General features: G+C 67.9%; 102 protein-coding genes and 2 pseudogenes (1 of these 104 running past the window's edge). 46 read left to right on the forward strand and 58 right to left on the reverse strand.

Translation table 11 applies throughout. The annotated features are described in order from the left end of the window. Positions 1–225, forward strand: the 3' portion of a protein-coding gene (locus tag ACWDMM_RS00840) for a DUF3140 domain-containing protein (RefSeq protein ID WP_195044781.1). It extends 108 nt beyond the left edge of the window; only the last 225 of its 333 coding nucleotides appear in the window; the start codon falls outside the window, past its left edge; it ends in the stop codon at positions 223–225. Positions 226–314: 89 nt separating this feature from the next. Here the strand turns inward: ACWDMM_RS00840 and abc-f are convergent, their stop codons facing one another. Further along, positions 315–1,949 (reverse strand): ribosomal protection-like ABC-F family protein, encoded by a 1,635-nt coding sequence (abc-f, locus tag ACWDMM_RS00845; RefSeq protein ID WP_449935308.1) that lies wholly within the window; start codon positions 1,947–1,949, stop codon positions 315–317. Positions 1,950–2,166: 217 nt separating this feature from the next. After that, the gene (locus ACWDMM_RS00850; protein ID WP_195081244.1) at positions 2,167–2,784 is read right to left on the reverse strand and encodes a TetR/AcrR family transcriptional regulator; all 618 of its coding nucleotides are present in this window, start codon (positions 2,782–2,784) and stop codon (positions 2,167–2,169) included. 138 nt (positions 2,785–2,922) lie between these two features. Here ACWDMM_RS00850 and ACWDMM_RS00855 point away from each other — a divergent pair, with 138 nt between their 5' ends. Both ACWDMM_RS00855 and ACWDMM_RS00860 read left to right on the forward strand, forming a co-directional pair. After that, the gene (locus ACWDMM_RS00855; RefSeq protein ID WP_449935310.1) at positions 2,923–3,915 is read left to right on the forward strand and encodes a Rieske 2Fe-2S domain-containing protein; all 993 of its coding nucleotides are present in this window, start codon (positions 2,923–2,925) and stop codon (positions 3,913–3,915) included. Beyond that, on the forward strand, positions 3,912–4,997 hold the full coding sequence (locus tag ACWDMM_RS00860) for an NAD(P)H-dependent amine dehydrogenase family protein (protein ID WP_449935311.1): 1,086 nt from the start codon (positions 3,912–3,914) through the stop codon (positions 4,995–4,997). Before ACWDMM_RS00855 ends, ACWDMM_RS00860 begins: the two co-directional genes overlap by 4 nt. A gap of 33 nt (positions 4,998–5,030) precedes the next feature. On the opposite strand, the gene ACWDMM_RS00865 is transcribed toward ACWDMM_RS00860, so the two are convergent. Continuing rightward, positions 5,031–5,810, reverse strand: a complete 780-nt coding sequence (locus tag ACWDMM_RS00865) for an enoyl-CoA hydratase-related protein (RefSeq protein ID WP_195081247.1) — start codon at positions 5,808–5,810, stop codon at positions 5,031–5,033. A gap of 213 nt (positions 5,811–6,023) precedes the next feature. Between ACWDMM_RS00865 and ACWDMM_RS00870 the strand changes: the two genes are divergently transcribed. Continuing rightward, positions 6,024–7,589: an esterase-like activity of phytase family protein gene (locus ACWDMM_RS00870; protein WP_357105086.1), complete on the forward strand. Its 1,566-nt coding sequence runs from the start codon at positions 6,024–6,026 to the stop codon at positions 7,587–7,589. 16 nt (positions 7,590–7,605) lie between these two features. Here ACWDMM_RS00870 and ACWDMM_RS00875 read toward each other — a convergent pair whose 3' ends face one another. The 3 genes from ACWDMM_RS00875 to ACWDMM_RS00885 all read right to left on the reverse strand — a co-directional run bounded on the left by ACWDMM_RS00875 (position 7,606) and on the right by ACWDMM_RS00885 (position 10,326). Further along, positions 7,606–8,751, reverse strand: a complete 1,146-nt coding sequence (locus ACWDMM_RS00875; protein ID WP_449935312.1) for an RNA polymerase sigma factor — start codon at positions 8,749–8,751, stop codon at positions 7,606–7,608. Continuing rightward, the gene (locus ACWDMM_RS00880) at positions 8,748–9,152 is read right to left on the reverse strand and encodes a YciI family protein (RefSeq protein WP_195081249.1); all 405 of its coding nucleotides are present in this window, start codon (positions 9,150–9,152) and stop codon (positions 8,748–8,750) included. Before ACWDMM_RS00880 ends, ACWDMM_RS00875 begins: the two co-directional genes overlap by 4 nt. 175 nt (positions 9,153–9,327) lie before the next feature. After that, positions 9,328–10,326 carry an NAD(P)H-dependent flavin oxidoreductase gene (locus ACWDMM_RS00885; RefSeq protein ID WP_357206077.1) on the reverse strand — a complete coding sequence of 333 codons (999 nt, stop codon included), beginning with the start codon at positions 10,324–10,326 and terminating at the stop codon, positions 9,328–9,330. 242 nt (positions 10,327–10,568) lie between these two features. Here ACWDMM_RS00885 and ACWDMM_RS00890 point away from each other — a divergent pair, with 242 nt between their 5' ends. Beyond that, a complete protein-coding gene (locus ACWDMM_RS00890) occupies positions 10,569–11,129 on the forward strand; it encodes a PadR family transcriptional regulator (RefSeq protein ID WP_195081251.1) in 561 nt (186 codons plus the stop codon). A 72-nt stretch (positions 11,130–11,201) separates the two neighbouring features. Here ACWDMM_RS00890 and ACWDMM_RS00895 read toward each other — a convergent pair whose 3' ends face one another. Continuing rightward, positions 11,202–11,543 (reverse strand): DUF3140 domain-containing protein, encoded by a 342-nt coding sequence (locus tag ACWDMM_RS00895; RefSeq protein WP_195081252.1) that lies wholly within the window; start codon positions 11,541–11,543, stop codon positions 11,202–11,204. Positions 11,544–11,678: 135 nt separating this feature from the next. Between ACWDMM_RS00895 and ACWDMM_RS00900 the strand changes: the two genes are divergently transcribed. Continuing rightward, on the forward strand, positions 11,679–12,767 hold the full coding sequence (locus tag ACWDMM_RS00900) for an Rv2629 family ribosome hibernation factor (protein ID WP_195081253.1): 1,089 nt from the start codon (positions 11,679–11,681) through the stop codon (positions 12,765–12,767). A 477-nt stretch (positions 12,768–13,244) separates the two neighbouring features. Then, a complete protein-coding gene (locus tag ACWDMM_RS00905; protein ID WP_195081426.1) occupies positions 13,245–14,495 on the forward strand; it encodes a lipase family protein in 1,251 nt (416 codons plus the stop codon). On the opposite strand, the gene ACWDMM_RS00910 is transcribed toward ACWDMM_RS00905, so the two are convergent. Then, positions 14,482–16,701 carry a serine/threonine-protein kinase gene (locus tag ACWDMM_RS00910; RefSeq protein ID WP_449935314.1) on the reverse strand — a complete coding sequence of 740 codons (2,220 nt, stop codon included), beginning with the start codon at positions 16,699–16,701 and terminating at the stop codon, positions 14,482–14,484. The genes ACWDMM_RS00905 and ACWDMM_RS00910 overlap by 14 nt on opposite strands. Positions 16,702–16,848: 147 nt before the next feature. Next, the gene (locus ACWDMM_RS00915; protein WP_195081255.1) at positions 16,849–17,295 is read right to left on the reverse strand and encodes a CBS domain-containing protein; all 447 of its coding nucleotides are present in this window, start codon (positions 17,293–17,295) and stop codon (positions 16,849–16,851) included. A 306-nt stretch (positions 17,296–17,601) separates the two neighbouring features. Here ACWDMM_RS00915 and ACWDMM_RS00920 point away from each other — a divergent pair, with 306 nt between their 5' ends. From ACWDMM_RS00920 to ACWDMM_RS00940, 5 genes are all read left to right on the forward strand, one after another. After that, the gene (locus tag ACWDMM_RS00920) at positions 17,602–17,907 is read left to right on the forward strand and encodes a hypothetical protein (RefSeq protein WP_195081256.1); all 306 of its coding nucleotides are present in this window, start codon (positions 17,602–17,604) and stop codon (positions 17,905–17,907) included. A 336-nt stretch (positions 17,908–18,243) separates the two neighbouring features. Then, positions 18,244–19,641, forward strand: coding sequence for a hypothetical protein (locus tag ACWDMM_RS00925; protein ID WP_449935316.1), 1,398 nt, complete (start codon positions 18,244–18,246; stop codon positions 19,639–19,641). A gap of 56 nt (positions 19,642–19,697) precedes the next feature. Further along, positions 19,698–20,939: an AAA family ATPase gene (locus tag ACWDMM_RS00930; protein ID WP_449935317.1), complete on the forward strand. Its 1,242-nt coding sequence runs from the start codon at positions 19,698–19,700 to the stop codon at positions 20,937–20,939. Then, complete coding sequence (locus ACWDMM_RS00935) at positions 20,936–22,174, forward strand: vWA domain-containing protein (protein WP_449935319.1); 1,239 nt, start codon at positions 20,936–20,938, stop codon at positions 22,172–22,174. Before ACWDMM_RS00930 ends, ACWDMM_RS00935 begins: the two co-directional genes overlap by 4 nt. A gap of 132 nt (positions 22,175–22,306) precedes the next feature. Continuing rightward, positions 22,307–23,791 carry a glyceraldehyde-3-phosphate dehydrogenase gene (locus tag ACWDMM_RS00940; protein WP_195081260.1) on the forward strand — a complete coding sequence of 495 codons (1,485 nt, stop codon included), beginning with the start codon at positions 22,307–22,309 and terminating at the stop codon, positions 23,789–23,791. 36 nt (positions 23,792–23,827) lie between these two features. On the opposite strand, the gene ACWDMM_RS00945 is transcribed toward ACWDMM_RS00940, so the two are convergent. Then, entirely contained in the window at positions 23,828–24,172 is a 345-nt protein-coding gene (locus tag ACWDMM_RS00945; RefSeq protein WP_195081261.1) for a hypothetical protein, read from the reverse strand. A gap of 65 nt (positions 24,173–24,237) precedes the next feature. Continuing rightward, entirely contained in the window at positions 24,238–24,504 is a 267-nt protein-coding gene (locus ACWDMM_RS00950) for a hypothetical protein (RefSeq protein ID WP_195081262.1), read from the reverse strand. A 66-nt stretch (positions 24,505–24,570) separates the two neighbouring features. Between ACWDMM_RS00950 and ACWDMM_RS00955 the strand changes: the two genes are divergently transcribed. The 4 genes from ACWDMM_RS00955 to ACWDMM_RS00970 all read left to right on the forward strand — a co-directional run bounded on the left by ACWDMM_RS00955 (position 24,571) and on the right by ACWDMM_RS00970 (position 27,750). After that, positions 24,571–24,696 (forward strand): Rv1535 domain-containing protein, encoded by a 126-nt coding sequence (locus ACWDMM_RS00955; protein WP_323124262.1) that lies wholly within the window; start codon positions 24,571–24,573, stop codon positions 24,694–24,696. A 424-nt stretch (positions 24,697–25,120) separates the two neighbouring features. Continuing rightward, the gene (locus ACWDMM_RS00960; RefSeq protein ID WP_449935323.1) at positions 25,121–25,714 is read left to right on the forward strand and encodes a hypothetical protein; all 594 of its coding nucleotides are present in this window, start codon (positions 25,121–25,123) and stop codon (positions 25,712–25,714) included. A gap of 204 nt (positions 25,715–25,918) precedes the next feature. Beyond that, entirely contained in the window at positions 25,919–26,335 is a 417-nt protein-coding gene (locus ACWDMM_RS00965; protein WP_195081264.1) for a VOC family protein, read from the forward strand. A gap of 314 nt (positions 26,336–26,649) precedes the next feature. After that, positions 26,650–27,750 (forward strand): glutamate--cysteine ligase 2, encoded by a 1,101-nt coding sequence (locus ACWDMM_RS00970; protein ID WP_195081265.1) that lies wholly within the window; start codon positions 26,650–26,652, stop codon positions 27,748–27,750. Between the two features lie 51 nt (positions 27,751–27,801). Here the strand turns inward: ACWDMM_RS00970 and ACWDMM_RS00975 are convergent, their stop codons facing one another. After that, positions 27,802–28,632 carry an LLM class F420-dependent oxidoreductase gene (locus ACWDMM_RS00975; protein ID WP_195081266.1) on the reverse strand — a complete coding sequence of 277 codons (831 nt, stop codon included), beginning with the start codon at positions 28,630–28,632 and terminating at the stop codon, positions 27,802–27,804. 156 nt (positions 28,633–28,788) lie between these two features. On the opposite strand from ACWDMM_RS00975, the gene ACWDMM_RS00980 reads away from it, so the two are divergent. After that, positions 28,789–29,634, forward strand: a complete 846-nt coding sequence (locus tag ACWDMM_RS00980; protein WP_195081267.1) for a helix-turn-helix transcriptional regulator — start codon at positions 28,789–28,791, stop codon at positions 29,632–29,634. A gap of 77 nt (positions 29,635–29,711) precedes the next feature. Next, on the forward strand, positions 29,712–30,476 hold the full coding sequence (locus tag ACWDMM_RS00985) for a glucose 1-dehydrogenase (protein WP_195081268.1): 765 nt from the start codon (positions 29,712–29,714) through the stop codon (positions 30,474–30,476). A gap of 28 nt (positions 30,477–30,504) precedes the next feature. On the opposite strand, the gene sigJ is transcribed toward ACWDMM_RS00985, so the two are convergent. Next, the gene (gene sigJ, locus ACWDMM_RS00990; protein ID WP_357105113.1) at positions 30,505–31,389 is read right to left on the reverse strand and encodes an RNA polymerase sigma factor SigJ; all 885 of its coding nucleotides are present in this window, start codon (positions 31,387–31,389) and stop codon (positions 30,505–30,507) included. Between the two features lie 134 nt (positions 31,390–31,523). Between sigJ and ACWDMM_RS00995 the strand changes: the two genes are divergently transcribed. Then, a complete protein-coding gene (locus tag ACWDMM_RS00995; protein ID WP_357105116.1) occupies positions 31,524–32,108 on the forward strand; it encodes an NADPH-dependent FMN reductase in 585 nt (194 codons plus the stop codon). Positions 32,109–32,118: 10 nt separating this feature from the next. Continuing rightward, positions 32,119–32,577, forward strand: a complete 459-nt coding sequence (locus tag ACWDMM_RS01000) for a YybH family protein (RefSeq protein WP_195081271.1) — start codon at positions 32,119–32,121, stop codon at positions 32,575–32,577. 79 nt (positions 32,578–32,656) lie between these two features. Here ACWDMM_RS01000 and ACWDMM_RS01005 read toward each other — a convergent pair whose 3' ends face one another. Then, positions 32,657–33,019 (reverse strand): OmpA family protein, encoded by a 363-nt coding sequence (locus ACWDMM_RS01005; RefSeq protein WP_195081272.1) that lies wholly within the window; start codon positions 33,017–33,019, stop codon positions 32,657–32,659. A 100-nt stretch (positions 33,020–33,119) separates the two neighbouring features. Between ACWDMM_RS01005 and ACWDMM_RS01010 the strand changes: the two genes are divergently transcribed. Further along, positions 33,120–33,284, forward strand: coding sequence for a hypothetical protein (locus ACWDMM_RS01010; RefSeq protein ID WP_195081273.1), 165 nt, complete (start codon positions 33,120–33,122; stop codon positions 33,282–33,284). A gap of 202 nt (positions 33,285–33,486) precedes the next feature. Next, on the forward strand, positions 33,487–34,365 hold the full coding sequence (locus ACWDMM_RS01015) for a hypothetical protein (protein ID WP_357105121.1): 879 nt from the start codon (positions 33,487–33,489) through the stop codon (positions 34,363–34,365). Between the two features lie 45 nt (positions 34,366–34,410). Here the strand turns inward: ACWDMM_RS01015 and ACWDMM_RS01020 are convergent, their stop codons facing one another. From ACWDMM_RS01020 to ACWDMM_RS01030, 3 genes are read right to left on the reverse strand one after another with little or no spacing between them, the layout of a single operon-like run. Next, a complete protein-coding gene (locus tag ACWDMM_RS01020; protein WP_195081275.1) occupies positions 34,411–36,060 on the reverse strand; it encodes an MFS transporter in 1,650 nt (549 codons plus the stop codon). A gap of 2 nt (positions 36,061–36,062) precedes the next feature. Continuing rightward, positions 36,063–37,502: a DUF2252 domain-containing protein gene (locus ACWDMM_RS01025; protein ID WP_195081276.1), complete on the reverse strand. Its 1,440-nt coding sequence runs from the start codon at positions 37,500–37,502 to the stop codon at positions 36,063–36,065. 49 nt (positions 37,503–37,551) lie between these two features. Further along, positions 37,552–38,088, reverse strand: a complete 537-nt coding sequence (locus tag ACWDMM_RS01030; protein WP_195081277.1) for a hypothetical protein — start codon at positions 38,086–38,088, stop codon at positions 37,552–37,554. A 332-nt stretch (positions 38,089–38,420) separates the two neighbouring features. Here ACWDMM_RS01030 and ACWDMM_RS01035 point away from each other — a divergent pair, with 332 nt between their 5' ends. Together ACWDMM_RS01035 and ACWDMM_RS01040 are read left to right on the forward strand one after the other, a co-directional pair. Beyond that, complete coding sequence (locus ACWDMM_RS01035; protein ID WP_195081278.1) at positions 38,421–40,265, forward strand: glycoside hydrolase family 15 protein; 1,845 nt, start codon at positions 38,421–38,423, stop codon at positions 40,263–40,265. A gap of 13 nt (positions 40,266–40,278) precedes the next feature. Further along, entirely contained in the window at positions 40,279–41,655 is a 1,377-nt protein-coding gene (locus ACWDMM_RS01040; RefSeq protein ID WP_195081279.1) for an MFS transporter, read from the forward strand. A 9-nt stretch (positions 41,656–41,664) separates the two neighbouring features. On the opposite strand, the gene ACWDMM_RS01045 is transcribed toward ACWDMM_RS01040, so the two are convergent. Together ACWDMM_RS01045 and ACWDMM_RS01050 are read right to left on the reverse strand one after the other, a co-directional pair. Further along, entirely contained in the window at positions 41,665–41,955 is a 291-nt protein-coding gene (locus ACWDMM_RS01045; RefSeq protein ID WP_195081280.1) for an SHOCT domain-containing protein, read from the reverse strand. 42 nt (positions 41,956–41,997) lie between these two features. After that, positions 41,998–42,450: a DUF6325 family protein gene (locus tag ACWDMM_RS01050; RefSeq protein WP_195081427.1), complete on the reverse strand. Its 453-nt coding sequence runs from the start codon at positions 42,448–42,450 to the stop codon at positions 41,998–42,000. A 551-nt stretch (positions 42,451–43,001) separates the two neighbouring features. Between ACWDMM_RS01050 and ACWDMM_RS01055 the strand changes: the two genes are divergently transcribed. Continuing rightward, positions 43,002–44,396, forward strand: a complete 1,395-nt coding sequence (locus tag ACWDMM_RS01055; RefSeq protein ID WP_195081281.1) for a hypothetical protein — start codon at positions 43,002–43,004, stop codon at positions 44,394–44,396. Positions 44,397–44,501: 105 nt separating this feature from the next. Here the strand turns inward: ACWDMM_RS01055 and ACWDMM_RS01060 are convergent, their stop codons facing one another. The 5 genes from ACWDMM_RS01060 to ACWDMM_RS01080 all read right to left on the reverse strand — a co-directional run bounded on the left by ACWDMM_RS01060 (position 44,502) and on the right by ACWDMM_RS01080 (position 48,894). Further along, positions 44,502–44,906, reverse strand: a complete 405-nt coding sequence (locus ACWDMM_RS01060) for a DUF7144 family membrane protein (protein ID WP_195081282.1) — start codon at positions 44,904–44,906, stop codon at positions 44,502–44,504. A 54-nt stretch (positions 44,907–44,960) separates the two neighbouring features. Then, entirely contained in the window at positions 44,961–45,977 is a 1,017-nt protein-coding gene (locus ACWDMM_RS01065; protein WP_195081283.1) for a hypothetical protein, read from the reverse strand. Further along, on the reverse strand, positions 45,974–47,302 hold the full coding sequence (locus ACWDMM_RS01070) for a Dyp-type peroxidase (RefSeq protein WP_195081284.1): 1,329 nt from the start codon (positions 47,300–47,302) through the stop codon (positions 45,974–45,976). The genes ACWDMM_RS01065 and ACWDMM_RS01070 overlap by 4 nt, the downstream gene beginning before the upstream one ends. A 16-nt stretch (positions 47,303–47,318) precedes the next feature. After that, the gene (locus ACWDMM_RS01075) at positions 47,319–47,879 is read right to left on the reverse strand and encodes a hypothetical protein (protein WP_195081285.1); all 561 of its coding nucleotides are present in this window, start codon (positions 47,877–47,879) and stop codon (positions 47,319–47,321) included. 388 nt (positions 47,880–48,267) lie between these two features. Beyond that, positions 48,268–48,894, reverse strand: a complete 627-nt coding sequence (locus ACWDMM_RS01080; protein ID WP_195081286.1) for an HD domain-containing protein — start codon at positions 48,892–48,894, stop codon at positions 48,268–48,270. A gap of 157 nt (positions 48,895–49,051) precedes the next feature. Between ACWDMM_RS01080 and ACWDMM_RS01085 the strand changes: the two genes are divergently transcribed. After that, a complete protein-coding gene (locus ACWDMM_RS01085) occupies positions 49,052–49,972 on the forward strand; it encodes an NADP-dependent oxidoreductase (protein WP_357206052.1) in 921 nt (306 codons plus the stop codon). Between the two features lie 76 nt (positions 49,973–50,048). On the opposite strand, the gene ACWDMM_RS01090 is transcribed toward ACWDMM_RS01085, so the two are convergent. The 4 genes from ACWDMM_RS01090 to ACWDMM_RS01105 form a co-directional block, all read right to left on the reverse strand. Next, positions 50,049–51,104, reverse strand: a complete 1,056-nt coding sequence (locus ACWDMM_RS01090) for an alpha/beta hydrolase family protein (protein ID WP_195081288.1) — start codon at positions 51,102–51,104, stop codon at positions 50,049–50,051. 263 nt (positions 51,105–51,367) lie between these two features. After that, the gene (locus ACWDMM_RS01095; protein ID WP_195081289.1) at positions 51,368–52,171 is read right to left on the reverse strand and encodes an LLM class flavin-dependent oxidoreductase; all 804 of its coding nucleotides are present in this window, start codon (positions 52,169–52,171) and stop codon (positions 51,368–51,370) included. Positions 52,172–52,583: 412 nt separating this feature from the next. Further along, positions 52,584–53,315: a dienelactone hydrolase family protein gene (locus tag ACWDMM_RS01100; protein WP_195081290.1), complete on the reverse strand. Its 732-nt coding sequence runs from the start codon at positions 53,313–53,315 to the stop codon at positions 52,584–52,586. Positions 53,316–53,554: 239 nt separating this feature from the next. Continuing rightward, positions 53,555–54,106: a dihydrofolate reductase family protein gene (locus ACWDMM_RS01105; RefSeq protein WP_195081291.1), complete on the reverse strand. Its 552-nt coding sequence runs from the start codon at positions 54,104–54,106 to the stop codon at positions 53,555–53,557. Between the two features lie 34 nt (positions 54,107–54,140). On the opposite strand from ACWDMM_RS01105, the pseudogene ACWDMM_RS01110 reads away from it, so the two are divergent. Continuing rightward, a pseudogene (locus ACWDMM_RS01110) lies at positions 54,141–54,308 on the forward strand (carboxyl transferase domain-containing protein); the annotation flags it as partial. Further along, a pseudogene (locus tag ACWDMM_RS01115) lies at positions 54,308–54,545 on the forward strand (carboxyl transferase domain-containing protein); the annotation flags it as partial. The pseudogenes ACWDMM_RS01110 and ACWDMM_RS01115, both read left to right, overlap by 1 nt. Positions 54,546–54,632: 87 nt before the next feature. Here ACWDMM_RS01115 and ACWDMM_RS01120 read toward each other — a convergent pair. After that, complete coding sequence (locus ACWDMM_RS01120) at positions 54,633–55,697, reverse strand: universal stress protein (protein ID WP_449935342.1); 1,065 nt, start codon at positions 55,695–55,697, stop codon at positions 54,633–54,635. Positions 55,698–55,999: 302 nt separating this feature from the next. Between ACWDMM_RS01120 and ACWDMM_RS01125 the strand changes: the two genes are divergently transcribed. Next, on the forward strand, positions 56,000–56,947 hold the full coding sequence (locus tag ACWDMM_RS01125) for an Acg family FMN-binding oxidoreductase (RefSeq protein ID WP_323124261.1): 948 nt from the start codon (positions 56,000–56,002) through the stop codon (positions 56,945–56,947). Positions 56,948–57,005: 58 nt separating this feature from the next. After that, a complete protein-coding gene (locus ACWDMM_RS01130) occupies positions 57,006–57,905 on the forward strand; it encodes a universal stress protein (RefSeq protein ID WP_195081294.1) in 900 nt (299 codons plus the stop codon). Here the strand turns inward: ACWDMM_RS01130 and ppsA are convergent. The 5 genes from ppsA to ACWDMM_RS01155 all read right to left on the reverse strand — a co-directional run bounded on the left by ppsA (position 57,896) and on the right by ACWDMM_RS01155 (position 66,915). Further along, positions 57,896–60,220 (reverse strand): phosphoenolpyruvate synthase, encoded by a 2,325-nt coding sequence (gene ppsA / locus ACWDMM_RS01135; protein ID WP_449935346.1) that lies wholly within the window; start codon positions 60,218–60,220, stop codon positions 57,896–57,898. The two genes, ACWDMM_RS01130 and ppsA, sit on opposite strands and share 10 nt — an antisense overlap. Before the next feature lie 134 nt (positions 60,221–60,354). Next, on the reverse strand, positions 60,355–60,909 hold the full coding sequence (locus ACWDMM_RS01140) for a flavodoxin domain-containing protein (RefSeq protein WP_195081296.1): 555 nt from the start codon (positions 60,907–60,909) through the stop codon (positions 60,355–60,357). Positions 60,910–60,977: 68 nt separating this feature from the next. After that, positions 60,978–63,698, reverse strand: a complete 2,721-nt coding sequence (locus ACWDMM_RS01145) for a cation-translocating P-type ATPase (RefSeq protein WP_449935350.1) — start codon at positions 63,696–63,698, stop codon at positions 60,978–60,980. A 69-nt stretch (positions 63,699–63,767) separates the two neighbouring features. Further along, complete coding sequence (locus ACWDMM_RS01150) at positions 63,768–65,252, reverse strand: wax ester/triacylglycerol synthase domain-containing protein (RefSeq protein ID WP_449935352.1); 1,485 nt, start codon at positions 65,250–65,252, stop codon at positions 63,768–63,770. Between the two features lie 142 nt (positions 65,253–65,394). Then, complete coding sequence (locus ACWDMM_RS01155; RefSeq protein ID WP_195081298.1) at positions 65,395–66,915, reverse strand: bifunctional aminoglycoside phosphotransferase/ATP-binding protein; 1,521 nt, start codon at positions 66,913–66,915, stop codon at positions 65,395–65,397. Positions 66,916–67,218: 303 nt separating this feature from the next. Between ACWDMM_RS01155 and ACWDMM_RS01160 the strand changes: the two genes are divergently transcribed. From ACWDMM_RS01160 to ACWDMM_RS01175, 4 genes are all read left to right on the forward strand, one after another. After that, complete coding sequence (locus tag ACWDMM_RS01160) at positions 67,219–69,582, forward strand: heavy metal translocating P-type ATPase (protein WP_323124260.1); 2,364 nt, start codon at positions 67,219–67,221, stop codon at positions 69,580–69,582. 162 nt (positions 69,583–69,744) lie between these two features. Then, on the forward strand, positions 69,745–70,746 hold the full coding sequence (locus ACWDMM_RS01165; protein WP_195081299.1) for a 1-phosphofructokinase family hexose kinase: 1,002 nt from the start codon (positions 69,745–69,747) through the stop codon (positions 70,744–70,746). Continuing rightward, the gene (locus tag ACWDMM_RS01170) at positions 70,743–71,657 is read left to right on the forward strand and encodes an ABC transporter ATP-binding protein (RefSeq protein ID WP_357105152.1); all 915 of its coding nucleotides are present in this window, start codon (positions 70,743–70,745) and stop codon (positions 71,655–71,657) included. The genes ACWDMM_RS01165 and ACWDMM_RS01170 overlap by 4 nt, the downstream gene beginning before the upstream one ends. Beyond that, positions 71,654–73,273, forward strand: a complete 1,620-nt coding sequence (locus tag ACWDMM_RS01175; protein WP_323124259.1) for an ABC transporter permease — start codon at positions 71,654–71,656, stop codon at positions 73,271–73,273. The genes ACWDMM_RS01170 and ACWDMM_RS01175 overlap by 4 nt, the downstream gene beginning before the upstream one ends. A 178-nt stretch (positions 73,274–73,451) precedes the next feature. Here ACWDMM_RS01175 and ACWDMM_RS01180 read toward each other — a convergent pair whose 3' ends face one another. Beyond that, complete coding sequence (locus ACWDMM_RS01180; RefSeq protein WP_357105159.1) at positions 73,452–74,441, reverse strand: Acg family FMN-binding oxidoreductase; 990 nt, start codon at positions 74,439–74,441, stop codon at positions 73,452–73,454. Between the two features lie 88 nt (positions 74,442–74,529). Between ACWDMM_RS01180 and otsB the strand changes: the two genes are divergently transcribed. Next, the gene (otsB, locus tag ACWDMM_RS01185) at positions 74,530–78,567 is read left to right on the forward strand and encodes a trehalose-phosphatase (RefSeq protein WP_449935360.1); all 4,038 of its coding nucleotides are present in this window, start codon (positions 74,530–74,532) and stop codon (positions 78,565–78,567) included. Positions 78,568–78,613: 46 nt separating this feature from the next. Here the strand turns inward: otsB and ACWDMM_RS01190 are convergent, their stop codons facing one another. Continuing rightward, a complete protein-coding gene (locus tag ACWDMM_RS01190) occupies positions 78,614–79,138 on the reverse strand; it encodes a flavodoxin domain-containing protein (protein ID WP_195081303.1) in 525 nt (174 codons plus the stop codon). A gap of 391 nt (positions 79,139–79,529) precedes the next feature. On the opposite strand from ACWDMM_RS01190, the gene ACWDMM_RS01195 reads away from it, so the two are divergent. Next, positions 79,530–80,432, forward strand: a complete 903-nt coding sequence (locus ACWDMM_RS01195; protein WP_195081304.1) for a universal stress protein — start codon at positions 79,530–79,532, stop codon at positions 80,430–80,432. A gap of 59 nt (positions 80,433–80,491) precedes the next feature. Here ACWDMM_RS01195 and ACWDMM_RS01200 read toward each other — a convergent pair whose 3' ends face one another. Genes ACWDMM_RS01200 through ACWDMM_RS01225 form a run of 6 tightly spaced genes read right to left on the reverse strand, consistent with a single transcriptional unit; the run spans position 80,492 to position 85,491 of the window. After that, positions 80,492–80,974: a hydrogenase maturation protease gene (locus ACWDMM_RS01200; protein WP_195081305.1), complete on the reverse strand. Its 483-nt coding sequence runs from the start codon at positions 80,972–80,974 to the stop codon at positions 80,492–80,494. Next, positions 80,971–82,260 carry a Ni/Fe hydrogenase subunit alpha gene (locus ACWDMM_RS01205; protein ID WP_195081306.1) on the reverse strand — a complete coding sequence of 430 codons (1,290 nt, stop codon included), beginning with the start codon at positions 82,258–82,260 and terminating at the stop codon, positions 80,971–80,973. The genes ACWDMM_RS01200 and ACWDMM_RS01205 overlap by 4 nt, the downstream gene beginning before the upstream one ends. After that, positions 82,247–83,020, reverse strand: coding sequence for an NADH-quinone oxidoreductase subunit B family protein (locus tag ACWDMM_RS01210; protein WP_357105167.1), 774 nt, complete (start codon positions 83,018–83,020; stop codon positions 82,247–82,249). The genes ACWDMM_RS01205 and ACWDMM_RS01210 overlap by 14 nt, the downstream gene beginning before the upstream one ends. Beyond that, positions 83,017–83,871, reverse strand: a complete 855-nt coding sequence (locus ACWDMM_RS01215; protein WP_195081308.1) for an FAD/NAD(P)-binding protein — start codon at positions 83,869–83,871, stop codon at positions 83,017–83,019. The genes ACWDMM_RS01210 and ACWDMM_RS01215 overlap by 4 nt, the downstream gene beginning before the upstream one ends. Next, a complete protein-coding gene (locus tag ACWDMM_RS01220; protein ID WP_195081309.1) occupies positions 83,868–84,377 on the reverse strand; it encodes a Crp/Fnr family transcriptional regulator in 510 nt (169 codons plus the stop codon). Before ACWDMM_RS01220 ends, ACWDMM_RS01215 begins: the two co-directional genes overlap by 4 nt. After that, entirely contained in the window at positions 84,364–85,491 is a 1,128-nt protein-coding gene (locus ACWDMM_RS01225; RefSeq protein ID WP_195081310.1) for a 4Fe-4S dicluster domain-containing protein, read from the reverse strand. Before ACWDMM_RS01225 ends, ACWDMM_RS01220 begins: the two co-directional genes overlap by 14 nt. A 206-nt stretch (positions 85,492–85,697) precedes the next feature. On the opposite strand from ACWDMM_RS01225, the gene ACWDMM_RS01230 reads away from it, so the two are divergent. Then, positions 85,698–87,536 carry an AMP-dependent synthetase/ligase gene (locus ACWDMM_RS01230; RefSeq protein WP_449935367.1) on the forward strand — a complete coding sequence of 613 codons (1,839 nt, stop codon included), beginning with the start codon at positions 85,698–85,700 and terminating at the stop codon, positions 87,534–87,536. Here the strand turns inward: ACWDMM_RS01230 and ACWDMM_RS01235 are convergent. The 4 genes from ACWDMM_RS01235 to ACWDMM_RS01250 form a co-directional block, all read right to left on the reverse strand. Then, complete coding sequence (locus ACWDMM_RS01235; protein WP_449935370.1) at positions 87,527–89,170, reverse strand: SulP family inorganic anion transporter; 1,644 nt, start codon at positions 89,168–89,170, stop codon at positions 87,527–87,529. The two genes, ACWDMM_RS01230 and ACWDMM_RS01235, sit on opposite strands and share 10 nt — an antisense overlap. Beyond that, entirely contained in the window at positions 89,167–90,999 is a 1,833-nt protein-coding gene (locus tag ACWDMM_RS01240) for a phosphoenolpyruvate carboxykinase (GTP) (RefSeq protein ID WP_449935373.1), read from the reverse strand. The genes ACWDMM_RS01235 and ACWDMM_RS01240 overlap by 4 nt, the downstream gene beginning before the upstream one ends. A gap of 90 nt (positions 91,000–91,089) precedes the next feature. Further along, positions 91,090–91,419: an ArsR/SmtB family transcription factor gene (locus tag ACWDMM_RS01245; protein ID WP_195081313.1), complete on the reverse strand. Its 330-nt coding sequence runs from the start codon at positions 91,417–91,419 to the stop codon at positions 91,090–91,092. Positions 91,420–91,561: 142 nt separating this feature from the next. Beyond that, on the reverse strand, positions 91,562–91,906 hold the full coding sequence (locus tag ACWDMM_RS01250) for a DUF6223 family protein (protein ID WP_195081314.1): 345 nt from the start codon (positions 91,904–91,906) through the stop codon (positions 91,562–91,564). 194 nt (positions 91,907–92,100) lie between these two features. Here ACWDMM_RS01250 and ACWDMM_RS01255 point away from each other — a divergent pair, with 194 nt between their 5' ends. From ACWDMM_RS01255 to ACWDMM_RS01290, 8 genes are all read left to right on the forward strand, one after another. Further along, entirely contained in the window at positions 92,101–93,183 is a 1,083-nt protein-coding gene (locus ACWDMM_RS01255) for a sensor histidine kinase (RefSeq protein ID WP_357206034.1), read from the forward strand. Further along, a complete protein-coding gene (locus ACWDMM_RS01260; RefSeq protein WP_357105184.1) occupies positions 93,180–93,842 on the forward strand; it encodes a response regulator transcription factor in 663 nt (220 codons plus the stop codon). Before ACWDMM_RS01255 ends, ACWDMM_RS01260 begins: the two co-directional genes overlap by 4 nt. 538 nt (positions 93,843–94,380) lie before the next feature. Beyond that, a complete protein-coding gene (locus ACWDMM_RS01265) occupies positions 94,381–95,466 on the forward strand; it encodes a glycosyltransferase (protein WP_449935378.1) in 1,086 nt (361 codons plus the stop codon). Positions 95,467–95,503: 37 nt separating this feature from the next. After that, on the forward strand, positions 95,504–96,508 hold the full coding sequence (locus ACWDMM_RS01270) for a phytoene/squalene synthase family protein (protein ID WP_357105187.1): 1,005 nt from the start codon (positions 95,504–95,506) through the stop codon (positions 96,506–96,508). Between the two features lie 10 nt (positions 96,509–96,518). Beyond that, entirely contained in the window at positions 96,519–96,872 is a 354-nt protein-coding gene (locus ACWDMM_RS01275; RefSeq protein WP_195081319.1) for a lycopene cyclase domain-containing protein, read from the forward strand. After that, positions 96,869–97,201, forward strand: coding sequence for a lycopene cyclase domain-containing protein (locus ACWDMM_RS01280; RefSeq protein WP_195081320.1), 333 nt, complete (start codon positions 96,869–96,871; stop codon positions 97,199–97,201). The genes ACWDMM_RS01275 and ACWDMM_RS01280 overlap by 4 nt, the downstream gene beginning before the upstream one ends. Then, entirely contained in the window at positions 97,198–98,796 is a 1,599-nt protein-coding gene (locus ACWDMM_RS01285; RefSeq protein WP_449935382.1) for an FAD-dependent oxidoreductase, read from the forward strand. Before ACWDMM_RS01280 ends, ACWDMM_RS01285 begins: the two co-directional genes overlap by 4 nt. Further along, entirely contained in the window at positions 98,789–99,799 is a 1,011-nt protein-coding gene (locus ACWDMM_RS01290; RefSeq protein ID WP_195081321.1) for a DUF5914 domain-containing protein, read from the forward strand. Before ACWDMM_RS01285 ends, ACWDMM_RS01290 begins: the two co-directional genes overlap by 8 nt. Before the next feature lie 986 nt (positions 99,800–100,785). On the opposite strand, the gene ACWDMM_RS01295 is transcribed toward ACWDMM_RS01290, so the two are convergent. Genes ACWDMM_RS01295 through ACWDMM_RS01345 form a run of 11 tightly spaced genes read right to left on the reverse strand, consistent with a single transcriptional unit; the run spans position 100,786 to position 111,608 of the window. After that, a complete protein-coding gene (locus tag ACWDMM_RS01295; RefSeq protein WP_323124254.1) occupies positions 100,786–101,331 on the reverse strand; it encodes a GNAT family N-acetyltransferase in 546 nt (181 codons plus the stop codon). Beyond that, on the reverse strand, positions 101,328–102,296 hold the full coding sequence (locus ACWDMM_RS01300) for an ABC transporter substrate-binding protein (protein WP_195081322.1): 969 nt from the start codon (positions 102,294–102,296) through the stop codon (positions 101,328–101,330). The genes ACWDMM_RS01295 and ACWDMM_RS01300 overlap by 4 nt, the downstream gene beginning before the upstream one ends. Before the next feature lie 29 nt (positions 102,297–102,325). After that, positions 102,326–103,408, reverse strand: a complete 1,083-nt coding sequence (locus ACWDMM_RS01305) for a FecCD family ABC transporter permease (RefSeq protein WP_357105193.1) — start codon at positions 103,406–103,408, stop codon at positions 102,326–102,328. Beyond that, positions 103,405–104,214: an ABC transporter ATP-binding protein gene (locus ACWDMM_RS01310; protein WP_357105196.1), complete on the reverse strand. Its 810-nt coding sequence runs from the start codon at positions 104,212–104,214 to the stop codon at positions 103,405–103,407. Before ACWDMM_RS01310 ends, ACWDMM_RS01305 begins: the two co-directional genes overlap by 4 nt. Then, on the reverse strand, positions 104,211–105,140 hold the full coding sequence (locus tag ACWDMM_RS01315) for a GHMP family kinase ATP-binding protein (RefSeq protein ID WP_195081325.1): 930 nt from the start codon (positions 105,138–105,140) through the stop codon (positions 104,211–104,213). Before ACWDMM_RS01315 ends, ACWDMM_RS01310 begins: the two co-directional genes overlap by 4 nt. Beyond that, complete coding sequence (locus tag ACWDMM_RS01320) at positions 105,137–105,973, reverse strand: class I SAM-dependent methyltransferase (RefSeq protein WP_357206029.1); 837 nt, start codon at positions 105,971–105,973, stop codon at positions 105,137–105,139. The genes ACWDMM_RS01315 and ACWDMM_RS01320 overlap by 4 nt, the downstream gene beginning before the upstream one ends. Next, a complete protein-coding gene (locus ACWDMM_RS01325; RefSeq protein WP_357105201.1) occupies positions 105,970–107,280 on the reverse strand; it encodes an MFS transporter in 1,311 nt (436 codons plus the stop codon). The genes ACWDMM_RS01320 and ACWDMM_RS01325 overlap by 4 nt, the downstream gene beginning before the upstream one ends. Continuing rightward, positions 107,277–108,317, reverse strand: a complete 1,041-nt coding sequence (locus ACWDMM_RS01330) for a mandelate racemase/muconate lactonizing enzyme family protein (RefSeq protein WP_449935390.1) — start codon at positions 108,315–108,317, stop codon at positions 107,277–107,279. Before ACWDMM_RS01330 ends, ACWDMM_RS01325 begins: the two co-directional genes overlap by 4 nt. Next, a complete protein-coding gene (locus ACWDMM_RS01335) occupies positions 108,314–109,363 on the reverse strand; it encodes a PLP-dependent cysteine synthase family protein (protein ID WP_449935393.1) in 1,050 nt (349 codons plus the stop codon). The genes ACWDMM_RS01330 and ACWDMM_RS01335 overlap by 4 nt, the downstream gene beginning before the upstream one ends. After that, complete coding sequence (locus tag ACWDMM_RS01340) at positions 109,360–110,220, reverse strand: Rossmann-like domain-containing protein (RefSeq protein WP_449935396.1); 861 nt, start codon at positions 110,218–110,220, stop codon at positions 109,360–109,362. The genes ACWDMM_RS01335 and ACWDMM_RS01340 overlap by 4 nt, the downstream gene beginning before the upstream one ends. Next, positions 110,217–111,608 (reverse strand): ATP-grasp domain-containing protein, encoded by a 1,392-nt coding sequence (locus tag ACWDMM_RS01345; RefSeq protein ID WP_449935399.1) that lies wholly within the window; start codon positions 111,606–111,608, stop codon positions 110,217–110,219. The genes ACWDMM_RS01340 and ACWDMM_RS01345 overlap by 4 nt, the downstream gene beginning before the upstream one ends. 60 nt (positions 111,609–111,668) lie before the next feature. Between ACWDMM_RS01345 and ACWDMM_RS01350 the strand changes: the two genes are divergently transcribed. Next, positions 111,669–112,364, forward strand: coding sequence for a hypothetical protein (locus ACWDMM_RS01350; RefSeq protein ID WP_357105211.1), 696 nt, complete (start codon positions 111,669–111,671; stop codon positions 112,362–112,364). Positions 112,365–112,632: 268 nt separating this feature from the next. Here the strand turns inward: ACWDMM_RS01350 and ACWDMM_RS01355 are convergent, their stop codons facing one another. Further along, positions 112,633–114,144: a lectin-like domain-containing protein gene (locus ACWDMM_RS01355; protein WP_195081331.1), complete on the reverse strand. Its 1,512-nt coding sequence runs from the start codon at positions 114,142–114,144 to the stop codon at positions 112,633–112,635. Positions 114,145–114,160: the final 16 nt, after the last annotated feature.

Consider the following 114,160-nt stretch of genomic DNA (forward strand, 5'->3'; position numbering starts at 1 on the left):
GGGCAGAAACCGGAAGGCGGTGGCGAGTCGACCGGGCACGCCAGCGGTCGGCGCATCGTGGACATCCTCGAGAAAAAGGAACCGTCCGGCGACGATTACGCGCACATGCGCAAAGTGATCGGATATGCGCATCGCCATCTCGAGCAGCGACCTTCGGGGGACATCGAGAACAGTAGATGGCGTTATTCGCTGATGAACTGGGGCCATGATCCGATGAAAAGCTGACGCGGCAAAATCCTCGCCGCGTCCGCCGCTTCGCCGGGGGAGAGTTCGCAGCCGCCTGCGCCGACAGGCGGCTGCTCCCCCTACCCCGTTCAGACGACCGGCCCTGGTGCGCCGACCTCGTGCAGCCTGCCTTCGGACAGGCGCAGCCAGCGCCGCACCCCGACCTCGGCGAGGAAGCGTTCGTCGTGGCTGACCACCACGAAGGCGCCGCGGTAGGCGTTCAGCGCGCTCTCGAGCTGGCCGACGCTGATCAAGTCGAGGTTGTTGGTCGGTTCGTCGAGCAGCAACAGTTGCGGCGCCGGTTCGGCGAACAGGACGCACGCCAGGGTGGCGCGCAATCGTTCGCCACCGGAGAGCACCCCGACCGGCAGATCGACTCGTGAGCCGCGAAACAGGAACCGCGCCAGGAGATTCCTGCGCCGCGACTCGGGCATGTTCTTCGCGAACACGGCCAGGTTCTCCGCGACGGTGCGGTCGGGGTCGAGCAGGTCCAGCCGCTGCGACAGATATGCGACGCGGCCCTCGGCGCGGGTGATCTGCCCGCGCTGCGCGGCCAGATCACCGTGGATGACGCGCAGCAGAGTCGATTTCCCCACGCCGTTCGGCCCGGTCACCGCGATCCTTTCGGGGCCGCGGATGATCAGATCGACGCCGGTGAGAATGGGCTGCTTCTCGTACTCGAAGTCGATGCGCTCGCCGACGAAAACCATACGCCCAGAGGGGACTTCGGTGTCGGGCAATTCCACCACTATTCGCTGCTCCTCGCGCAGCGCGCGTTCGGCCTGGTCGAGCCGATTCTTCGCCGCTCCCACGCGCGCCAGGTGCGTCTCGTTCGCTTTCCCGGCCGACTCCTGGGCGTTGCGTTTCATGGTTCCCGCGAAGATCTTCGGCAATCCGGCGTTGCCCAGGTTGCGCGTGGCGTTGCTCGCGCGACGCGCGGCCCGCTCCCGCGCCTGCTGCAACTCCCTCTTCTCGCGCTCGAGCTCCTGCTCGGCGTTGCGGATGTTCTTCTCGGCGACCTCGCGCTCGGCGCGCACAGCGGCTTCGTACTCGGTGAAATTGCCACTGTGGAATCGGATCTCGCCGCGATCGAGTTCGGCGATGCGGTCCATGCGGTCGAGCAGCGCGCGATCATGGCTGACCAGCAGCAGGCAGCCGTTCCAGTCAGCGAGCAGATCGTAGAGCCGGTGGCGGGCCTCCGAGTCGAGGTTGTTGGTCGGTTCGTCGAGTAACAGCACCTCCGGCCGTCGCAACAGTTGCGCTGCGAGCCCCAGTGAGACGACCTGCCCACCGCTGAGCGTGTGCAGACGTCGGTCGGGGGACAGGTGGCCGAGGCCGAGGCGTGCCAACTGGGCGCGGGTGCGCTCCTCGATGTCCCAGTCGGAACCGATGGTGGCGAAATGTTCCTCGCTGGTATCGCCGGACTCCACGGCGTCGAGCGCGGCGAGGATCGGCGCGATCCCCAGGACTTCGGCAACGGTCAGATCGCCGGTCAACGGGAGATGCTGGGGGAGGTAGCCGAGGGCTCCCCGGACCGAAACGCCCCCACCCCTGGGCCGAAGATCACCGGCGATGAGACGGAGCAAGGTGCTCTTCCCGGCGCCGTTCGGGGCCACCAGCCCGGTCCGTCCGCCGGGCACGCCGAAGGACAGTCCATCGAAGACCGGAGTGTCATCCGGCCAGGAGAACGACAGGTCGGAACAAATGATGTACGCAGCGGACATGGCTACCTCGAAGTCGGGTGGATGCGCGGGATCGATACCGCGCGAGGAAGGATGGTGAAAAACGACGACATGGCCACGACGGCGGCGCTGCGAGCGCGCTACCGGTGGCCGTCAGACTCGGGACCTATCCCGAGATGTCGAGTTCACCTGCCATGTTCGACTTCCTCGTTCCGATCGCTGTCCGTCGACCATAGCAGCCGTGTGGCCGACCGGGCGGTCAGGCTTCGAGGTAGGCGACGATTCCGCCGATCAGCGCGTCGAGCGCGTCGTCGAGATTGCCGTAGGTGCCAAGGGTGCGTTCGGAGGTGATGCCGCGCATGGCCGCAGGGATGAGCGCGGCCACCTGCCGCACCTTGACCGGGTCGAGTTCGAGGTCGGCGAAAGCTTTCTCGCACGCGGTGTCCCAGTGCGGTTTCCAGGACGCCAGTTCGGCGGCGGTCAGCGGGTAGTCGCGTTCGAGTTCGGCGTGCTCGCGGGGGAGCGCAGCGCGCAGCGTTTCGATGGCAAGCGATTCGGGCTTGCGCAGCCCTACGGCCATCGCCATGATCATGGCGGTCACCCGTTCGCGCAGCGTCCCGTCCGGTTTGATCCCGGCGGGCAGGTCGCCGCGTTTGTCGGCGGTGTGGCGCAGGACCGCGGCCCACAGACCGTCGATGTCGCCGAACTGGTACTTGACCACGCTCCAGGTCGCGCCGATGTCGCGAGCGATCCGGTTACCGGACACCGCGGCGGGGTCGCCCGTGGCCAGCGATGCGATCGCCGCCTCGAGCATGCTTTCCCGGGAACGAACCCCGCGTTTGTTGGCGCGTCGCCCGCTTACCGCCGCTTCCGTCACGAGAACCGAGTCTATCGGGCCCTGATCAGGGCCTTCCAGTTTCGTAGAACCCTCTTGAATTCTTTCGCAGAGGGTTCTACGCTCAAGGCGCCGCGGGAAGGCTCAGGAGCCGAGCCCTCGGGAGCTTGGAGGATCGAGATGGCAAAACCACCGCTATCGATGCAGCCGACGGGTTGGTTCCAAGTGGCCTGGTGCGGCGAGATCGAGGTCGGCGCGGTGCACAAGATGAAGTACTTCGGGCGCGAGATGGTCGCCTGGCGTTCGTCATCCGGCCGGGTGGCGGTCTTCGACGCCTATTGCGAGCACCTCGGCGCTCACCTCGGCTACGGCGGTCATGTGGTGGGCGAGCATCTGGTGTGCCCGTTCCACGGCTGGGAGTGGAACGGGGAAGGGCGCAACGTCTGCATCCCGTACGAGAGCCATCCGAACAAGGGCCGCCGGATTCGCAGCTATCCGGTGGTGGAGCGGAACGAAGCGGTGTGGATATGGCACGACATCGATGGACGGGACCCCTATTTCGAAATCCCGGACGTGTTCGAGGCCTTCGGTGACGGCAAGACCGCCGCCGACTACTACCCGCCGGTGCCCGCGGCCACGCTCTACCGGCCCGGTCTGGAACTGCATCCCCAGTACGTCATGGAGAACGGCGTCGATTTCGCGCATTTCAAGTTCGTGCACAAGACACCGTTCATCCCGGAATTCACCCGTCACGACTTCTCCGGCCCCGTGTCGTATGTCGACTTCACCATCGCTTTCGACGAGAACGTGGCTGCAGACCAGGTCAACAGCGGGGTCGAATCGATCAACGCGGGACTGGGCTGCTCGATCACCAAGAGCTGGGGCATGGTCGACAACCGCACGATGCCCGCGGTGACGCCCGTGGACGAATACACCTCCGACGTCCGCTTCACCGTGTGGATCGGACGAAAATCCGGGGACGACGGCCCCGAGATCACCCGGTACGGAAAAACGATGGCAGGCTTCGTCATCCAGCAGTTCGAGGCCGACGTCGATATCTGGGCGCACCAGCGCTATTCGGATCCGCCCGCGTTGTCGCGCAAGGAATTCGCCGGGTTCAAGGCGTTGCGTGAGTGGGCGGCGCAGTTCTATCCCGAAAGGCCCATGTCATGAGCACCTCCGACAAGATCCGGGTATTCCAGGTCGCGACCGGCAACCTCGGTACCGAGATGATCGGCCGGATCCGCAACCACCCCGATCTCGAACTCGTGGGACTGCACTGCTATTCGCCGGACAAGATCGGCCGCGACGCGGGCGAGATCGTCGGCATCGGACCGATCGGGGTGATCGCCACGGGCTCGGTCGAGCAGATCATCGCCGCGAAACCGGACGTGCTCACCTTTCACGGGGTATTCCCGGACGAGGACCTCTACGAGAAGGTTCTCGAGGCGGGAATCGACGTCGTGACCACCGCGGACTGGATCACCGGATTCCACCGCGACACCAACCATCCCCATCCTTCCGGCCGTGAGGTCAGCGCGGTCATCCAAGCCGCCTGCGAGCGCGGTGGCTCGACCTTCTACGGCACCGGCATGAATCCCGGCCTGTGCCAGATACTCGGCATCGTGCACAGCGCCGACGTCGCCGACATCGAGAACATCACCGTCACGGAATCGGTCGATGTCTCCTGCCATCATTCCGTCGACACGTGGAAAGCCGTCGGCTACGGCCGCCAGGTCGATGACCCGACCGTCCCGGACTCGCTCTACAAGTACACCGCGGTGTTCGCCGACTCGGTCTATCTCATGGCCGACGCCTTCGACCTCGAACTCGACGAGGTGCGCTTCGGTTACGAACTCGGCGCGTGCACGAAAGATGTCGACCTGGGTTGGTACTTCCTGCCCGAGGGTTCGCTCGGCGCCAGCTACATCAAGTACCAAGGATTGGTCGACGGCGTACCGCGCGTGGAAAGCCACCTCGAATGGCAGATGACGCCGCACACCGATCCGGCTTGGAAAATCAAGGGCTGCTACATCACTCAGATCACCGGTGATCCGAACATCTACAGCAAACACATGATCATTCCGCGCGCGGGCACCGATCTGTCCGACCCCGAGAGCTTCGCCTCGATCGGCATGACCGTCACCGGCCTGCCCGCCCTCAATGCGATCAAATCCGTCGTCGCCGCCCGACCCGGCATCATCACCAGCGCGGATCTGCCCCTGCGCGGGTTCGCCGGACGTTTCAAGCGCTGAACGGCCCGCCTCTGACGGGGCCGGGGAACGGCGCTAATCCCGCCATACAGGTGGACGCTTCGCCAGGAAGGCCGCCATCCCTTCGCGGGCGGCGGGAAGTTGAGCGGCGGCGGCCATGACTTCGAGAGCGAGGGGGTAGGCATCCGCTTCGGGACGGTCGAGTTGGCGGTAGAGAGTGCGTTTGCCCAGCGCTTTGCTGGCCCGGCTGCCCCTGGTCGCGCGGGCCAGCAACTCGTCGACGGCGGTGTCCAGTTCGGCGTCCGGCACCGCTCGGTTGATCAGGCCCCACTGTTCGGCGGTGCGGGCATCGATCGGGTCGCCGGTGAGGGCGAGTTCCATCAGCCGTTTGCGGCCGACGGCGCGGGCCACCGGCACCGCGGGCGTGTGGCAGAACCAGCCGCCTTTGCCGCCGGGGAGCGCGAAACCGGCCGATTCGGCGGCGACGGCCAGATCGCACGAGGCCACCAATTGGCAGCCCGCGGCCGTGGCCAGGCCTTGCACCCGGGCGATCACCACCTGCGGCACCGACTGGATGGCCGACATGAGTTCGGTGCACAGCACGAGCAGTTCCCGGACGCCGAGCAGGTCGCGAGCGGCGACGTCGGCGAAGTCGTGCCCCGCGGAGAACACCGGGCCGTTCGCTCCGAGCACTATCCCCGTGGCGTCGGTCTCGCCTGCGGCCCGGAACGCGGCGAGCAACTCGCCCAGATGTTCGCCCGACAGCGCGTTGCGCTGCCGCGGCCGGTTCATGGTGATGCGCACCGTGTCGCCGTCGCGCGCGACCAGCACATGCCGATACTCCAAGGCGGTCATATCTCCACCGTAGGTCTCCACGGGCGACGACACGACACTTCGAAGCGCCGAGCGCCCTACTCCGGTGACGGCTCAGCGCATGCTCCGGTGTCGCGATATCCACGCTCGTCAGCGTTGGTAACACCGCAGAATGATCGGATGATTGTGGGGAACGACGGCTCACGTTCAGCTCGACGCCACCTGGTGGCCGGGCTCGGACGGTACGCATCGCTGGTGAGAACACACCGCAGTACCCGAAGCGCACTCGTCATGGCCGCCGTGTGCGCGACCGCCGCGCTGCCGGCTTGCTCGCCGTCGAGCCCGGCGGATTTCACCGCCGCCAAGGATCAACCCTTGGTGATCTCGCTGGATGATCTACTGGCCGCGACCGGGGGCAGCGCCGCGGTGGCGGTCGCCGATCCACGGCACGGCACGATCAGCCGCCGCGCCGATGGCGCGGTGGTGTACACACCGGCGGCCGGATACACCGGGTCCGACAGCATCACGGTGACCACCACCGACGCCGTGAAGCTGTTCACCACCGACATCCCGCCGCTCGGTGACTTCGGCGGAGTGAGCGTGCAAGGCAGCGGCTACGGATCGGCGTTCACGCCGGTGCCGGGATCGGCCGACGAGTTCTACGGTCTCACCGACCGTGGTCCGAACGTAGACGGCAAGGGCAAGAACGAGAAAATCACGCCCATACCGGCTTTCACGCCCGCCATCGCCAAATTCAAGATGGTCGGCAGCACGGCGGTGCTGGACAGAACCATTCCCCTGAAGAGTTCGACAGGCCAGCCGTTCAACGGCTTGATCGACACCTCCGCGAGCACGGGGGAGACCATGCGTGGCCTCGACGGCGCCGTCCTTCCTCCCACCGATCACGGCATCGACAGCGAGGGCCTGGCCGCGCTGGCCGACGGCACCTTCTGGGTGTCCGACGAGTACGGGCCGTTCCTCGTGCACTTCGACGCCGACGGCACCGAGCTCGAGCGGCTGGCGCCGGGGCGCGGTCTGCCCGAGGAACTTTCGCTGCGCACCCCGAACCAGGGCATGGAGGGTCTCACCATCACACCGGACGGCAGGACACTGGTCGGCATCGTGCAGAGCGCGCTGAGCGAGCCGGGTGTCGCCTCGGCGCGTGAGGTGCCCATGACCCGGATCGTCACCGTGGATCTGAAGACCAGGGACGTCAAGGAATTCGTGTATCCGCTGGAGGAGCCGAAACAGAAGCTGGCGGTCTCCGAGATCACGGCGCTGACCGACACCACCTTCCTGGTCGACGAGCGCGACGGCGACAAACCGCCCAAGGCGAACAAGAAGCTGTGGACGATCGACATCGCCGGTGCCACCGATGTCGGACCGCAGGCGAAGGTACAAGGCGCGCAATATGATCCGCAGCTGGGCCTGCTGGTCGATGGCAAGCCGCTGGAACTCCTCGTCGGCGCGGTGCCGACCGCCGACGGCGTGGCCACACTGCGGAAGGCGGGCATCACCCCCGTCGCCAAGACGTCCGCCCTGGATCTCGGCGGCCTGCTGGACGGCCTGAACGCCGCGGGCGAGTTCTTCGGCCACGACAAGATCGAGGGCGTCGCCACCCGTGACGGCGGCAAGACCCTCTACATCGCCGCCGACAGCGACTTCGGCATCGAGGCCGCCACCGGCGACCGGCCGCCGTTCGGGCTCCAAGCCAAGCTCCTGGCCGACGGCGCGCAGGACTCGGGCGAGGTGCTGATGGTCGACACCACCGAGCTGCCCGCCGAGACGCGGACGAGGACCGTCACGATCAGCGTGCAGTAGGGTCCCCGCGGTGCACTCACGGCCGCAGCAGCTGGCGCACTCGCGCGGCTTCCCTGGTGAGGTGGTCGCGCTCGGGCACACTGGTGGCGACGCGAGACGCCTCGGCATACAGCTCGGCGGCGCGCTCCAGATCGCCCGCGCGTTCGTGCAGGTACGCCGTCACCGCGGCGTACCTGGGCAAGTCGGGGCGCACTCCGGCCAACGCCGCCAGGCCTGCCCGCGGGCCGTCGGCCTCGCCGACCGCTACCGCGCGGTTGAGCCGCACGACCGGGCTGCCGGTGCGGCGCAGCAGCTCGTCGTACCACTCGACGATCTGTACCCAGTCCGTCTCGGCGGCGCAGCGCGCGTCCGCGTGCAGGGCGGCGATCGCGGCCTGCGCCTGGTATTCACCCAGCCGGTCGCGGGCCAGTGCGGCCTGCAGGATCTCCACGCCCTCGGCGATCAGGCGCGTGTCCCACAGACCGCGGTCCTGCTCGGCGAGCGGCACCAGGCGACCGCCGGGGCCGGTGCGTGACGCGCGCCGCGCATGGTGCAGCAGCATCAGCGCCAGCAGGCCGGCGACCTCGGGTTCGTCGGTAAGAGCGACGAGCTGGCGGGCCAGGCGGATCGCCTCGGCCGCCAGGTCCACATCCCCGCCGTACCCCTCGTTGATGACGAGGTAGAGCACGCGCAGCACCGTGCCGAGATCACCCGGCTGGTCCAGCGGCAGCCCTGCGATCCGCCGCTTGGCCCGGCTGATCCGCTGCGCCATCGTGGCCTCGGGGACCAGGTAGGCCTCGGCGATCTGGCGGGTGGTCAGCCCACCGACCGCACGCAGCGTCAACGCGACGGCCGCCGCCCGCGGCAGCGCCGGGTGCGCGCACAGGAAGAACAGCCGCAGCGTGTCGTCCGTGGCCTGCGCCGGACCGGCGGGCGGCTCGGCGTCCGCGGCGAGTTCCCGCCCCCGCCGCGCCGCCTCTGCGCGGGCGGCGTCGAGGAACTTCCGCCACGACACCGCGACCAGCCACGCCCGCGGATCGCGCGGCGGATCGTCCTGCCAGGTCTCCAACGCCCGGACCAGAGCCTCCTGCACGGCGTCCTCGGCCGACGCGAAGTCCGCGCCACGCCGGACGAGGACACCGATCACCGCGGGCACGAGCTCTCGCAGCAGCGCCTCGTTCACTCGGTCGCCAAGGGCGTCGCCGTGAGAAACGGCCGCACCTCCAGCCACTCGTGGATCGGCTTGCCGCCCGCGCCGGGGGCAGCGGACAGCTCTCCGGCCAGCTCGACCGCACGCTCCCAGGACTCGACGTCGATGATCATCCACCCGGCGATGAGGTCCTTGGTCTCGGCGAACGGGCCGTCGGTCACCGGCGGCCGCCCCTCGCCGTCGTGACGCACCCACGCACCCTCCGGCGTCAGTGCCTGCTCGCCGACGAACTCTCCCGTCTCCACCAAGCGGGCGACGAAGTCGCGCATGTACTGCACGTGCGCGTCGAACTCCTCCGGCGTCCACTTGTCCATCGGCACGTCGTTGACCGAAGCCGGGGCGCCGCGGTAGTGCTTCAGCAGCAGGTACTTCATGGTCGTCCTCCTTGTTCGTCGCGCGGCCCTCATGGCTGCTCGCATCCCTGGGACGGAGCCGGCGCCGCGTTCTCGACAACCGTTTGTCGTGACGACCATCACATCATCATGGCTCGCGCTGCCCGACGGCCGTGCGCCGTCGGGCACAACGTGCCGGTTGCGTCTCTCGCCCGGATCAAGCCGGCTGCACGGCAGCGGCGGGCATGCGAGTCTTGCGGGCCAGATCCTGGCGCGCTTCGTCGTACTGCGCTTTCAAACGGGCCACCAGATCCGCGACGGTGAGTTCTTCTGTGATCGCGCCGATGCCCTGCCCGGCACCCCAGATGTCCCGCCATACTTTGGCGCTCACATTGCCGCCGGAGCCGAAGTTCATGACCGACGGATCGGAGTGGGGGAGGTTGTCCGGGTCCAGACCGGCGGCGACGATGCTGCCGCGCAGATAGTTGCCATGGACCCCGGTGAACAAGTTGCTGTACACGATGTCCTTGGCGCTGGAGTCGACGATCATCTGCTTGTACTCCGCCGCCGCGACCGCCTCGGCGGTCGACAGGAATGCCGAACCGACGTAGGCGAAGTCGGCGCCCGCGGCTTGGGCGGCGAGGATGGAACGGCCGTGGGCGATCGCGCCGGACAACAGCACCGGCCCGTCGAACCACGCACGGATTTCCTGAACGAGCGCGAACGGCGACTGGGTCCCGGCGTGGCCGCCGGCGCCCGCGGCCACGGCGATGATGCCGTCGGCGCCCTTCTCGACTGCCTTGCGAGCGAATTCGTTGCTGATCACGTCGTGCAGGACGATCCCGCCGTAGGAGTGGACGGCGTCGTTGATCTCCGGGCGTGCGCCCAGCGAGGTGATCACGATGGGCACGCGGTGCCGCACGATCACGTCCATGTCGTGTTCGAGGCGGTCATTGGTCCGGTGGACGATCTGATTGACGGCGAACGGCGCGACGGTCGCGTCGGGGTTGGCTGCCGCATACGAGGCGTTCTCCTCGGTGATGCGGGCCAGCCAGTCCTCCAGCAGTGCCGCCGGACGGGCGTTGAGCGCCGGGAAGGATCCGATGACCCCCGCCCGGCACTGAGCGATCACCAGCTCCGGTGCGGAGGAGATGAACATCGGTGAGGCCACGACGGGCAGCGTCAGGCGACCGGAGAGAGCGGCGGGTAGGGCCATGATGGGGTCCTTCGAGAGTTCGGAAGGGTTGTCTCGCGGCGATTCGGGCCGAATGGCGCTGCGCTACGACGAAGCTATCGACGCCACCGCCTTACTGCAATAAGTTGCATAAACATGTGTCGCCCATCACTGTGAAGGTCATCGGGTCCAGGGGCCGTGCTACGCGGCGCTGTCTTCCAGACCGCGCTGTGCCCTTCGCTCGCAGGTACGTGGAATCAGGCGGCGCTCTCTACCATGGGGCGGTGGCACTACAGTTCGCAATCCTGACCGCGTTGACCGAACGGGCCTCGACCGGCATCGAGCTCGCTCGGCGCTTCGACCGCGCGTTCGGTTACTTCTGGTCGGCCACCCACCAGCAGATCTATCGCGAATTGGATCGCCTCAGCGGCGGCGGCTTGGTCGCCGAGGTTTCGCCGCAGTCGCCAGGGCGTGGTCAGCCGAGGCGCTTCTCGATCACACCGGCGGGCACTGCCGCGCTGCACCGTTGGGTGAGTGAGGTCGACGAGCCGCCACAGCAGCGCGAGACATTGCTGATCAGGTTGCGCGCCGCGGCCGCCACCGGGGACTTCGAAGGTGTCCGCGCGGTGGTCACACACCATCTCGACGTGCACGAAAGGACGTTGGCGACCTACCGGGAGATCGAAGAACGTGATTTCTCGGCCGTCGGCGACGACGCCGATGCGATGCGGCATCTGGTTCTGAAGGCCGGCCTGGGCACCGAACGCGCCTGGGCGGACTGGTGTCGCGAGGTCATCGAGGCCCTCGACGCCATGCATACGCCCAGCGAATCGCGGTCGACCTGAGCCCGGCGACCCTCACGGTGCCGAGTCGACCGGCGGCCGAGTTCCCTGCCGGCCAGGCCCCGGCGCCGCAACTCACGACGGCTGGAGTGGATCGTGTCCCAGTGACATCAGGTGTCGGCGCCAGTCGTCTTCGCCCGCGCGCGGCTCGCGCTCCGCGTCCTCGCCCCGCACCGCGGTGATCTCGTCGACGGCTCGGCGCATCACCGCGATGTCGTCGGCATTCAGGTCGGTACGGCGTTTACCGAGAACCGCCAAGATGTCCCGGCCGATCGCCGGTCCCGCGCGATCGGGTTCCGTTTCGCTGCCGATGCCTGCTCCTTCGGTGCGCAGCCAATCGCGCAACTGCCGGGACGACATATTGACCAGGCGGTGGAATTCCTCCCACAGCTCGTCGTCGACGTCGGTTTCGGCCACGGCTCTCACCTCCTTGTCGATGGTGCGACTACCCGGGCCGGACCCGGCGAAACCGCCGTGCGCAAGCAGTACCGAGCGCGTTCGCGAGCGCGGATTCGTCGACGCAGAGCCGGGTAGTCGCAGGACGTGTACGGCATGAAACTCAGAGAAATAGCGCAACGGCGAGGACCGTTCGTCTCGCTCTGCATCGACGCCTCGCACAACACCGAAGACGCCGAGAATCAGAGAGCGCTACGGTGGCGCTCGATCCGCGAGCGACTGGCCGCCCAATACGTTCCGGAGAAGACGCTGGAGCTGCTCGACGACGCGATAAGCGAGGTGCCGGGGCACGGGCGTGCCGGGCGCGTGCTGATCGCCGATTCGGACAGCCTGCTGGTCGATCATGTGCTCCCGGAGCCGCCCGCACGCGAAATCGTGCGGGTGTCGGCGCTTCCCTATCTGCTGCCGCTGATCGAGCAGCAGTCCCGTGCGGTGCCGCATGTGATCGCGGTGGTCGATCGTGTCGGCTGCGACCTGTACGGCGTCGACGAGGACGAGAATCTGATCGAGATGACCGCCGAAGGCACCGCCCATCCGGTGCACAAGATCCGTCACGGCGGAGGGTGGGCGCATCTGTCGATGCGTCGCCGCGTCGAGGAGATGATCCGGCGGAACGTCGAGGAGGTCGCCACGGCGGTCCGTGATCTCGCGGATCGGGTCGGCGCGCGGATCATCGTGCTGGTCGGTGAGGTCGGCGCTCGCTCCGCGCTGGCCAGAGCGCTCGAGTCGCCGCCAACCGCTCGGGTCGTCGAGGTCGACGCAGGGGCTCGCGCCGCGGGTGTGGATACCGCCGCGCTCGAAGCGCAGGTCGAGCAGGCGGTGCTGACGCAGGCACGGCAGCAGCAGGGGCAGGTCGTCGAGCAATTGAACACCGCGCGCGGCAGGGCCGACGGCCTGGCCGTCGAGGGGCTGCCCGAGACGGTCTCGGCGCTGCTGGCGGCGAATGCCGATACCTTGCTGATCGATGCCAAGACAGTGGGGGACCGATCCGTCGAACTGGATCCGCAATTGCTTCGCGGCATCACCGCGGCGGGATGGATCGAGGACGATGCGACGTCGTCGCGCGCTTACCGCGCGGACGAAGCGCTGCCGGTGGTCACCTTGCTGCAGGGCGGCTCGATCGTGCCCGTCGAAGGTGCTGTCGTACCCCGGGAAGGGGTCGCCACCCTTTTGCGCCACCGCTAGCGCATGTCCAGCAATCGAACACAGGAGAAAGAATCATGGAACGAGGAAGCAGCAAGCACGGTCCCGTGCACGATGACGCGCTGGCCCACGACTTGGAGGGCACATTACGCGGCAATCGTTCCAGCCGGGCAGAAGAATGGCATGACCCAGAGCCCCCGGCCGACGATGACACCCTCATCAACGAACAGGTGCAGCGAACCGAACATCCATAGAGCTCAGCGGACCCGAACCATCGACGCTGCGATACTCGAGCGGTACGGTCTCGACCGGCCACCGGCAGGGCCGAGGCACCGAACTCGGAGCAGCCGTCCACTGGTGTAGCCAGAGCCTTCGACCACGGACACGGCCCGATCGGCGACGTGGTCGAAGGCGTTTCAGCTCCCCGTCCGGCGTGTCGCCGAAGGTTTGCCAGCCGTGGCAGATTTGAATGTAAAGCTGGCTGGTCGACAAACGCCGCGAACTGTGGAGGTCGAGATCGTGATCCGGCGGTTTCCCCTGCCCGGCGGCAGGCGCAGCGGTCCGGCGCTGGTCCGCAGCGCGATCGGCGGTGTGGCACTCGGGCTGCTGCTGGCGACGACGGCAACCGCGCAACCGCTGTATCCGCGGCCCGACCCGGACCCGTTTTATGCGGCTCCGGCGGATCTCGCGGCATATGAACCAGGGGAGGTGCTCGGTGTGCGGGCACTGCCGCCGCTGGCGACCTTCCCCGGATCCACTGTCACGTTGGTCAAATTCCGGTCCACCAACTCCCATGGGGCGCCGATCGCGGCGACGACGACCCTCCTCACCCCTTTCGGCAGTCGGCCCGGCGGGCCGCTGCTGTCGTATCAGCACTTCATCAATGCGCTCGGCACCGACTGCGCGATATCGCACCAGCTCTACGGCGGCGATCCGAGCCTGGCGGTGACCACGCCGATCCTGAACCTGGCACTGGCGCGGGGCTGGAGTGTCGCACTGCCGGATCACCTCGGGCCGCAGTTCGCGCTCGGGGCCGCGCGGTTGGGCGGCCGGATCGTCCTGGACGGCATCCGTGCGGTGAAGCGCCTGCCCGCACTCGCCGCGGACAACGGACCGGCGGTGCTGGCCGGCTACTCCGGCGGTGGCCTGGCCACCGCATGGGCGGCCGCATTGCAGCCGACCTACGCACCGGAGCTGGAACTCGCGGGCGCGGCCATCGGCGGCGCCCCGATGAATCTGGTGACGATGGCCGAGGCGCTGGGCATGGACAAGCATCCTTCGTTCGGGTTGGCCATGGCCGCGGCGATCGGTCTGGAGCGGGAGTACCCGGACCGGCTTCCGATCAGTTCGTATCTCAACCCGCGTGGTCTCGCGGTCGCTCGAGACATGGCCGACAGCTGCAGCAGCGAGATCCTCACCGAGGGGGTCGACGGCAGCGCTCGGGAATACCTCACCGACACCTCGATCGTGGACAGCCGCGGCGCCCGGTCGGTGGTGGAGGAGAACAGCCTCGAACTCTACGGTGGGGTGCCGCGGACCCCGATTCTCGAATGGCATTCGCCGGACGACCGGCAGATCCCGATCGGTGCCATCGACAACACGGTCCGCCGCTGGTGTGCGGCGGGGGTGCGGATCCAGACGCACCTGGTGAGCTCGGTGGCGCTGCCGTCCGCACTCGAGCACGTGGCCCCCGCGGTACTGGGCGCGCCAGCGGTGTCGCTGTGGCTCGACGCCCGAGTTCGTGGAGAGCCCGCTCCTACCACCTGCTGAAATTAGAGACGTTGTGTCGCAGCAATATCCGCTGGTCGTGCCGACAATCAGTCACGACGGCCGTCGGAACCGGTGGAACACAGAAAACCCCGCAGCTGCGGATCGCGATGATCTCCGGAGCCGAGGAGGGATGGGTCTGCTGGTCGGCACCGGCGCGTGCGACGGCCGGCCGCCCACCGCCGGAGCCGACGCGCCGCATTTCGACAGTTGCGTCGGCGGTCTCGGGGCAGGGGTCACCTTTCTCGCGGGTCCATGCGCCGGTGAGGAATTCGGTGGGGTCCGGTCCCACATCGGACGGGAACAACTCCCAATGAAATGTCGCGTTGGTGTGCGGCTCGTTCGATCCCGCGAAGCAGGGATAGGGAATGCTGTAGCCGGCCCGCCAAGCCCCGTTTTCGAGCACGAACATGGGAGCGAAGGCGGCGCGAGGATCTGTGGCGGTATCTGTGCCGTGATCTGTTTGCGTCGTCGCGGCACAGCGCTCGCCGTCGCGCATGCAAAGGGTGTAGTACTGCTGGCGGAACTTACTCGGTGGTGGGGGTTTGGGAACGTCGAGTGTCGCAGTGTAGGTGATGGTCACGTCGTAGGCGCCGCTGATCACTGCGACGGGTCGGCTATCGGCGCGATCAGGGAGGGTTTCCGGTGGCACGACAGGGACCTTCGGGTCGGCCTCGCCGACACGCGAAATCCTCATCTCCTGTTGCTGGGTGAATGCGCAGGGACCGCCGACGAAGCTGAGGTAGGTTCCGGTCCACGGCAGGGCGCCGGGCCGGAATTCGAGTCGCTGCCACGCCTCGACGTTCTGCGGCGCCTTGGTGATCGGATTCTCGCAATCGGGGTCGGAATAGGACGGTAGCTCCCTGGTGATCATCCACGCGCCATCGCGATAGTCCGCGGAGAATTTGGTCGGGGCCGTCTCCGGCTCGGACTTGCTCTGGCTGGTTATCGAGGCGACGCAGCGTTCGCCGTGCGATGGACAGTCGGATCGGACCGACCACGTCCGGGTTTTCGGAGGCCCGTTGTCCGGCTTCCCGTTGAGGGTCCGGGGTGTGTAGGTGACCTCGTATTTGCCGTCGAAGGCGAGCGGGGGCTTCGACGGCTGGGTCAGCCACCAGATCCCCGCACCCAGCGCCGCCGCGATCAACGCTGCGGCCACCGCCACCGTAACCCGGATGACAGGCCGTCTACGTCGCGGCGCCACGTGGCCGTCTGTGGATTGCAGGCCGGGCGACTTCGCTGCGGATCGCGCGTCGACAGTGGAGTTCTGCTCGGCGCTCGGCTCCGGGGAGGAAACCGGCGGCTGCGTAGCGGGCCGAACGCTGTGACCACCGAGGACGGTCGGGACCGATGCGGGGTCGGCTGCGGGAATGCTTCCGTCGGCTACCACGGGAGCGGTGGTCAGGGCGGCAGCGGCGGCGGACGCCAGCTCTCCGGCGGTCTGATAGCGGTCGTCCGGATCTTTCGCCATGCCCCGGGCGATGACATCGTCGAACCCGACCGGCAGGTCGAGGCGCCGCATGCTCGGCACCGGGGGAGCGGCGGTCAGGTGCGCCGCGATCTGTTGTTCCGTGCTGGTGCTCGGGTAGGGCGGGATCCCGGTCAGGAATTCGCACAACACGCAGGTAAGGGCGTACACGTCGGACCGAGCGTCGGCGACGCCGCTGGTGAATCGCTCCGGCGCCATGTAGGCCAAGGTTCCGATCATCGTGCTGGTGCTGGTCAGCGGGGTATTACCGGCCGAACGCGCGATACCGAAGTCGATCAGATAAACGAAGCCGCTGTCGGTGACCAACAGATTGGATGGTTTGACGTCGCGGTGCACCAAACTTTGGGCGTGTGCCGCATCCAGAGCCGCCGCGACCTGGGTGATCACGGCGACCGCCGCCTCCGGCTCCATGGCGCCATCGCGGTTGAGCAGGGTCCTCGCGTCGGCGCCGTCGATCAAGCGCATGTCGAGGTAGAGGTGGCCTTCGATTTCGCCGTAGCCGTGGATCGGGACCACATGCGGTTCGCGCAGTTGAGCGGTGTCGTGGGCTTCGCGTCGGAAGCGCTCCCGGAAGTTGGGATCGACGGCGCACCGTTCGGGCAGCAACTTGACTGCCACGATGCGGTCGGTAGCGGTGTCGTAGGCCCGCCATACCTGGCCCATGCCGCCTTCACCGATCAGTTCGTGCAACCGGTAGCGACCGAACGCTATGCCGTTCACCGACCACCTCCCGCACGGATGAATCGCGTTCGCTATGGAGGATCAGAATCGTGAATAGGTCGCATATCGATGATATCGGCCCGACTTTCCTACTGCATCACCACCTTGGCCGCATAATCCCCATCCATTCCGGTGATTCCGTTCAGCTCAGACTTTCTCGGTGGCGGGCAGATGGGCCGCGCAGACCGCCTCCACGAATTCGCCGACGGTGCTGTCGGACAGATTTCGCGCCAGATCGGCCTCGGTGATGATGCCGACCAGCATGCCCTTGTCGGTGACCGGGAGCCGACGGATCCGCTGTTGCTCCATGAGCAGCAGCACGTCGTGCACGTCGGTGTCGATATCGACGGTGTGCAGTCGGTCGGCGCCCTGTGCCAATTCGCCGGCGGTGGTGGATTTCGGATTCGCGCCGATGCCGACCACCTTCACGACGATGTCGCGATCGGTGACGATGCCGACGGGACGGCATTCGCCATCGCAGATCGGCAATGCGCCGATGTCGAGCTGCCGCATCCGCTGGGCGGCTGTTTCCATGGTGTCTCGGACATTGATGTGCTGTACGTCGGGCCGCATGATCGTCCGCGCGGTCGTCATGATGCGTCTCCCTTCCACTACGGCGACGTGCTCGCTACTCCGATCATCATTCGACGGCGGCGGAGGGATCGACAGGGCAGAAGGTCATCTGCGTGCCCGGCTTCCGCCAGCATCGGCGGCCGGATATCCGGATGGTCACAGCGACCGGATTTCGCCCCGGGTCGTGGCGGCTCCGGCGTAGCGTCCTTCTCGCAGTGTGCACGTTCTCTCCTGAGCAACCACGCAGTTTCTGCTCGCTACCACCCGGGCTGTCGTCCGGGACGGTTACGAATCCAGACCGCACGGAACCAGGACAAGGAGATCGTCATGAGAGCCACACGCCTCGTTCGTCTCGGGCTTCCCCCGTTCTTCGCCGCCGCGGCGGCACTGTTGTTCTGTCCGCCGACCGCATCCGCGCAGGAGATGTGGAACTACAACTGTTCGTCCCATTCGCCGGTGTGGGAGGGCAGGGTGACCGCTATGGAGTGCACGCCGTCCAACGGCGCACCGGCGAGCGGAGAGATCACGCAGCCGTTCCTCGTGAACGGCGGCGAGGTCGTGAGCTGCTCATCCGGCTGGGCTCACCTGCCCGACGTGATGGGCAAGGAATGCGGACCCGCGCCGATGCGATAGCCGATCGGCTACGCCGACCGGTGGGCCTTGCCGAATCCGGCAAGGCCCCTTCGCTTCCTGTCTTCTTCGGGAACAACGTCATCGAGCAGGCGGCATTCCACGGCGCGCCGGCCGACAGCGTGGCCGATGTCGCCACCCGTCCGGGCCGAAAGTGATTGTGCTCGAATGGCAGTCGTGGGCCGACTTGTCGCATCCGCATCCGGATCAGCTGGAAGCGACGGGGCGGCAGCCGAATTGCGTCGGCTGGCCGGGGCCGATGCGGGGCGCTATGATCGACGCGATGACGACTCCTTCTGTTCGAAGATTGGGGGTTCCATTCGCGCAAGGTGAGTGCTGATGCTCACTCACATCGCGAATGGGAACGACTCCCGCCTTTCCTTCTGGCTGCGTGTGCGTGAATTCGCCGTGCCGCCTACCATGATCGAGACTGCTACCGCCCGCCGTCGTGTGGGGGACTGGGCGGGCGCGTGCGCCGCGGCAGGCTTCGATATCGATTTCAGTTTGCGGTCGGTGACGCGTAGTCACGGACACGCACTCGCGGCTCGAATCCGAGCCGATCTCCGGCATTTGGCTCCTGACCTGTTGCGCTGGCATATGCCGAGGGTCGCTCCCGATGGGTTGTTGCGACCGGGTCTGACCATCGCCTTGGCTCGGTACGACGCGGAGCCGGACCTGTGCGGCGGCGCACCCCCGATGCACCTTGTCGCACGGACGGCCCCGGCTTGGGCGGATGCCGGTCAGCGGATCAGCCTCGCGCTGTGGGACGGATCCGCTGCCGGGGCCGGCCTGCATCCGCATCCTCGTCCCGATCGGCGTTTCCGCCTGGATCTCCATCGTCACCTGTGGGATGCGCGCAGGGTCGATGAGCTGGGATTACGGTCCGGGGCCGCGCAACCGGCGAATGACCGTCCGGTCCTCGATCCCGAACTGCTCGCCACGGTGCCGCAGGTCAGGCGCTGCGCCGTAGACCGATGGGCGGCCGAGGCGGAGATTCTGCACCAGGCCGAGGGACGGCGCGGCGGTGCTTTCGTCGTGCGGTTCGGAGCCCGGCAACGGTTGGTTCTGTACCTGGACGCGGACGACGGCGCCGTGCCGCCCACGGTGCGGATCGCGGCGGAATACCCGCTCGGCGGCGTCTCGGCACTGCCCGTCCTGCCCGACGCGGCGACCTGGGTGCTGCCCGATCTGGAGCTGATCCGTACCGGCGCGATAGCGGCCGATCGGCTGCATCCGCTGGTCGCCCCGGCGCTGGTACCCGACTACTCGCCGAGCGACGCGCCGCGCCTGCCCGACCGGGCAGATACACCGCGCCTGGTGCGGTGCAGGGGAGAACAGCACCGGATCGGGCTGGTCGACGGGGTCTTGTCCGCGCTCGACCACGACCAGGCCGAGATCCGGCGGGAGGAACTGCTGGTCGCTCTGACCGGCACTCCGTTGCCTTGCCTGCGGGCTATCGACGAGGCGCACCGTCATCCGGATTGTCTCGCCGGTGTCCGGGAGCGGTTGGACCATGGCGACACCGCCGGTGCGCTGGCCATCGTGGGAGGACTGCTCGGTCCCGACGCGATACTGCGCGACGGTGCTCTGCGCGATGAACTCGAAACGTCCGCGCGACGGCGCATCACCTACGGCCTGTTCAAGTCCGGCCTGTCCGAACTCGGAATCGGCCGCATCCCACCGATGCGCCGCCCACGCGATCGTCGCGCGCACCCGCGCAACGCGACTTCGCACTGACCGGGCGATCCTCGCCCCACTTCCACTCGACTCCGCCAACCTCGAGGTGATCACGCATGCTTACTGCTGTCCGCACGTCCGCCGATCCGGTCCGCCCCACCCAACTCGATGTCGCCGACGAGTTACTGACTCTGCTGCGCGAGGTGACCACCGAACCGCGCCCCGACCCCCAACTGGAGGCTTTGGCGCTGGCCGTGGCCGCCGACCTACCGGTTCTGCTGTGGGGTGAACCGGGAATCGGGAAAACCGCCGCCCTGACCCAGCTCGCCGCCGATCTGGACCTTCCGCTGACCACGGTGATCGCGAGTGTGCACGAGCCATCGGACTTCTCGGGCCTGCCCATCATCGGAGACGACCCCGCGGAACACGGCGTCCCGATGGCTCCGCCGGACTGGGCCGTACGACTCGTCCGGGCCGGTCGCGGACTGCTGTTCCTGGACGAGTTGTCCACCGCACCGCCCGCGGTGCAGGCCGCCCTGCTCCGTCTGGTCCTGGAGCGGCGGATCGGCACCCTGCGACTGCCGCCCGATGTGCGCATCGTGGCCGCGGCCAACCCGCGCTCATCGGCGGCCGACGGCTGGGAGCTGAGCCCGCCGCTGGCGAACCGGTTCGTGCATCTGCAATGGACCCACGATCACGACGTCGTGGTCCGCGGCCTCGGCGGGACCTGGCCGCACGCGACGCTGCCACGGCTGGCTGCCGAAAAGCTCGGCGAGGCCGTGGCTTTCGCACGCCGTGCGGTGTGCGGGCTGCTCGCGGCCCGTCCCGCTCTCGTGCATCAGCTGCCCAGCACCGAAACGCGCCGGGGCGGTGCGTGGCCGTCGCCTCGAAGCTGGGAGATGACACTGCGGCTGATCGCCTTCGCCACCGCGGCCGATTCCTCCCGTGACGTGCTTTCCCTGCTGGTCCGGGGCGCTGTGGGCGACGGGCCCGGTTTCGAACTGCTGGCGGCCCTCGACCGGATGGACCTCCCCGACCCGGAGGCACTGCTCGCCGATCCGGCGGGCGCTGTCTTGCCCGAGCGTGGGGATCTGCGCCAGGCCGTGCTCGACGGCGTGGTGGCGGCAGTCCGCAAACGCCCGGAGAAGTCCCGCTGGGATGCGGCATGGGCGCTTCTGGTCAAGGCGTCGGAAACCGGAGCCCCCGACCTGATCGTCGTTCCGGCAACCACTCTCGCCACGCTGCGCCGGGACGACTGGGACGTGCCCGCTGCGATCGAGCGACTCGCCGCAGTGGCATCGGTGTCCCAGGAAGCGGATCGGGCAGCGGGCCGTGTCGCCGCGAAGGCGGGCCGATGACCGCGAACGCGCCCGGTGCGCTGGACCGCGACAAACTCTTCGCCGCCCGCTTGCAGGCCGCCAGGGTCCGGCCCTATCTTGCGACCGCTTTGTTCGCCCTGCACGTCGTGGAGTCGCGCCGAGTACCGACCATGGGCGTCGACCGGCACTGGCGATGCTACGTTTCGCCCGCGTTCGTCGACCGTATTTCGGTGGAGGACCTGGCTTCGGTGTGGGTGCACGAGGTGTCGCATCTGCTGCGCGACCACCATGGCCGCAGCGACCGATTCGCCCGGCGACACGACCTGACCCGCCCGGCGGAACGACTGCGGATGAACATCGCAGCCGACTGCGAGATCAACGACGACGCGTTCGGCGACGGTCTGGCCAGGCCGGGCGACGCTGTCACACCGGCGTCGTTGGGGTTGCCCGAAGGGGAGCTCATGGAGGACTACCTGCGCATGTTCCGTCTCGGACCGCATACGGACGGCATAGCCTGGCTCGACTGCGGCAGCGGCGCGGACGGATCGGAACGCGAGTGGGAGCTGGGACCGGACGGTGCGGACGGCCTCAGCGAACAGGAACGAGACGCCGTCCGGTTCAGGGTGGCGCAAGGCATCATCGGCCGTCCGGGAAACGCGTCCGAAGGCTGGCGGCGCTGGGCGGAAGAGGCCTTCCACCCACCGCAACCATGGCGGGATCTGCTGGGAGCGGTTATCCGTTCAGCGGTCGGTGGCGCCGGAGCGGGGGAGGACTACACCTATGGCCGGCCGGCACGGCGCTCGGCTGGGGTACCGGGCGTGGTGCTGCCGAGTCTGCGGCGAACACCGCCTCGGGTCTCGGTGCTCATCGACACCTCGGGGTCGGTCAGCGACACCGAGCTGGGCAGCGCGCTGCTCGAAGTGGCCGCCATCGCCCGTGCCGTGGGCGGGCGCCGCGACCTGGTCACCGTGCTGTCGTGCGACGCGGCGGCGAGGATCGTCCATCCGCTGTGCCGTGCCGAGCGCATACCGCTGGTCGGCGGCGGTGGTACCGACCTGCGCACCGGCATTTCCACGGCAGTGCGGACCCATCCCCACCCCGACGTCCTCGTGGTCTTGACCGACGGCCAGACGCCATGGCCGTCCAGACGGCCACCGTGCCGGACGGTGGTGGGCCTGTTCCGTCGGCAGCACGCCGGTTCCTGGCGTGAACACGATCCCGACTACATTCCGGAGGTGCCGCCCGGCTGGGCCCGATTGGTCGATATCGGGTAGGCGCCCGCCGCTGGGAGCGCGCGATCGGCGACTCCACCTGGCGACCTCACCGCCAGGGATCCGGCCTCGGTGATATCGCGGCCCTCATTAGCATCAATGCACGACTAAATCGAGGAATCCGAGGAACCCACGTTGAGCACCGAACAACTTGACCGCTGGAACGCCCAGGAAGCCGCCGCCGAGGCGATGATTCCCATCATCGGCACGTTGTATCGGCGAAAGGGCGTGACGATCCTGCTGCACAGCCGGTCGCTGGTGAACAAGTCGGTGATCAGCATCCTGCGCACGCACCGGTTCGCGAGGCAGATCGCAGGCGAAGAGTTGTCGGTGGACGAGACCCTTCCGTTCCTGCAAGTGCTCGGTGAACTCGACCTGGGGCCGTGCAAGATCGACCTCGGCCAGTTGGTCATGACCTATCGTGCCGACGATCACGGACTTTCGATCCGCGAGTTCACCGAAGCGGTGCTGGCCGAGGTGACCAACGGCAACAAGGCTCAGTCACCCGGACCGAGGGATGTCGTGCTCTATGGCTTCGGGCGCATCGGTCGCCTCGTCGCTCGCCTGCTCATCGAGAAGGCCGGATCCGGCAACGGGCTCAACCTGCGTGCCGTGGTGGTGCGCAAAGGAGGCGACGACGATCTGAGCAAGCGTGCGTCGTTGCTGCGCAGGGATTCGGTCCACGGCCACTTCAACGGCACGATCAAGGTCGACACCGGCAATGACACGATCACCGCGAACGGGAACACGATCAAATTCATCTACAGCGATGATCCGACGACCATCGATTACACCGCCTACGGCATAACGAACGCGATCCTGATCGACAACACCGGCAGGTGGCGCGATCGCGACGGGCTGTCGCAGCATCTGCGCCCTGGCATCGCGAAGGTCGTGCTCACCGCGCCAGGCAAGGGCGATATCCCGAACATCGTGCACGGCGTCAACCATCGCAGCCTGGATCTTTCCCAGCGGATCTTCTCGTGTGCCTCCTGCACGACCAACGCGATCGTCCCGCCGCTCAAGGCGATGGACGACGAGTACGGCATCATCCGCGGGCATGTGGAGACGGTGCACTCGTTCACCAACGACCAGAACCTCCTGGACAACTTCCACAAGGCGGATCGTCGCGGTCGTTCCGCGCCGTTCAATCTCGTGCTCACCGAAACGGGCGCCGCGTCCGCGGTCGCGAAGGCCATGCCGGATTTCAAGGCCAAGATCACCGGCAACTCGATTCGCGTTCCCACCCCGGACGTGTCCGTCGCGATCCTGAACCTGCAGCTGCGGCGGGAGACGACCAAGAGCGAGGTGCTCGCCTACCTGCGCGGGGTTTCGCTGGCCGGGCCGTTGAGCCGCAACCTCGACTACACCGCCGCCACCGACGTGGTCTCCAGCGACTTCATCGGATCGCGCGCCGCGTCGATCATCGATGCCAATGCCACGATCGTCGAGGGTGACACCGCGATTCTCTATGTCTGGTACGACAACGAGTTCGGCTACTCGTGCCAGGTGGTGCGGACCGTGCAGTACATCTCGGGCATCGAGTATCCGACCTACCCTCAGGTCGGCGCACGGCTGGACGGCGCCGCCGACGACCACGTGCTGACCGCGACCACCTGACGCGCGGACCTTCCACCTGCTCGCGTTCCGGCGCCGTTACGCGGGCAGGTGGCCGTAGCCGACGATGTTGATGAAGTAGTGGCCGGGAATCAACTGGTTCATCGCGTGCCACTGTCCCGCCGGATCGCGCTGGTAGTAGCTCACCGGCAGCGAACCGACGTCATAACAGACGATGTCGGCGGTGCCGAACGGGCTCCAATAGGTGCTCGCACCTGCGCGAGCGGGTTCGAGCGGCGTCGTGAACAGGTGACCGCACGGGGTGATGCTCGGTTCGTAGATCGAAGGTGCGGCGGCGGCGGTCGGCGCGAGGCCGGCCACACAGACACCGCTCAATCCCGCGCACACCGCCGCGGCCAATGCACCAGGGACAAGCCGCCCCATATCGGTTCTCCTCACATGTCCGATCGACAGCAGTGAGCACACGATAGCGGCCGAAGCGGTGGGTTCTAGACCTCTTCGAGAGCCTCACCGATCTGGTGCGCGACGCGATTGTGCTGATCCTGCGCCAGCCAGTGACCGGCCGCGAGGACCACCGCGACGGGCCATTCGATGATCTCCGCGGCAGCCAGCGCGCCGAGTGCGCCGTAGTACGCCAACTGCTCGGGCCGCGGGATACGGATCCGGCCGACGACCGGCAGGTCCATCGCGAAACCCTGCGCAGCCAGCACCTGATCGACGGCATTCCGGTGGCCGGTGGATGATTTTTCGGCCATTTGTTGCCTCCCGGTAATGGTCTGTTCGAGAAGTCGACGCCTGGCATCCGCACGGTGTCCTATGTGATGACGACTGATCGACGTGGCGGCTCCGATCCGCTGACCGGCGCACTGACACAGGTGCTGGCCGTGCCATTGCGGGAGCTGTACGCGATGCTGTGGCGCTTAGGGGTCATCGAAATCGTCGACTGATCATTCGTTGTCGGCCGGCCGCGGCAGCGCCCATCGACAGCCCCGGCTACCGTCGCGTCGGCCGTGCGGGCGCTGATGTCCTGCCTGGTGAAATCGTCATAGTCGCTCCGTCGCGTTCATCCTTCGGATACCCGGGAGCCAGCCAAAGTTTACCTCTGGGCAGGAGCCGAGGCGCGAGGACAGCTCCACATTCCCGACTTGCCCCGACGATGGTGTGCGACTGCCTTCGCGCACTCGCCCCCGCGCGGCAGGCGCCCGAGAGTCCGATGTCGCCGCCGGGCGCATTTCCGCCCGCCCACGACCTTGGCGTGACATTTTCGCGACCATTTCGTAATGTGTCGGTGACCTATCCCCGACAGCAATCGGTATCGACATCATGTCTGGCCAACACCGCAAACGAGCCGCAGGCCGAAAGTTCACCGTTTTGGCTGCGTGTGGCGTCGTGGCGGCCTTGGCCGTCGTGCTGTGCGCGGCGATGGGAACTGCCCCGGAGGCTCGGCATGCCGCCGTCGATTCGCCTTCGTCCGCGGTCGAAACCGATCCGGCGCCGACCACCGTGCCGTCGACGGCACAGCAAGCGCCGGCAGTGGCCGCGGCCGGGCAATCATTCCCGTCGGCCAAGGCTGCCCAGCAGCATCCGCCCCCGCCGCCGCCCCCCGTCCCGTGTTCGACGGAACTCGCCGGCGCACGGCCGCACGTGGCGCAGGTGGGCAACCTGCTCAAGAAGACATTCGCCGTCGCCGATGTCGGCGGCGCCGTCGGCCGTGGCGACGGCGATCACGGCGCGGGCTTGGCGCTCGATTTCATGACGCCCGATCCGGCGCGCGGCGACGCGATCGCCGAATTCGTACTCGCCAATCAGCAGCGTTTCGGGGTGACCTACGTGATCTGGCGGCAGCGCTACAACGACGGCAGCGGTTGGTCCTACCTGGAAGACCGCGGAAGCCCGACCGCCAATCACTACGACCATGTGCATGTGTCGTTCGATCAAGCCGCCCACGGTGAGGTCACCTGCTGATCCGAGATCGTCGCGGACCGAACGGAGATCCGGGTCCATCGGTTCGAATCGGCCCGCCTCCTGCGCGGCGATGATGTCGCGGCGGGCGCGCCGGTGCCGAGCACGTGGACCGGCCCGAGCGCTGAAACGCTCCCAGCCGTCGCCTCGCCACCGGGCGGTCGGGTCGTCCGAGCGGCGTCCTGTGATCGTGACAGGATCTCGACCATGCCGATTTCGACCAGTTCGTTCGACCATGTCCGCCTGACAGTGACCGACATCGACAGATCCCGCGCGTTCTACGACGCCGTGTTCGGATGGCCGATCGCTTGGGAGTGTCCCGCGGACGCGGACGAAGCCACCCGCGCGCGATTCGGGTTCCTCTTCGGCGGAGTGATCTACCAGATGGGTGACGCGCTGCTCGGACTCCGCCCGGTCGCCAGCGATCAGTTCGACGAAGATCGAGTGGGGCTCGACCACCTCGCCTTCGCCCTCGCCACTCGGGAGGATCTCGATGCGGCGGCTGCCGTGCTCGATGAACTCGGCATCGCGCACGCGGGGGTGAAAGACCTCGGTCCGATGTACATTCTGGAATTCCGCGATCCGGACAACATCGCGCTGGAATTGGTCGTACGCAAGCAGTAATCGCCCCCTTTCGTCGCGCAGGCGCGGCACCGTGGCCTGCCTCGCCGAAGACACCGGAACTGTTTGGGCTCGTATGCCGGGGGTACAGCCCGAACACCTTCTGTTCGCGCCGTCGATGCGCAGGTCGGACACTGCTCGCCGGAGCCGGAAGTTCGCCCCGTGGACCGTGTCGGCGCGCGAGCTGGTGAATGCGGGCTCGACATCGAGTCCGAAGGGGTTGTGGTGAAGGAGGACCGGTGTGGACGTGAGAATGCTTGGGGCAACGGATGAATGCCCGATCGATGACCGAGAGTCGAAGGGCGTGACGCACAGCCATGGATAGCGTACCGACTGTCGGTGTCGAAGAGGAATTCCTGCTGACCGATCCCGAAACCGGCGCTCCCGCACCGAACAACATCCGGGTCGCCGAAGCGGCGAAGAAGGCGGATGTCGACCTGCAACTGGAGCTGACCAGCTGTCAGGTGGAAACCAGCAGCGCGGTGCACACCGATATCGGAGACCTGCTCACGGAATTACGCACAGTGCGCAGGACCGTCGCCGAATGCGCGGCCGACAACGACACTCGACTGCTCGCTGTCGCCGTGCCACCGACCGTTCCCGAGGGCTTCCCGGTCACCGATACGCCTCGATATCGGCGGATAGGGGAAACCTTCGGCATGATCGCTCATGAGCAAGGATTGTGCGGATGCCACGTGCACGTCGGAGTGCCCGACCGCGACACCGCGATTTTGGTCGGCAATTACGTGCGTCCGTGGTTGCCGGTGTTCCTGGCATTGACCGCCAATTCCGCGATCTACCGTGGCAGCGAGACCGGCTACGCGAGTTGGCGCAGCATTCTTTGGCGGCGCTGGCCGAGCGCGGGACCACCGCCGTACTTTCCTTCCGTCGACGACTACGACGCGATCGTCGCCATGATGCTCGCCAGCGGCAGCATATTGGACAACAAGATGGTGTACTGGGACATCCGGCCCTCGGAATCGTTTCCCACCGTGGAGATCCGGGTCAGCGACGTGCCTGCCACCGCGGAGGAAGCCGCGCTGCTCGCCGCTTTGATCCGGGCCACCGTTGCCACGGGTCTGCGCTCGATCGAGCGGGGTGAGCCAGCGCCACCCGTCCCTGCCGAAGTGCTCCGCGCCGCCTATTGGAACGCCGCGCAGTCGGGCTTGGACGGCGACGGGCTCGATCCGGTCGAAGGGCGCGTGGTCCCGCACCGGGCCCTGTTGGACAAACTCGTCGATCACAACGAGCAGGCCCTGCGCGACTTCGGCGACCATACCTTCGTCACCGAGACGATCGCGGCGCTGGACGAGCGTGGAAACGGCGCCCGACGCCAGCTCCGTGCGATGCGCGCCCGCCGCGAAATCGGTGATGTCATCGCCGAACTGGCGCGCGCCACCCTCGAGGGATGCGCCTGAACCTCGTCGACTCCTGACGGTGCGGCCGACCGGCCGCACCGTCATGGCGATTCACTCGGCTGCGGTGAGCAGCGGCGCGAGCTGGCGCAGCGAGCCGAGATAGTCCGCACCCAATGCCTGCAGCGCGACGTGGTCGGCGCCCGCGTTCAGATGCTCGACCAGTTGCCCGGTGACCTCCACGGGCGTGCCGTGCACCGCGAGCACGTCGATGAGCCGGTCACTGCCCGGTTTGGCCACATCGTCCTCGGAGAAGCCGAGACGCCGCAGATTCGACACGTAATTGCGCAGGCCGAGGTACATGTCCACCATCTGCCTGCCGACTTCGCGCGCCCGCTGCGGATCGTCGTCGAGCACGAGCTTCTGCTCCGCGACCAGCAGCGCGGAGCCGAGGATCCGGCGCGCCCGGGCGGTGTGCTCCGGTGGGGCCAGATACGGCAGCGCGCCCGCGGTGCGCTCCCGGGAGAGTTCGAGCACCTTGGGCCCGAGGGCGGCCAGCGCCATCCGCTGTTTCGGCACCCCGGCCGCGTCGAGCTCGTCGAGGTATTCCACCAGCGCGTCGTACGGTTTCCGGTACGGCTTGTTGGCCTCCGGATGCCCGACGCCGACACCGAGCAGGAAGCGGCCGGGGAAGCGCTGTTCGATCCGGTGGAACGATTCGGCGACCGTCTTCGCCGGCGCCGTCCAGATGTTCACGATGCTGGTGGCGACGATCAGCGTCTCCGTCGCCTCGAGCAGCGACTCGACCACCGGCAGATCAGCGGGCGGCGAACCGCCGAGCCACAGCGCGCTGTAGCCGAGTCCCTCGAGTTCGGCGGCCTCCGCGGGGGTGAATCCCCGGTAGCCGCGCCATACTCCGTACCGTCCGAGACCGTCGATCGCCATAAACGTCTGAACCTCCCGTTCGTTTGGTCATGACGGTATCCCGCTGCGCGCCCCGCCTCGCACAGGCGCGGATGCGGGCGAGGATTTCGTCAGGGAAACGATAACGGTGCGGTGCACCGGCGCCTACGACCCGCGGTGCCCTTGTTACCGTGGCTCATGACCAGCGAAGCCGTGCCGCGCCGCCGCGAGTTGCTACGTGACTTCTTGCGCGCCAGGCGAGCGAGGGTGCGGCCGGAGGATGCCGGTATTCCGGCGACGGGCCGTCGGCGCACGCCTGGATTGCGACGGGAAGAGGTCGCCGTGCTGGCCGGGGTCGGAGTGTCCTGGTACACCTGGCTCGAGCAGGGGCGCGACATCACCGTCTCCGACGAGGTGCTCGACGCGATCGCCCGGGTCCTGATGCTGAGCGAACCGGAACGCATTCATCTGTACCTGTTGGCGGGACTCAATCCGCCTCCTCTGGACTGCGCCCCGGTCACAGCCGTCACGCCGGAAGTGCGGCAATTGGTCGACGCTTGGGACGGGCGGCCCGCGGTGCTGCGCGACCGCTACTGGAATGTGCTGACGTACAACGACGCCGCGCGGGTGGTGTTCGGCTACGGCGAGGGGGAACACAATTGCCTGCTGACCTATTTCACCAATCCGCGCTATCGAGCCATGGACGAACTGTGGGCGGCGAACGCACCCGCCGTCGTTGCCGCCTACCGGGCGAGCGCGGCCATTTGTCCCGGTGACGCCGATTTCCGCAGGGTGGTCGACAAGCTCCGTACGGTGAGCCCGGAATTCGCCGAACTCTGGCAGCGGCAGGAAGTCGGAGTTCCCGCGCAGGCGGTGAACGCGCTGCGTCATCCCGACCTGGGTGACTTGTTCTTCGACGCGACGACGCTGACGGTCGCGGACCATCCCGCGTGGCAACTGGTGCTGTACAACCCGCGGCCGGGCACCGACACCGGCGAGCGCCTGGAACGGCTGCACCGTCACCGCGTCACCTCGCCCGCCTGACGGTCGCAAGGTGGTGGTCCCACACCCACCATAAACGCGCACTGTTCGCCCCGGGGCCGTGTCGGCACGCTGAACCCATGACGCACGACAGCTCCCGATACAACGGCAAGATCGCACTCATCACCGGCGGCACCAGCGGCATGGGCTCGGCCACCGCGCACCGGCTCATCGCCGAAGGAGCGCAGGTGATCGTCACCGGGCGCGACAAGGCCCGGCTCGACGCCGCGGTCGGTGAACTCGGGGATCGGGCGCTCGGAATCGCCGGTGACGCAACCGATCTCACCGACCTCGACGCCTTGGTGACGACCATCCGCGACCGGTTCGGCCGATTGGACGTGGTGTTCGCGAACGCGGGCATCGGCGCGTTCCAGACCATCGAGGAGGTCACCGAAGCCGAGTTCTATCGTGTTCTCGACGCCAACCTCAAGGCCGCGTTCTTCACCGTCCAGAAGACGCTGCCCCTCCTGCCGGACGGTGCGGCGATCGTCATCAACGCGTCCTTCGCCTCGTATCGCGGCGCACCGGCCGCCGCGCTCTATACCGCGAGCAAAGCCGCGGTGCAGAGCCTGGCCCGAACCTTCGCCGCCGAACTCACCACCCGGCGCATCCGCGTCAACTCCGTGAGCCCCGGGTACATCGACACCCCGGCCTTCCGAGCCGAAGCGTCGGCCGGGATCGAGTCCGCGATCGCGACCACGGTTGCCGCAGGCCGGGTCGGAACCCCGCAGGAGGTAGCGGCGGCGGTCGCCTTCCTCGCGTCGGACGAAGCGTCCTACATCAACGGGCAGGACATCCTCGTCGACGGCGGACTGATCTCGGTCGTTCCGGCAGCGATGCTGTAGCCGAGCTCGTACCTCGCCGTCCGCCGTTTCAGCCCACGGTCCATGCCTGCAGTTTCTCCGGATTCCGGATCGCCCAGATGTGCGTGATCCTGCCGTCGGCGATGTCGAAGGCGTAGACCGAGACGATGGCGTCGTCGAGCAGTGCGACCAGGCCGGGCTGGCCGTTCACCGTGCGCTCCAGCAGGGTCACCGCGGGGCCCCTGGCAGCGATTTCCATCCAGACGTGGGCGATCTGCTCGGCGCCGTCGATCGGGTCGAGGAAGGCCGGTGCCAGGCCGCCGCTGTCGGCTCTCGCGGTCGCTTGCGGATCGAGCAGGCCGATCAGAGCCCCGATATCCCGGGCCTCCCAAGCGCGTTTGAAATCCCGGACCACCTCGCTTCGTTCGGTGTTCGACGGGTTCCGCGAGGTATCGATGCGGCGGCGGGCGCTGGAGGCGAGCTGGCGGCAAGCCGCGGGCGTGCGCCCGACGATCTCGGCGATCTCGGCGAAGGAGTAACGGAAGACGTCGTGCAGAACGAACGCCACCCGCTCGGCCGGGGTCATGGACTCCAGCACGACGAGAAACGCCATGCTGATCGACTCGTCGAGGGTGACCCGGTCGGCGGGATCGGCGGGACCGTCGAGCCACTCGGACCGGCCCGGCACCGGCTCCGGAATCCATTCGCCCACATAACTTTCCCGCCTGGCCCGGGCCGAGCCGAGCAGATCGAGGCAGATCCGGCTGGCCACTGTCGTCAACCAGGCGCCGGGCGCCGCCACCTCCCGCCGCTGCCGCTCGGACTGCGCGTACCAGCGCGCATAGGTCTCCTGCACCACGTCCTCGGCCTCGGCCAGGGAGCCGAGCAGCCGGTAGGCGAGATTGATCAGCTGGCGTCGTTCACTGATCACCGCAGGCAGGTGCGGGTCGGTCATGCTCGGCTCCTTCGGTCTGTGGGTCACTTACGGAATCGACGAATCCGCTACCTGATTTGTGAGGCGGCCTGACATTCCGGACGGCTGTGTCGTCGGTAGGTCGTGACACTGTCAGCAGACCAGGAGTTCGGACAATGACCAGAATCGGCATCATCCTCGGCAGTACCCGGCCCAACCGCAACGGCTCGCAGGTCGCCCGGTGGGTCCTGGAGGCGGCGTCGCAGCGCGACGACGCCGAGTTCGAATTGATCGATCTGCGCGACCACCCGCTACCGCATCTGGACGAGCCGGTGGCGCCGATGTTCGGTCCGTCGGTCAACGCGCATACCCGCGCCTGGGCCGAACGGATCGCCCCGTTCGACGGCTTCGTGGTGGTGACCCCGGAGTACAACGGCGGAGTCCCCGGCGTGTTGAAGAACGCCCTCGACCACCTGTTCGCGGAGTGGGGTGACAAGGCGGTCGGATTCGTCTCCTACGGCGTCAACGGCGGCGCCCGCGCGGTGGTGCAGTTGCGGACGGTCTGCAGCACGCTGGGCATGGCCGTCGTCGGCTATCAGGTCGCGATCTCGGTGCTCACCGATTTCGAGAACCACACCACCTTCACACCGCGTGAACACCATGCCGCCGCCCTGGACAAAACGCTGGATCAGATCATCTCCTGGAGCGCTGCGCTCGCACCGCTTCGCGCGGACGCCGAAACCACTCTCGCCCATTCCTGAGGAGGCGATCATGACCGGGAACAATGACATCCAGTCACGCGCTGAGCTGGATGAAGTCGAGTTGCGCCGAACAATCGACAAGGCGGTCGAAGGCCTGCGGGTCAAGGACCTCGATGCCCTGAAGCGGCTGTACACGCCCGATGTCGTGTCCTTCGATGTCGAGCCGCCGCTCCAGCATGTCGGGATAGCGGCGAAACTGGAGAATTGGGCGAAAGTGTTCCAGTTCTTCGAGAAGGTGACCTATGAGGTTCGCGACCTGACGTTCACCGTGGGCGGGGATGTGGCCTTCGGGCACGCCTTCGCTCGTCTCAGCGGCACGCTGAAGAACGGAGCGGAAACGAGCGGTATGTGGGTCCGGGTGACCTACGGAATGCGGAAGATCGACGACGCCTGGCTGATCGCTCACGACCAAGTCTCGGTGCCGCTGGACATCTCCAGCGGCAAAGGCGTGGTCGACCTCGAGCCCTGACGGGTTCGGCTGCGCACACGGGTGGTTGTGGAACGGTTTCGGCCACGACCACCCGTTTCCGGGGTCGTAGCTCCACGTCCTATTCGGCGACCACCGTGATCTGCGCCTGGTCGACCTGAACATCCGGCGCCGTCGGGTTGGCCTCGGCTCGAACAGCGACGCGCGCCCGATCGATCCCTTCGGCCTCGAGTTCGGCCGCGATATTGTCGCCCCGGGCCTTCGCCAGAGATCTGGCGGCCACGATGTCGGCGTCGCGGGCGTATGTCGTGATTTGTATTTTCGTCTCGTTCCCTTTCAGCGGGATCGCGACCGCTTTGATGGTGGCGACATCACCGGGGCCGAGATCGGAGCTGCCGCTGTCGAAGGTGATCGGCACGGCGGCGATTGCCGCGTTGATCACGTCCTGGATCTTCTGCTGTGCGGTATTCAGGGCCGAGCCCACGACAGAGGACGCCGTCGCCCCCAAGGTCCGCGAACCGTGCGTCCGCTGATCCGTCGGTGTCGCCGGATTCGATCCGTCGTCCGACCCGCACCCTGCGGTGATGATCGAAACCACCGCGGCCATCGCGATTCCACTGACGCTTTTTTTGGATCTCATCGGCCTACTCCTGTATGCGCTGGAGAATTCCGTTCGCGTCCTTCGACGCCTGGACATCGGCGCTTCCGCAGGGCCGGACTCCGGTCCGGCCGGGCACGTCGATCGGTGACGCCTCGCACAGTGATCCTGGCACAGGTGGGGCATTCGCAACGTGGTTTCGGTGTCCCGGCCGAAATGAACTCGGTTCGGCCACTGGAATCGATCAAGTAGACGTGGTCGCGGGGAACTGGGCGTAGCGTTCGATTCGTCTCCACCGAGACGAGTTCGCACGACAATTCCTGACGGAACGAGCAAAAAGGACAGTGAGCGCGGTGCGGTCCGTGAAGTTGTCGGTGGCATTGGCTCGCGAAGTATCTCTCGCGCGCACCCAGGTCGCGACCGGCTGGCTGCGCGGAACGCCATTTGGACGGACGCTGCGCCGTGTGATGGACGGTCTCGCCGAAATCCAGCTCGTGGACCGGTCGCTGGCCCTGGCCGCGCAGATCTTCACCTCGGTCTTGCCGGTGATGATCGCCGCATCCGTCTTCAGTGGCTGGCATGCGCCTGCGGAGACGATCAACGACCAGTTCGGCTTCGACTCCGCAGCGGTGTCCGCCGACGGCGGATCGCTTACCGCCAACCCGGCGATAGCGGCGTTCGGTGCGGTGGGCCTGCTGATGGTCCTGCTCGGCGGCACGTCGTTCGCACGGGCTCTCGCGCGCATGTACGAGGCGGTCTGGAAAGTGCCCGCCATCGGTCCGCGAGAGGCTTGGCGATGGCTGGCCGCGCTGCTCGCTGTCGCTCTCGCCGCCGGGCTGGTGGGGCAGATCCGCGACCTCACGCAGATCCGCTACGCAGGCAGGCTGCTCGCACTACTCGGTGAGGTGGTCATCTGGATGTTCGTGTGGATGCTCGCTCCCTTCCTTCTGACGAAGGGAGCGCTGACGGGCCGTCTGTTGTGGGTCTCCGGGGCGCTCACCGCGATCGGATTGACAGCGGTGCACGCGGCAGGCCGGGTCCTCTTGCCTCGGATCACGACGAACGCCCGAGAGCATTTCGGTCCACTGGGACTGGCCTTCACGTCGGTGAGTTGGCTTTTCGTCCTGTCGGTGGTGATCGTGGGCGCGGCCGCGATCGTCAAGGCGCTGGCTCTGGACGAAACCGCGATCGGTCACTATCTGCGCGGGCAAGCCGACGGCGACCGGGAATGACGCACCGGCCGCGGCATGCGACGCCAGGCCGCCGATGTGGGTCTGTCAGCGCTCCGCGCCGGACTCGGCTTTTCCTGACGGGCGTCCATCCTCTCCGCCGCGCGGAGCGGCCGGTCGGCGAGGCAACAGACCGGTACCGAACAATGCCGCGACCGCCAGCACAGCGGTCACGGCGAATGCCACTTGCAGCGCCTCGAGACGGGCGTCTGAGTTGACCGCCAAAATGGCGTCCGCGGTGGCGTCGTCGACACCGGAGCTGTCGAGCGCGCCCGCCAGCTGGCTGTCGGACAGGAACGGCACCCCGGCGGCGAGTTCCGTGGTTGCTTGCTCTCGCACGGACGCCGGAACCGCCGGGTTGTTCTCGATGCCGGCGACGACGGTCGAGGTGAGCGCGGCGATCAGGATCGAACCGATCAGCGCGGTGCCCAGCGACGCACCGAGGGTGCTGGCGGTGTTCTGTAGTCCGCCGACCTCGGAGCTGCGCGAATCAGGCACCGCCGATACGGTGACGGCGCCCAACTGGGAGGCCAACGCGCCCAGCCCCAGACCCATCAACAGCATCGGGATCGACACCACGCCCGCATTCGCGCCCGGGTCCATCCCGGCGGCGAGGATCAGAACGCCGACGATCATCGCGCCCAGACCCAGCCGAACGACCCGGCGGGGGTCGGCCCGCGGTCGGAACCGGGGGATGCCCGCCGCGGCCAGGACAAGCGCGATCGACAACGGAAGGATGCGTACCCCGGTCTCGAGCGCGTTGAGTTCGAGCACCACCGACAGGAACAGCGGCACCGAGAAGAACACCCCGGCTTGAACCGCGAACTGCGCGAAGAACATGCCCGACCCGCCGACGAGTTGCCGATTCCGCAACAGTCCCGGATCCACCAGCGGGTCGCGGCCCCGATCCACCAGATACGTCTGTCTCCGCAGGAACAGGTACAGCGTGAGCAGGCCACCGATCAGCAGCCAGATGACCGGCGACAGACCGAGCACGGCGGGTCCGCCGGCCTTGGCCCGCACCCAGCCCCATTCGCTCGACCGCAACACCCCGTAGACGACTGTGCCGAGGCCGATCACCGACAGCAGCGACCCGATGACATCCAGCCGGACACGCTCGGCGGGAGCGTCCTCGATCCGGCGCAGCACCAGCAGGATCAACACGACGATGACCACTTCGCCGAAGAAGACATACCGCCACGACGCGAACGTGGTCACGGCGCCACCGAGCAGTGGGCCGACGGCGACTGCCATCGCTCCCGCCGCCGCCACCAGGCCGTAGGCCGCGGACCGGCGTTCGGGTGCGAAATTCCCAGCGACGAGAGCGACGATCGCGGGCATGATCAGGGCGGCTCCGATTCCCTCCAGCAGAGACCACCCCAGCAGCAGAATCGGCAGGTTCGGGGCGAGCCCGGTGATGAACGAGCCTGCACCGTAGACGACGAGGCCGAATCCGAACGTCCGGCGGCGGCCGAGGATGGCGCCCACCTTGCCGCCTGTGATCATCAGCGCGGCCATCACCAGCGTGTACAGGGTGATGGCGGTCTGGATGCCGGTGATCGTGGTACCGAGATCCTGGGCGACCGTGGCCATGGAAACATTCATCACGGAGCTGTCGAGCGTCATCAAGAACTGCCCCGACGCCAACACGACCAGCACGAGCGAACTCGATCGGGCGGCCGATGCTCTGCCGTTCATCCTCACACCTCCCGCCACGCGGTGATCGTGCCGTTCCCGATCGCCTCGCGCAGCGCGGCGTGATCGCGTGCGTTCCGGTCGGCGTAACTTTCGGCGAACACGGCCATCGCGTCCGCGAAGTCGTCGTCCGCGTCGAGGTAACCGGCGATCGAGAACCGGTCGCCGGAGCGGGCGTGGGCGTAGGCCAGCACGCACGCGCACAGTCGGCCGTAGCGAGTCATCAGTTCGGGGGACATGGTCTGGATGTCGGCGGATCCTTTGCCGTCCCGCAGTTGACGAACGTAGAAGTCCCGCACCACTCCGTCTTCGCCCGCGCCTTGCTGCCAGCCGAGGAAGATGTCGCTGGCGGCTTGCAGCAGCCGCTGCCCTGCCACGACACGTTCGCCCTGGTTGGTGAACGACGGTCCGTCGAGATGCTGCGCGAGGACCGACGGCTGGGCCTCCTTGGCCTGCAGGAACAGCGGGTCGTTGCCCGGCCCGCGAAGGAGGATGATCCATGCCCGGGTGCCCACGCTGCCCACCCCGACCACCTTGCGCGCCGCCTGCACGTACTCGAATCGGTCGAACAGGGCGCGCCGGTCGGACTGTAGCGTGTCGCGGTACTGATCGAGCCGTTGGATCAGCGCACGGTTCAACTGCTCGGCGTCGGCGCCGGTGAAGATCTCCTCGACCGGAACGATCAGCGGCGGCGTACTCGTGATCCGGGGCTGCCCTTCCACGATGGTGGTCAGCTTGGACAGGGCCTGGACGCTGTCTCGGCCCCAGGACTTGTCGATCGTCTTCTTTATGCGTTTCCTCGTCGGTGGATCGAGGACTTCGCGTAATTCGTCGAATCGGGTCACGGCGTCGATATGGGAGTACCAGACCGCGAGTTCTCCGCGGGCTGACTGGCGAATCATGACTTCGCGGTACTCGGCGGCGCAGGCACGGAGATACTTTCTGCGTTGTCTGCCGCTGTGGTTGTTGTCGCGCCCGGCGACCGCGAGGCTGGTGACCAGTCGTTTGACGTCCCATTCGAACGGGCCGGGATAGGTCTCGTCGAAGTCGTCGAGGTCGAAGGCGAGATTGCGTTCCGGCGTCGCGAACAGTCCGAAGTTGCTCAGATGGGCGTCGCCGCAGAGTTGAGTGATCAAACCCGTAGTGGGGGCATGTGCGAGATCCGCGGCCATGACCACGGCCGCACCGCGATAGAACGCGAAAGGAGCTGTGCCCATTCGCCCGTACCGCACCGGGACGAGTTCGGGGATTCGTGTCGCGGCCTGTGTTTCGAGCAGCCCGAGCGGATCCCGATCGATGCTGGGCTCGAATTCGGCCAGCAGGCCGGACGGCGCCCGGCGCTGTACGGATCTGCCGTATTCGGCACGCTCGGCGCTGGTCGATCGGTCGGCCGCGTCGGTGTGCTCGTCGGACTCCGCGACAGCGGGATCGTTTCGCTCTGTCATGACTTCGGCCCATTCTTGCGAGTCTCGCGCGAATAAGAGGGTGTGCGGATCAGTGGGTCAGGATGACCTTCACCGCCACGACGGCGGTGGCGGCGCAGACCAAGAGCACCGAGCCGATCAGCGTCGAACGGTGCGGCCGCTCGCCGTGCAGTCGGCCTATGACGAAGACGATCCCGCCGATTCGCACCAGTATGGCCGACTCCGCGAGCAGCTGCGCGGTGCGTGGTTCGATCCATCCGATCGCCGCGGCCGCGAGGATCACACACGGCAGCACTGCCGAGCTGAGAATGGGCAAGGAGTCGCGCAGGTCCGCCCATCGTTCCTGGGGAGACAGCGCATGGCTCTGGCGCACCGATCGACCGACGCCTTCGGCGAAGGAATGCGCGATGAAGGTGGAGAGGGCGATCCCGAGGACGACCAGGATGCCGACATCCTCGGCGGACGGTGTGACCGGGATCAAGGCCGCGAGGATCAGGACGTTCCCGTAGATGTACGCGCTGATCCTGCTGGCCGCGTTCCCGCGGTCGAGTGGAACGCTGCGGGAGAACAAGGGTCCGTGCAAGAGTTCGTGTCTGTTGCCTTCCATCAGCCCTCACAGGGTTCAGCGGCCACACCGGTGTCTTATCGAAGGGACCGAGTTCGTTGGATGGTTGCTGATCCAGTTGATTGTCGCGCGACGCTCACCACGCTCGGATTCGAATCCTGGTCGAGACGGCTTTTCTGTGTCGATGGAGACCATCATTCGATTCGCCGCAGATTCGCTTGCGAACCGATCTACTTTCGTCGGTCCGCACGCATTCGGCGGTGGCGCGGCGCACACTGTGAGAGACAGTGGCTCCCGGAGAGGGAGGTGCGCACGCTGGGCGAGCCACTCTGGGCCGTTCGGTCATGCCCGATTCCCGGTACGAAGGAGTGGATGTGAACGCCTACCCACCGATCGCCGAGCACGGCATCGTCGGCGATCTGCAGACTGCGGCCCTGGTCTCCTCCGCGGGCACGATCGACTGGTGGTGCACGCCGCGGTTCGATTCGCCGAGCGTCTTCGCGTCGCTGCTCGACAGTGAGCGGGGCGGACATTGCGGGCTGGCCGCCGATGTCGGGACCGAGGAAATGGCGATCCGCCAGTTGTACCTGCCGGACACGGCGATCCTGGTCACTCGGTTCATGGCTCCCGAAGGGGTCGGTGAGGTCGCCGATTTCATGGTGCCGATCCTCGATTCCGCACCCACCGACCGGCATCGGTTGGTGCGGGTGGCACGGGTGGTGCGTGGTAGCTTGCCGCTCACGCTGACCTGCCGCCCGCGATTCGACTACGGGCGCGCCGCGCACACCCTCGAACGACTCGGCGATCGGGCTGCGGTCTTCCACGGCCCGGGCACGGACTTGCATCTGCAGGCCACCGACCCGGTACTGCTGCAAGCCGAGGACGGCGACATCACGGCTCGTTTCACGCTTTCCGAGGGGGAGACCGCCGTGCTGGTGTTGACGAGCATGGCGAGCGACGGTACGGCTCCGCCGCATCCATCGCGGGAGGACATCTCCACCGCCTTCGGGCAGTGCCGGGATTTCTGGCAGTCGTGGCTGCGTTCGTCCACCTACCGGGGCCGGTGGCGGGATATGGTGAATCGATCGGCGATCACCTTGAAGCTGCTCACCTATCACCCCACCGGCGCGCCGATCGCCGCGGCCACGATGGGTCTGCCCGAGCAGATCGGCGGCGAGCGCAACTGGGACTACCGCTACACCTGGGTCCGCGATGCCTCCTTGTCGGTCCGGGCGTTGATCGATCTCGGCTTCACCGAAGAGGCGTTGGCGTTCCGGCGCTGGCTGCGCGATCGCCTCGAGGCCGACGACACGGCATCCGGCGAGCCGCTGCAGATCATGTACCGGATCGACGGCGACCCCCGCCTCGAAGAGGAGGTGCTCGACCATCTGGAGGGCTATCGCCGGTCCGCGCCGGTGCGGGTCGGGAACGGGGCGGCCGACCAGATCCAGCTCGATATCTACGGTGAGGCCGCCGATGCCCTGGCCCAGTCCTCGGACATCGGTGGGATCTGGGGTTGGCGGTCGTTCGCGAACCTCATGGACTGGCTGACCGAGCACTGGGACCGGCCCGACGAGGGAATCTGGGAAACGCGCGGCGGGCAGCAGGAATTCACCTACAGCCGCCTGATGACGTGGGTGGCGTTCGATCGAGGTATCCGTATGGCCACCGACTACTCGCGGCCGGCCGATGTGGCCCGGTGGTCGCAGGCGCGGGACGCGGTGTTCGCCCAGATCGTCGAACGCGGCTGGAGCGCGAAGCGGCAGGCGTTCGTACAGCATTACGCCACCGATGTGCTGGATGCGTCACTGCTGCTGATGCCGCGAATGGGATTTCTTTCGCCGCGGGATCCGGTATGGCTGAGCACTCTCGACGCGATGGACGACGAACTGGTCAGAGACAGCCTGGTCTACCGCTACGACCCGGAAGCATCTCCGGACGGTCTGCGTGGTGTCGAAGGCACCTTCAATCTCTGCAGCTTCCTGTACGTAGAAGCACTCGCCCGTGCCGGACGGGTGGGTCAAGCCCGGTATGCCTTCGACAAGATGCTCACCTACGCCAACCACGTGGGTCTTTTCGCCGAGGAGATCGGTCCTTCCGGCGAGCAGCTGGGCAATTTTCCGCAAGCGTTCACCCACCTGGCACTTGTCGCGGCCGCCATGGCCCTGGATGAACAACTCGACCGCGCCGAAGCCCGGCCCGCGACGACATCCGGATAGGCCGAACACGCGGATGCCCGGTCCCGGTGCGGCCAGCCCTCCCCGCGGTGCGCTCGTTCCGCTGGCGCTCGCGCAATTCATCTGCAGCTTCGCCGGTTCGAACATGAACGTGATGATCAACGACATCAGCGCCGACTTGAACACCACCGCGCAGGGCGTGCAGATCGTCATCACGATCTTCCTGCTCGTCATGGCGGCGCTGATGATTCCGGGCGGCAAGCTCACCGACCGCTACGGCCGCAAACGCTGTTTCGAACTGGGCCTGACGATCTACGGTGTCGGCGCCGTGATGAGTGCGCTCGCTCCCGGGCTGGGTGTGCTGATTCTCGGCAACTCGATTCTGGAGGGCCTCGGCACCGCGATGCTGATCCCGCCCGTCTATATCCTCACCACCCTGTTGTTCACCGAAACCACCTCGCGGGCGCGGGCCTTCGGCGCGATCATGGCGCTGGGTGGGATCGGTGCGGCGGCCGGCCCCTTGCTCGGCGGAGTCATCACCTCAGCGTTCGGCTGGCGGGCGGCGTTCGCGTTCCAAGCGTTGGTGGTCGCGTTGATCGTGCTGCTCGGCCGGCGCATCGCCGACCCGTTGCCGCCGGATCCGACCCGGGTCTTCGATATCGGTGGCGCGGTTCTGTCGGCGGCCGGTCTGGTCCTGCTCGTGACCGGCATCCTGGCGGCCGACGACAACGGCTGGGTCATGCTGCTCCTGCTCTTGCTCGGCGTGGTGGCGCTGGGGTGCTTCTTTCTCCACATCCGTGCCCGGGAGCGATCCGGACGCGAACCCCTCATCTCGACCGGCCTGTTCCACAACCGCACCTCCAACCTGGGTTTGATCACCGAACACATCCAGTGGCTGCTGCTGATGGGAACATCATTCGTCGTGGCGGCCTACCTGCAGGTCGTCCGGGGATACAACGCGATTCAGACCGGTGTGATCTTCACGGCGGCCACCCTGGGGTTGCTGGTGTCGTCCTTGGCCGCCGCACGGCTGGCGCGGCGGCGCGCGCAGCGCACCCTCATCATGGCGGGATTTCTCGTGACCATCGCCGGCATCGGCGTCCTGCTCGCGCTGGCCGGGACGCTGGTGCATCCGTGGGCGTTCGCGCCCGGCCTGCTGCTGATCGGCCTCGGACTCGGTGTCATGCTGACCCCGGCGGTCAATGTCGTCCAGTCCAGTTTCGGCGAGGACCAGCAGGGCGAGATCTCCGGGCTGTCGCGCAGCGTGTCCAATCTCGGCTCCTCGCTCGGCACCGCCATCGCGGGAACCATCCTCGTAGCCGGGCTCACGAGCCACGCCTACGCCGCTGCGATGATCGTCTTGGCCGCGATCGGAGCGGCAGGATTCGTCGCCGGGGCGTTGCTGCCCCGGCACGCTTCCGCTGCCGTGTAAGAAGTTTCCTCAGGACTGGAGGATTCTGGCCTTCTCGGCTTCGAATTCGGCATCCGTGAGCACACCCTGCGCTTTGAGTTCGGCGAGTTCCTTCAAAGCGGTGATCCGGTCCATCGGCACACCCTCGCCGGATCGCGGCGCCTGCGCCGGTTGTGGTGGCGCCGACTGCACGTCAGCGGCGTACTGGGCATCCTGCACGGCCCAGCGTTGTCCCTGTCGGCGGGAGACGCGATTGGAGACGGCGGTGGCGGTGCCGGCGACCATGGCGGTGCGGGCTACGCCACGCAGCAGTCCGGGCATGACACTCTCCTTACTGTCGGGCCGGTGACGATGATCGTGCCATCATCGGTTCCCCGCTTCGGCGACTTCGAGGGACGACAGGATGCTCTCCACCGGGATACGTCCGGTGGCCACCAGTTCGGCGCCGTTGCGGCGCAGCGCGGACGCGAAGGGCGCCGCCCACCTGTTCTCGTAGACGAGGATCGCGGCGGAGCATCCCGGCTCGAGCGCCTTGCCCGCCTCCTTGCGGTCGGCGTCGTCGAGCAAGCCCGAACCCGCCTCCGCGAAGAGGGTGATATCGACGTCCCCTTCGAGACCGAGGTCGGCTATGTCGACTCCGAAAAGTGCGCCGTCGGCGTCCTTGCGGACGAACGCCAAGTCCAACACCCGGATGATGCCCCGATCGACGAGGTCGCGCAGCAACGGCAGGGCCGACCCGTCCGGAGGCCGGTCGGCAGGGAATTCGATCACGAGATAATCGATGGGACCTAACGCATCGATATCGGTTCCGGTCACAATAGCCCTCTTCCTGTCACGAGAAAGGGAGCCGAATCGATCCGGCTCTCTTACCGAACCGGCATGAATTGCTTCGCATATCAATTGCTTGCCGTTGGAGAAGAACCTCGGACTCATCGGCTGAGTGGTGCTAATGTCGGTCCCAGCGTACGCCCCTGATCGTCACCGGGTCGCTGTTTCTTTACTGGAGGCGGACGCCTGACGGGATCCGCCCCGGCGTGAATCAGCGCATCCTCTTATTCGAATATCTTGCCTCGAAAGTTTTAAACCGCCGCACCATCCGCTGTCGCCGACTCCGGCCGTCCTCGGCACCGTGGTCGTGGAGCCATCGGACCCTGGAACGTTCAGCTCACCATGCCCTCGGCGGATCGCTCCGCCGAGACCGGGCGGCGCCGCCCTCGCCCGAGACGGGGCGGCGCCGCCAACCCGCCCCGCGACGACGGTTGCCGCGGTGGACGCAACCGACGAAGAGCAGGTGCGCAGGCACCGAGACCGTCGGCTCGGTGACGCAGGCGAACTGCCCGTGTCCGTTCTCGGAGTAAGGGGTACCGATGGCTTCGGATGCGCGAGAGGACGCACCCGGCGGCAAGTTGACCGCCGACGAACGCGCGGAGCTCGAGCGGCTGCGTGCCGAGGTGGCGACACTGCGGGTGAAAGGGCGCGGCGGCGTGCGCCGGTCGCCGCGGCATGGGTGGCGCTGGACTGCGGTGACGATCTTGACGGTGCTGGTCGCTGTTCTGGCGATGACCACGGTGGTGTCGCGGTTCGTGCGCGGAGAGGTCCTCGACACCGATCGATATCTGAGCACAGTGGCGCCGCTGGCCTCGGATCCGGTACTGCAGACCGAGGTCTCCGATACGATCACCGAGGAGATCTTCGCCCGCGTTGACATCGAGGGTCTCACCGCACAGGCGCTCGCCGCCATCACCGACGCCGCCCCTGCGACAGCGGACCGGCCACGGGTGGACCGCGCGGTCGAGGGGCTCGCGCCGGTGATCACGCAGCAGGCCCGCGAGTTCGTCCACGACACCGCGCTGTCCTTCGTGCGCAGCGACCAATTCGAAGACCTGTGGCTACAAGCCAACCGCGCCGCGCACACCGCCTTGGTGGCGGTGGCCACCGGGCACGTCGGCCCCGAGTCGGTGACGGTGGACGAGAACGGCACGGTCGCCATCTCCCTGCGCACGGTGATCGAGAACGTCAAAGCCAGGCTGCTCGCCCGCGGCTTTACCTTCGCCGAGAAGATCCCCGCGGTCGACAAGCAATTCGTGTTGTTCCGATCCCCGGAACTGGTCCGAGCGCAGCGGGCGGTCGACAATCTCGACAAAGCCTCTGCCGTGCTGCCGTGGGTGACGATCGCGGCCGCCGTGGCCGCGATCGCCGCGGCTCCTCCCGGTCGTCGCAAGCTCGCCTCGGCGTTCGTCGGGCTCGCGCTGGCGGCAGGAATGTTGATCCTCGCCATCGCCTTGGCCGTGGCCCGCGCACTGTATCTGGACGAGATCCCGGCCGACGTCCTGTCGCCGCAGGCAGCCACCGCGATCATCGACACGGTCCTCGTGCCGCTGCGGACGGCGCTGCGCGGCATCGCCGTGCTCGGCCTGGCGATCGCATTGGGCGCATACCTGGGCGGAAACTCGGCCTCGGCCGGCGCGGTGCGCCGCGGATTCGGTCGAGGCATGGACGCGGTGCAGCGGCTGCGGCGATCTCGTCCGCCGAACCGGGTGGAGAAGTGGGCTTTCCGAGCCCGCTCGGCGCTGCGTTGGACGATCCTCGGCGTTGCCGCGCTCTTGCTGGTGTTCTGGCGCTACCCCACCGGGCTCGTAGTGGTGTGGATCATCCTCGGCGCACTGCTGGCGTTACTCGCGTTGGAACTGCTGATTCGTCCCGCCCGCGTCCGGCAACAGGGAGAGCCCGGAACGGACGACGATGCCGCAGCCCGAGTGTGAGCCGACGGACAACCGGCGCGGCCAGAGGCGTCGTGTTCCTCCGCGGAAAGGAGACGGGATGCGGGCGCCGACCGTGGCCGGCTGAAGTGCTCGATCCCATCCAGGTCAGATCCGGCCGGGCCGCCAGGTCGTCACCGCCCAGATCACTACGACGTCCAAGGCGATCACGACGGTCGACCACCACGGGTAGTACGGCAGCCAGAGGAAGTTGGCCAGGATCGACAACGCGGCGAGAAACACCGCTATCACCCTCGCCCACATGGCTCCCGCGATCAGCCCGACTGCGGCGATCACGATCAAGATCCCGAGAACGAGATGGATCCAGCCCCAGCCGGCGGCACTGAACTCATAGGTGTAATTGGGCCCGGACACGAGAATGTCGTCCTTGTCGAGTGCGGAAATGCCCTGGAAGATCGACAGGACGCCGGCCGCGAGCAGAAGAACCGCTGCGCCGATCGACGTCGTGGCGGCGACTGCCTGCTTGACGGAATGCTCATCGGTTGCTGACATTGCCGTTCACCTCTTCTGATCGGTTCTGTGGGCGGTGCGGGGTTTGATGCGGTGTCACTTCATGAGTGCGACATTGCGCCAGAAGTTGACGAGGCTCTCGGTCCCTCCGAACAACGTGGTGAAATTGGTCGAGTCGACGATCACGATGTCGCCGGCGCGTCGTTCGGTGGGCGGCAGCCAGATCAGGGCGTTGAACTCGGTATTGCCCTCGGCGGTGAACGGATGGGGTCGTTCGCGGTCGACGGGCTGGCGGGCGAGCAGCCGCACGGACTCGCTGGCAGGTGCGGTCAGGTGATAGTGCGGGAGGTGGGGATGGAAGTTCAACGTGGTGACGTCGTCGAGCAGATGCAGGGCATCGAGGTCGCGGAATGTGGTCAGCGGGGCAATGGATTTCGTGTCCTCGACGACGGCGGGACGCAGTCCGTACATGTTGTGCACCGGAACGTCGAAGGCTTTCATGAGTGAGCGGGTGTAGGCGCTGAAGCGTTGCTGCCGTGGCACCAGTGGGTCGCGGTGGTGCTCGTGCTCGACGCGGCGTTGCCGGAGGTCGTCGGTGCAGCCGACGTCGTGGTGGGGTGCCAGCAGCAGGCAGGTGTCTTCGCGTTGCAGCCACTCGTCGATGGCCGCGATCTCGGCCGGGGAGGCTGCTGCCTGGCCGGCCACGTGGTCGAGGCCGAAGATCATCAAAGTGTCGGTGTCGCTCAAAACGCGTTCGTCGATGGGCAGTTCGAACCCGGCCTGATCGATGCGCTGGTAGACCGCGACGGGATGGCCGGTGGCCTCCGCGGCGACCTGCTGAAAGGTAAGCGTGGAACGGTGGAACAGCTCCAGCGTTCCCGCGATGCCTTGCAGGAAGTGGGCGGTGTCGTATTCGGGTGTCTCGTAGGCCGGCCAGGTGGCTTGGCGCACTTCGGTCATGGTGGAGAAACGATTGTCCAGCCCGGCGGGGTCGCGCTGGGCTTCCCAGGGATAGCTCCAGGTCCAGTAGATACTCAATCGGCGTCTGCCGGACGTGTGGGGGCGCGGCAGCTGCCACTGGTTGTAGGTGCGCGCCGGAGAGATGGTGCTCATGGTGCTACCTCGCCGTCGGTACAGAGGTAACGCAGTGCGCGGAGACCGGGCAGGAAGAAGTACGCGCCGCCTCGGAGAGTGGTGAACGCCGGTAATCCCTTGATGGTTCTGCGAATCGGACGTTGCGGAATCTTGTATTCCAGAGTGCCGTCTTGATTGCCGATGATCGGGTCGCGCTCGTTGCCGAGTTCGTGGAACGTTTTGTCGTTGATCCACACGTTCTGGGCGAACTCGAATTGGCGCACCAAGCTCGCGCACAGGACGAAGGCCGCGATGCCACGTTCGGCGCCGTCCTCGGGAACGTCTTCCGGCAGGTGCGGTCCGTAGGTGGCGCCCCGGCGGATCAGACGCCGACGTTGCATGTTCACCGCGGTATCGCGGGGATTGAGCCTGCGGATATGCGAACCCAGGGGTGCCGCGTACCCGTAGGGGTCCATCTCTTTGTAGTTGAAATCGTTGTTGCGCTGCATGTCGGCCCCGAGTTCGGGGTCGTCCTTCTCGGGTGCGAGCACCAACGGGGCGCCGCTTCGCCAGCGACCCATCAGTTTCGCGGCCAGCAACTCCTGCTCATCCGGGGTGTCGCTGTGCTCGGCGAGGAAATCGCGAAAGCGCCCGACATGTTCCTGCAGGCGCCGGTAGGCCATGTAGCTGCCGTTGCGCGACAACCGCTGCGGTTGCGGCAATCCGACGGGAGGGCCTGCCTCGTCGGGATATCCCAAGAGGAACTCGCCGGCTCTGATCGGAGCGCCCGTGCCCGGCGTCGGCTGTTCACCGGAGCCTTCGATCACCGGCTGCGACAACCGGTCGCGGTAGCCGAAATGGTCGTGCGCGTACTCCAACGGCGGAACGGCCGCCACATCCAGCGACGAGAGCACCGTCACTCCCGCACAGCGGGTGAGGAGTTCGTCGTGCGCTCGAATACAGCGAGCGCGTTCGGCGTCGTCGTGGGCGAACAGGATGGCGATCGCATGTAGCTGGTCACCGGCCAATCCACCGACCCAGTGGTCGGGGTGGTCGAGCCCGACGTCACCGAGGATGTCCGCCCGGGCTGCCATGCCCTGCCGGAACTCCTCGGGAAACGTCGCCAGCGATGGTTCGGGCACACCGAGTGCGCGCAGCCCGGTCCAGGTGAACGCGAGTGTCACCCATCGGCGGTCGGTGCTCGCACCCCGCTGCGCGTCTGCCGCCGAGGCGACCTGATCGACCATGGCCGACAACCACGCCCGCGCACCGTCGCCACCGGCGAACGACAAGAACTCGTAGCGACCGGTCAGCGCGGGGACGCGGGTCAGCACGATGTGCTGGATATCGTCGACTTCGAGCATCGAGGACCTCGTGGTGCTACTGCATTTGGTCGAGCATGTCGGAGAACGCCGCCTTCATCCGCAGTGCCTTCTTGATCTCTTCCCCGGTCACATACGGGTACTCGCCGTACTCCAGGAAGCTCGGGCATTGATGCTCACGGAAGAATTCGACGACGGCGTCGATATCGGTCCTCCAGTCCTCGGGGAAGCCTTCGAGGTTGACGAATACTGTTGTGATACCTGTCGACGAGAACAGAGCGACAGCGTCCTCGACGTACTTGTCGAAGTCGGTGTCGAAGATCCCCTGATACTGGAAGTACAGCCCGTCACCGATGTCGAACAGCAACCACCGCAGGTAGTGCAGCCGCAGCGGCGCCAGCACCGTGGGGTCTTCCTCGACCGCGGCCTCGAGCTGTTTACCGTACTCCCGGATCGCCGCCTCACGGCCGGGTTTGACCTTCGCGATGATCGAGAATCCGTAATTGGCGGGTGTACGGGGAAATATCGGTCCGTACCGGCCATTTTCCAGCTCGAAGTATCCTTCTTTCGGAATGGCCACCGCCGCCGGCTCGGACCAATCCCGATCACCTGTCGTCATGTCGCCTCCGTCTCCAGCAGGATGGCTCCAGTGGCACTGTCAAGACTCCGAGATGGCGGGCTTCTTCATCAGAATCGCAGTCGACGCGAGGCGCAACGAAGTTCCGCGCGGAGCGTACCGCCGCCAGCGGCGACCGCCGCGGATCTGGCATATATACCGACCGCCTCGCGGCGGTGCCTACGCGGTCAGTTTAGCAGGCACGGCACTCCGCCATGCCGTGTTACTCCGTACGTGGAAAGTCGAACTGCCGGGGTTGCTTCACCTATTGGATGTTCGATATTCCGTCGTTGCGTACAGTGCGCGTTCCGTGCTCGGAATGGTGACAATCCACTTCTACGGCGTCGACGACGAGTCATTCTCGAAACGACTGAGATACGCGGACGTTGCCCTACCGTTCATCGTGCGTATGCCCGGAATCGGCGTCCAAAGGATTCGCGGCCATCCTCATGGCGAGGCCCGATTGAACGGCACGCGCGGCGGAGCTGCCGGTCTTCCGGTCGGCCTGGACCTGGAAGCGGGCGAGGAACTCGTCGGCGAACCCGAGCCGGGGGTACCGCCGGAGTACTTCGGCACGGAAGGCGGGGCTGAAATCGTCGATGTTCTGTCCCACGACGTCCAACGCCGCCGCCCGCGACAGCATGTGGCCTTCCGGGTCGTCGGCCACGTCCACGTCGGGCCCCATATGCCTGGCGATGACTTCGCCGAGGTGTTCGCGGCGCTCGCTCGGCCAACCGGCCCCGGCGGCGAACACCCGGGCGACATGGCCGCCTGCCTCCTCGAAGGAGACCGTGTGGCTGTCGAACTCCGGCGCCAAGCCGATGTCGTGGAGCATCGCAGCCGTGAACAGCAGCTCGGAGTCGTACCGGATGCCCTGCTGTCTGCCGTAGGCAGCCGCCCAGACATAGACGCGGTGCGAGTGGTTCAGCAAGGCGGCGCAGTGGTAAGCGGAGGCCACCTCCAAGGCGGCCGATGAGGTGGCCGTCTCGGGAATCACGAGGTCGTCCAGATCGCTCATGCTTCGACAGTACGGCGTGGAGGCCCTGGTCCGTTGCGACGGCACGGGCGTGGACATTCATTGCCGACCCAGAGAGTCCCGCCAGTGGCCCGCCGCCGGCGGACCGGAGTGCGTACCGTCGAAACCGATCAGTCCTACGACTCCCGGAAGGATCGCCATGCGAGCCATCACAGTCCGCGACCGCGAAGCCGGCGTCGCCGGATTGACCCTGACCGATCTGCCCCACCCTCACGCCGCCGAGAACGATGTCATCGTGCGAGTCCACGCGGCCGGCTTCACCCGCGGCGAGCTGGACTGGCCGGGCACGTGGACCGACCGCGCCGGCCGCGACCGCACCCCCAGCGTCCCCGGTCACGAACTCTCAGGCGTCGTCGCCGAGCTCGGCTACGGAACCACTGGTCTCACGGTAGGGCAGCGCGTCTTCGGCGTGACCGACTGGGCCCGCGACGGTGCGCTCGCGGAGTGCACCGCCGTGGAGGCCCGCAACCTGGCCCCGCTCCCGGCCGACGTCGACCACGTCGCCGCGGCCGCTCTACCGATCTCCGGCTTGACGGCTTGGCAGGCCCTGTTCGACCACGCTCACCTGAAAGCAGGCCAAACGGTCCTCATCCACGGAGTCGGCGGCGCAGTCGGCTCCGTCGCCGCACAACTGGCCCATGAGGCAGGAGCCCGCATCATCGGCACCGGCCGAGCCTCCGACGAGGGCACGGCCCGCGATCTGGGTGTCCACGAGTTCATCGACCTGGACGGCGGAGCCTTGGAGGACGCCGGCGCGGTCGACGTGGTACTCGACGTGATCGGCGGTGACATCCGCGACCGGTCCACCGCGCTCCTACGCCCTGGCGGCACCCTCGTCACCATCGCCGGTCCACCCACCATCCACCCCCAGGACGGCCGAGCCATCTTCTTCGTCGTGGAACCCAACCGCGACCAACTCGCCCAACTGGCCACCCGCCTCCACCAGGGCAGGCTCGTCCCTCTCGTCACCACAGTCCGCTCCCTGACCGAGGCCCCCAAAGCCTTCAGCCCCGATGGCCGCACTCGAGGCAGAACAATCATCAAAGTGGTCACCGACTGAGGTTCGCCGATCGCTGCGCGGCACCGATGGCATCCGCGTCCGCGTCGACAGCTCCTGGTTCGCTGGGACGCGGCCGCTACAGGTGGGGGAGGACTTCGGGTTGGGCCAGGGCGGTGATCGCGTCGACGACGCTGACGTTGTTCTGGCCGAAGACTGCGTCGAAGAAGGTCCGCAGATAGATCCGTTGCAAGTCGATCGACCGCTGGGAGTCGATCTTGCCGACTGCTTTCGTCGTTGTTTCTGCCGAGAGCAGCCCGGCAGCGGTCAGTTGCGGCAGGATCGTCTGCTGGTCGCAGAACGACATGTGCTCGGTGCCCGACACCTGAAGGGGCAGCTTCACGCCGGTGTTGTTGCGCCAGTACGGCTCCCAGCCCGGATGGCCGTACCAGGGAGAGGCGCCACCGGCGAGCATGAGCAGGGGCTTGTCGGTCCCTTCCGCGGCGACCGATCCCAGGATCGGTCCATCCAAATTGATGCCGGCGCGGATTCTGGGTTCGTCGGCTAAAGCCTGCACCGTGGTCGAGCCACCGAGCGAATGCCCGAACATCCCTACCTTTGTCATGTCCATGCGCTCGGCCAATCCGGTAGGCAGGGGCCCACCGGCCCGCGATCCCTGTCCGGTGGCGGCCGCCGAGAGTTCATCGAGCACGAAGCGGGTGTCAGCCACCCGCGTCGGAAGCAGGACATCCCGCAGAACCTCTAGCGGCGAATCCAGCGGGACAACTGTATGTTCGACCCGCCCGTCGGGGAAATGGACGGAGAACGCCTCGTGCGTATGGTTGATCGCGACCACGACATACCCGTGGCTGGCCAGGTCCTCGGCCTGGGCGGTACTCCAGCCAGTGGCATCGCCCATTCCAGGGGAGTTCAACAGGATCGGGAACCTGCCGGCTCCTTCGCGTGCCGGTCGATCCGGGTAGCTGTGACTCGCGCCCAGCGACCAGCGTTGTCGTGGGACGCCGAGTTCGGCGAGGTAGTCGGCTTGTTCCTCCCGCCCGCCAGGTGACATCCAGGCCGCCGTCGCGGAAGTACCCGAGTCCTGTGCCGGATACCAGATCTGAACCAGGACCTCCCGGCGGCCTTCGTCCCACGGGTCGGACCGGCCGGGGTCGGTGAGATGAAGCTCGGCCACGCCGACAGGGTTGCCGCCGGTAGGTGCAGGCACAGACACGACCACAGCGTCGGCTGAGACCAAACCAGGGGCGGCCCCGCCCGGCGCCGCTGGGACCATGGCGGCCGCCCACGCCACCGTCGTGATGATCGCGAATCGTCGTAAACGTCTGCGTGCCATCACATCCCCCGGCTTCGGTCACCATTGGATCGCCACCCTACAGAACACACTCGATACGGCCGCGACTGCGGTGTGGTCGATCTCGGGAGTCATTCCTCGCCCGACTAACGCCCGGCGAGTTCGGCGACGAGCGGAGCGAACTTCTCGGCGGAGTCGGCGCCGAAGACGAAATAGGAGAAGCCGATCTCCTCCCGTCGCCGCTGGATTTCCTCGGCGGCGGCCGCCGGGTCCGCCGGAAGCACGGCCAGCGAGTCCGGTGGAAGGGCGGCAGGATCGGTGTCGGGAGGCGCCATGAACGGCGCGACCGTGTCGCCGATGATCGGCACGTGCAGGGCGAGTTCGAGGTCTGCGAGCGCGCGGACGTCGTGTGCCAGCCGTGTGACTTCGGCCCGGGACTCATCCGGCATCAGTGCGAAGGTGACGGTGTCCGCGACCTCGGCTGCCAATGCACGGGCTTTCGGACCGCGTACGGCCATCACGACGGGCGTGTGACAGTCGGGGCCGTCGAGGTCTCGCAGCGCCATGATGGTCTCACGCACTTGGGCCAGCCGCTCGTTCGGCGGGACGGCTGGCAGTCCTCTCTCCCGGAGTTCGTTTTCGATCCCTGGTCTGCCGGTGCCGATGCCCAGCTCGAAGCGGCCGCCGGTGAGCTCGGACAGCGAGTGGGCCTCCCACGCCGTCATCCAGGCCGGGCGTAGCGGGGAGGCGTAAACCCAGGTGCCCACGCGCAGGTCGGTAAGGGCCGCGGCGGTGGCCAGCGCGGGGCCGGGTGCCGGTTGCCATTGCGGGACGTCGGGCATCAACAGTGTCGAGTAGCCGCTGTCGGCGATGCGACGCACGCGGGCCGGCCACGTCGGCAGGTCGGTTCTGAACGGGGCAACGACCCCGAATCGAAACGGTCTCGTCATGCTTGGATTCCTCTCCGTTTCTGCGCGATCACCTGCAGGCCCCCATGGGAGGCCATGAGATCATTCGGCCCATCCAAAGACATCGACGACGAATCCACCCGGAGTTCATCGGTGCGGTCGAGATCGAGGCGCACACTGCTGCGAACACCATGAATCGTTGTCCGCGGTACTCGTCTCCCGGTCACGTCGTCGACCGTTGAACATACGACCCCATCGGCTGGACCGTCCCGACGCCGATACCTGTGCAGCGCGCCCCGACCGGCCGGTACCGCTGATGACCGGTACTGGCGCGGTCGGGGCCGGCTGTGCATCTGTCGGCCACCGCCATCGAGAAGAGCCGGGGACCTGCCCTAGATGAGCGGCGCCAGGCCGACAGCTCCTATCGTCTGCTGGGCGGCCTGACGGTCCGGTCTCACCTCAGGTGCCGGGCGAAGAACCGGTTTGCGTTGTCCCCCTCGAACTGCGGGACGCCGGTGTGCCCGCCCATATTGGCGTGCAGCGTCTTCTCCTTCGAGCCGAAGGCGTCGAACAGGTCAAGGGCCATCTGCCGGTCGTTTCCTTCGTCGTCCCACTGCAGCAGGACGTGCAGCGGAATGGTGATCTGCCGGGCTTCCTCGAACATGCTGCGGGGCACGAAACTGCCGGCGAACAGGACGGCGGCCGAGATTCGCGGCTCGACCACCGCCAGCCGGATGCCGATGGAGATCACCCCTCCCGAATACCCGACCGGGCCGCCGATCTCGGGCAGCGAAAGGAGGGCGTCCAGGGCGGCCCGCCATTCCGGAACCGCCTTTTCGACCAGTGGGAGGACGAGCCGGTCGACGATCTCGTCGTCGACCGGTCCGCCCGCCTCCACCGCCCTACGCAGGTCGGCGCGAGCCTGCTCGGCGGCGGCCGACCGGGGCCGGTCACCGCTGCCGGGGAGCTCGATGGTGGCCGCGGCGAAGCCCTCCGCCGCGGAGTGCCTGGCACGGGCCACCAGTCGGGGATACATCTGACGCAGTCCGCCGGGGTGGCCGATCAGGATCAGCGGCGCCGGTGCGGATGCGGATCCGGGCGTCCACAGGATGCCCGGAATCTCGCCGAGGGTGAACTCGCGTTCGAGGACGCCGTCATCGAAGCGCTGTTCGGAAGTGAAGTGCATGGTCGTGCCTTTCGGGAGTGCTCTCGAGCGGCGCTCCCGGACGACCTATCGCCCGACCGTGACCCCAGAGGGGAGCACCCATGTGAATACTGTGTTCACGGGTACCACCTCCTCGTTCTCTGGCACGGCTTCCGGAAGGCTAGCAGCGTCTCGGCGGCCCGCCAACGGATTTTGCGGAGCCCGTGGGCCCACCGAGCCGACTCGCTTGCACAGCGAGAGCTGCTGCGGTCGAACGAACCTCACTCGGCGAGGTAGCGCAGCATCACCGCGGTGTCGAAGTGCCTCGTCTCGACCAATCGGAGCCGGATGCGCGTGTCCAGCGACGGGAACATCGGTGTGCCGCCGCCGAGCGCCACGGGCAAGACGAACAGCTGGTACTCGTCGATCAGCCCGTGTGGCATCAGCGAGGCCGCCAGGCTCGCGCCACCGACCTCCATGACGCCATCGCCTCCAGCCTTGAGCCTGCGGACTTCCTCGACCGCGTTCTCGCTGACCAGCGTGCTGTTCCAGTGGACATCGGTGAGCGTGCGGGAGAAGACGACCTTCGGCTTGTCCATCCAGAGCCTGCCGAACTCGCGCTCGATGCGCGGCGCGTCCTCGGGCACGTGCGGCCAGTACTCGGCCATCAGCTCGTACAGGCGACGGCCGTGCAGCGAGATCTCGATCTCGCGGTAGCGGTCGTTGTGGAACTGGTGCAGTTCCTCGTCCGGGTCGGTCCAGTCGATGCTGCCGTCCCGGTCGTTGATGTAGCCGTCCAGGGACACGCCGAAGCCGTAGATCAGTTTCCTCATGACCGGGTAGACCTCCTACGCGCTCGGAACTCATCGGTCCGGCGTGGAGCACTACGTCGCCTCCGGCGAGTAAGACGCCCTGGACTACGTCAAGGACCTGCTGTCCTACCTGCCCAGCAACAACCGGGCCGAGGCCCCGCGGTTCCCGGCCACCGACCCGATCGACGGCGCGATCGAGGACTCGCTCACCGAAGAAGACCTCGCAAGCAGCTGCAGCAGGCCGCCGAAGACGGCGCGGACGTCGATGCGCTGCGGCTCGCGCTCCAGAACGAGTACGAGGACACGCTCGTGAACCCGTACGTCGCCGCCGAGCGCGGCTACGTGGACGCGGGTCATTCCGCCCTCGCACACCCGCGACCAGATCGTCTCCGCCCTGCGACTGCTCGAGCGCAAGATGGTCGCCATGCCCCCGAAGAAGCACGGCGACATTCCGCTCTGACACCCGGATCGCCCACGAGTTGCCGACCAGGGTGTTCCTGGGACCGATGGGCTGGCCGCAGAGTGGCTCGCCCCGGCTCCGTCTTCGTCAACTCGCCGATCTGGCGATGATCACGGGAACGTCGGCCGCGTGCAGGACGGCTTGACCGACGGAGCCGAGCGTCATCCCGGGGAAACCACCGCGACCGTGGCTGCCGACGACGATCAGCTGAGCTTTCTCGCCGACCATGAGAAGCCGCTCTGCGGGTCGGTCCACGGTCACGATGCGGTGCACCGGGACCTCCGGATACTTTTCACCGAATCCGGCGATACTCCGCGAGAGCAGTTCTTCACCCTCCTCCTGCCTCTGTTCGGATGATCCGAAGTGCAGGAAATCCGACCAAGTGTGCACCGCGACGAGTTCGGCACCGCGGAAAGCGGCCTCGTCGAAAGCGATCTCGACGGCGTGCGCGCTGCTGCGTGAGCCGTCGACGCCGACCACCACCGGCCCGTCGGGCGGCGCGATTGTTTCCGGAATCACCGCGACTGGGCATGCGGCGTGCCGCGCCAGTGCGGTGCTCACCGAGCCCAGGAGCCTGCGGTTGACGGTGCCGAGCCCGTGGGTGCCGAGCACGAGCAGTCGCGCGGTCTTCGACCGATCGCGCAGCAGCGGGATCGGAGGCGCGTCCACCAGTTCGGTGGTGATCTCGAGTTCGGCGATCGACGCGGATTCGGACACGGCGGTCGCGCGGGCGGTTTCGAGCGCTTCCAGCCCGCCTCGCCGATAACCGTCGAAGTCGAACTGTTCCAGCTCGAAGCCCGATCCGAATACACCGAGAACGCCGATCGCGTAGACGAGGTGCAGCGGTACGTTGTGCCGGGCAGCGTCGACAGCTGCCCAGCGTAGCGCCGCAAGCGCGACAGGCGAGCCGTCGACGCCGACGAGGACGGGAGGATTGCTGCTGGTAGACATCTGTTCGCCCTTTCCTGCCTCGGCCGGCGCATCCCGGCATCGATGCGACACCAGGGTCGTCCCGATGTCGTCGAGCGGTCTAGGGTCCGATGGCCCCGCGGGAACGTCCGATGACCTTCGTCGAGAGTGTGCTCCGACCGGGCCGTGACCGGCCGAATCTCGGGTTCGCCGAGGGCCGGTTCCGGCCGTTCCCCAGGACACACGATGCCGATACACCGCCGGGCCGATCGTGGTCAGAGGACCTGATATTCGATGACCTTCGGCCCGTCACCTGTGCTGCTGGTTCGCGCGATGCTGAATCACAGCCGACAAAAACGGACAGCACGGCCGAACGGTGATCGACCCTCATGGTTGCCCGCAGCGCTGGACGAATCCGCTGCCGCGAACCAGCCTGCTCGGCGGTGGCGCACCGCCGAGCAGGTTCCGGGCCTGCCGGACGGCTCCCGATGAGAGGGCGAGCGATGCCGCGAACACACCCAGACCCCGAGACACTCCGATCCGCGTTGGCGCTGGCGTCTCGGGCGCCATCGGTGCACAACACCCAGCCGTGGCTGTGGAGGGTCGGACACGAGTCGGTGCATCTGTACGCCGACGACAGCCGGAGACTGCCGCACACCGATCCCGACGGACGCGATCTGCTGCTCAGTTGTGGTGCGGCCTTGCATCATTTCCGAGTCGCCGCTCGTGCGGAGGGTTGGGAGACGATGATCCATCGGCTACCGAATCCGGCCGCGCCCGAACACCTCGCGTCGATCGAGTTCCGTCGCACCACTTGCGGTCCCGAGGACGTCGAGTTGGCCCGCGCCATCAGCAGGCGCGGCACGGATCGCCGCCGCTTCAGCTCGTGGGAGGTACCGGCGGCGCATATCGCGGCCATGATCGACGCCGGACTGGCCACCGGGGTACTCGTGCACGATGTCGACGCCGAACCGGCGCGGACCCAGTTGCTGCGCGCGTTCGAACAAGCGGCCTGGCAACACGCCCGTGACGTCTCCTATGGCGCCGAGTTGGCGCAGTGGAGCGGCAGGCACGCGGCGCCGCAAGGGGTGCCCGCGCGCAACGCGGTGTTGACCGAAGCCGATCCCACGGTGCGTCCCTTCTCGAACCCGGGATTGCCACAGGCTGTGGTGCGCGACATCGATGCCGCCGATCGGATGCTGCTGCTGAGCACCACCAGTGACGACCGATTGTCCCAGCTGCGCGCCGGGGAGGCCGCGAGCGCGGTGCTTTTGACCGCCACGGCACTCGGCCTTGCGACCTGTCCGCTGAGCGAGCCGATGGAGTTGGCCGACACGAGGAGACGCATTCGCGCCGAGGTTCTGGACGACGCCGGATATCCGCAGATCATCATCCGTGCCGGTTACGCGGTCACCAGCGCCGACCCGGTTCCGCCCACGCCACGCCGCCCGCTCGCCGAGGTGGTGCAGCCGCTGGGTTCGCCGGAGACATGATCGGAGGAACCGATCGCCACGGATGCGGCACGTCCGACCTGGGACCGAGGAGAACGCGATGACGGAGCACTCGACGGAAACCGCCGGTCCGATCGACCCGCCGCTCGTGGTGGCTGTCGACGGTTCGGCCACCTCATACCACGCGGCGGCGTGGGCGGCGGCCGACGCCGCCCTGCATCGCGCCCGGCTGCACATCGTCACCTCCGTCCCTGTGCGGCCGGGATACGGTCCGGGGGCCACGCTCACCGAAGCCGATGTGGAGTGGCTGCGCAAGGACGGCGAAAGGGTGCTCACGGAAGCCGCTCGCGTAGCCAGGACGACCGCGGCGGGCGAGGCGCTGACGATCAGCACCGAGTTGACCGTCGCACCGATCATCCCCGACTTGATCGACCGGTCCCGGAGCGCGCGGATGCTGGTCGTCGGCAGCCGCGGCCTCGGTGCGTTCCGGCGTGAGTTGCTCGGGTCGGTGAGTACGGCGATGACCCGGCACGCGCACTGTCCGGTCGCGGTCGTGCGCTCGACGTCGGCGACCGATGCCTTTTCCTCGGGCAAACCCGTTCTGGTGGGGGTGGACGGGACCACCAACAGCGTGCCCGCCGTCGAACTCGCCTTCGATGAGGCATCGCGACGCAAGGTCGGTCTGATCGCGCTGCACGCGTGGAGCGATTCGAGTGGCATCGACCTCGTGCCAGGGTGGGACGCTGTGCGGGAACGCGAGGACGCGTTGCTGGCGGAGAATCTCGCCGGATGCGGCGAACGGTACCCGGATGTCGCCGTGCGACGTGTCCTGGTCCGTGACCGGCCGGTTAGGTCCCTGCTCGATCAATCGGACGAGGCTCAGCTGCTCGTGGTGGGTAGCCATGGCCGCGGTGGGTTCACCGGTATGCTGCTCGGTTCCACCAGCGCGGCGTTGCTGCATTCGGTGGAGTGCCCGATCATCGTCGTGCGTCAGCGGTGACGGGGGTTGTGAGGACGAGCCTCCCGCGTGGCGAGCGCCCGTTCGAGCAGAACTCGCCGCTCGGCGGAGGCGATCGCCCGACGAGCCGCGGGAACGGCATCCGGCGTCACCGATATCGAGGTGATGCCCATTCGTACCAGGTGTTCGGCGAATTCGGGGCGTGTCGAGGGGGCCTGCCCGCACAGCGAGGCCGTGATCTTCAGCCGCCGCGCCGTTTGGACGATCTTGCCGATAGCGTCGAGCACGGCGGGGTCGGATTCGTCGAACAACTCGGCGCATGTGCTGGAGTCACGGTCGACGCCGAGCATCAACTGCGTGAGGTCGTTGCTGCCGATGGAGACGCCGTCGATGCCCAGACCGACGTATTCGGGCAGCCAGTGCACCACCGAGGGGACTTCCGCCATCACCCAGCGGTGCAATCCGCGTTGGTGGCCCAGCGGACTGCCGTCGATGAGGTCGAGGCAGGCCTCCAGTTCCCATCGGGTGCGCACGAACGGGATCATCAGGTGCAGATTCGGCGTCTTCTCGCGGACAAGAGCGAGCGCGGTGAGTTCGAGCGCGAACACCTCCGGTTCGCGGATGTAGCGATAACAGCCGCGGTACCCGATCATCGGATTGCGCTCGTCCGGTTCGTAGACTGCTCCACCGGCGAGATCACGGAATTCGTTGCTGCGTAGATCGGTCGCCCGGTAGATCACCGGCCGGGGGGCGAACGCCATAGCGATCCGGTGCAAGGGCTCCGACAGACGTTCGACGAAAAGTTCCTTCTCACCCCTAGCTATCAGATCCCGGGGATGACGTCCGTCGAGCGCCTGCGTGATCAGCGTTTCCGCGCGCAGCAATCCGACGCCGTCGACGTCGGTGGCCGCGACGCGTTCGGCGGCATCCGGTAGCGCGAGATTGACGTAGATGCGGGTCGCGGTCGGTTCCGTCGCGGCGGTCGGCGCCGACGGGCGAGGTTCGGTCTGTGCCGGCTGCGAGCGCCCCGCCCGAATCTGGCCCGCGGAGCCGTCGACGGTCACGACGGCGCCCTCGGTCAGCGTTGTGGTCGCCGTGCGGGTGCCGACCACGCATGGCACGCCCAGTTCGCGTGCCACGATCGCGGCGTGGCATGTCATTCCGCCGCTGTCGGTGACCAGGGCGGATGCTCGCGAGATGGTGGGCAGCCAGTCGGGGTTGGTCATGGTCGCGACGAGGACCTCGCCGGCGCGCAGTGTCGAGCCCTCCGACGGCGACCGCAGGATGCGTACGGCGCCGCTGGCTCGCCCCGGTGCGGCGGCGAGGCCGCGCAGTAGAACCTCAGCCGTGGCCGCCGCACGCGCCTCGGGCTTTCCCTCGGGTCGCGCGGCCAGCGTGGTGATGGGCCGGGCCTGCACCAGCCACAGGCGCTCGTCGTCGAAGGCCCATTCGACATCCTGCGGGCGGCCCCCGTGCAACTGCTGTACCTGTAGAGCCGTTCGGGTCACCGACATGGCTTCGTCCTCGCTGAGCACTTGGCCCGCCGCTTGGTCGTCGCTCAGCCGGATCCGCTGGTCGCCGTCGGGTCCGGGCACGATGGCGTATTCCTGGTGGCCCGCGCGAGCGGCGATCAGAGTGGGCCCCTTGGCGTCGAGCATGTAGGTGTCGGGCTCGGTGGCGCCGGAGACCACCACCTCGCCTTGCCCGCGCGCCGCCTCGATCACCACGCGATCGCGGCGGCCGGTCGCCGGGTCCGCGGTGAACGCCACGCCCGACCTGCGCGCGGCGACCATGCGCTGCACCACCACCGCGATATCCGGACGCTCGTGCATCTCACGGCGGGCGCGATAGGTGAGTACGCGCGGGGTGAACAGGGATGCCCAGCAGTCGACGACCGCCTCCATGAGCCGGTCGTCACCGTGGATATTGGTGCGCGACAGGTTCATTCCCGCGAAGGAGGCGGTCGCACTGTCCTCGCCGACCGCGGACGAGCGCACCGCGACCGGAACGGATTCGCCGAGCCGGTGGTAGGCGGCCAGCACGGCGTCGCGCACGGCTGCCGCCATCGGGGTCTGGTGCACGAGCTTGCGCATCCGGGCGCACAGGTCGTCGAGTTCCGCGTCGTCGGAGCGAGCGCTCTGCGCGGCGGCTCGCAGCGCCTCGTCGTGCAAGGCGTCGAGTTCGGCGCCGTGCGGTCCGTGGATGATCACCTGCTCGTAACACGATTTGAGGATCACGTACCCCGGCGGCACCGGCAGATGTGCCGCCACCAGCTCACCGAGATTCGCGCCTTTGCCTCCTGCGCGGTCGGCGTCCGCCAGCCGCAGATCGGCGAGGTCGGCCACATAGTCGCCCATAACGGCTCCGATCAATCGGAATATCAACGTGCGTGCGTGGGTCCGGCGACGTGATGCGCGTCCACCACGGCCGCGCAAGCCGGATCACCAGGTGCCATCCGGCTCGGTGGGGGCCGAGTCGCCGGACGCGTTCGTCATGGGGTGATGGTGGTGGAACGGGCCGACGGCAGCCGCAGACTGCGGGCGATGGTGTCGGTCCACGAGCGGACCGCTGCCCAGTCACGCAGATCACCGTAGCGGCCTTTGCCGAGCAGTCGGTAGAGCATGCGGGTCCGTAGGGAGATGCCGTCGCTGTCGTACCGTCCGGCGAACGCGCGGTAGTCGTGCGCCTTGACCGAATCGCGCAGTGCGGCGATCTTCTTCGGGACCAATCGCCCGAGGCGGCTGCCGATCGGGCCGCGCAGTGCCGGGGCGAGGCCGACGCTGAACAGCCACACGTCCTTTTCCACCAACTCGTCCTGGTGGGCGTGCACGTAGTCGGCGACGGAAGGGAGGAGTTTCATGTTGTGCACCGCGCTGCCGAGCACGAGGGTGTCGAAGTTGGACAGCTCGGGCGCGTGGTCGATATCGGCGAGTTCGACGATGGCGTCGCGGCCCGACAGCTCGGTGCCGATGAATTCGGCGATATCGCGGGTCGATCCCTGTTCGGTCGCGTAGACGACAGCGACGTGATGTTTGTCCTGGTCCATGCCGAGAATCTTCCTCGCCGGCGCGGTCTCCGATGAGAGGACTCGTGCCCGCGCCCGGGGGACCATCGTCACCGCCGGTGGCGGCGCAGCAGCCAGCGGCGTAGTTCGTCGGCGCCCCACACGATGAACGGGTAGGGCAGTGTGAAAGCGAGCATGGCAGGGGTCAGGGCGGCCGTGCCGAGCAGGCTCTGCAGCACGGGGACGTAGATGATCGTCGCGGCGAGGGCGAGTTCGAAGGCGATGCCCCACAGCAGCAGGCGATTGGACAGGACGCCGATCGAGCGGAGCGAGGCGCGGTCGGTCCGCGCGGCGAACGCGGTGCCGATCTGACCCGCGACCATGCCGAAGAAGGTCATCGTGGTCGCCTGCTGGTAGGTGTGGTGCAGTGGCGTTCCCGGGCCGGTGGGATCTCCGAGGTGCCAGCCACCCCGCAGCAGCACGAAGAAGAAGCCCCCCATGGCCAGCACCGCCGCGATCACTCCGAGGAACAGCCAGGCGCGCAGCAGCATCGGTGTGCGGATCACCGATTCGCTGCGCTTGCGGGGCGGCCGGCGCATCAGGCCGGGTTCGGCCGCTTCTCGTCCGAGCGCCAGTGCCGGAAGTGTCTCGGTGCCGATGTCGAAGGCCAGCAGTTGCATCACGGTCAGCGGCAGCGGGATCGCGCCACCGGAGAGCGCGAACACCAGCAGTGGTGTCACCTCGGGTGTGGTGTGGGCGAAGATGTAGCAGATGAACTTGCGAATGTTGTCGTAGACCCGCCGACCGGCCTGGATGGCGGCGGTGATGGTGGCGAAGTTGTCGTCGGTGAGCACCATCGTGGCGGCCTCGCGGGCCACGTCGGTACCGGAGCGGCCCATCGCCACCCCGATGTCCGCGCGGCGTAGTGCCGGCGCGTCGTTGACGCCGTCGCCGGTCATGGCGACGACGTGGCCTGCGGCGCGCAGCGCGTCGGCGATGCGCAGTTTGGCCTCGGGTGAGGACCGCGCGAAGACGAGTTCCGCCGGTCCCGCCAGCAACCGGTCGAGGTCGTCCTCGCTCATCCGGTCGAGTTCGGCACCGGTGATCACTGTCGGCGGTCCGCGGGTGATACCGATCTGTCCGGCGACCGCCGCCGCGGTCAATCCGTGGTCGCCGGTGATGACGATGATCCGGATGCCCGCAGTGTGGCACTGCCCTACCGCGTCGGCGACCTCGGGCCGGGGTGGGTCCTCCATCGCAACCAGGCCGAGCAGGACCAGGTCCCGCTCGGCTTGGTCCCGGTCTTGCGGCGCAGCGGGAGCGGCGACATCGCGGTCGGCGACGGCCAGCATCCGCAGCCCCTGCTCGGCGCGGGAATCGACGCGCTCGGCGAGTTGCGCGCGGCGTTGCTCGCTCAGTGATCGGATGCGGCCGTCGGAACCGAGTTCCGCGGTGCACAGCGGCAGCAGCGACTCCGGGGCTCCTTTGACGTGCACGCGCAGCCGACCGGTCTCGTCCGCGTCGACGGTCGACATCCTTTTGCGTATCGGGTCGAAATGGAACAGCCGCTGCCGGGAGCGCTCTCGTAGTTCGATGAGGACCTGCTCGCCCAGTGCTGACGCCGCGGCCAGCAGTGCAAGTTCGGTGGGATCACCGACGAGGGATCCGGTTTCGGTGCGACGCGCATTGTTGCAGGCGAGCATCGCTTCGGTCACCCGGGCCAAGGTGGGGTCGCGCTTTCCGGAGGTGGCCTCAGGGGTGTGGGACCCGGTCGCGGTATCGATCACGACGACGCGCATGCGGTTCTCGGTGAGGGTGCCGGTCTTGTCGGTGCAGATCACGTCGGTGGAGCCGAGGGTTTCCACAGCGCTGAGGCGCTTGACCACCGCCCCGCGGCGGGCCAGGTCGCGCACGCCGATCGCCAACGCGAGGGTGATCACCGGTAGCAGACCCTCCGGGACGTTACCCACCAAGAGCCCCACGGCGAAGACCACGGAATTGACCGGGGACAGTCCGGCGCCGAGCATCGCGACCGGAATGAACGCCGCGGCGAGCAGCACGGAGATCAGCGCGATCAACCAGGCCACGCGGCGCACCTGAAGTTCCAGAGGGCTCTCGTCGCGTTCGACGCGTTCGGACAACGCCGCGATGCGTCCGAGTTCGGTGTGCATGCCCGTGGCGAAGACGATCGCGCGAGCTTCACCCTCGGTGCACGAGGTGCCGCTGAAGACCAGTTCACGGGCCTGCGCCAGCGGAACTCCGGCGTCGACGGCGTCGGCGCTGCGGTAGGCCGGCACCGATTCCCCGGTCAGCTCGGACAGATCCAGCTCGATGCCGCCGTCGAGCAGCCGTGCGTCCGCACAGATCCGGTCACCTTCCGCGATGACCAGGACATCGCCGGGTACGACACCGATCGCCCCCACCTCGGCGACCTGCCCGTCCCGCACGACCTTCGCTCGCGGCGGCAGAAAGGCGGCCAGCGCCTCCACCGCCTGCTCGGCGTGCCGCTCCTGCGCGAACGCGAAGCCCGCGTTGATCATGATGACGACCACGATCGCGATCGCGACCGGGACGATGCCGACCGCCGCCGCGAGCACGGCCGCCGCCCACAGCAACAGCGCCAGCGGGTGGGTGAACTGGCGTGCCAGCTCACGCAGCGGGCTTCGGCGGCCGCGTCGCCGCAGGATGTTGGGCCCATAATGGATCAGTCGCCGTTCGGCCTCGCGCGTGGTTAGGCCGCGGCGGCTGCCACGCAGATCGCGAAGCAGCAGATCGATCCGCTCGGTGGGATCGATCCGCAGACCGGTCTCCGCTTCGACCAGGCCGGTCACCGCGACGCCGCCACGTATTTCATCGAAGCCACCTCTCGAGCGTGCGCTTCGCGGTGGTCACCGGACCCACTAGACACCGGTCGTTCGGGGTGTGTACGACAACCGGGCTACGCCCGCGGCTTCCGATGCGTGCTCGCTGCCGAGTCGGAGCACGGTGGCGAAGCCTTCGGCGAGACACTCGGTCAGCGTTTCGGTGTCGGGGACGGCCGCGGTGTCGGCGTTGACTCCGATGTTGCAGGTTCCCGCGTGCGAGGTCAGCGTCACGTTGACGGCGGTCCCGATGGTGGGGCCGAAGGAGTACATGCGATCGATGCGCGCCCCGGCGATGTAGAGCGGCACCGGGGAGCCGGGGACGTTGGAGGCGACGAAGTCCACGTGTTTGAGCATCTCGGTGAGCACCCTCGCGGGCAGTCGGTTCAGCGTGGCCGCGACGACACCGGACAACGGAATCGCCGGTTCCCGCCGCCAACCCGAAACCGCGGAGTCGACGGCACGCATGAGGTCAGCGGTCGCGGCGATGCCGGCCGGCAAGGCGAAACGAGCGAGGGTGATGCGGTTGCCGCCGAGCGGCTCGCCGGGGGTGCGCAGACTGATCGGCATCGTGACCCGCAGCTGGTCGAGCGTAGCCCCGTGCCTGGCGTGATATGTGCGCAATCCAATTATCACGGCGGTCAGGAAGGCGTCGTTCAAGGTGCAGCCCGCGGCACGCGCCGCGCCGCGCAGTCCTTCGAGGGGCACGTCGAGCACCGAGACCCGCCGACCGAGACCCCGCCTGGTCATCACAGGTGACAGCGTCGTGGTGATCGGCCGCGCCAAGCGGACGAGCGAACCAGCCAGAGCGGCGCCGTCGCGCACCGCCCGGACCGGATCGCGCAGCACTCGCCGTACCGTCGGCGGTGTCGAACGAACGCCGCTCACAACGAGTTCCGAGCCGACGGCGAAGTTCCACGCCATGATGTCGCGCAGCGTGTTCGGGTAGTCGGCCTTCGGCTCCGGCGGATGACCATGGTCGGTGCCCATACGATCGAAGTCGAGCAGAGCCGTGGCGATCTGGATGCCGCCGATGCCATCGGTGAGACTATGGTGCACCGTCAGCACCAAGGCGCATCGCGTGCCGTCCAAACCGCAGAGCACCGTCGCGCGCCACAGCGGGCGGGCCTGGTCGAACCCGGTCATGGCCTCGGTTCGCGCGAATTCGAGCACCGCGCTCATGTCCGCCGGTTCCGGTAACACGGATCGTCGCACGTGCCAGGACAGATCGAAATCCAGGTCGAGCGCCCACCGTGGCGGGGCGAGGCCGAGCGGCGCGGCGACGAGCAGGTGTCGCAGCCTGGGGACGATCCGGGTGCCGAGGTCGATCGTCCGCAGCAGGCGGTCTTGATTCGGCTCGGTGTCGAGCACCAGCACCGAGACGATCGTCGAGCGCAGGACCGGATCGCGCTCCATGTTCCAGGAGAACAGATCCGACTGTGACATGTGGGTGTGCTGGGGCGAGAGCCGCGCGGCGAAGATGCTGCGCATTGTCGCCGGACCAGCGGACTCCGCGGTATCCATAACACTCAGTCTGCTGGATACGGTTCGGTCGGCGGACGGTGACGAAGACCCTTATGTGAAGGTCCTTTGTCCTCCGCCGGCGCGCAGCTGGGCCGCCACGGGGTTCACCATCCGGCAAGCAGGCGCCTGCTGCTGAATTCGCTCACCTACGGCTGACAGCGACCGGGGCCGGATATGGCGCGCCGCGCCAGGCGTTGAGCGCCAAGGCGACCGAGTGCTCGATCGCTCGGGTGGTGTCGAGCTCGATGGCCTCGGGCCACGGCGTTGCCTCAGCCGCTAGGGCATCCGCTATAGCGGGAGTCGCGTCCGAGTCACCTCGGGGCCTGGCGTGGAGTCGTTCGGCGGCGATGGCGCGTGGACAGGCGCACCGCAGCGATACCAGATCGCTGCGTGTCTCGTCGGCCACAGCGGCGGCGCGGGTGCGCTGGTCGGCGTCGGTCCAGCTGGCGTCGAGGACGACCGAGACGCCGTGCTCGAGCAGGTCTCTGGCCCGCGCCAGCATACGCGTGTACACCACTTCCTTCGCCGTGCGTCGATAGGCACCCGCGCCGAATGCACCCGCGGCGCCCTCGATGGCTCCCGTGGCGCGCAGACCGGCGCGGACGCTGTCGCTGGAGATCGCGACGGCGCCGGTCGCCGCTGACAAACGGGCCGCCACGGTGGACTTCCCGGTGCCGGGCAGGCCGCCGACCAGCGCGAGACGCACGGCACCCTGTTCCAGGTGCTCCACGGCGAGTGCGAGATGCCGCCCGGCGCGTGCCGCGGCTTCCGGATCGCCTTGCTCGGCGCGGATGCTGTCGGTCTTCGCTCGGACCGTCGCCCGGTAGGCGATGTAATGATGCCGAAGCGATGGCGGAGGCGAATCGCCCGCCGCGCGCAGGTATTCGTTCAAGAACAAGGTGGATTCTTCCGTATGCCCGAGGAATTCCAGGTCCATCGCGAGGAACGCGGCGTCGTCGAGGCCGTCGAGGCAGCGCAACTCGTCGTCGAAATCGAGGCAGTCGAGGATGCGGAAGCCGTCGGGCAGGACGAAGATGTCTTCCGCGAGCAGATCGCCGTGGCCGTCGACGACGCGGCCCTCGGCGATGCGCTGCGCCAGCAAGGGGGTGCGGCCGTCGATGAAGCGCATCGCCAAGTGCTCGGTGCAGGGGAGGAGTGCTGGATCGCTCGCCGCTGGAGGGCGTTCGCGCAGGGGCCGCAACAGCGTGTCCCAGCGTCGTCGCAGCCGCGCCGGTGTGCCCGCGCGGTCGATGTCCGCGCCGCGCCGCGCCGCCGCGTGGAAACGCGCGACAGTCTCCGCCAGCGCGGACAGACCGGGTGCCGGCCGGGCGGAGTCGGTGAGCATGGTGGACAAGCGCAGTGCGTCCGGCATCCGGCGCATCACGATGACGGGTTCCGGGGCGCCGCCTTCGGGGTCGGTCAGGTGGGCCAAGCCGAGATAGACGTCGGGTGCCAGGCGCTGATTCAACTCGACCTCGCGAACGCAGGCTCGCTCGCGCTTCTCGGGCGTGCCGAAATCGAGGAAGTCCGTGACGACCGGCTTCTTGGCCTTGTAGGCGCGGTCTCCGCACAGCACCACAAGCCCGGTATGCGTCTCGCGCAGCTGCGCGAAGGATTCGTGGGTGGCGTGGAGGGCGGTGCGCAGGGCCGAGGCATCGAGCATGACGACTCCCTCTGGTAGACGAGTTGATCTACAGGGTGGCCGGGGCCGGCCTGCGCTGCCTAGGGTCCAATGGCCTGCCCCGCCCTGGCATACCGTGCCGTGCGATGTCGTCTGTGAGCGCCGGGCGCGAAGGTCGTTCGTCCGATCAGGCCGGGACCATCTCCCCTACGATCGTCGACCCGTGGACCTGCCGTGATCCGCCGCAGGGGGACAGACTGGAGTCACATTGCCCGAGCCGGAGCGGCGCCTTCCGTAGCTCACGGCGGCCGGGCGTAGCACCGGCACGAGATGATCGGAGAGTTCATGCCGCGTCTGCCTGACCACGCGGATGCACCGGCCGCCGCTGCGACGCCCGACGGCGAATCGCGTGCCGCGCGTCGCCGGATGGTCGGTGCGCTCGTGTTGGTCTGCGTGATAGCTGTGCTGGTCACCGCAGGCCTCGCGATATATCTGTCGAGCGCGCAGGTCGCTGAACTGATGTGGCTGGTGGCCACGGTGGCCGCGCTCGTTCCCGCGACCGCATGGGTGCTGTCGGATCTCCTGAAACGGCGCTACGGCGCGGACCTGCTCGCCTTGGTGGCGTTGGTCGGCGCGGTGGTCGTCGGTGAGTACTTCGCCGGTGCTCTGATCGCGCTCATGGTGGCCACGGGGCAGGTGCTGGAGGCGTACGCGGGCCGCCGCGCCGGACGCGACCTGTCCGCCTTGTTGCGCCGAGCCCCGGCCCAGGCGCATCGCCGTCGCCGCGACGGCATCGAGACCATCGCCGCGACAGCGATTTCGCCCGGGGATCTCGTGGTGGTACTGCCCGGTGAGACGGTGCCGGTCGACGGCGTCCTCAGCACCGCGGGAGTCTTCGACGAATCGGCGCTGACGGGGGAGTCGGTACCCGTGGTCCGACGGGCGAATACCGAGGTGCGCAGCGGTGTGGTCAACGCGGGCACAGCCGTGGACATCCGAGCCGCTGCGACGGTCGAGGCCAGCACCTATGCCGGCATCGTGACACTGGCGCGACAGGCCGCCGCTGCGGCAGCTCCTACCGTGCGGCTCGCCGATCGCGTCGCGGTGTGGTTTCTACCGCTGGCTCTCGCGGTCGCGGGCGCCGCCTGGCTGTTCACGGGGGATCCGGTACGGGCGGTCGCGGTGGTCGTCACGGCGACCCCTTGTCCGCTGCTGCTGGCGGTGCCGGTCGCGATCACGGCCGGGATGTCGCGGACAGCGCGGGCCGGTGTGGTGGTGAAAGACGGTGCGGCGTTGGAGACTCTGGGGCAGGCGCGATGCCTGGCGATGGACAAGACCGGCACCGTGACCGTCGGACGGCCGGAGGTGCTCGACATCGTCACCGCGCCCGGCGTCCGCGCCGAGCAGGTGCTACGCCAGGCAGCGGCGGTGGAAGAGTTCTCGCCGCATGTGCTCGCGCGTGCGGTGGTCGCCGCGGCGGCGGAACGCGGTATAGAGCGGGCGGTCGCGCAAGGGGTGTCGGAAGAACCGGGGCAGGGGGCGAGCGGGACGGTCGAGGGCCGCGAGGTGCGGGTCGGCCGGCTTCCGGCGCAGGCGCAGCCGGCGCCGTGGGCACTGGCGGCGATGCGGCGGGCGCGGCTGGATCTGGCCGCCGTGGTGTGGGTGTGCGTCGATCAACAGCCGATGGCCGCGCTGATGGTGCGCGACCGCATTCGCGTCGACGCGGAGCGAACGATGCGCAGACTGCGCTCGGCGGGTCTTCGACGACTGCTCATGCTCACCGGCGACCGAGTGGACAACGCGGCCGAGGTCGCTCACCTGCTCGGTCTCACCGAAGTCGTCGCGGACGCCGACCCCGCCGACAAGATCGCGGCCATCGGGGCCGAACGCCACAACGGTGTGACGGTGATGGTCGGCGACGGAGTGAACGACGCGCCCGCGCTGGCGGCCGCCGACGTCGGCGTCGCCCTCGGCTCGCGCGGGTCGACGGCGGCGGTGCAGGCCGCCGACGCGGTGATCGTGGACGACCGCATCGACCGGCTCGCCGACGCGGTGGAGATCGCTCAGCGATCACATCGTTTGGCGGTACAGAGCGCGACGGCCGGGATGGCGATGTCACTGGCGGCGATGATCGCCGCGGCGTTCGGACTGCTGATGCCCGCGGCAGGCGCGCTCTTGCAGGAGGGCATCGATGTCGCGGTGATCCTGAACGCGTTACGCGCTCTGCGGGTACATCGCGGTCGGCCGACCGCGGCGATCGAGCCGTTGGTCACCCGTTTCGCGCGTGAGCACGGCAGACTGCGGGCCGCACGCGCGTCCGTGCGGCAGGCCGCCGACGCACTGTCGAGCGGTCCAGGGCCGACCGCCGACGCCGCGGTCCGCCGCGCGTTCGAACTCCTGGTGGACGACATACTGCCGCATGAGCACGCCGAGGAATCGGAACTGTATCCAGCGTTGACCGGCTATCTGCGCGATCCGGAGGCGATGGTGACCATGAGTAGGGAGCACACCGAGATCGAACGCCTCATCCGGCGCATCGGCCGTCATCTCGACGACGCGCCACAAGGAATCCGCGCGGACCAGATCGATGATCTGCGTGCCACGCTCTATGGATTGGACGCCGTACTCACCCTGCATTTCGCGCAGGAAGACGAAGCTCTGTTCACTCTGGCGCCCTCGGTCGACAATCCGGTGCCGAGTTCGGCCTGATGACCTAGGTCCCAGCGTCCGAAGGGCGGTCGACTCTGCTCCGGTCGTCGATGAGTGCGCAGAGTATTCGGTACCGGGCCGCGACGAGTAACCCGACGGCAGGCGTCCGGGACGGGATCGAATCGTCGGGAATGGGAATGGGGCGGCAGCGAGGAGGCTTCGGTGAGCCGGATCGTGACATTGACGATGAACCCAGCGATCGATCTCGCGACACGGGTGGACAAGGTGGTACCGACGGACAAGATGCGTTGCGCGACACCGCGTTACGACCCGGGTGGCGGCGGCATCAACGTCGCGCGTACCGTGGCGGAACTCGGTGTCGAGGTGAGAGCGGTGTTCCCCACCGGCGGCCCGCACGGCCGACTGCTGGAACAGCTGGTGCGCGACACCGGAGTGCCGCCGGTACCGGTGCAGATAGCCGAATCCACCCGGGAGAGTCTCTCGGTCACCGAGACCGCCGGCGGCGAGCAGTATCGGTTCGTCTTTCCCGGCCCTCGGCTCACCGATCCGGAACAGCACCGCTGCCTGGCCGCAGTCGAACGTGCGGCGCTCGGCGCGGACTATCTCGTGGCCAGCGGCACCCTCCCGCCGGGCGCTTCCGCGGACTTCTACCAGATCCTCACCGATCTCGTCGCCGACCTCGGTGTGCGGATGGTGCTGGATACCTCAGGCAACGCGTTGCGCAGCGTGCGCCGCGGTGTCCACCTGATCAAGCCGAGCGTGCGGGAACTCGGCGACTACGCCGGGCATCCGTTGAGCGACCGCGCCGAACAGTTGGCGCAGGCCCGCAGCCTCATCACCGCCGGAATGACGGAGATGGTGCTGCTGTCCCTCGGCGCCGCGGGCGCGCTTGTGGTGACTCGGGAATCGCACGAATGGTTCGCGCCGATCCAGGCGCGGGTGCGCAGCGGTATCGGGGCCGGCGATGCGATGGTCGGGGGCGTCGTGGTGGGCCTGGCTCGGGGGTACGAGTTGTCCGAGGCGGTGCGTCTGGGCATCGCCGCCGCCACCGCGGCGCTCGCCACCACCGGTACCGGGCCCGGCCGCCACGAGCACATCGCGCAGCTGTACCGACAACAACCGCGCGACAGCGATCACGCAGCCGACGTCGACGACGTGGCCCGGCCTGGAGCTACCCAGTTGCGGGAGGGGTCGCCGCGATGACCGGGTCTGCGATATCCATCGCCGGCCTGAGGAAATCGTTCGGTCCCGCAACGGCGCTGGACGGACTGGATCTGACCGTGGGCACCGGTGAGATCCATGGCTTCCTGGGGCCGAACGGTTCGGGCAAGACGACGACGATCCGTATTCTTCTCGGCCTGCTGCGTGCGGATTCCGGGACGGTGCGGCTGCTCGGCGGTGATGCGTGGTCGGACGCGGTCGGCCTGCACGCGCGATTGGCTTACGTGCCCGGTGAAGTCCTCCTCTGGCCCGGAATCACCGGCGGCGAGGTCATCGACTTGATGGGCCGGCTGCGCGGCGGCATCGACCAGCGCCGCCGCGCCGAATTGCTGGAGCGCTTCGATCTCGATCCGCACCAGAAGGCGCGTGCCTACTCGAAGGGCAACCGGCAGAAGGTCGCGCTCGTCGCGGCGCTGGCGTCGGACGCGGAACTGCTGTTGCTCGATGAACCGACCGTTGGGCTCGATCCACTCAAAGAAGCCGAATTCCAGTGCTGTATCGCGGAATCCAAGAACGAGGGCAGGACCGTCCTGCTGTCCAGTCACATCCTGTCCGAGGTGGAGGCACTGTGCGATCGGGTGAGCATCATCCGGCGTGGGCGCACCGTGGAGAGCGGCACCCTGTCCGAGCTGCGGCATCTGACTCGCACCACGATCACCGTCGAGACCATCCGGCCTTTGACGGCTCTGGACGCGGTGACGGGCGTGCACGACCTCGTCCGCGACGGTACTCGGGCCAGGTTCGACGTCGATACCGCGCACCTCGACGCCGTGACGCGCGTACTCGCCGATCTCGGCGTGCGCAGCCTCACCAGCACGCCGCCCACACTCGAGGACATCTTCCTGCGCCACTACGGCGCCGCTTCGGCCCCTGCAGGGCAGGAGAACCGGTGAGCTCGACTTTGATTTCGCGACCGATACCGCGAGGAGAGCTTGCCGGGACAGGTACGCTGCTGCGCTTCGCGCTATGGCGCGAGCGGTTCTCGCTACCGTGCTGGCTGCTCGGCGCCGCCGCGCTGCTCGCCTTCCAGTCGGTCGGTAGTCAGCGCTTCTATGACACACCGCGGAAACTCGCGCAGCTGCGCGAGACGGTGAGCGCCAGCGCGGCTGCCGTCGCTATGGGCGGACCCACGCGATTGCTGACGACCATCGGCGGAGAGATCGTGTTCGAGATACTCGCGTATCTGGCGGTCGTGGTCGCGTTGATGAACATGTTCCTGGTCGGCAGGCATACTCGCTCGGACGAGGAGACCGGGCGAGCGGAACTGCTCCGCTCGGCGCGGGTGGGGCGCCGGGCGCCCGCCGTCGCCGCGCTGACACTGGCGGGGCTGGCCGATATCGCCGTCGTTCTGGTCCTCTTCGCCGCCGCCGTCGCAACCGGGCTTCCGGCGGGCGGCTCGCTGCTGCTGGGCGTGGTCACCGGTGGCGTGGGTGTCACGTTCGCCGCTGTCACCGCCGTCGCCGCGCAGATCTTCGAGAATCCGCGCAGCGTCTACGGGGCGGTCGGGCTGGCTGTGGCGGCCGCCTACGTGGCGCGGGCGATCGGCGATGTGGGCAGCGGAGCAGTCGCCTGGTTATCGCCGATCGGGTGGGCCCAGCGCAGCTACCCCTACGCCGGCGACCGCTGGTGGACGGTGCTGTTGTTCGCCGCCGCGTCTGTCGCGCTGACCGCTTCGGCGTTGGCTCTGCTGGACCGACGCGACTTCGGCGCCGGGCTCCTTCCCTACGGCACAGGGCGCGCGACGGCGTCTTGGGCGTTGGGCTCGCCGCTGGGTCTGGCCTGGCGATTGCAGCGCGGTTCGCTGGCCGGATGGGCCCTGGGCGTATTCGCGCTGGGGGCCGCCTACGGCTCGTTCACCGAGAGCATCGAGGACTATCTCGCCGACAACCCCGAGATCGCCGCCTACCTTCCCGGCGGTGCGGCCGACGCGGTGAATTCGTATCTGTCCCTGACGGTGTCGATCGTCGCGCTGCTCACTGCCGCGTTCGGCGTCGCCAGTGTGCTGCGCGCGCGTGGGGAGGAGATCGCGGGACGAGCCGAGTCGCTGCTGGCCGCTCCGGTCAGCCGGTATCGCTGGCTGGCGAGCCATCTCGCCATCGCTTTGGGGGGCGGCGCACTCATACTGGCCGTCGGCGGTTTCGCCGTCGGTCTGACCTATGGGTTGACGATCTCCGATTTCGGGCAGGCGCTGCGCATGTCCGGTGTGGCGCTGGTGTACCTACCAGCGGTCTGGTCGGTGATCGCGGTTGCGGTGCTGGGCGTCGGCTGGGCTCCGAGAGCGGCTGTAGCGGTGGCCTGGGCCGCCTTCGCCTACTGCGCCGTCGCCTTGCTCTTCACGGCCGCTTTCGATCTGCCCGACTGGTTCGACGACGCCTCGCCGTTCACCCATCTTCCGAAAGCCCCGCTGCTCCCCGTCACCGCCACGCCCATAGTCGTGATCCTCCTGACCGCTTCGGCCGGGCTGCTGATCGCTGTCGCCGGTTTCCGGCGCCGCGACGTCGGGTATTGACCCGGCCTCCATTCACTGCGAACACGTGATCGCTACTCGGCAACGCCGGCTGTACCCAGGGCATCGGACGAGAAACCTCGGGGTCGAATTCAAGGCGTGCGCATGGCGCACGGTGCCCAGCGACGACATTGGTCCAACGGGATGGGATGGAGCACGGCGGTGGATGAACTCGATCCGGTTATCGGGCGGGTTCGGGCATTTCCAGGATCTCACTGAGCGGTCGGCGCGCAGTCGCCGGAGCGTTCGGCTGCGATTCGGGTGCGATACCGACGCGGACCAACACCTGGGGCAGGCCGGAGTGTCCGGTCAACTCCCGGACCACGGCACGGCTGCTCGGCACTTCGGTCAGGTGGGTCAACGGGCAGGTCGCGAAGCCGGCGAGCGTGCATTCCAGTAACACGGTCGACAGCACCTCACCGCAGCGAACCAGGTCCGCGGGTGTGTCGCCGTCGGTGGAAAGCACCAGGATCCTCGAATGGTCCTCGGTGATCTCGCCGCGCCGGTCGCCGGTGGTGGTGGTCGGGAACTCACGCCCCACGCCGACTCGCTGCCGTTCCTCCTGGGAGATCAGCGCGTCGCTGGGCACACCGGCGTCGCCGATCGTGTGCCCGGTCCACCATTGCAATTCGGCGTGGTATCCGGCGTCGTAGCGGCGGAGCGCGGCGCTCATCTCCGAGGCGCGGGCGAGATCGGGGCGGCAGTCGTCACCCAGCACGTCGAGTGTGGCGTCGGAGGGATCGAAGGTCGAGCGTAGAACGGTTTCGAAGTCGGGCCATCCGACAGGCGCCTGCAACGGCAGCCGGTCGGTGTGTCGTCGCAGGATGGCGTGGGCGCGAGCACGGTCGCCGTCAGTGATGATGGGAGCCGGTTGGAAGGTGATGTTGGCCAGGTGTTGGCGGCGGTTCGGATCGGGGAAGCGGGCAACGTGAACGCGCCAGCCCGCCGCGGCCATCGCCGCGCGCAGATGATCCAGAGCGATTCCACAGCTGATCAGCATTTGCCTGCCGGAGGTGTCCGTCGCCGGAAGCATGCGTTCGGGTACCGCGAACAGACGCAAGGTTCGGCCGTCGAATGTCCAGTGCCAGGGTTGGCTGTTGTGCAGCGACGGCGCCCGCCCGGCCAGCGATACGGCCTTCTCGATGGTTTCCCCGGACGGTGGCACGTTCATACCGCCACGGTAGGGATCGAGAGGTGGCGTCCGGAGGAGTCGTAGGTCCCGAATCTCGTCGCAGGTGGTCCCCGGTCGGTCGAGTGCCATGGGACCTCGGCCCCTAGACGGGAGGGTTCGGTGCGTCCAGGCTGGATGCGTGGGAAAAGGTGCCACGGCGGACCCGCCGATCGACGCACGCAGGCACGACGCGGTGATCTTCGATATGGACGGGGTGGTCACCGATAGCGCATCGATGCACGCCGCGGCTTGGACGGAATTGTTCGATTCCTTCCTGAACCAACGCCCCGCGGGCGCCGGACAGGACCGCTCACCGTTCACCGAGGACGACTATCTACGCTTCGTGGACGGCAAACCGCGTTATCGGGGTGTCGCCGATTTCCTCGCCGCACGTGGAATCGCACTGCCCTGGGGAAGACCCTCCGATCCGGAAACGGCTGAGACGGTATGCGGGCTGGGCAACCGGAAAGATCACCTTTTTCTGGCGCAAGTCGCGCGGGAGGGAGTACGGGTATTCGAATCGACCGTCACACTGGTGCGGCGCCTCGGCGACGCGGGCATTCGTACCGGGGTGTTCTCCGCCAGTCGTAACTGCGCCGAAGTGCTCACGGCAGCCGGCGTCGCCGACTTGTTCACCGTGCGAGTGGACGGCATCGATGCCGAGAAGCTGGGCCTGCCGGGGAAGCCCGATCCGTCGATGCTGCTCGAGGCAGCCAGGCGGCTCGGTGCCGAACCGGACCGGACGGTGGTCGTCGAGGACGCCGAGGCGGGGGTGGCAGCCGGCCGCAGTGGAGGTTTCGCACTGGTTGTCGGCCTCGACCGGCACGCGGGCGTCGATCGTCTCCTGGCGCATGGGGCGGACTTCGTCGTCGCCGACCTGGCGCAGGTGCGGTTGCGTGGCGGCTTCCGGCGGATATCGGAAATCCCCGACGCCATGGCGTACTGGTCGCGCATCGTGGATCTGCTGGGTGGCGAGAAGCCGGCCGTCCTACTGGACTTCGATGGCACGGTGGCCGAGATCGTCACCGATCCCGCCGCCGCCGAACCCGTCGACGGCGTGGCCGCGGCGCTGACGACGCTTGCCACGCAGTGCCCGGTCGCGGTCATCAGCGGCCGTGATCTGGACGACCTGCGCGACCGCGTCGGTGTCGACGGCATCTGGTATGCCGGTAGCCACGGTTTCGAACTGATGGCCCCCGACGGTACCCGGCATGTCCACGACGCCATGCCGGGAGCGGAGCGGGCCCTCGCCGAAGCCGCGGGTGAACTACGCCGGAGATCGGCCGACATCACGGGAGCGCTGGTCGAGCACAAGCGCTTCGCGGTCGCGGTTCATCACCGCAATGTGGCGACCGAGAACGTCGGGCGGGTGATCGCCGCGGTACACGAGGCCGGGCACGCGGCGGGCCTGCGTGTGACGCACGGCCGTCGGGTCACCGAATTGCGACCGGATGTGGACTGGGACAAGGGCAGCGCGTTGCGGTGGATCCTCGATCGTCTCACCGTCCCGGTGTTGCCGATCTATCTCGGCGACGACCTGACCGACGAGGACGCCTTCGATGCCGTCGAGGCCGACGGCATCGCCATCGTGGTGCGCGCCGAAGAGACCGGCGACCGGCACACCGCTGCCCGCTACTCGGTCGGCGGACCACAACAGGTGCGCGCTTTTCTCGAACGGCTGGCGGAATTGTCGCGGGCCGAACCGGATGCCGTCGTGCCGGAGTCGTGGACGCTCACCTTCGACGGGTACGACGCGACCGAGGAGAAGTTGCGCGAGGCGCTGTGCACGCTCGGAAACGGCTACTTCGCCACCCGTGGGGCTGCGCCGGAAACCGTCGCGGGGGCGGTCCACTATCCGGGTACTTATGTCGCCGGGGTGTACAACCGGCTCTCCGACGAGATCGCCGGGCACGTCATCGACAACGAGAGTCTGGTGAATCTGCCGAACTGGCTTCCGGTGACCTTTCAGATCGATGGCGGCGACTGGTTCGACCTCGATACCGCCGAATTGGTGTCATACCGCCAGGAACTGGATCTGCGCCGCGCCGAACTGGTACGCCGGTTCCGCTTTCGCGACGTCTCGGGGCGGATCACCGTGGTATCGCAACGCCGCTTCGTCGCCATGCACTGCCCGCATCTGGGGGCCTTGGAAGTGACGATCACCCCCGAGAATTGGTCGGGCACCGTTCGAATCCGCTCGGCGATCGAAGGAAGGGTACGCAATCATCTGGTGCAGCGTTACAGCGCCCTCTCCGGCACGCACCTGACCGTCGAGGACGCGGTAGCCCTGTCCGGCGATTCGGTGCTGCTCGCGGTGCGGACCAACTCATCCGCCATACCGGTGGCGATCGCGACGCGCAGCACGCTGCGACGCGGCGGGGAACCGGCCTGCGTTGCGAGGGAACTGATCGATCGAGACGGATCAATCGGTCACGAGTACACCGTCGACATCGCAGCCGGCGAGCCGGTGACGGTGGAGAAGATCGTGGCGGTGTTCACCGGCCGCGACAACGCGGCCGCGGGTCCCGAGGAAGAAGCTGCCCGGACGATCACCGGCACAGGCGGTTACGCGGATCTGTTCGAGGGCCATGTCGTGGCGTGGGAGCACTTGTGGGCGCGGCTGCGCATCGATCTGGACGGTGCGCGAGACGCGACGCGGACCGTGCGTCTGCACTTGCTGCATCTGGCGCAGACGCTGTCGCCGAACACGACGGACATGGATGTGGGTGTGCCCGCGCGCGGCTTGCACGGCGAGGCGTATCGCGGGCACGTGTTCTGGGACGAGCTGTTCGTCTTCCCGGTGTTGAATCCGCGCTTCCCCGGTTTGACCCGCTCCCTGTTGCGCTACCGCTATCGCCGCCTGCCCGAGGCCCGGCGGGCAGCCGCGGAAGCGGGGCTGGTAGGTGCGATGTTTCCGTGGCAGTCCGGCAGCGACGGCCGCGAGGAGAGCCAGCGGCTGCACTTGAATCCGCTGTCCGGCGCGTGGAATCCGGATCCGAGCCGCCGCGCCCACCACATCGGTATCGCGATCGCCTACAACGTCTGGCAGTACTACCAAGCCACCGCAGACGGTGAGTTCCTCGTCGAGTGCGGCGCGGAGCTACTGGTGGAGATCGCCCGTTTCTGGTCCAGCCTGGCCGCCTACGACGCCGGGCGCGACCGCTACACCATCCGCGGCGTGATCGGCCCCGACGAGTTTCATTCCGGCTATCCGGACGCGCCCGAGGCCGGTATCGACAACAACGCCTACACCAACGTGATGGCGGCTTGGGTGATCCTGCGCGCGATCGACGCGCTCGCCCTGCTGGCTCCGCGCGAGCGGTCGGAGTTGCTGGAGAAGTTGTCGGTGCAGCCGTCGGAAGCGGAGCACTGGCCGGTCGTGGCTCGGCGGATGTATGTGCCGTTCCATGACGGAGTGATCAGCCAGTTCGAGGGATACGAGCGACTGGCCGAGCTGGATTGGGACCACTACCGGCGGCGCTACGGGAACATCCAGCGGCTGGACCGGATACTCGACGCCGAGGGCGACGACGTCAACCGCTACCGGGCCGCCAAACAGGCGGATGTGCTGATGCTTTTCTACTTGCTGTCCGCCGACGAACTCCGAGAACTGCTGGCCCATCTCGGATACGACCTGCCCGGCGAGATGATCCCGCGGACCATCGACTACTACCTGTCGCGCACGTCGCACGGCTCGACACTCAGCGCGCTGGTGCACGCGTGGGTGCTGGCGCGGGCCAACCGGGATCGCGCCGTGGAGTTCTTCGATCAGGTGCTCGGCTCCGACGTCGCCGATATCCAGGGCGGCACCACCGCGGAGGGAATTCACCTCGCGGCGATGGCGGGCAGCGTCGACTTGCTGCAACGGTGCTTCACCGGCATGGAGCTGCGCCGCGACCGGCTGGTGTTCTGCCCTTACTGGCCGGAGTCCCTCGGCGCCCTGTGTTTCCCGGTGATCTATCGCGGTCATCGGCTGACCGTCCGGGTCAGCGGTGAAGGCGTCGAGATCAGCTCCGATCCCGGCCCGTCACCGCCTATCGAGATCACTTGCCGGGATCAGACCACACGCCTGACGCCAGGGGAGACGGTCCGGCTGATGGACTCGGTACCCGGACTCGCGGGGTGAATAGTCGGGATGGTCACCGCGAACACTGAATCGCATCGACACACCGTCAGGTGTGGTGCATCCTTCGGTCGAGTTCGGTGTGGGCGATTCGGGCCGCCCACACCCGAGCGCGGTCCAGCTCGCCCGGTATGAGCGGGCCGGTCGTATCGGCGACGAGGAAATCCACCGGCTGATCGGCGAGCGAATAGCCCAAGCGGGACAGTCGTTTCCCGATACCGCGTGCGGCCGAGCCCGCCAGCCAGGGCGGTTCGGCGATTTTCGTGCCGAAAGCCAGCGCGCGGTGGCCGGCCGATACCGGCAGTGCGGCCGCGAGCCATTCCCGGACACCGATGGCGGTCGCGACCGGAGCATTGGTGAGCTTGGCGGCGTCGCGGCGGGTCTGCGGGCGGCTGAGCCCGAACGCGTGAGTAGGGCCGCCGACCACGAGCAGGTTCACCGTCGCGCACACTTCCGCCGCCGCCACCACGTTCACGACTTCCACTTCGACATGCTCACGCAGTCCCTGGGCGATGGCTTCCGCGATCGCGGCGGTGTTCCCGAACATCGATTCGTAGACTATTCGCGCGCGCATGACGATGTTCTCCTCTGCGCTCTACCGGGTGAGGTCTCCGACGGTAGGGCGGCGGAGAGAGACGGCAACAGAGGCGAATCGACCATTCCCGTGGGACTTTCGCCATGGCGGGCCGGGCGGTGGTCTTCCTGGCTCACCTCGAGTACCGGCCAGCGCCGTGTTCGCGCACGCTGCCGATCGAGGTGGCGGCTTCGCGCGGCGGTCGAGGCGGGGTCTGATGTCCCGTCCGACGCATGACCTTTGTCTCTGTCGACGATCCGCCCGAAGCGCGATCCTCGAAGCTGATGGCGCCGGTCGTCGGAAGAGGTGGGCGGCGATATCGGAACGAATCTCCCGCCCGCCACCCGGCCACCGCGTAAGGCAGTGAACCCGGCCCTGAAAGGAACTCGGCATGTCCACTGAAGAGTCCTCGCGCCTCGCCCCACCGAACTCGTCGATCCTGGCGGCGGTGGACGGCTCGGCCAGTTCGTATCAAGCGGTGGCCTGGGCGGCCGCCGAAGCGGCTTTGCACCGTTGCCCGCTGCGCATCATCACGTCCATGGCCATACCGACCGGTTTCGGGCCGGGTATCTCGCTGGGAGAGGCGGACCTGGAGTGGATGCGCAGGGACGGCGAACGCATCCTCGCCGAGGCCGCGCGGGTCGCGCGCACAGCCGCGCCCGGGGATGAGCCCGCGATCACCACCGAGGTGAGCTTCGAACTGGTCATTCCGCTGCTCATCGAGCGCTCCGCGCAGGCACGGATGCTGGTGGTCGGTAGCCGCGGGCTCGGCGCGTTCCAGCGCGGACTGCTCGGTTCGGTGAGTACCGCGACCACTCATCACGCGCTGTGCCCGGTCGCGGTGATCCATGGAATGTCGGCGATCGACCCGGTATCGGCCCGTCAACCCGTGCTCGTCGGCGTCGACGGCACCGATAACAGCGTGCCCGCCGTCGAACTCGCCTTCGAGGAGGCATCGCGGCGGAAAGTGGAGCTGGTGGCGCTGCACGCCTGGAGCGACACCAGCGGTCCCGACGTGCCGATCCGAGCATGGGACGAAGCCCGCGAATCGGCGGAGGCGGTGCTGGCGGAGAGCCTCGCCGGCTGGAGCGAACGCTACCCCGATGTTCCCGTGCGGCGTATCGTCACCGCGGATCGCCCGGCGCGATCCCTGCTGGACACGTCGGCGACCGCGCAATTGGTGGTAGTGGGCACGCACGGGCGAGGCGGCTTCGCGAGCACGGTACTGGGGTCGACCAGCAATGCGCTGCTGCACTCGATCGACGTGCCGATGATCGTGGTCCGTTCGAGATGACGACCGGACCGAGCATCGCCGAATCGAGGTCGGTCCGGCGCCCAGCACACTGATCCGAGTTACCGGTGCGGGTGATTCGCCGGCGCGGCTCTGCGCAGTTCCGCGCGGACGGCTTCGACCGCGTGTGGAACGGCGGCGGCGACCGGCTCCGACAAGCCGATCCCAAGGTCCAGGCATGCCGCGTCCACCGCGATGACGACGATCCGGCCGGGCACGCGGCCGATCGCGCGACTCAACGGTAACGCGTCCTGGATCCCCAGCGTGTGAGAGGACGCGACGGTGCGGGTGTGCCGGAGCAGATCGATACCACCGCGACGTACCCGGCCGGGAGCCGACGGCTCACAGCGCACAGCGTCGATCACCACGGCGAGGTCCATACCGGCCCAGAGATCGGCGACGCTCATGGGTTCACCGTCCGACAGGGTTACCAGAACTCCTGGAATGTCCAATCTTTCGATCTGGAGTGCGACGGCCGAACCGACTCCGTCGTCACTGCGGTAGGCGTTGCCCACGCCGATGACCACGGCCCAATGCTCGGTCATCGGCGCACCACGTCGATGTCCAGGAAATGCGCCGAGCAGGAGATACACGGATCGTAGTTGCGGATCTCGCGCTCGCATACCGCTGCGAGCGCGGCATCGTCGAGATCGAGATTGTCCGCGACCGCGCGCCGCAGGTCGTCCTCCATGACGGCTTGGTTCTGGGACGTCGGTGGGATGATCGTGGCCGCGCGCACGATGCCGCGATCGTCGATCTCGTAGCGGTGGTAGAGCAGTCCACGGGGGGCTTCGCTCACCCCGTGGCCGGTTCCGGCGCGGGGCGCTACGGGCACCGCCGCACGGGAGGGGCGTTCGTAGGCGGCGATGAGACTCAGCGCCTCCTCGATGGCGTAGACGACCTCGACCACGCGAACCAGGATGCTGCGGAACGGATTACGGCATTCGGTGCCGAGGCCGATCTCGGCCGCGACCTGGCGGGCGCTCGGGGACAGCTGGTGGTAGTTGAGCGTGTACCGGGCCAGTGGTCCGGTGAGATAGGGTTCGCCGTCGAGCATGGCGTGCAAGGCCGTGGAGTGCGGTACCTGGTGCTCGTGCACGTGCACGGGAACTTCCGCCGCGGAGAGCCGGAGCCCGGTGCTGGTGTGCACAGTCCCGGTGTCGATGGCGTATCGGTCCGGTACCGTGGCGGCGAGAAAGGCGGAATCTAGTTCAAGCTCGGGAAACTCGAAGGCAGCCGCTCGACGTCCCGTTCGCTCCGCGCAGTCGCGCGCGTTGCGGAGTAACTCGATCACGGGACCGAAATCGGCTGGTTCCGGGACCGAGTAGAAGCCGCCGAGCCGGACGTTGACCGGATGGATGGCCCGGCCACCGAGGAGTTCCAGCAGCGCGTTGCCCGCCTTCTTCGTCGCCAGTCCTTGTTCGACGAGTTCGCGGTGGTCGGTGGCGAGCGCGATGGCGTCCGGGTAGCCGAGGAAGTCCGGAGTGTGCAGTAGGTGAATGTGCAGGGCGTGGCTGGAGATCCATTCGCCGCAATACAGAAGTCTGCGCAGGTCGGCCAGTGGGCGGTCCAGCTCGACGCCGCAAAGCTGTTCGAGCGCGTTGCATGCGCTGGTCTGGTAGGCGACCGGGCAGATCCCGCAGATGCGGGAGGTGATGTCCGGGGGCTCGGTGTAGGCGCGTCCGCGCAGAAATGCTTCGAAGAATCGCGGTGGCTCATAGATGTTCAGCTCGGCGCTTTCCACCTGCCCGTCCGCGATGACGACGCGCAGCGCGCCTTCTCCTTCGACTCGAGCCAGCGAGCCGACCTTCAGCTGCCTACGCTGAATCATCGCCGTCCCTGTTCGCGAACTCCGGAGCGGCTGCGGCGTAAGTGGCGAAAACGCGGTCGATGTCGGCGGGTTCCATGCCGTTGACGCGCAGTATGGGAAGTAGCGCGTGGATATTGGGTTTCGCCATCGGACCGAAACAACCGAAACACCCGCGGTGATAGGCCGGGCACAGGGCGCCGCATCCCGCCTGCGTGACCGGGCCGAGGCAGGGAATTCCCTCGGCGACCATCACACAGGTGGTGCCGCGGCGTTTGCACTCGGTGCACACGCTGGTGTTCGGGATGTCGGGTGCGCGGCCGGCCAGGAACGCGCACAGGGTGTCGAGAAGCTGACGCCGGTCGATCGGGCAGCCACGGAGCTCGAAGTCCACCGGTACGTGCGCGGAGATCGGGGTGGAGGCGCCCAAGGTGGCGATGTACTCCGGGCTGGCGTACACCACCGAGGTGAACTCGGTGACGTCAGCGAAATTGCGCAGCGCCTGGATCCCGCCATGAGTAGCGCATGCCCCGATCGCCACCAGAATCCTGGACTGCTCGCGGATCTCCACGATGCGGCGGCGCTGTTCCTCGGTCGTGATCGAGCCCTCGACCAGCGACACATCGTAAGGGCCTGGCTCCATGGTGCTGGAAGCTTCCACGAAATGGATGATGCGCACCCGGCCCGCCAGGGCGAGCAGTTCGTCCTCGCAGTCGAGCAGGGTGAGCTGGCACCCATCACAGGAAGTGAACTTCCACACCGCGAGGGTCGGTGTCTCGGTCATAGTTCACCCACCGCCAGGAGTGGCTCGGCGGTCGCGTAGTCGACCACGGGTCCGTCCCGGCACAACAGCAGCGGGCCGAGTTGGCAGTGACCGCATCGCGCGACACCGCACTGCATGTTGCGCTCCAAGGACACTTGGATGTCGGCGGCGGAGATCCCTCTGCGCAGGAGAGTCTGCGCACAGAAGCGCATCATCGTCTCCGGGCCGCAGAGGAGGGCCGTGGTGTTGCCGGGGTCCACGGTCAGGCGGGCCAGGGGCTCGGTGACGAAGCCGACGCGGCCTCGCCAGCCCGGCGCGGGGCGATCGACGGTCTGCTCGAGTTCGACCGAACCCGCCGTCGGCCACCGTCGCTGGTCGTCACGGAACAACATGTCCGCCGGGGTGCGGGCTCCGCTGATCAGCACGATCCGCCGGTAGTCCGACCGGGCGGCGAGCGCGGTGAGCACCGCTGATCGCAGCGGCGCGAGCCCGACGCCGCCGCCCACGATGACCAGATCTCCTCCGATCGCTGACGCCAGGTCCCACCCGGTGCCGAACGGACCGCGGACGCCGATCCGGCCGCCGATCTCGGTGTCGTGCAACGCCGCGCTGACCGCTCCGACCGCGCGGATTGTGTGTTCGAGGATGCCGTCGTCGGCGGCGGGATTCCCGCTGATCGAGATCGCGATCTCGCCCACACCGAAGCTGTAGAGCATCATGAACTGCCCCGCCCCGAAACGTCGCGCGGCATCCCGCACCGGCTCCAGGCGCAGTGTCACGGTGTCCGGGGTCTGTATGACACGGTCTATCACGCGGTAAGGCAGCATCGTGTCGCCGTACGGCACCGTGCGGGTCTGCGTGTCGACGCTCATCGGGCGCCTCGTCCGGCCGTGCCGCGCGCTGCGGCGGCGGCGCACGTTTCGGTAGGGTTGCGGTAGAGGTCGAGCAGCCGCGCCCGGGTAGCCTGTAGTCGTTCCAGCAGCGCCTCGAAGAGCATCATGGCCAGCGCGCGGCCGAATCGCGGGTCCTGATCGGCCAGTTCGGACAATATTCGCGCGTCGAATTCGACGGCCTCGACCGGTTCGGCGGTCACCGCGCCGAAATGCCACCGATACGGTGGTACGAGCCAGGACCAGCCGAGCAGATCGCCGCCGCCGAGTGTCTGGAGGACAACGGCTCCGCGCCCCGGCACCTGGGCGTCCAGCAGTATTCGGCCGTGTCCGATCAGCCAGCATCGGTCGGCCTGCCCGCCTTCGGTGATCATCCGGTGGCCGACGGGGAAGGCCACGTCACGCCCGGCGCGGGCCAGTGTGCGCAGCTCGTTCTCGCTCAGCGCCGCCAACTGCCCGAACCCGGACAATTCCTCACCGGTCGGCATGGTCGGTTTCCTCGGCCAGTTCGGCCAGCCGGGCCACCTCGGCGGTCAGATCGATCTCGGCGGGACACCAGGCGATGCACCGTCCGCAGCCGACGCACCCCGAACTGCCGAACTGGTCGTGCCAGGTGCTGAGCTTGTGGGTGATCCACTGCCGGTAGCGGCTCTCGCCGGATTGCCGCACGCTGCCGCCGTGCAGGTAGGAGAAGTCCAGTTCGAAGCACGACGACCAGTGCTCCCAGCGTTCGGCGTGGTCTCCGGTGAGATCGGTGACGTCCTCGGTGGTGGTGCAGAAACAGGTGGGACACACCATGGTGCAGTTCCCGCAAGTGAAGCAGCGACTCGCGACATCCTGCCAGTGCGGGGACTCCCGCGAGTCGCGCAGCAGAGCGCGGATGTCGACCTCGGGCATCGTCCGGCCCATCCGGTCGGCCGCCGCGGACACCTCCGCACGGGCGTCGGTGACCTCCGTGGCGTCGGCACTGCGTGCGGTGATCTCGGCGAGGATTTCGGCTCCGTCCGCACTGCCCACGTCGACGAGGAACCGGTGGCCATCGACATCGATTCGCTCGGTGAGAGCCAGATCGTATCCGGCCGAGACCCCAGGGCCCGTACCCATCGACGCGCAGAAACACACCCCACCGGGTTCTGTGCAGTTCACCGCGACGATGAAGAGATCTTTCCTGCGGTCGACGAACGAAGCATCGGAGTACGTCCCGCCGCCGAGCACGCGCCCGAGGATCGCGATCGAGGTGAGGTCGCACCCGCGGACGCCCAGGAACGCGGACCGGACCGGTGCGTCCGCCACGGGTTCCGGCTCGAGGTCCGGCCCCAACTGGGCTATCTTGCGACGCGGCGGATGCAGGAACTGTTTCCAGGAGCCGGGTCCGGCCGAATGGGCGAAGACCGCCACGTCGTCGCGGCGACGCAGCCGATACCGTCCGGGCGCGGTTTCCACACCCCACCCGGCGGGGAGTCGCCCGCCGCAGTCCAGTTCGTCCAGGACGATCGCGCCACCGCGCACCTGTGGCCCGATCACGCGGTATCCCCGCTCCCGCAGCACGTCCACCAGACGATCCAGACCGGCACGATCGATCACCATGGGGTCGTCAGGCATTGTCGAGACCTCTGTTCGGTCGGATAGAGACGTCCGTTTTCGAGTCTCGTGAGCTGGACGGTGCACCGCGAGGGACGAAGGTCCCGAATCGCGATTGCCGACGGCATCGGACCCGGCGTCGCCGCGCCCGGCCGGGTGCTGCGCGATCAGAGGTTCGGGAGGCAGTCTCGGCTCTGGGTCCCGGAAAGAGTTTGTAAAATGAGGCGATGAAGTTCCTCTGGAATGCCGAGGAACCTCCCGATCTCAGCAAGATCGAGCACCGGGCAACCTCGGTTGCGCAGCTCCTGGTCGACCGCATCGCGGAGACTCCCGCCACGGAGGCATTCCGATTCCTTTCCGATGGTCGCTGGGCGAGCGTGTCCTGGAAACAGTTCGGTGAGCGCGTCGACATCATCGCCGCCGGGCTGATCGCGCTCGGAATTCGAGCCGAGGACCGGGTCGCCCTCATATCGTCCACGCGATACGAATGGGTGCTCGCCGACTTCGCCGTGATGTGCGCTGGTGCGGCCACCACCACCGTGTACCCCACCACCAACGCCCCTGGCGTCGCGTTCATCGTGGCCAACTCGGGCAGCCGTGTCGTCCTCGCCGAGGATCGGTCGCAGGTCGGCAAACTGATCGAGCACCGTGCCGAGTTGCCCGACGTGCGACAGGTGGTGATCTTCGACGGCGAAGGCGACGGAAACTGGGTGATCACGCTCGATGAGCTCGAGCAGCGCGGACGCGGACTGCTCGCCGCGTCCCCCGGCGCGGTGGTCGATCGCATCCGCGGCATCCGGCCCGAGCACCTGGGCAGCATCATGTACACCTCCGGGACGACCGGCACTCCGAAAGGGGTTCGGCTGCCGCATTCCGCATGGACGTACAGCGCCGCGGCGATCGATGCCGTGAACGTTCTCCGCCCGGACGACCTGAACTTCTTATGGCTGCCGCTGTCCCACGCGTTCGGCAAGGTGATGCTGGCGCTCGCGCCGCTGATCGGCTTTCCCACGGCGATCGACGGCCGGGTGGACAAGATCGTGGAGAACCTGGCGGTATTGCACCCCACCATCGTGGCGGCCGCCCCGCGCATCTTCGAGAAGGCGCATGCCAGGATCGAGAGCGCAATGGCCGAAGAAGGCGGGATCAAGAAGAAGCTCTTCGATTGGGCGGTCGGCGTCGGTCTGGAGGTTTCGCGGGCGAGGCAGGCCGGCAAAGATCCGTCGTTGCCGGTCTTGTTGCGGTACAGAGTCGCCGACAAGCTGGTGCTCTCGAAAATCCGCGCACGCTTCGGTGGTCGGCTGCGGTATTTCGTTTCGGCGGCCGCCCCCTTGGACCGCGATGTCGCGCAGTGGTTCGACGCGATCGGCCTCGTCGTTCTCGAAGGGTACGGTTTGACCGAGACCGCCGCCGCCTCGTTCATCAATCGCCCGGGTGCATACCGGTTCGGAACCGTGGGCAAGCCGTTTCCCGGCACCGAGGCCGAGATCGCCGAGGACGGCGAGATCCTGCTGCGCAGTCCCGGTGTGATGAGTGGTTATCACGACCGCCCCGAAGCCACCGCCGAGGCTTTGGACGCGGACGGCTGGTTCCACACCGGCGACATCGGCGAGATCGACGCAGACGGATTCCTGCACATCACCGACCGCAAGAAAGACTTGTTCAAGACCTCACAGGGCAAGTACGTCGCGCCGTCCGCGATCGCCGCCACGTTCAAAGGCATATGTCCGTACGCGGCGGAATTCATCGTCTACGGAGAGACGCGGCCCTATTGTGTCGCATTGGTCGGCCTCGACGCCCAGAGCATCACCGAATGGGCCGGTAAGCACGGTCTAGCGGGCAAACCGCTTCCCGACATCGCGCGGGACGAAAGAACCCACGAGGTGATCGCCGGCTACGTCGATCGCCTGAACACCCAACTCGATCGCTGGGAACAGATCAAGAGATTCGACATCATCGACCACGAACTGTCCGTCGAGGCCGGTGATCTCACGCCGAGTATGAAACTGCGCCGCAAGATCGTCGTCGAGAACCTCGCCGACAGCATCGACGCCCTCTATCGATGAAGTGCGGGTCCCCGGGCGTGGTGGATGGCGTCGGGGGTGTGGGCGAAGATGTGCGCGTCCCCACCGGTGGGCAGGGCGCCGATCGCGGCTAGGCGGCGTCGGTGATCCTGGCGCAGGCCGGACATCAGGACGGTGATGTGGCGGTGCTCGAGTTTGCCGATGGCATCCTTCAGCACGAGCGCCCCGGTGGTGTCCAGGGCGGTGATTCCGGACATGCGCAGGATGACCACGCGCACATCCGATACGTCGGCCAGTTCGAGCAGGAACCGGTGGGCCGCGGCGAAGAACAGGGGCCCCTCGATGCGGTAGGCGACGATGTGATCGTGCAGCAGGCCGGTCTCCTCTGCCGAGTGCCCGGTCTCGTCGGCCGGATTCGTCAGCGCAACCTGCTGCAACCGAGCTTCTTTGGCGACCGACCGCAAGGCGAGCACGGTGGCGATACCGACGCCGACCGCGACCGCAGTCACCAGGTCCAAGGCGACGGTGACGCCGAAGGTGATCGCCATGATGATCGCATCCCCGCGTGAGGCGCGGGCGATCGCGGCCAGCGACGCGGTCTCCACCATCCGCACGGTCGTCGCCAGCAACACGCCCGCCAAAGCTGCCAATGGGATCTCCGCCACCAGGGGTGCGGCGAGGTAGATGATCGCGGCCAGCACGACGGCGTGGGTCAGCGCGGCCAGGCGGGTGCGCGCGCCGGAACGGACGTTGACCGCGGTGCGAGCGATCGCGCCGGTGGCGGGCACGCCGCCGAACAGGGGAGCGGCGATGTTCGCCATACCCTGGCCGAGCAGTTCGCGGTCGGGGTCGTGGCGAGTGCCAACGGCCATCGCGTCGGCGGCGGTCGCCGACAACAGGGACTCGAGCGCGGCCAGTGCCGCCACTGCCAGTGCCGGTGCGATCAGCGACCCGAGTTGGTCGAGGTGTACGAATCCTGTTGTCGGTGCGGGCAATCCAGAGGGAATGGTTCCGATGGGAGTCAGGTCCAGATCGAACGCCCGCGCTGCGAGGGTCGCGGCGGCCACCGCGATCAACGCGAACGGCAGTTTCGGGAAATACCGGCCACCGGCCAGGACCACCGCGGCCACCGCCAGTGTGGTCGCAGGCGTCAACGGGTGCGGGTGCGCGATGTATTGCCCTGCCGCGTCGAATGCCGACTGCCACACCTTCTCGCCCTCGGCGTGCGCGACATGCAGTGCGGACGGAACCTGTTGCAGCGCGATGACGACCGCGATGCCCGCGGTGAAACCTTCGATCACCGGGGCGGGCATGTAGCGCACAGCCCGCCCGACCCCCGCGAAGGCCAGTACCACCAGCGCCAGCCCGGCCAGCAGCCCCACGGCCAGCACCCCGCTCGCGCCGTGCCGGCCGACGATGGGCACCAAGACCACCGTCATCGCGCCGGTCGGCCCGGATACCTGGAAGCGGGAGCCGCCGAACACCGCCGCGATCGCGCCCGCGACGACAGCGGTGGCGAGTCCGGCGGCCGCGCCCAGCCCTGAGGAGATGCCGAAGCCGAGTGCCAGCGGCAGCGCCACCAAGGCCACGATCAGACCCGAGAGCAGGTCGGCTCCGGGCGCGCGGAGCGCGGGTTTCCAGTCCGACCAGCGCGGCAACAGCGCGAACGCGTTCACAGGGCTCGGGCCAGACGCAACTTCAGCGCGGCCAATTGCGCACGCAGTTGATCGGGCAGCCGGTTGCCGCCGATGGTGGCGTACCACTCGTCGATCGACGCGGTCTCGAGCACCCACTCGTCGATATCGACGGCCAGCGCCGCGGTCGCCAGTTCCCGGGCGCGCTCCGAGAGGCCGGACAAGTCGAGAGCCTCGGCGGTGGGGACGAACCCGATCGGGGTCTCCACGGCATCGGCGGCGCCGTCCAAGCGGTCGAGTGCCCACTGGAGGACACGCACGTTGTCGCCGAAACCGGGCCACAGGAAACCGCCGTCGGCGCCGCGACGGAACCAGTTGACCTGGAATATCCTCGGCAGCTTCGCGGGGTCGGCGGCGGCGCCGAGCTTCAGCCAGTGCGCGAAGTAGTCGCCGACGTGGTAGCCGAGGAACGGAAGCATCGCCATCGGATCCCGCCGCACCACACCCACCGCTCCCGCCGCGGCCGCGGTGGTCTCCGACGACAGCACCGACGCGGTGAACACACCGTGTTCCCAGTCGAAGGTCTCGGTCACCAAGGGAATCGTCGTCTTGCGGCGGCCGCCGAAGAAGATCGCGGAGATCGGCACCCCGGCCGGGTCGTCCCACTCCGCCGCTACCGTCGGGCACTGCCGGATCGGGGTGCAGTATCGGGAGTTCGGATGCGCGGCAGTGCTTTCCGCATCGGGGGTCCAGTCCTGGCCGTGCCAGTCGATCAGATGCGCGGGTGGTGTATCGGTCAAGCCTTCCCACCACACGTCACCGTCATCGGTGCGTGCGGTGTTGGTGAAGATCGAATTCCCGGCATCGATCGTGGCGATGGCGTTCGGGTTGGTCCGTGCTCCGGTCCCCGGGGCGACGCCGAAGAACCCCGCCTCCGGGTTCACCGCGTACAGTCGGCCGTCGGCTCCGAACCGCATCCAGGCGATGTCGTCGCCGATCGTCTCCGCCCGCCAGCCCGGCAGGGCGGGTTCGAGCATGGCGAGGTTGGTCTTGCCGCACGAGGACGGGAACGCGGCCGCGATGTAATGGACCTTTCCCCGCGGGGAGGTGAGTTTGAGAATCAGCATGTGCTCGGCCAGCCACCCCTCGTCACGCCCGAGCACCGAGGCGATGCGCAGCGCGAAACACTTCTTGCCCAGCAGCGCGTTACCGCCGTACCCGGAGCCGTAACTCCAGATCTCCCTGCGCTCCGGGAAATGTGAGATGTACTTGGTCGCATCGCACGGCCACGGCACATCCACCTCGCCTTCTCGCAGAGGCGCGCCGACCGAGTGCAGGCACTTCACGAAACCGGTTCCATCGGTGATCTTGTCCCACACCGGCGCACCGGAGCGGGTCATGACCTGCATCGCCACCGCCACATACTCCGAATCGGTGAGCTGCACCCCGTACTTCGGATCGTCGGCATCCAACGGTCCCATGCAGAACGCGATGACATACATCGTCCGTCCCGCCATGGCCCCGCGATAGTGCTCGGTCATCACCGTGCGCATGTCCAGCGGATCGACCCAGTTGTTGGTCGGGCCCGCGTCCTCGCGAAGTTCCGAGCAGATGAAGGTGCGATCCTCCACCCGCGCGACGTCGTCGGGATCCGACGCGCACCAGAAGGAGTTCGGTTTCGCCGCGAGCGGCACGAAGGTGCCCTTCTCCACCAGCAGTCCGGTGAGCCCGTCCCACTCCGCCCGCGAGCCGTCGCAGAACACGATGCGATCGGGCGCGGTCAACTCCGCGACTTCGGCGACCAACGCCAGGATGCCCTCGTGCTCGGTGGGGCACTGCACGCTCGCGGCGACGTCTAGATGGTTGGTCAAGACGGACATCTCCTTCGCAAACAATTAGGTTATTAGTTTAGAAAAGCTGCAATCAATGGCCACGTGCGCACCCTCCGGGGGTGACGGAGGTCAGGCGGGTTCTTCCAAGGCTTCGACTTGGCCTGCGACGACGCCGGTGAGGATGGCCCGTGCGGCGGCCAGTAACTGTGCGACCTCGGGGGTTGTCAATTCGTAGGTCACCGAGAGCCCTTCGCGGCGCGCGGTCACCAGGCCGGCGCGCCGCAGGATCGACAACTGCTGAGACAGGTTGGCCGCCTCGATTTCGATCTCGGTCAGCATCTCGGAGACGGCGTGCTCACGCTGGCTGAGCAGCTCGAGCACCCGCACCCGCACAGGATGCCCGAGTGTTTTGAAGAAGTCGGCCTTCATCTGATAGAGCGGTCGCTGCAGTCCGGGCATCGATGACCACTCCTTCCACTCCCACCGGCGGCGGCTCGGCATCCACGGCCGCACCCTGTTTGCAGAGTTTAGCAAACAACGCAATCACTGCATCTCGCGCGGCCTGCCTTCGACTATGGTCCGGTGGGGCGCGGAGCGCGGGTCACGACGACAGCGGGTTCTTCTTCAACGCGACCGCGCCGAGGACGGCGGCGACCAGCCCGACGGCCAAGGCCACGAAGCCGCCGACGATCCCGTATCCCGTGCCCGGTCCGCCTTCGGCGGCGGCCACTACCAGTCCGCCGAGCACCAGCCCGGTCACTCCGGCAGCCAGCGCGGTGATCGCGCCGCGGCGTCCAGCGCGGTGGATGACGGCCCGGACGCCGGTGACGACGCCCAGCAGGCCCACCGCGACACCGACCAGGGACCAGAAGCGGCCGGGGGTCAACCCGGAGCTGCCCGCCTGGGCGAGAAGCTCCGAGGTGGCGAGCAGGTGCGGAACGGACATGGTGTGCTCCTTCTTCAACGACGCGGACGGAGCCCATCCTGTCTGCCGTACCGCTTTCCGGTCGTCCTGCGCGCGCAGCAACTTCACGCTGCCACCGAGGGCGTAGGAACCGGAGGGGAGTACCGCGTCCGCGGTAGACAGTGATCATTCCGGTGGACGACTCTCCCGCGCGGGCATCGGGTTAGGGTGCAGCCATGGAACGGCTTCGGGACTGGGCGATCGCCGTGGGCATCGCGGTGTTCCAGCTCGTCTCGGGGCTGTCGGGGCCGGTGGCCGGGTGGGTGCTGCTGGTCGCAGGCGGGTTGTCGTTGGCCGCCAGCCGCCGGGCGCCGGTCGTGGTGCTGGCGGTGACCGGGTCGACCGCGCTGGCCTACCAGGCCATCGGGGTGGACGTGCCCGCTGTCGCGTTCCTGTTCGCCGTGTACGCGGCGTTCCGTGCGGGGCGCCGAGTGGCGGCCGTGGCGGGGTCGGTTGTCATGGTGCTCGTCATGCCGCTCGCGTTGCTGATCGCACCGCGCGGGCTGCCCGTGGGCGAGGCGTTCGCGCAAGCCCGTGGCGTGCTGCAACTGGCGTGGTTGGTCGCCGCAGGCGCCGCGGGCGAAGCGCTGCGGCAGGCCGAGCGGCGGGCCGAGGAGGCCGAGCGTACCCGTGAGGAGACCGCGCGGCGGCGGGCCGACGAAGAACGCCTGCATATCGCGCGGGAATTGCACGACTCGCTGACCCATCAGATTTCGGTGATCAAGTTGCAAGCCGAGGTGGCCGTACATCTGGCCCGCAGGCGCGGCGAGCAGGTCCCCGAGGCGTTGCTGGCGATCCTGGCGGCAGGCCGCGAGGCATCCAGGGAGCTGCGGGCCACACTGGAGGCCCTGCGCGACGACCGCGAACCGTCGTACGGGCTCGATCAGGTGCCTGCGCTGGTGGAAGGCGTCCGCGCGACCGGCTTGGACGCGAAGCTGACGGTCGAGGGGCAACGCGAGGCCCTGCCTGTGGCGGTGGACCGGACCGCCTACCGGATCGTCCAGGAATCGCTGACCAACATCACCAGGCACGCCGCCGCCGACACCGCGTCGGTCCACATCGAGCACCGTCCCGACGCCCTGGTGATCCGAGTGGACGACGACGGCCGCGCCACGCCCGACACCACGCCGGCGCCTGGCGTGGGGCTGCTCGGGATGAGCGAGCGGGTCACCGCCCTCGGCGGCCGGTTACATGCCGCACCCCGCGGTGAGGGCGGTTTCACCGTTCGCGCCGAGCTACCTGTGGAGCGGGCCCGGTGATCCGCGTCCTGCTGGTCGACGACCAGTCGCTGATCCGTAGCGGATTTCGCGCGCTGCTCGACGCGGAGGAAGATATCGAAGTCGTGGCCGAGGCCGCCGACGGCGCCCGGGGCGTCGAGCTGGCCCGCGAACACCTCCCCGACATCGCACTCGTGGACATCCAGATGCCTGTCGTGGACGGCATCGAGGCAACACGGCGCATCGCCGCCGACCCGGCCCTGACCGGAGTGCACGTGGTGATACTGACCAACTACGGCCTGGACGAGTACGTCTTCGACGCCCTGCGCGCGGGTGCGGCCGGGTTCCTGGTCAAGGACATCCATCCGGAGGACTTCCTGTACGCCGTCCGGGTGGCGGCCCGCGGTGACGCTCTGCTCGCGCCGTCGATCACCCGCAAACTGATCAACCGCTACGTCAGCAGGCCACCGGACTCGGGGGAGGCTCCCGGCCTGACCGAGCTGACCAACCGCGAGCGAGAGGTGGTCACGCTCGTTGCCCGGGGCCTGTCGAACGACGAGATCGCCGAGCATCTGGTGATCAGCCCACTGACCGCCAAGACGCACGTCAACCGGGCCATGACCAAGCTGCACGCCCGCGACCGCGCCCAGCTGGTCGTCTTGGCCTACGAATCCGGCCTCGTGACCGCTCGCCGAGCCTGACCTTCCCCGGGGCCTGGCGTGGCCGTCCGCCGCGCCGAGCACGCTACGGAGGGTGCGTTGCCGCCCGCGCCCCGAATCGGCGTGTCTTCTCCGCGTTCAGTCCGATACCCCGCCAAAATGCGACACAATTGATCTGGATGTACGGGTGCGCACCCGCGTCGTTTTCACGGTGAACCCGAAATCGCACCGACGAGAAAATGATGGGCGCGAGTCGGCGATCGGCGCCGACGACTGGTACGGCGGCCACGCTTGAACCCATTGCGATGTCTCGAGAGATCAGCGAAGGAATCAGGATATGGCTCGATACCTGTTGGCGGCGAGTCCGATATCCGGTCATGTCGCACCCATGCGGGCCGTCGCGGCCGATTTGCGGCGACGTGGGAACCAGGTTCGGTTGCTCACCGGAGCCGTGTTCGGCACATCCATTCGAGCGCGAGGTGTCGAATTCTCGGAGCTACCTCGCGATGCCGAGGTGGCGCGCGCTGCACAGCCGCGTAATCGGGCCTCGGGTCTGGTCCAGCGGTGGCGAATCGGCCGAGTGGAGTTGCAGTCCGCTTTTCTCGCGCCGATAGCGGCACAGCACCGTGCGTTGCGCGCCGAGCTGGACCGCGCGGACTTCGATGCCGTCCTGGTCGATGTGATGTTCACCGGGGCCATTCCGCTGCTGTTGACCCAGCGGGAACGTCCGCCGGTGATTGCCTGCGGCGTCGTTCCGTTGATGCTGTCCAGCGCGGACTGTCCGCCGTTCGGGACCGGATGGCAGCCGCAAGCGGGTCGCGACTACACGTCCATGAACCGGTTCGTACAACAGGTGCTGTTTCGCGGTGTCCAGGCGAAACTCGATGTAGTTCTGCGTGCGCTCGGCGTGGGGCCCGCGCCGGTTTTCCTGCTCGACTGGCCGCTCCTCGCCGATCGGATATTGCAGTTCACTGTGCCAGGATTCGAATATCCGCGACATGATCTGCCGCCGTCGGTGGTCTTCACCGGACCGATCCCGGCTCCTGCGGCCATGGATGCCGCCGTACCGAGCCGGTTGCCCGCCGCGGATAGTGCCGAAACGATTGTCCATGTCACTCAGGGAACATGGGACAATCGGTGTTTCGATCAGTTGCTCCGCCCTTCCCTGACCGCATTGAGTCATCGCCCCGATGTGCTGGTCGTCGCGTGTACCGGCGGCTCCCACGCACCGATCGGCCCGCTGCCGGCGAACGCATATGCGGCCGATTTCATCTCGTACGACCGTCTTCTACCGCGCGTCGATTTGATGATCACCAATGGTGGCTACGGTGGCGTCAACCAAGCCCTGCGCCATGGGGTGCCGTTGATCGTCGCGGGCGATACTGCGGACAAGCCTGAAACAGCGGCCCGCGTGGCATACGCCGGCGTGGGAATCAATCTCGGCACCGCACGGCCGCGACCCGCTGCCATCATCGCGGCGGTCGACCGGGTGCTGAGTTCGGGCGGCTTCCGTGACGCGGCGAACCGATTGGCGGCGGATATCGCGAATCGGTCCCCCTTCGACTCGGTCGCGGATGTGTTGACCGAAGTGACAGCAGGTCGGCGGCCCGCCGTATCCGCGCCCGACGTCGGGCAACGGTATCCGTGGAAAGGGAACGGGGAATGACGGTGCCCGCCGATTTCGCCGTTGAGGAGAGGTGGACATGATGCGAACCGAACTCGACGCCGCCGGCATCACGGAGCCGGAACTGCGCCGGTCGTATCGGATCTGCCGCGAACTCAACGCTCGCCACGGGAAGACCTTCTTTCTCGCCACCCGGTTGCTCGCACCCGATCAGCGGCCCGCCGTGCACGCGCTGTACGGATTCGCCCGTCGCGCCGACGACATCCTGGACGATTTCCGCCCGCAGTTGTCGACGACCGAACGCGCTGCCCGGCTGAACGCACTCGCACGGCAATTCGAAGCCGGGGACACCGGTGGCGATCCGGTACTGGCCGCGGTGCTGCACACCGCGCAGACCTATCGGATACCGGGCCATTTGTTCAGTGCGTTCCTGGCCTCGATGCGTCTGGATCTTTCCGTCACCGACTATCCGGACCGCGCGGCGCTGGACCGATACGTCTACGGATCGGCGGAAGTGATCGGGCTACAGCTGCTGCCGGTGCTGGGCGCCACGGACACGGCGGCGGCCGCGCCCTACGCCGCCGCCCTCGGCAAGGCATTCCAGCTGACGAACTTCTTGCGTGACGTCGACGAGGATCTGGCTCGCGACCGTGTCTATCTGCCCGCCGATGAACTGGCCGCGCACGGTGTGGACCGAGAGTTGCTGTTGTGGTGCCGCCGACATCGCCGAGGCGAGCCGCGAGTGCGCCGCGCATTGGCGGCACAGCACGCGATCACCAGGAAGATCTACGCTCACGCGCGGGAGGGGATCGCATTGCTCGCACCTCGCTCGCGGCCATGCGTGACGACCGCGGCGACGCTGTACGCGGAGATACTCGACCGCATCGAAGCCGCGGACTTCGAAGTGTTCGGCCGACGCGCCAGAGTCGGCACCGGTCGAAGATTGCAGGTCGGCGCGGCGGGCCAGCTCCGCGCGTGGTGGGCACGACGGCCTGCCGGACCGACCCGGCCGGACACTCCGCGCGCGGCAGCGCACGATTCCGTATCACCGCTCGATTCCACCGATTCGCGCGAACCTACGTGAGGTGGTTGGGATGGACCATTGGCGTTATCTACTTGTTCTCCTCACCTGCCTGGTGCTGACCGCTCCGCTGGAGTTCCTCGGTGGCGGCGTCTACCGGAGACCGCGGCTGCTGCTCGGCGCCCTGCTGCCCGCCGTCACGTTGTTCGTCGTCTGGGACCTGGTGGCGATCGCCGCCGGAGTGTGGGACTACAACTCCCGCTATCTGCTGGGTGTGTTCCTGCCCGGGACGATTCCGCTGGAGGAGTTGCTGTTCTTCCTCGTCGTCCCGCTGTGCGGGCTGCTGACCTACGACGCGGTCGAAACGCTGCTCGGCGCTGCTCGCCGCCGCGGCAGCACCAGCCCGACGAAACAGCCGCGACGATGAATTCGGTGGGTTGGGGGTACACGTTTCCCGCCGTGGCGGCGGTCGTGGTGGTGTGTCTGGTCGAGTGCACGCTGTTGCGGACCGGGCTGTTCCGGCGACCTGGCTACTGGTTGACGATGCTGATCGTCCTCAGTTTTCAAATCCCCGTCGACGGGTGGTTGACCAGGCTCGACGCGCCGATCGTGCGGTACAACCCCGACCATGTCCTGGGGCTCCGGTTCCCCTGGGATATCCCGGTGGAGGACTTCTTGTTCGGCTTCGTCTTGGTGACCTCGGTACTCCTCGGCTGGGAGCGGACAAGGCAGCGGCAGGAAGGCGTGCGGCGATGAGGCGCGATGGGTCGGCTTCGCGGCGGCGCGGGGATTCCCGGCGCGTCCGCTTTCCCGCCGCCGCGGGGCACATGGACGTCGGCCGCGACGGTCGCCGCCCGCGCGCCGTTGTCGTCGGTGCGGGGATCGCGGGCTTGGCGGCCGCGACGGGGCTCGCCGAACGGGGATTCCACGTCGAAGTCATCGAACGCGAACGGTACCTGGGCGGACGGGTCGGCGGCTGGACCGAGCGGCTTCCCGACCGCAGCGCCGTCGGGATGAATCGCGGCTTCCACGCCTTCTTCGCGCAGTATTACAACCTCCGCAAACTGCTCGCCCGTACCGATCCGCAGCTACGCAGGCTGCGTCGGCTCGACGACTACCCGCTCATCGACGCCGAGGGCCGCCGCGACACCTTCCGCCATCTTCCGAGCACTCCGCCTTGGAACGCGCTCGCCTTCGCCCTGCGCAGCCCGACGTTTCGACTGCGCGATCTGATTCGTATGGACCCACGCGCCGCCGCGCCGCTGGCCGCGGTCTCGGTCCCGGACATCTACCACCGGATCGATCACCTGGATGCGGAAACGTTCCTGCATCGCGTCAACTTTCCCGAAGCGGCGCGCCACCTCGCGTTCGAGGTGTTCTCCCGCAGCTTCTTCGTCGCTCCCCAGCACATGTCCGCCGCCGAACTGGCGACGATGTTCCACATCTATTTTCTGGGCTCCAGCGAAGGCCTGCTCTTCGACGTGGCCGAGGACAATTTCGATGTCAGCCTGTGGACACCACTCGCGGAGTACCTCACCGCGCCGCGAGTGCCCCGGCGGCCGGGCACCGTCCGCATTCACACGGGCGTGCGCGTCGGCCGAATCGATGCGGACGAAACCAGCGGATTCCGGGTGCTCGACGACACCGACGCCGAGACGACCGCCGACGCGGTGGTCTTGGCCGTCGATATCACCGGGTTGCGCCGGATCGTCGCCGCGTCACCCACGCTCGGCGACGGCCCATGGCGCGCGCAAGTAGCCCGATTGGCTGTCGCACCGTCCTTCGCGGTGCAGCGTCTGTGGCTGAACCAGCCGATTCGTGCTGACCGTCCGAGCTTTCTCGGCACCGGCAATCTGGACCCGCTCGACAACATCAGCGTGGTGAGCAAGTACGAGAAGCAAGCGGCGGACTGGGCGCGCGAGAGCGGTGGAAGCGTCGTCGAATCGCACGCGTACGCCGTTGCGGACGGGATGCCGCCCAGCCAGGCGCGTGACGAGGTCCGCAGCCGGATGCTGGCCCGGCTGCACCATATCTACCCCGAGACGGCCGAAGCGCGCATCGTGGGGGAGACCATGCTGTGGCGGCAGGATTGCCCACGGTTCGCGCCGGGCGACTTCGCTCGACGGCCCGGTATCTCTACTCCGCACCCGCGATTGGTCCTGGCCGGCGACGGCATACGCGTCGACCTGCCGGTCGCTCTGATGGAACGCGCCGCCACCACCGGCTGGATCGCGGCGAACACGCTGGTCCGTCAGTGGGCCGGTGCCGGACACTCCTTGCAGACGGTCCCCATCTGGGGCCGATCGGCGATCCTGCGCGCGCTCGCCGCTCGCGGGGGTAGCGATGAGTAAGCGCGCCGAGTTCGGCAGATGGCCGAAAGACATACCGCTACAGCGGTTCGCGCCGGAGGAATGGTCTCGCCAGCGGCCGACCCACGCGGATGCCGACCCCGGTCTGATCGCGGCGGCGACACGATGGTCACAGCAGCGACCCTCGGGTAACTGGTACACCCTCGCGGCCAGTCGCAGTGTCGGTCGCGGCCGTCCGCTGAGCGCGACCATCGGCGGGATCGAACTCGTCGCCTGGCGCGACGAGCGCGACGTCTTGCACGTCGGTCCGGGAGCCTGTCCACACCTGGGGGCGCCGCTCGCCGAGGCGCAGGTCGATGACGCCGCACTGATCTGCCGATGGCACGGACTGCGGGTGGAAGCGACCGGATCCGCCCGATGGTGCCCGTACCCGAGTTACGACGACGGCGTGCTTGCCTGGGTGCGGCTGGACACGATCGGTGAGCAGACACCTACCGACACGCCGATCATCGGCCCCCGCCCCGCCGACACCACCGTGCACGCGGTGACCCGCTCGACCGGCGTGTGCGAACCCCGTGACATCATCGCGAACCGACTCGACCCCTGGCACGGCGCATGGTTGCATCCGTACTCGTTCACCCGCCTCGAGGTGACACAGACCCCGCCGCGGCACGACATCACCGAGGAGAATCACCGATTCCTGCTCACCGTGACCTTCCGAGTGACCCGCAGGCTCGGCGTGCCCGTCGTGGCCGAGTTCACCTGCCCGGATCCGCGCACCGTCGTGATGCGAATCGTCTCCGGTGAGGGAACCGGAAGCGTGGTGGAAACCCACGCGACGCCGATCGGCCCCGGCCCCGACGGCCGGGCGCGCACCGCGGTGATCGAAGCAGTGATCGCGAACTCGGAACGGCCGGGTTTCCGGTACGCGCATCGACTCCTGCCGGTGTTGCGCCCGCTGATGGCTCGCGCCGCGACGCGGCTGTGGCGTGACGACTTGGCGTACGCCGAGCGCCGGTACCAACTGCGTACTCACCGTCGATAGGGAGTGGAACCCCGGCGACGAACTGTTCACGCACGATCGATCACGAACGCGCCACTATCGCGACCGCCGATCCCACGGGTCCGCGGCGGTCGGCGTCATGGCCCAGCAGGTCCATCGACCCGCGGTGAACCGGGATCACCGCTGCGACCATCGTCGGGCTGATCTTCGGTGCCTGATCTCTTGCCCGCGCTCTTCGCGATTCGGCGCGGTTTGACCGTGCGCCGGATGTCGGCGGCGGGACTATCGCCACCAGCTCGTTTCCTGCGCAACGCGTCGAGGTCGACCACAGTTCCGTCAGGCTCGGCACCACCTGGATCGCTCTCCGGAGCGCGATGTCGCGCCGTGCCGGGGCCGACCGGCCACCAGCCTGTCTCCCGCTGCAGTTCCGATCGCAGGACGGGCTTGGTCGGCGCGGGGTCGTAGACGGAGCCACGGTCGGAGCGCCAAGTCTTCTGAAGACGCTCGCCGGCCTCTTCCGCCACGCGTCGCGGGCGGCGTGGTAGTCGGGTGACTTTCGACGTGCCGTCGTCGGCTCCGGGCATCTCCACAGCCTTCATTCCTTCTGCCTGCCTACTGCGCAACCGTTCCGGCTCGTCGAACCTCTTCCCGCCGGACTGCGGCATGGATTCCCATCCGGGCCCTACCCGCTCCGACATCGGGCTAGCAGCCGACGAGTGCCACTGCACCCGTCGGCGCCACGACCGCTGATACGTCGAGCTGATGTTCGAACGTGCTGCCGATTGCGTCGCTCACGCCCGTATTCTCCCTCAACAGATAACCGCCGAGCACCGGAGCCAGGGACATGGCAGCTGGGCGGCCATACGGGCCCTTCCGGTGTGGGCCGCGCTTCGGCCTCCCGCTGCGGTCGCGGACCTGCGGGCCAGCGGTCTCTCCACTGACGATCGTGACCATACCTGCTCTGCGTGCGTAGTGGGCGATCGCCTTCGTAAGCCACGAACGGCGGCGACTTGCAGCGGCTGGCTGTGCTATGCCCGGGGCAGGGGAATCTCGAGGTGCACTGTCTGAAATCCGCTGTGCGGTCCGCGTGCGTCGTGGACGATCCGGCCGAAGGTGAGCCAGAACTCCAGCGCGCCGGGCGTCCTGGCGTCGGTGTGCAGATACAGCCGCTCGAACGCCGGTGTAACCGAGACGTAGTCGATCGCCGCGTCGACCAACCGTGTGGCCAGGCCGCGCCGGTGGTGCTCGGGGCGGACGTAGACGCGGAACAGCTGTGCGGTGCTCTGGTCGGGGTACTGTTCGGCCAGCCACGCCGGGTGCGGTGGGTGGCGAGGGCCTTGTGCGCGGATCGCGGTGGTGGCGACGATGCGGCCGGAGTGCTCGACGACCCAGAGCCGGTTGCGAGGGTGGCGCAGATACACCGTTTCCGGGTCGATCACGTCATAGTGGTGCTCGGGGAGATAACCGATGCCGAACACGTCGTAGAAGGTGTCGAGCATGACACTGCGGGCGCCGGGAAGATCGTCTGCGCAGGCCACGCGCAGCTGGTAGCCGGTGGCGGCGGGCGCGCTCACCGGTGCGCTCCCAACTCGCGGTCCAGCACTTCCAGGCCCTCGACGGCGACCGGTCCAGGGCCGGTGTAGCCGAACGGGACGGCGATGATTCGGTTGGCGCGGATCGCGCGCAGTCCGGCCAGTTCGGGGCGCTCGCGCAGGGCGTCGCGGGCCGATTCGGGGGTCTGGGTGCCTTGGGTGAGCAAGATGACGACTTCGGGATCGCGCTGGATCAGAGTTTCGGTGTTGACGTCGAAGTTGCGTTTGGCTACGTCGCCGAAGACGTTGTCCAGACCGAGGATCCGCATCTGGGTGGCGACGGTGCTGGTGCTGCCGTAGGCGCTGAGCTTGGCGCCGTCGCGCGAGATGATCAGCGCCGCGGCGGGCCGGGCGGCCCGCTCGGCGCGGTGGCGGTCCGCGACCGCCGCTACCCGCTGCTTCAACGCGGTGACTTCGGCGTTCGCCGCCGCGGACGTGCCGAACAACCGTCCGTACAACTCGATGTCGGCGAAGATATCGTCGTAGTTCCCCGCGGCATCGCGGCAGTAACCGCGGGTCACCAGCAGCGGAATGCGCACCCGTGCCAGATCCTCGGGCGTGACCGCCGCACCCTCGAAGCTCACCACCAGATCGGGGGTTCGGTTGATGATTTCCTCGCGCGCCAGTTCGCCGGTGGGGGCCGTGATTTCGATGCCCTCGAGGGCGTCGGCGTATCGGCCGGGAAAGGGAGCGGTTTCGAATGTACGGGTGACGATACGATCGGCGGCGCCCGCGGCCGCGATGAGCGGGGCTGCGACGGATCCGACCGTCACCACGCGGCGGGGCGCGCTGGTGAAGGTGACGTCGCGGCCACAGCTGGAGATCGTCATCGGGAACCCTTCCGCCGCCTCGACGGTGGCGGGTGCGGGGCTGCCGCAGCCGGTGAGCAGCGCCGCGGTGAGCAGCGCGACGGGTACGGGTGCGAGCCGGGGGAGACCTATGGACACGATGATCGTTATTCCTCTCCTGCAGAGTTTCAGGTGGGTGAGTGCCGGAACCGGCGGATCAGCACCAGCAGCAGCGGCGCACCGACGACAGCGGTGACGATTCCCAGCGGTAGTTCGCGGGGGGCGAAGACCACGCGGGCCGCGACGTCCGCGACGACCAGGAACAGCGCGCCCAGCACCGCGGACAGCGGGATCAGTCTGCGATGCGTCCCGCCGCCGCACAGGCGGGCGACGTGCGGCACGATCAGGCCGACGAAGCCGATCGCGCCCGCGACCGCGACGACCGCGCCGATGCCGAGCGCGACGACGCCCAACGCGAGCATCCGGAGCCGGACCGGGGACAGGCCCAGCGCGCGTGCGGTGTCGTCACCCGCGGCGAGCACGTCCAGTCGCGCCGCCAGCAGCAGCAGCGAACCGGCCATGGCCGCGGTGACCAGCGCGGTGGTGGCCACCGACGACCAGCCCGCCGAACTGAGCGAACCCAGCAGCCAGAACAACACGGTCCGGGCGCCTTCCTGGTTGTCGGAGGCGAAGATCAGGAAACTGGTCGCCGCGGAGAACAGGTAACCGATGGTGACCCCGCCCAGCAGTAGCCGCAGCGAGGTCATCTGCCCGTTGATCCTGGCGATGGCGAACAACAGGACCGTCGCGGCGAGCGCACCGGCGAACGCGCTGGCCGCGAGCGCGCTCGCGGTGGCCGCGGTGACACCGAACAGCAGCGACATCGCCGCGCCGGTCGAGGCGCCTGAGGTGACGCCGAGGATGTGCGGGTCGGCGAGCACGTTGCGCACCAAGGTCTGCAGCACCGCTCCCGCGACGGCCAGCGCCGCGCCTACCATGGCGCCGAGCAGCACGCGCGGCACACGCACGAGCCAGACGATGGAATCCTGGGCCGGTGTCCAGTCCGCCACTGCGGGCGTCCCGAAGAGGTGGTGGCCGACGATGCGCGCGACGGTGCCGGGTGGCACCCACACCGGCCCCAGCCCGGTGGCCACGATCAGCACCACGGCCAGCGTGGCGCCGAGCCCGCCGAGCCACAGCACGGTTGTCGCGCGGTGGCGCGCGTGGTCCAGATCGTCGGCGTCTTCGGTGCGGGGTGAGGTCGCGGTCATCGAGCAGCCGCCTTTCCCGGATCCAGAACCTCGGTGGGCGACTCCGCGTCGCGGGGGCCGAACAGCAGTTGCATCGCGCCGAACGCGGCCGACATGTGGACGCGGACGCCGTAGATGGGTTCGAGGACGGCCGGAGTGAGTACTTCCGCCACCGGGCCTGCTGCGGCCACCCGGCCTCGGTGCAGCAGCACCAGGCGGTCGCAGTAGCGGGCGGCCAGATTCAGATCGTGCAGCACCACCAACGTGGTGGTGGTCGTCAGACCCCGGATCAGTCCGAGCAGTTCGTGCTGATAGCCGATGTCGAGATGGTTCGTCGGTTCGTCCAGCAGCAGGTGGTCGGCTTGCTGCGCCAGAGCTCGTGCGATGAGCACCCGTTGGCGTTCGCCGCCGGAGAGCGCGGTGTAGGGGCGATCGGCCAGGTGACGGGCCCCGACACGAGCCAGCGCCGCCGCGGCGGCGATACGGTCGGCGCGCGAGTAGCCCTGCAGCGCACCGGCCCACGGGGCACGGCCGAGCAGCACGGTTTCGGCGACGGTGATCGCTGTCTCGGCGGGTGACTCCTGCGCGACGACGGCCAGTCGCGCCGCCAGGGCCCGGCCGCGCAGCGCCTCGACCGGAGTGTCATCGATGGCCACCACACCGGACCGGGGCCGCAGCGCGCGATAGAGCAGGCGCAGCAGTGTGGATTTGCCCGAGCCGTTGGGCCCGATCAAGCCGACGGTGGTGCCGGGCTCTGCGATCAGTCCGACTCCGTCGAGCACGACCTGACCGCCATAGGAGAAGCCCACGTCATCGACCGTGATCATCGGCTCACCGCCGCCGCGGCACGCCGTGGAGACTCGGTCCAGTCCGGCGGCGCGGGCCGCCACGTGCGGTGCACGGTGACCGCCGTGGCGAAACCGGCGCAGACACGCTGTGCCGCCTTGATTCTCGCCGGCAGCGCCGGGTCGGCCTCGTCGAGCAGGATGCCGGTCGTGGTGCCGCTGTGCGCGACGACCACCCCGGCCGCGCCGAGTTCCCTGGCCGCGCCGATGGTCGCGTCCAGATGCGGCCGCGACCGCAGCATGGTGCTCAGTTCCGCGCTGCGGGTGGCCACCGCGCCGATCGCGGTCACGTCGCGACGGGCGACCGCGCCGGTGAGCTCGGCGAGCAACGCACTGTATTCGCGTTTGACGGCCGTGGTGAACGGGCGCTTGCGCCGGTTGAAGGCGACGGTGTCGACGTGGCCGCCTTCGTCTCCGGTGACGATGGTCAGCGGGGGCAGCGCGCCGAGCACAGCCAGCAGCCGTACTTCTCGGTGGTAGAAGGCGACCGCGCCGGGATACATCACGCCGTCGGAGGGTTCGATACGCCGTAGTTCGGTCTCGATCTCGCCGGGGCCGATCTCCCGGCCCTCGGCGTCGGCCACGGCGCGGGCGGTGGCGACCAGGTCGGCGGTGGAGCTGGCCAGGCCTTTGCCCTCGGGCAGGTCGCCGAGCAGGGTGAGCACACCGCCACGCAGCACCGGCGAGCGTGCGAGCAGCGCGCGGGCCAGGGCGGCGGACTTGGTCTTGTGGGCGGGAACGACGGTGACGGTGTGCCGGTGCGGGTCGGGTTCGAAGACCGCGACCGCGCCGCGGGCGATGGGCAGGGTGACCAGGAAGTCGCGGTCGTGCTCCGCGGTGACGCCTTGCAGCAGTTCCCCGCAACTGCCGAACGCGCTGCCGACGCCGACGCGGGGTGCGGCGGTCACCGCGGCCCCGTGGCGGTGCGGCGGGCGACCACGTGCAGCCGGTCTCCGTCGAGCCGCTCGGACAGCACGCCGTCGGCGGGCCAGCCCGGTGTGGTCAACGGTCCCGGCGCGTCGAACAGCGCGAGCACCTCGAAGCCCGCACCCGCCAGCAGGTGACGCAGTTCCTGCGGGAACAGCAATCGCCAGGCAGTGTGCTGGACGACCGGCTCCCGACATCCCGGCCACGTCCAGATCCGTTGCCTGCGCAGCAGTTGCGCGGGCAGGTCCACGGTGAGCGAGGTGCGGGAGGTGTAGGTGATGCCTTCCCAGTCGACCTGCCGGACCAGTTGCTCGTCGAGTAATTCTCGTCGCCCGCGATCGGTGAGCAGGAAGGCGCCGTTGCGCATCTCGAGGATCAGAAGACCCCCGGGGCGCAGACACGTCGCGAAACGGTCGAGGGCCGCGACCAACTCGGCGGTGTCGTGCAGGTGCAGCAGCGTGCTTCCCAAGCAGGTGAGCACGTCCACCGGCGCGTCGGCGCGCAGGGCGCGGGCGTCGCCGACGCTGAAATCCACTGCCGGGTAACGGGTCCGGGCGTATTCGACCATGCGCGGTGAGATGTCGATCCCCCGCACCCGGTATCCGAGTTCGCTGAGACGGGCCGCGTCGCGACCGGTGCCGGACCCGACGTCGAGCAGGTCGGTGAGCGTGCCCGCGCCGAAGCGGGCGAGCAGATCGGCGACGAAGCGCGCGTTGCGGTGGCCGCTGTCGGGAAAAGTGCGTTCGTAGAGCGCGGGATTGTCGGTCAGCAGGTTCTCGCTGAGCAGGACCGGGCCCTGATCGTGAGCAGTCATCGGGCGGGATCGCCTTTCGCCGTGCGACTCGGCGTCGCGTCGATCGGTCGGGGTTGCGATGCGGTGGGCTTCGGGAGGCAGCCGCGCCTGCGCAACAGCAGCACGGCGACGGCGGACAACCAGCCGATGCCCGCGCACAGCAGGGCGGGCGGCCAGGTCAGCGGTCCGCCCGCATGGTCGACGGCGGTGCCGACGACGGTGGTGGCCACCACGGTGAACACGCCGGAGGCCAGATAGAACGCGCCGAAGTAGGTGCCGGTCAGGTGCGGTCCGCTGAAGCGGGGAATCGCCTCGTTCACGAACGGCTGCACGGCCATCACACCGAGCGCGAGCGCCACCGCGGCCGCCACGACCGGCGCGACTCGCACCGCGACGGCGATCGGTCCGTCGCCGCCCGGCGACGCGGCGACTCGCCCGGCGGGCGGGACCAGGAATGCCGCGCCGAGCACCGCCATCCCCAGCGCCATCCCGGAGCCACGGTCCGTCCGCCGCGAGAGCGTCCTGGTGATGGGAACCTGTAGTGCCACCACCGCGACCGTCTCGACGACGAACAACGCCGCCACCGCCCCCGGGCCGGCGGAAGACCCGGCGAGGTCCTGCACCTGCAGGGTGAACAGGAAATAGATCTGGCTCTGCAGGGCGAACATGCCCATGAGCGCGAGCGCGAAAGCCCAGAATCGGCCATCGGCGAACACCCGCGCGAAATCCGCGCGCAGTGCGGTGTCCCTGCGCGGCGCGGGCCGGGCGGGCAGCAGGATCAACTGCGCGATGGTCAATCCGGCGAAAACGCAGGACGCGGCCACCGCGGTCAAGCGGAATCCGGCCGTGGCCAGCAGCGTCCCGACCACCGGCCCCAAGGCCGAACCGGTATTGCCGAAGATGTTGAACAAGGCGAACGCCTCGGCCGCCCGGTCGCCGCTGTCGCGGGCGATGTAGGCGCGCACCGCCGGGTTGAACAGCGCCCCCGCGAATCCGGTGAGCACCGACGCGAGCAGCACCACCGGCAGGGAGCCGCCGACGGCGAACAGCGCGAACCCCGTCGCCCGGATGCTCGCGCCGACGATGATCACCCCGCGCGCGCCGAGGCGATCCGAAGCCGAGCCCCCGACCAGGAACAGCCCTTGCTGACTCAGATTGCGCACGCCGAGCACCACACCGACCACCGCCGCCGACAGCGCCAGATCGGTGCGCAGGTATTCGGCCAGGAACGGCACCAGCATGAAGAACCCGATGTTCCCGACGAGCTGGTTGACCAGCAGTAAGCGCACCGAGAGCGGGAACGTGCCGAACAGCCCCAGCCCCCTCACGCGGCGGCTCGCACGCGCCGTACCCCGAGTCCGGGCCCGGCCGGTCGCCGCAGCGTGCCGTCCGCCCCGCCCAAACCCGTCCACGGGTCGTCCGCCAGCAACAGATGACCGTCCAGATCCACCCAGCGCGCGGCCCCGGCCAGCTGGGCCGCGGGAGCGATGCCCAGTGAGCTGCAGGCCTGGCAGCCCAGCAGCACCGGCAATTCTCGCGCTCTCGCCCAGTCGAGCATCGTGCGCGCCGCGTCGAGCCCGCCACATTCGGCGAGTTTGACGTTGATGCCGCCGATGCCGTCGGGCAGCCGGTCCAGATCGGCGAGAGAACCCGCGTCCTCGTCGGCGAGCACCGGCATCGGCACCTGCCTGGCGACCGCAGCGAGTCGATCGGGGTCGCCTGCGGTCACCGGCTGTTCGACGGCGGCGATGCCCTGGTCGGCGAGTGCGTCGAGCACCGCGACGGCGGTGCGGACGTCCCAGGCGCCGTTGGGGTCGAGCAGCAGTTGCGCGGTCGGCGCCGCCGCGCGGATCGCGCGTACACGTGCGATGTCCTCGGCAGGGTCCGCCGCACCCGCTTTGACCTTGAGCACGGTGAATCCGGCCCGCGTGATGCGGTCCGCGGTAGCCTCGGCTTCGCCTGGGCTCATCAGGCCGATCGTGTAGGCGGTGGGCACCGAATCCCACTGCGGCAGGCCGAGATACGCACCCAGCGGCAGCCCCGCGCGGCGAGCGAGCACATCGTGGACCGCGCTGTCGAGCGCGGCGACCACCGGCAGCGCGAACTCCGAGCGCAGCGACGGCAGCAGCGCGCGGACCTCATCGGGATCGGCGCAGCCCGCGATCCGCCCGGCGAGCCCGCGCAGGGCGGCGTCGATCGCGGCGAGGTCGAGCCCGAGGCGGGGGCTGCCGACGACTTCACCGTGTCCGGCGTGCCCGTCGGCCGTCACCGTGACCCACACCGCTACTCGCTCCACCATCGTCGCGCGCGAGATGCGCAGGGGGCGAGCCAATTCCAGAGTCGTGGTCGTCCACGTCGTTCTCATGCGCTGACCTCCTTGCCCAACGGGTCGCGGACCACGGCGCACCGAGCCCACCCGTGCGCCTCTTCGGCGTCGGGCGCGGGCAGTTCCACCGGTTCGGTGACGGTCGATCCGAGCAAGCCGTTTCGCCGGCACCACTCGTCGTCGTAGATGCTGCGCAGGTAGCGGTGTGGTCCGTCGGGGAAGACGGTGAGTACGCGAACATCGGGCTCGCGCCGGGTGATCCAGCCGGCGACCAGCGCGGTCGCCCCGGTACTCCAACCGCCCGCGATACCTGTGGCGGCGGCCAGTCGACGGCAGGATGCCGCCGCTTCGGACGGGCCGACCCAGTGCACCTCGTCGAAGTCGTCGTAGGCGACGTTGCGCGGCAGAATGCTGCTGCCGAGGCCGCGCATGAGCCGCGGCCGGGCCGGCTGACCGAAGATGCGCGAGCCCACCGAGTCGACACCGACCACCCGCAGTTCCGGCCAGTGTGCGCGCAACACCCGGGTCAGGCCTGCGCAATGGCCGCCGGAGCCGATACCCGCCACGAGCACATCGGCGTGGCCGACTTGCTCGAGCAGTTCCTGGGCCATGGCCGCGTAACCGGCGGCGTTGTCCGGATTGTCGTACTGGTCGGGCCAATACGCGCCCGGGGTGGCGTCGAGCAGTTCGGCCAGCCGGTCGAGCCGGGCGCGCTGCCAGCCGCCCTCGGGATGCGGGTCACAGACCACTTCCAATCCGACACCGAAGGCGGTGAACAGCGCGCGCATCTCCGGCTCGAGTTCGTCGTCGACCACGAGCACGACGGGATGACCGAGCGCCTTGCCCGCCAGGACGAGGCCGAGACCCAGCGTGCCGCTGGTGGATTCGATCACCGTCGCACCCGGGGTGAGTTCGCCGCGGGCGCGTGCGGCGCTGAGCATCGACACCGCCGCACGCGCCTTCATGCCCGCGATGCTCGCGGCCTCCAGTTTGGCCAGGTAACTACCCGCGCCGGCCGGGATGGGGACGACGGGGGTGCCGCCGACCAAACCGAGGAGCGCGGGTTGCGGTGCGGGGCTGGTCATCGGTTGCACGAGGTTCCCCCGTCTCGGTAGCGGAACAGGGTGCTGGGGCCGCCGTCGAGGGAAAAGAAGGGATACGGTTCGGCCGAGACCGCCGTGACGCCCCGGCCAAGAAACCAGGGCAGGACGGCACTGCCGGTCTGGGCGAACAACACCAGGGGGAGTGATCGGTCGTTCGCTTCGGCCAGCAGCGCGTCGAAGGTCCCGTTGCCCAGCGTCATCCCGGTGACCAGCAGCGCGTCGTAGTCCGGCGGCGTGTCGGCGGCGGCGCGATACACGGGCTCGTCCCATTCGGTTCGCCCTCCGACCAGGTCGCACGGGTAGTAGCCGATGCCGCGGGCACGCAGAGCCGCGAGCAAGGAGCCGACCACGCCGACGACCAGCACGCGCCGCACGCCGGAGGGCAGCAGATCCACCACCGCCTCGGCGCGCTGACGGGACTTCTCCAGCGAGCTGCCCCCGGTCACGTCGACGAGTTCGGCGGCGACACCTGCCGCGACGGGGTGCGGCCGTAGATGCATCAGATACGCGTCCAAGGCGGCGATCCGGACCGTCTGTCGTGGATGGGCCAACAGCTGCGCCACTGTCGCTCCCACACAGTCGTCGAGCACGTCCGCGCGGCCGCAATCCTCACCCGGCTCGAGCCCGCAGGAGCCGACGGCCGCACCGACGCGAACGCTCAGCACCTCGTTGCGATACCCGCCGCGACGGCCCGTGTGCCGGGTCCCGTAGCGGGTGTGGAACGCCGTGGCCACCGCCAGGCCGGCCGGATCGGCGCCGAGACGAGCCTCCCGTGCCCAGTCGGTGAGTTCGACGACCGAGCGGGGCCGTGGCGCGAGGGCGAGATCGGCGGTGGTCATGACGCCACCCGCGCGACGTCGACGGTGAGCTTGTCGATGAGGTCGCGCGCCAGATCGCCCGCGGCGCCTGGTTGCTCGTCGACCACCATGACATGGCCCAGGTAGGTGTTGTTGTCGGTCGCGATCCGGACCTCGGTGCCCGGCTCGGCCAGGGTGTGCTCGACGACGCGCGGATCGTCGTCCCAGCGTTCGTCGCCCGATATCGCCGTCAGCACACCCGCGCGATCGGCTACCGCGAATGCGATGGCGGCGCTGCCCGTACCGGTCGGGCGGGGTGTCAGGTCGGGGGTGCCACCTGCGGCCACCTCGGCGTGCACGGCCGCGAGGTCGATCCCGGTCACCCGGCGCACCAGTTCGGTGATCCGATTGCCGGCGGGACGGGGATTCACCTCGATCAACCGAGGCCCGTCGGCGGTGCGTTTGATCTCGGTGTGCGCGACGGTGTCGTCGAGGCCGAGCGCCGTGATCGCGTCGCGGGCCACCGCGCTGACGGCCGCCTGCTCGTCGTCGGTCAGCGTGGCCGGGAACATGTGCCCCGCCTCGATGAACGCGGGCGTTCCGGTCAGCCGCTTGTCGGTCACGCCGACCACGGTGGTGTGGCCGCGCACGGTGACCGTCTCGACGCTGAATTCCGGCCCCGCCAAACACTCTTCGACAAGGATTTGTGGTGCGCGTATCTGCCCGCGCGCGTTCACCGGAAAGCCGGCGATCCGCTCGACGGCCGCGCGCAACTGCTGCTCGTCGTCGACGCGGCGGACGTACATGCCGCCGCACAGGTCCACCGGTTTGACGACCAGCGGGTAGCCAATTTCTGTTGCCGCACGGGCTAATTCGCCCCAATCCTCGGAAACGGCGAAGGCCGGGCCCGGCACTCCGGCGGCCTGGCAGAGCGCGCGGGTGCGGTCTTTCCGGCAGGCCGCGTCGACGGCGTCCCTGGCGGGGCCGGGCAAGCCCAGATCCGCGGCGATCGCCGCGACGGTGGGCAAGTAGTAGTCACACGAGGACAGCACTCCATCGAAGGCCAGTACCTCGTGCAGCCTGCGCACATACGCCACCAGTGCCGTCTCGTCGTTGGTTTCGGCGGTGAGGACGTTGGCCGCGCCCAGAAGCGGATGGGTGCTCGGCTTGCCGCGCAGGTAATGACTCAGATCTCGGGTGAGGAAGCTGAACGTATGCCCTCGGTCGCGTATCCCGGCCGGAAGCAGCGTGCTCATGGAGCCGACCCAGCTCTCCACCATCAGCAGATGTCCCACAAACCCTCCAACCTTCGAGCGGCACATAATGATAACCATTATCACTTGCGAAGCAAGAGGGTTCTGTGACCGACGAGCGCAGAGGCGTTGTGGTGCAACATATTTCGCGAAGAAGTTGCTGATAACGATAATCATTCTCAATAATGACTCGTGGTCGCGCACCTGGCTCGACCAAGATCATGATGAGGAACCACCATGTTGCTGAGGACACTTGCCGTGCCCGCGCTGGCGCTGGCCGCCCTGACCGCCGTGACGGGCACCGCCCACTCCGACCCGGGCGACGACCGGCCCATCTCCTTCACCGCGCATGCCACCGACACGTCCTCGATCATCGAAATCGACTCCGGCGCCTTGGTGGTCGAGGACGGAGCGCTGAAAGTGAAGTCCCGAGACGGCGTCACCGTCGCGGGGACGCCGCTGCGGTTCACCGTCGACGAATTCGAATTCCCGATCGTCGCCGAGATCTCCGGCCGCACCGCGACCCTGACGCCGGACCTGTCGATGGATCGCGCGGTCTACAAGCCGGTGGCGCTGCCGTTCGAGGACAAGGCGCCGTGGAAGACCGAGTACGACCGTGAACAAGCCGCCTGGTCGCGCATGACCAGCACGATCAGCATGGGCGCCACCATCGGAACCCTGGTCGGCGGCCTGGGCGGCGCGGCGGTGGGCTGCGTGCTCGGCGGCCTTGCGGGCGCGACCATCGCCGCGGGAACCATCGCGGGTTTGTTCGGCCCGTTCATCCCGGCCGCGGGCGTCGGCTGCCTTGTCGGCATCGCCGCGGTCGGCGCTCTGGGAACCGTGGCGGGCCAGATCCTGGTCACCGCTCCAGTGGCGATCGGCGCCGCGATCCAGTACTTCACCACGATCAACACCCCATTCGCGACAAAGTAGCCAGCATGGCCCCTCGATGCGGGCGGCGAATCTCGGGCCGCGCCCCGTCCGCCACCCCGCCGCGTCCAGGACGCCGCCCCCATCGAGCGCCATTATGGATCCAGCCGGTCGTTACCCGTTGGGTGGATCGCCGTCGCCGAAGCCGGTCTTTTCGTCGAGCGCGTGCCATCGCGTCAGCGCTCGGTAGCCCGCCGCGATGAACAGCGTCAGGATGAATTGGTTCTCGCGCCATCCTGACGCTGTTCTGCTGTACTGCGCGGCGACCGGGCTATGGGCGGGTCACCTCGGTGGCGTGGAGGTTGCGCAGGACGCCGTCGCCGGCCTCGTGCTGGGAGGGGTAGAGCAGTTGCACGGCCACGGTCAGGGGTGTGCCGGGCTCGATGGTGTGGGTGTCATCCGGCGTAGTGATCACGACCGATCCGTCTGTGCCGTCCTCGATCACGCGATACCACTGACTCTGCTGGGGATTGATGCGGGTTCGTGGCGGGACGTCGAATCGGATCTCCCACCACACCACCCGCTGCTCGTGTGCGGCCAGGGTGAGGTCATAGCTGATGACCCAGCCTTTCGCGTCGTCAGGCCAGGTCTGGGGCCACTGCCCGACGATCACGGGGGAGACGGTGACGGGGGGCCGATCGACGTCGGTGGTGACCGAGCCGGAGTGCCGTTCGGCGGTGTTGGCCCGTGAGGGTGAGGTGATGAGGCTGGTGCAGGTGAGTCGGCCCTCGAATTGCGGGTCGATCGTGCCGGTCAGGTGGATGACCGCCTTGCTGCCCTTGGGCAGGTCGATCGGCAGGTGCATGCCGTCGCGAACCGAAGCGGTGCCGCAGACGGCTCCGTTCTCGGCCTGGCAGGTCAGTTCCAGATCGGTCAGCTCTGTCGGAACAGTGCCGTCCAGCACGGCGTCGGGGGCGTCGTTGGGGCCGAGGTTCTGCACGCCGATGGTGTAGGTGATCCGATGTCCCGACTGTGCTGTCTGCGGGCCGCTGATCTCCAGAGGCATTTCCGCGGGCAGGGTCACCTTCAGGTTCCTGATCCGGTGAGAGGCGGTCGCGGCGCCGGTTCCGGCCGCGAAGCCCAACTTGAAGGTCTCGGGCACGCGGGACCGACCGTTCGCGCCGCCGAGATCGAAATTGTCGATCAGTAGAGTGCCGTTCGGGTTGCTCCTGTCGGCGTGCCGAACGGTCAGCCGACCGCCGATGATGGAGACCTGGATGTGAGCGCCGCGCTCCCAATCCGCGCGGAATCCGCCCGGCACCGCAACGCCGGTGAGCCAACCGAACCCCTCCCGCAGACTGCCGGCTGCACGTACCCCGGCGGTGTTGGGCCGTTGTGCTCCGCCTCCGGAACCGGCCAACGGTGTGGCGAAGTTGCCATAGTTGTCGAAGCCGACGCCGACGAACCCGGCAGTGACCCCGGGCGCGACGATCTGCCCCGACCCCGTTTTCGTCATCGAGTAGCCGAGTGCGGCGCCGATACCGCCGGGCTGGGTGGTGTGCGCACCGTCGATCACATAGACGCTGAAGCCGTCGCCAAGCGTGGCCCCTCCCTCGCACGCGTAGTCGAAGTCGATGGTGACGCCGAGCGTGGACGAGAACGGCTGATCGAGGAACGCCGTCCCCGCCTGGGAATTGGCGTTGGGCGTCAACTCCAGGCTGCCGTCGTGCAGCCGCGCGCTGCCCAGCAGTTGCCAGTGCGGGTTGGTCACGGTTTCCTGGGTGAACGATTCCACGATCGGGAACTGTGCCTGCTGGATGGTGACCGGTGCATACGTCGTCATAGTCGAACCCTCCTTG

Source organism: Nocardia sp. NPDC003726, assembly GCF_053586955.1.

Excerpts from the sequence above, each read along its gene's own strand:
- ACWDMM_RS00855 (WP_449935310.1), top strand. The coding sequence starts at position 2,923 with ATGGCAAAACCACCGCTATCGATGCAGCCGACGGGTTGGTTCCAAGTG.
- ACWDMM_RS00995 (WP_357105116.1), top strand. The coding sequence starts at position 31,524 with ATGACCAGAATCGGCATCATCCTCGGCAGTACCCGGCCCAACCGCAAC.
- ACWDMM_RS01345 (WP_449935399.1), bottom strand. The coding sequence starts at position 111,608 with ATGATTATCGTTATCAGCAACTTCTTCGCGAAATATGTTGCACCACAA.
- ACWDMM_RS01080 (WP_195081286.1), bottom strand. The coding sequence starts at position 48,894 with ATGAGCGATCTGGACGACCTCGTGATTCCCGAGACGGCCACCTCATCG.
- ACWDMM_RS01220 (WP_195081309.1), bottom strand. The coding sequence starts at position 84,377 with ATGCCGACCGGTGAGGAATTGTCCGGGTTCGGGCAGTTGGCGGCGCTG.
- ACWDMM_RS01200 (WP_195081305.1), bottom strand. The coding sequence starts at position 80,974 with ATGACCGAGCATTGGGCCGTGGTCATCGGCGTGGGCAACGCCTACCGC.
- ACWDMM_RS01130 (WP_195081294.1), top strand. The coding sequence starts at position 57,006 with ATGACGGAGCACTCGACGGAAACCGCCGGTCCGATCGACCCGCCGCTC.
- ACWDMM_RS00930 (WP_449935317.1), top strand. The coding sequence starts at position 19,698 with ATGCTTACTGCTGTCCGCACGTCCGCCGATCCGGTCCGCCCCACCCAA.
- ppsA (WP_449935346.1), bottom strand. The coding sequence starts at position 60,220 with ATGGGCGACTATGTGGCCGACCTCGCCGATCTGCGGCTGGCGGACGCC.
- ACWDMM_RS00935 (WP_449935319.1), top strand. The coding sequence starts at position 20,936 with ATGACCGCGAACGCGCCCGGTGCGCTGGACCGCGACAAACTCTTCGCC.
- ACWDMM_RS00860 (WP_449935311.1), top strand. The coding sequence starts at position 3,912 with ATGAGCACCTCCGACAAGATCCGGGTATTCCAGGTCGCGACCGGCAAC.
- ACWDMM_RS01330 (WP_449935390.1), bottom strand. The coding sequence starts at position 108,317 with ATGAGAACGACGTGGACGACCACGACTCTGGAATTGGCTCGCCCCCTG.
- ACWDMM_RS01335 (WP_449935393.1), bottom strand. The coding sequence starts at position 109,363 with ATGACCAGCCCCGCACCGCAACCCGCGCTCCTCGGTTTGGTCGGCGGC.
- ACWDMM_RS01155 (WP_195081298.1), bottom strand. The coding sequence starts at position 66,915 with ATGCTCGATGCCTCGGCCCTGCGCACCGCCCTCCACGCCACCCACGAA.
- ACWDMM_RS01230 (WP_449935367.1), top strand. The coding sequence starts at position 85,698 with ATGAAGTTCCTCTGGAATGCCGAGGAACCTCCCGATCTCAGCAAGATC.
- ACWDMM_RS00950 (WP_195081262.1), bottom strand. The coding sequence starts at position 24,504 with ATGGCCGAAAAATCATCCACCGGCCACCGGAATGCCGTCGATCAGGTG.
- ACWDMM_RS01180 (WP_357105159.1), bottom strand. The coding sequence starts at position 74,441 with ATGAACGTGCCACCGTCCGGGGAAACCATCGAGAAGGCCGTATCGCTG.
- ACWDMM_RS01085 (WP_357206052.1), top strand. The coding sequence starts at position 49,052 with ATGCGAGCCATCACAGTCCGCGACCGCGAAGCCGGCGTCGCCGGATTG.
- abc-f (WP_449935308.1), bottom strand. The coding sequence starts at position 1,949 with ATGTCCGCTGCGTACATCATTTGTTCCGACCTGTCGTTCTCCTGGCCG.
- ACWDMM_RS01320 (WP_357206029.1), bottom strand. The coding sequence starts at position 105,973 with ATGACTGCTCACGATCAGGGCCCGGTCCTGCTCAGCGAGAACCTGCTG.
- ACWDMM_RS01190 (WP_195081303.1), bottom strand. The coding sequence starts at position 79,138 with ATGCGCGCGCGAATAGTCTACGAATCGATGTTCGGGAACACCGCCGCG.
- ACWDMM_RS01270 (WP_357105187.1), top strand. The coding sequence starts at position 95,504 with ATGATGCGAACCGAACTCGACGCCGCCGGCATCACGGAGCCGGAACTG.
- ACWDMM_RS01045 (WP_195081280.1), bottom strand. The coding sequence starts at position 41,955 with ATGCCCGGACTGCTGCGTGGCGTAGCCCGCACCGCCATGGTCGCCGGC.
- ACWDMM_RS01210 (WP_357105167.1), bottom strand. The coding sequence starts at position 83,020 with ATGACCGAGACACCGACCCTCGCGGTGTGGAAGTTCACTTCCTGTGAT.
- ACWDMM_RS01095 (WP_195081289.1), bottom strand. The coding sequence starts at position 52,171 with ATGACGAGACCGTTTCGATTCGGGGTCGTTGCCCCGTTCAGAACCGAC.
- sigJ (WP_357105113.1), bottom strand. The coding sequence starts at position 31,389 with ATGACCGACCCGCACCTGCCTGCGGTGATCAGTGAACGACGCCAGCTG.
- ACWDMM_RS01195 (WP_195081304.1), top strand. The coding sequence starts at position 79,530 with ATGTCCACTGAAGAGTCCTCGCGCCTCGCCCCACCGAACTCGTCGATC.
- ACWDMM_RS01215 (WP_195081308.1), bottom strand. The coding sequence starts at position 83,871 with ATGAGCGTCGACACGCAGACCCGCACGGTGCCGTACGGCGACACGATG.
- ACWDMM_RS01310 (WP_357105196.1), bottom strand. The coding sequence starts at position 104,214 with ATGATCACGGTCGATGACGTGGGCTTCTCCTATGGCGGTCAGGTCGTG.
- ACWDMM_RS01160 (WP_323124260.1), top strand. The coding sequence starts at position 67,219 with ATGCCGCGTCTGCCTGACCACGCGGATGCACCGGCCGCCGCTGCGACG.
- ACWDMM_RS01205 (WP_195081306.1), bottom strand. The coding sequence starts at position 82,260 with ATGATTCAGCGTAGGCAGCTGAAGGTCGGCTCGCTGGCTCGAGTCGAA.
- ACWDMM_RS01255 (WP_357206034.1), top strand. The coding sequence starts at position 92,101 with ATGGAACGGCTTCGGGACTGGGCGATCGCCGTGGGCATCGCGGTGTTC.
- ACWDMM_RS01075 (WP_195081285.1), bottom strand. The coding sequence starts at position 47,879 with ATGACGACAGGTGATCGGGATTGGTCCGAGCCGGCGGCGGTGGCCATT.
- ACWDMM_RS00865 (WP_195081247.1), bottom strand. The coding sequence starts at position 5,810 with ATGACCGCCTTGGAGTATCGGCATGTGCTGGTCGCGCGCGACGGCGAC.
- ACWDMM_RS00985 (WP_195081268.1), top strand. The coding sequence starts at position 29,712 with ATGACGCACGACAGCTCCCGATACAACGGCAAGATCGCACTCATCACC.
- ACWDMM_RS01060 (WP_195081282.1), bottom strand. The coding sequence starts at position 44,906 with ATGTCAGCAACCGATGAGCATTCCGTCAAGCAGGCAGTCGCCGCCACG.
- ACWDMM_RS01280 (WP_195081320.1), top strand. The coding sequence starts at position 96,869 with ATGAATTCGGTGGGTTGGGGGTACACGTTTCCCGCCGTGGCGGCGGTC.
- ACWDMM_RS01070 (WP_195081284.1), bottom strand. The coding sequence starts at position 47,302 with ATGCTCGAAGTCGACGATATCCAGCACATCGTGCTGACCCGCGTCCCC.
- ACWDMM_RS01275 (WP_195081319.1), top strand. The coding sequence starts at position 96,519 with ATGGACCATTGGCGTTATCTACTTGTTCTCCTCACCTGCCTGGTGCTG.
- ACWDMM_RS01105 (WP_195081291.1), bottom strand. The coding sequence starts at position 54,106 with ATGAGGAAACTGATCTACGGCTTCGGCGTGTCCCTGGACGGCTACATC.
- ACWDMM_RS01245 (WP_195081313.1), bottom strand. The coding sequence starts at position 91,419 with ATGCCCGGACTGCAGCGACCGCTCTATCAGATGAAGGCCGACTTCTTC.
- ACWDMM_RS00880 (WP_195081249.1), bottom strand. The coding sequence starts at position 9,152 with ATGAAGTACCTGCTGCTGAAGCACTACCGCGGCGCCCCGGCTTCGGTC.
- ACWDMM_RS01285 (WP_449935382.1), top strand. The coding sequence starts at position 97,198 with ATGAGGCGCGATGGGTCGGCTTCGCGGCGGCGCGGGGATTCCCGGCGC.
- ACWDMM_RS01000 (WP_195081271.1), top strand. The coding sequence starts at position 32,119 with ATGACCGGGAACAATGACATCCAGTCACGCGCTGAGCTGGATGAAGTC.
- ACWDMM_RS00970 (WP_195081265.1), top strand. The coding sequence starts at position 26,650 with ATGGATAGCGTACCGACTGTCGGTGTCGAAGAGGAATTCCTGCTGACC.
- ACWDMM_RS01225 (WP_195081310.1), bottom strand. The coding sequence starts at position 85,491 with ATGCCTGACGACCCCATGGTGATCGATCGTGCCGGTCTGGATCGTCTG.
- ACWDMM_RS00915 (WP_195081255.1), bottom strand. The coding sequence starts at position 17,295 with ATGACGACCGCGCGGACGATCATGCGGCCCGACGTACAGCACATCAAT.
- ACWDMM_RS01020 (WP_195081275.1), bottom strand. The coding sequence starts at position 36,060 with ATGAACGGCAGAGCATCGGCCGCCCGATCGAGTTCGCTCGTGCTGGTC.
- otsB (WP_449935360.1), top strand. The coding sequence starts at position 74,530 with ATGGGACCTCGGCCCCTAGACGGGAGGGTTCGGTGCGTCCAGGCTGGA.
- ACWDMM_RS01040 (WP_195081279.1), top strand. The coding sequence starts at position 40,279 with ATGCCCGGTCCCGGTGCGGCCAGCCCTCCCCGCGGTGCGCTCGTTCCG.
- ACWDMM_RS00920 (WP_195081256.1), top strand. The coding sequence starts at position 17,602 with ATGAGAGCCACACGCCTCGTTCGTCTCGGGCTTCCCCCGTTCTTCGCC.
- ACWDMM_RS01025 (WP_195081276.1), bottom strand. The coding sequence starts at position 37,502 with ATGACAGAGCGAAACGATCCCGCTGTCGCGGAGTCCGACGAGCACACC.
- ACWDMM_RS00980 (WP_195081267.1), top strand. The coding sequence starts at position 28,789 with ATGACCAGCGAAGCCGTGCCGCGCCGCCGCGAGTTGCTACGTGACTTC.
- ACWDMM_RS01290 (WP_195081321.1), top strand. The coding sequence starts at position 98,789 with ATGAGTAAGCGCGCCGAGTTCGGCAGATGGCCGAAAGACATACCGCTA.
- ACWDMM_RS01010 (WP_195081273.1), top strand. The coding sequence starts at position 33,120 with ATGATCGAAACCACCGCGGCCATCGCGATTCCACTGACGCTTTTTTTG.
- ACWDMM_RS01350 (WP_357105211.1), top strand. The coding sequence starts at position 111,669 with ATGTTGCTGAGGACACTTGCCGTGCCCGCGCTGGCGCTGGCCGCCCTG.
- ACWDMM_RS00945 (WP_195081261.1), bottom strand. The coding sequence starts at position 24,172 with ATGGGGCGGCTTGTCCCTGGTGCATTGGCCGCGGCGGTGTGCGCGGGA.
- ACWDMM_RS01355 (WP_195081331.1), bottom strand. The coding sequence starts at position 114,144 with ATGACGACGTATGCACCGGTCACCATCCAGCAGGCACAGTTCCCGATC.
- ACWDMM_RS01305 (WP_357105193.1), bottom strand. The coding sequence starts at position 103,408 with ATGACCGCGACCTCACCCCGCACCGAAGACGCCGACGATCTGGACCAC.
- ACWDMM_RS00885 (WP_357206077.1), bottom strand. The coding sequence starts at position 10,326 with ATGGCCCTACCCGCCGCTCTCTCCGGTCGCCTGACGCTGCCCGTCGTG.
- ACWDMM_RS01250 (WP_195081314.1), bottom strand. The coding sequence starts at position 91,906 with ATGTCCGTTCCGCACCTGCTCGCCACCTCGGAGCTTCTCGCCCAGGCG.
- ACWDMM_RS01100 (WP_195081290.1), bottom strand. The coding sequence starts at position 53,315 with ATGCACTTCACTTCCGAACAGCGCTTCGATGACGGCGTCCTCGAACGC.
- ACWDMM_RS01030 (WP_195081277.1), bottom strand. The coding sequence starts at position 38,088 with ATGGAAGGCAACAGACACGAACTCTTGCACGGACCCTTGTTCTCCCGC.
- ACWDMM_RS01140 (WP_195081296.1), bottom strand. The coding sequence starts at position 60,909 with ATGGACCAGGACAAACATCACGTCGCTGTCGTCTACGCGACCGAACAG.
- ACWDMM_RS01170 (WP_357105152.1), top strand. The coding sequence starts at position 70,743 with ATGACCGGGTCTGCGATATCCATCGCCGGCCTGAGGAAATCGTTCGGT.
- ACWDMM_RS01150 (WP_449935352.1), bottom strand. The coding sequence starts at position 65,252 with ATGGATACCGCGGAGTCCGCTGGTCCGGCGACAATGCGCAGCATCTTC.
- ACWDMM_RS01065 (WP_195081283.1), bottom strand. The coding sequence starts at position 45,977 with ATGAGCACCATCTCTCCGGCGCGCACCTACAACCAGTGGCAGCTGCCG.
- ACWDMM_RS01055 (WP_195081281.1), top strand. The coding sequence starts at position 43,002 with ATGGCTTCGGATGCGCGAGAGGACGCACCCGGCGGCAAGTTGACCGCC.
- ACWDMM_RS00955 (WP_323124262.1), top strand. The coding sequence starts at position 24,571 with ATGACGACTGATCGACGTGGCGGCTCCGATCCGCTGACCGGCGCACTG.
- ACWDMM_RS01340 (WP_449935396.1), bottom strand. The coding sequence starts at position 110,220 with ATGACCACCGCCGATCTCGCCCTCGCGCCACGGCCCCGCTCGGTCGTC.
- ACWDMM_RS00900 (WP_195081253.1), top strand. The coding sequence starts at position 11,679 with ATGAAACTCAGAGAAATAGCGCAACGGCGAGGACCGTTCGTCTCGCTC.
- ACWDMM_RS00975 (WP_195081266.1), bottom strand. The coding sequence starts at position 28,632 with ATGGCGATCGACGGTCTCGGACGGTACGGAGTATGGCGCGGCTACCGG.
- ACWDMM_RS00965 (WP_195081264.1), top strand. The coding sequence starts at position 25,919 with ATGCCGATTTCGACCAGTTCGTTCGACCATGTCCGCCTGACAGTGACC.
- ACWDMM_RS00925 (WP_449935316.1), top strand. The coding sequence starts at position 18,244 with ATGCTCACTCACATCGCGAATGGGAACGACTCCCGCCTTTCCTTCTGG.